Origin of the sequence: Rhizobium binxianense (assembly GCF_028994275.1) — a bacterium.
GTDB classification, from domain to species: Bacteria; Pseudomonadota; Alphaproteobacteria; order Rhizobiales; family Rhizobiaceae; genus Rhizobium; species Rhizobium binxianense.
In genome coordinates, this window is the sequence record NZ_CP118713.1 from 1,462,771 (window position 1) to 1,574,576 (window position 111,806).

Sequence of the window (111,806 nt, forward strand, 5' to 3'; positions counted from 1 at the left end):
GGAAGCCTATCGTTTCGGCGAAAAGGTGCTGCCGCGGCTCGATGTCAGCAGGGAGGTCTCGAAGGCGCGGAACTACACCTGGTCGACGCTCTTCGATCGCGATCTTTCGACCGTCAAGAATGCCTGATCCTCTCGCCAGAAGGTAAGTTTTGTGGCCACCAGTGAACTTCATCCGATCGAACAGGCCGCTCCGGACAGCAGGGTGGCAGCGCGCCTGCTGCGGGCGATTGAGGCGGTTCTCGGCATTGCCGCGGCGCTTGTTCTCGCCGTGCTGCTCGTGATGGTGCTGGTGACGGTCTGCCTGCGCTATTTCTTCAGTGCCGGCTTCATTGGTGCCGAGGATCTCGGCATCTGGCTGCATGTGGGCCTGATTGCGCTCGGCGCGCCGCTCAGCCTCAACAGCGCGCTTGCCATGCGCCTCGACGTTTTCGTTAAGATGCTGCCGGAAAGCCTCCAGCCGGTCACGCGGATCGGCGCCGATGTTTTCACCGTGCTTTCGGCGCTGATTCTGAGCTTCGGCGGCAGCGAGATCATGACGATGCTCGGCGGCGTCTCGCCGACACTCGGCGTGCCGGAATGGATCCGCTTCGGTTTCCTCGGCGCCGGCGGCGCGCTGATCCTCGTCGTGCTGCTTCTGCAACGCATCGCCGAAGGCAAGGTCCTGCCGGTTGTGATTTCGCTTGCGGTCGGAGTCGGGCTCTATGCCGGTATCCCGCATGTCGCGCTCGATCTCGATTGGCCGCCGAGCATCTTCCTCGGACTGATCGCCGCGGTCGGTCTCGTGCTCGCCGCGCCGCTGCCTCACGCCTTTCTTGCCGCAGCCTATGTCGTCATTGCCTTCGGCAGCAGCCTGCCGGAGCCGGCGATCGTCTCGGCAACCGTCACCGGCATCTCGAAATTCCTGCTGCTCGCCATTCCCTTCTTCCTACTCGTCGGCGGTCTCCTCACTGCCTCCGGCGTCGCCAACCAGCTTGTGCGCTTCGCTGCCGCCATGGTCGGCCATCGCAGGGCCGGACTGGCGCAGACGACGCTGCTCACCAGCGTTCTCTTTTCCGGCGCCTCCGGCTCGTCGGTCGCAAATGCCGCTTTCGGCGCATCGACCTTCCAGCCCGAGCTGGTCAAACACGGCTACCCTCCGGCGCAGGCGGCGGCGATCATCGCCTCGACATCGGTTCTCGATAATGTCATCCCGCCGTCGATCGCCTTCCTCATCCTTGCGACCGCGACCAATCTTTCCGTCGGCTCGCTGCTCGTCGGCGGCTTCTTCGCCGGCGGACTGATGGCCATATGCCTGGCGGTCGCCATCCATCTGACCGTGCGTGAGCAGGTGCCCTTGCCGCGCGCCAATGCGAAACAGCGCTGGCAGTCGGCGGTCCAGGCGATCCCGGCCTTCGGGCTCGGCGTCATCGTCGTCGTCGGCATCCGCATCGGCATCGTCACCACCACGGAAGCTGCCGCCCTTGCCGCCTTCTACACGCTGCTGCTCGGCATCGGCGCGCGCCTCGGCATCCTCTCGCTTTATAGCGCCTTCCGCCAGGCGGCTGTCGAGGCGGCGGCGATCGGTCTTCTCATCGGTACGGCCGGCCCCTTCGCCTTTCTGCTGGCAGTCGACGATGTGTCCGGGCTGATTTCGCATCTGACGACTGTGCTCGGCGGCAGCGCGCTTGCGGTGATCCTGCTGTCGAACGTCATCCTGCTGGTCGTCGGCCTCGTTCTCGACATCGGCGCGGCGATCCTGCTCTTCGGCCCGATCCTGCTGCCGGCAGCGGTCGCCGCCGGCATCGATCCCATTCAGTTCGGGGTGATCATCGTCGTCAATCTGATGATCCACGGACTGACGCCGCCGCTTGGCATGCTGATCTTCGTCGTCAGCGGCGTCACGCGCATTCCCGCCTCGGCACTCTTCCGGGCGGTCGTTCCCTATCTGCTCGCTCTCCTGGTCTCGCTCGCAATCCTTTGCGCCTGGGCCATCATCTTCTAACCAACAGGACAACCCCATGGACGATCTCAACCGACGCGATTTCTTAAAGACCGCAGCACTCACTGGTGCGGCGCTTGCAGCGCCCGCCTTCGTCCGCACGGCGGCTGCTCGCACGACGACGATCACGATTGCCTCGCTCCTCGGCGACGACAAGCCGGAGACGAAGATCTGGGTGAAGATCGGCGAATTGGTCGAGGCGAAGCTTCCCGGCCAGTTCAAGTTCAATATCGTCAGGAACGGTGCGCTCGGCGGCGAGAAGGAAGTGGCCGAAGGCGTGCGTCTCGGTTCCATCCAGGCCAGCCTCTCGACGGTCTCGTCGCTCTCCGGCTGGGCGCCGGAACTGCAGATCCTCGATCTGCCCTTCCTCTTCCGCGATGCCGACCATGTGCGCCGGACCGTCAGCGGAGATGTCGGCGCCGATCTCAAGCAGAAACTGCAGGCGCAGAACTTCGTCGTCGGCGATTTCATCAATTACGGCGCCCGTCATCTCCTCACCAAGGAACCGGTGACACGGCCGGAGCAGCTCAAGGGCAAGCGCATCCGCGTCATCCAGAGCCCGCTGCACACCAAGCTGTGGAGCGCATTCGGCACGACGCCGATCGGCATTCCGATCACCGAGACCTACAATGCCCTTGCAACCGGCGTCGCCGACGCGATGGACCTGACCAAATCGGCCTATGCCGGCTTCAAGCTCTATGAGGTCGTGCCCGATATGACCGAGACCGGCCACATCTGGGCATCCGGCATCGTCTATTATTCCTCGACCTTCTGGGCCGGCCTCAACGACGAGCAGAAGGCGGTGTTCCAGCAGGCCTCCAGCGAAGGGGCCGCCTATTTCAACCAGCTGATCGTCGACGACGAAGCCAAATCCGTCGAGACGGCGCTTGGCCATGGCGGAAAGCTCTTGAAGCCGGAAGCCTTCGACGAATGGCAGAAGGGCGCCCAGGGCGTCTGGGACGATTTCGCGGCTGTCGTCGGCGGCCTCGACAGGATCAAATCGGTCCAGGCCGCCTGAGCAAGGGGCAGGGCGGTTTGTGCCTGCCGCTTTTGACGGGACCGATGGAAAACCATCGGTCTCTTCGTCGCGCGCACTTGCCGGAAAAATAATGCCGCAGCAGGCCGGAAATCGAAAGAGCATGCCTTCGGTTATCGTGGTATATGACTTACTTAAAATCCTGGACTGGGAAGTCTTTACCTTCGGCCGGTGCGATCCTGTTGACCGCAATCTCGCGACCGCTTCCGGCGGACGGATCCCATGGCCTCGATTTGAGATGAACAACTTTGAACACAAGGCTTTGGAGGGCCGACCATGAGCTTACGCATCAACGATATTGCCCCCGATTTTACCGCCGACACCACCCAGGGACCGGTCAGTTTCCATGATTGGATCGGCAATGGCTGGGCCGTCCTGTTCTCGCATCCGAAGAATTTCACGCCTGTCTGCACCACCGAGCTCGGTGCCATGGCAGGCCTCGCGGGAGAATTTTCCAAGCGCGGCGCCAAGATCATCGGCATCTCCGTCGATCCGGTGGAAAGCCATGCCAAGTGGAAGAACGACATCAAGACCGCCACCGGTTTCGACGTCGAATATCCCCTGATCGGTGACAAGGACCTCAAGGTCGCCAAGCTCTACGACATGCTGCCGGCCGGCGCCGGCGAGAGCTCGGAAGGCCGCACGCCAGCCGACAATGCGACGGTGCGTTCGGTTTTCATCATCGGTCCGGATAAGAAGATCAAGCTGATCCTGACCTATCCGATGACGACGGGCCGGAATTTCAACGAGATCCTGCGCGCCATTGACTCTATCCAGCTGACGGCGAAGCACCAGGTGGCGACACCGGCGAACTGGAACCAGGGCGAGGACGTCATCATCACCGCCGCGGTTTCCAACGAAGACGCGATCACGCGTTTCGGTTCCTTCGATACGGTGCTGCCTTATCTCCGCAAGACCAAGCAGCCGACTGCCTGATCGCTGTTCTTAGGATTCTCCAAGCCGCCGCGAAAGCACGTCGCGGCGGCTTTTTACTGATCAGCTAAGCGGTGGCTTTTCGTGCCCGCACCGCATCGCCGAATGCCTGAAACAGCGCACGGTTCACAGGGTTGGTCTGCGGATCGTATTCGGCATGCCATTGAACGCCGAGCGCAAATCCCGGCGCGTCCTTGAACCGTATCGCCTCGATCGTCCCGTCCTCGGCAATACCTTCGGCAACGACCCTCTCGCCAAGCTCGAGAATGCCCTGTCCATGCAGGGAATTCACCCGGATCGTCTCCCGCCCGAGGATGCGCGCAAACATCCCGTCCTCTATAAGTCGAACATCGTGACGATCGCCGAAAACGATGGCGAGGTCGGGATGGATCTCGCCGGTTTCCAGGCGCGGCATTCGGTGGTTCATGCGTCCGGGCAATTCCCGGATTTCGGGATGCAGCGAGCCGCCGGCCGCGACGTTCATTTCCTGAAAACCGCGGCATATGCCGAAAATGGGAACGCCGCGCGCAACACAGGCTTCGATCAACGGCAACGCCAGCCCGTCACGATCCTCGTCATAAGGTTCATGCTTGGGATCCGGCACAGTGTTGAAGCGGCTGGGATGGACATTGGCTCTGGCGCCCGTCAGCAGAATCCCATCGACGACGGCCAGCAGATCGGCGATATCGGCCAGTTTGGGATTGCCGGCAAACATCAGCGGCAAGGCATCGGCGACATCGGCCACGGCCCGCAGATTGTTTTCTCCGACAAGCTGAGCCGGAAATCGGCTTTCGACAACGCGGGCATTCCCGATGATGCCGATTACGGGTCTTGTCATTGCTGGTCACACCCCAAGTCGCAATGCCGGATGATGCCAGAGCCCCTGGGCAGATGATTAAACACCGTGTAGCCGGATCGGCCTCTGGCCGGCCGCCACCATGATTATCCTTAGCTGGGCCGAAGCTCAATCCGGAACGGGAAGGGCGCGCTGGTTGTAGAGGATCTTGCGGATGCGCGCCTGTTCTTCTTCGGAAAGTTTGCTGTTGTCGGTGCCGAGATCGGCGCCCACCGCAAGGCCGCGCTGGACGCCGGGCCGTGCGCCGACCTCCTCGAACCATCGCTTGAAATGCTTGAATTCGTCGATGTCCTGACCCTGCGCCTGCCAGTTGACGGTCCAGGGATAGCTGATGATGTCGGCGATGGTGAATTCGTCGCCGGCGAGATAACGCCGGTCGCGAAGCCGCATGTTGAGAACGCCGTAGAGGCGGTTGGCTTCGTCGGTGAAGCGCCGCACGGCATAGGACTGATCGCCTTCGCGATCGCCGAGGCGGCGGAAGTGCCCGGCTTCACCGAGCTTCGGCCCTTGGTTGGCCATCTGCCAGATCACCCATTGCGTCACCTCGTATTTGCCGCGCAGATCCTGCGGCCAGAATTTGCCGGTCTTTTCGGCGAGGTAGAAGAGGATCGCGCCGGATTCGAAGACGCTGAGCGGCCCGCCGCCGTCGGCAGGCGCGTGGTCGACGATAGCAGGCATGCGGTGATTGGGATTGAGTTGGAGATAATCGGGTTTGAACTGGTCGCCGCGGCCGATATTGACAGGCACCAGCCGGTAGGGCGTGCCGGTTTCCTCCAGGAAGATCGAAACCTTCTTGCCGTTCGGCGTCGGCCAGTAATGGAGATCAATCATCTACGCGTCCTCGTTCGCTGATGTATTTCTGGCGATCAGGATGACGCTGCGACCGTGGCAGGTCGAATATATCTGTTCCAAAATTGAGGACGAAATTAGAAACCTGGTGCAGAGGTGGAAATGGGGGAAGCTTCCTACCCGTATCGATGGTATTGAGAATCCAGCGTCGCGATGGAAGTTCGAACCCGCCGAGATCCGATGATAGGCCGGAAACGTCAGTCCGACATGGGAAGGAGATCGGCGAAGGCCATGCTTTCGCTCTGCCTTCTGTTTTCTCATGTCGACGCGGTCATGGCTCAGCCGGAAGGAAGCGCGGCGCCGCCGGCCTGTCTCTATTCAGGTCCTTCGGCGTCTGGATTGGGTGAAACGCTCTGCATCCGTAAGGACAGTTTCAACCGTGACCTCTGCGTCGCGATCGAGCATTTCGCCAGCGCCAATCAATTGCCGCCGGATTATTTCGCTCGTCTCATCTGGCGGGAAAGCACCTTTCGCCCGGATGCCGTCAGCTTCAAAGGAGCCCAGGGGATTGCGCAGTTCATGCCCGGAACGGCGAAACTCCGCGGCCTCGAAGACAGCTACCAGGTGTTGGAAGCCTTAAGGAAATCGGCGCAGTATCTCGACGAATTGCGCAATCGCTTCGGCAATCTCGGCCTTGCCGCCGCTGCCTATAACGCCGGCGAAAATGGCCTTGCCTCTTACCTGACGTCAGGCAGATTGCCTTACGAGACGCGCGGCTACGTGATGGCGATCACCGCGCATACGATCGAGGAATGGAAGGATAACCCGCCGGAAAATGCGGCCGCCCCGCTCGACAAGGACAAACCGTTCCTCGATGGCTGCGTGGCGCTTGCGGAGAGACGGACGTTGAAGGACACGCCCTGGCGTCAGGAGGGCGAATGGGCACCCTGGGGCGTCCAGCTTGCGGCGAACGCCAATGTCGCGATAGCCCGGCGCATGTTTCTCGATGCCGTGCAGGATCTGCCTGCGCCATTGAATGCCGAGCAACCGCTGATCCTGCGCCAGCGCGACCGCAGCTTCGGTTTTCGCCCGCGTTATGCCGCCCGCATCGGCCGGCAGACACGCTTGGAAGCCAATGACCTCTGTAACCAGATCCGCAAACACGGCGGCACCTGCTTTGTCTTCAAGAATCGATAGCGAGCCCGATCGGGCCGCCTGGGTCACGAAAAGTCTGCTTGCAGGATCGCCTGAGCACAGCATATTCGACACGGAAATACCAAGGGAGAAACGGTGATGCGGGTTTTGGTAATCGGGGCAACGGGCCATGTCGGAACCTATCTCGTTCCCCGTCTGGTGGAGGCAGGCCACGACGTCGTCACGATCAGCCGCGGCACGGCAAAGCCTTACATGGCAAACCACGCATGGGCTTCCGTCGATCAGCGCCAGATGGATCGGGCAGCGATGCAGCGCACGGGTGAGTTCGGCCCGGCCGTGCGCGCAGTGAAAGCCGATATCGTCATCGACATGATCTGCTTCACGCTGGAAAGCGCCGAGCAACTGGTGACGGCGTTGTCCGGGCATGTCGGCCATTTCCTGCATACCGGCACGATCTGGACGCATGGCTACCCCAGCGCCGTGCCGACGCTGGAAGAGGCGCCGAAGTCTCCTTTCGGCGACTACGGCACACAGAAGGCTGCGATCGAAACCTATCTGCTGCAGCAGGCAAGGCTACGCGGATTTCCGGCAACCATCATCCATCCCGGCCACATTGTCGGCCCCGGCTGGGCGCCGCTCAATCCGGCCGGCAATTTCAACCTGCAGGTCTTTTCGACCCTTGCCCGCGGGGAGGCCCTGGCGCTGCCCAATTTCGGCTTGGAGACCGTTCATCACGTCCATGCCGATGACGTGGCGGCGATGTTCACGAATGCGATTGCCAACTGGAATGCCTCGATCGGCGAAAGTTTCCACGCGGTTTCGGAGCAGGCTTTGACGCTTCGCGGCTATGCCGAAGCCATGTCGCGCTGGTTTGGTCACGAGCCGAAGCTCACCTTCGCCCCATTCGACGCCTGGGCCGAAAGCCAGACGGCCGAGGATGCGGAGGCGACCTGGGAACATATCGCCCGCAGCCCGAATTGCTCGATTGCCAAGGCCAAACGCCTGCTCGGTTACACCCCGAGATACACCTCCCTGCAGGCGGTGGAGGAATCGGTCGGCTGGCTGGTCGGGCAGGGGCGGATCGAGACCTGACCCCGGTCTAGCGGATCAAGATGGCCCTGAAATCATTGACATTGGTGCCGGTCGGGCCGGTTTCGAAGAGATCACCGGTGGCCGCGAAGCCAGAATAGCTGTCATTGCTGTCGAGCAGCCGGCGCGGATCGAGGCCGGCGGCGCGCAGGCGCCTTGCCGTGCCGCCATCGGCAAAGGCGCCGGCATTATCCTCCGAGCCGTCGATCCCGTCCGTGTCGGCGGCCAGGACATGAATGCCCTCCTGTCCGTCGATCGCCAGCGCCATGGCGAGCGCGAATTCGCCATTGCGTCCGCCCTTGCCGCCCTTGGCTCTCAGCGTCACCGTCGTCTCGCCGCCGGAGAGGATGGCGACCGGCTTCGAAAACGGCCTGTTGCGGCCCGACACTTCGCGGGCGATCGCCGCATGCACCAGCGCCACGTCGCGCGATTCCCCCTCGATTGCATCCGAGAGAATCGCCGGCTCGATCCCCTGCGACTTCGCGAGCGCCGCCGCTGCCTCCAGCGAGACGCCGGCGGAAGCGATGATGTGGTGCTCATGCCGTAAGAAGACCGGATCGTCCGGCCGTGGCGCATCGGCTTTCGGCGAGTTCAAATGGTCGAGTGCTGCCTGCTGCAGCTGCAATCCGTATTGCCTGACGATCTCGAGCGCATCGTGCCGCGTCGAGCCATCCGGCACCGTCGGCCCGGAGGCGACATGGGCCGGGTTGTCGCCGGGAATATCGGAGACGATCAGACTGACGACCTTCGCTTTGGTCGCTGCTGCAAGTCTTCCGCCCTTGATGGTGGAGAGATGCTTGCGCACGACATTCATCGCCGAGATCGGCGCGCCCGAGGCAAGCAGCATTTGGTTGAGTGCGATCTCGTCTTCAAGGCTCAGCCCCGGGGGCGGGGCGGGCAGCAGCGCCGAGCCGCCGCCGCAGATCAGCGCGATCACCAGATCGTCCTCGCTCAGCCCGTTCACCGTCTCCATCAGCCGCTTTGCGCCGGCAAGCCCCGCGGCATCCGGCACCGGATGGGCGGCCTCGATGATCTCGATATCGCGCGTCTCGCAGCCATAGCCGTAGCGGGTGATCACCAGGCCTTCGAGCGCTCCGTCCCACACGCTTTCGAGCGCCCGCGCCATCTGCGCCGCGCCCTTGCCGGCGCCGATCACCACGGTCTGTCCCTTCGGCCTGTCAGGCAGATGCGCCTTGATGCCGGTCAGCGGATCGGCGGCGCGAACCGCCGCGTCGAACAGGCTTTTCAGGAAATCGCGGGGAGCTGATATTGTCATCGGTGGTCCCAGTTGCCTCGAGTGTCGGTCATGATGCGGACTGTCGACGCATCGGCGTGCCGGCGTCAAGGTCGAAGACGAGGCGGCGTGACAGCCGTGGACTGCAAATTCTGCCTCCTCGAAAGGAGCGGATACGAACGATAGAAAGCATTAACCATAGTCCCGTAGACAACGAACAGGATCAAAGGAACCTGTGTTCGATGGCTACTGAAATGACCTGCCGCCCCGCCGCCTCTCGTGAAGGCAGGGTTATTGCTTTTCCCTCTGGGACCGGAACGGCCAATATCGAGCGCTGCGCCCGCGAACTCGGCCGGCGGCATGGCGCGGAGGCGATCGAATTCTGGAGAGCCGAATGCCGCAGGATAGCCGATCAGCTTCTGGCAGCCGGCATGCCGGAGAGTGAGGTCGGTCAGCGGGTGCTGCAGTTTCAGCAAGATGTCCAGATCGAACTCGTCCTCAACCATCAAAACGGGCCGCTGCCCAAGTCTCAAAACCGATAAGCGGCAATCTCGCTGGATCATGCCGTCGAGTAGCCGCTGCTTGGCATGCAGGCCAGTTTGTCGCGAATATTATCGCAGCAGCCCGGCGGAGCGGAGGGCGTCTTCGATGACCTTCTGAATGCCGCCGCGGTCGCCGCCCGCGGCGAATGAAGCTGTGGCGTTTTCCTGTTGCGCAGCAGAGGGTCTTGGGGCGCGCCGCTTTTCAAACGAGGGAACCAGACCCCAGGATCTGGCGGTTTCGACGGTCGAGGAAATGCCGACGTCCAGCATGAAGGGGCCGCTTGCCTCGTAGCCGGTGCCGACATCGAGCGGCGTGCCGTGACCCATCCCGGCAATCGTATAGAGCTCGATCGCCTCGACACCCTGCGCATCGGTCCAGACCTTTCGCTGATGTCCTCCGATATTTTCGACGCGCGCCGGCAATGCGTCGACGCCGTGGATATGTCTCCATTGCTCGACCATCGCATTCGCATTGGATGGCGCGACGGTTCTGTCTGCGGTTCCCTGCCAGAGCGACAATGTCGGCCACGGGCCTTCATGCGCCGAAGCGTTTCTCACCCGCAGTTCCAGTTCTTGGCCAGTCGGACCGCCGTGGCCGCGCATTCTGTCGAATGCCTCGGGAATGGTTGCCGCACTTGCATATGGCAGGCCTGCAATGATCGCGCCGCCGGCAAAAACCTCGGGATAGGCGGCAAGCATGGCGGCGGCCATGGCGCCGCCGGCCGAAAGCCCGGTCACGAACACGCGCCTGCCGTCGATGCCGTGTTCCGCGGTGACCTTTGCGATCATCTGGCGAATGGAAAAGACCTCGCCGTGATCCCGGCGGATATCCTCCGGGTTGAACCAGTTGAAGCAGAGGTTTGGATTGTTTGCCCTGTGTTGCTCGGCAAACAGCAGCGCAAAACCATAGTCCTCGGCCAATCCAGACCACCCCGACCCGATATCATAGCCGGCGGCAGTCTGCGTGCAGCCGTGCAGGACGACGACCAGGGCCATGTTTTTCCCGCGCTTTGACGGCAGGTAGGTATAACCCGCCAAGTTCCCCGGATTTGAGCCGAACGCGGCCAAGGCGACGAGATCGGGGTTGTCCTGCCCGGGTTGGGGGCGAAGCGTTCCTCGCAGCGCAGCGAGGCGCGCGATGGTGTCTGACATAGATCTCATGAAAGTCTCCGCCAATCAGCAGCCGGGATGGCGGTGATGCTTAACTAAACGTATCAGTTAGCGAATGGTTGCTGCGCTGCACAATATTTTTCCGGAGTGACCACATTTCCGGATCCGGGGGCGCTCTTGATCAGGAGTCCACCAGCTAAGTTATTCAGATATCTTATTTTCTTTTGCAGTCGAGGGGAACAGACCCGCCGGCACCGGGTTATCAGCGGCGATCTTCCGACGAAGATATGAACGCGAGGAAACCAATGAAAAAGATTCTATTAACAACGGCTGCCTTCCTGATCGCCGCCTCCGTTTCGCTCGCCCAGAGCCAGACACCGACGACAACCCAGGAAACGCCAGCTGTGGCGACGCCTGATACCCAAAATCCGGGCGCGCCTGTCCAAGGCAAGAACAGTTTCACGGAAGACCAGGCCAAGTCGCGGCTTGCGGATGCCGGCTATAGCGCCGTCACCGGCCTCAAGCTTGACGATAAGGGCTTGTGGCGTGCGTCTGCAACGAAGGATGCCAAGCAGGTGCAGGTAGCACTCGATTACCAGGGCAACATCGTCGTCAAGTGAGGGGCCGAGCCTTTCCTCAACATCGAAGGATAACATTATGAAGACTGTAACAGGACTGTTCGACACTTATGAAGATGCGAAATCGGCCGTTGGTCAGCTCGAAGCTGCCGGCATTGCATCGAAGGAAATCAGCATCGTTTCGAATACCGGCGATGGCCGCACCGTCGAGGAGCAGGGTAGCAATGCCGCTGAAGGCGCCGGCACCGGCGCCGGGATTGGCGCTCTCGCAGGCGGTGCCGGCGGTCTGCTGACGGGTCTTGGCATGATCGCCATTCCGGGTGTCGGCCCCGTTGTTGCCGCCGGATGGCTGGTCGCAACGTTGGCCGGAGCAACTGCCGGCGCAGTCGTCGGAGGGGCCGCAGGCGGCGTGGTTGGGGCACTCGTCAAATCGGGTGTGCCCGAAGAAGACGCCCACGTCTACGCCGAAGGCGTCCGCCGAGGCGGCTCGCTGGTCACAGCGGGTGTCGAGGATGATAAGGTCATGGCAGCCAAGGCGATTCTTGACCGTTCCGAAAGTGTCGACGTTGCCGAGCGGCGTGCATCCTATGCCAAAAATGGCTGGGAACGCTTCAACGATACGCTCGATCCCTATACGCCGGCCGAAGTCGATGCCGAACGCGGGCGTTATTCGACCGGCACGCGTATCTGATGTTCTCCGAATAGCTTTGGAAGCCGGCCTCATCAGGGCCGGCTTTTTCATGACGGGGGCTCAACTTTTGAATGCTGCCAATTCGATGGCAGCTTGCGGGCACAGCAAGACCGCGCCGTTCAATTTGATCGACCTCGGCGGCGCGAGGAACTTCGGCCTGGATATGGAGTTGATGCTGTCGATTGACAGCACTGATGCTGCGATCGAACGAGGCTTTTCAGATGTCGAACAAACCCAACTTCTTCTCGCACTTTGCAACTACCGTCGCTGACCTCTCGGGAAAGCCGTTCACCTTTGTCGCGGCTCTTGCGCTCGTGCTTGTCTGGGCGGTGTCCGGCCCCTTTTTCGGCTATTCTGAAACCTGGCAGCTTGTCATCAATACCACCACGACCATCATCACCTTCCTGATGGTGTTTGTGTTGCAGAACAGCCAGAACCGTGACGGTAAGGCTCTGCAGGCCAAGCTTGACGAACTCATCCTGACGAGCCAGGCCGCCAACAAATTTGTCGGTATCGAAAAGCTGGATGAGGACGAACTCAGGGAAATGAGCAAGACCCTTGCCGAAAAGGCCGAATGCGTCGAGGAAAAAGCGGATGAGAAATCCGCGGCGGAAGCAACGTCCACCTAACTCACGGTCTCTGAGGTTTGGCCGTGGTGTTGCTGGCGCATTCCCTCGATGGCGTCGGCGTCCTTCTTCTCAGCCGCAATCCAATGGCTTCCTGCCTTGCTTGAGCGGATCAGCTCATCGAGCTTGGCATGGAGTGCCATCATGTCCCGATTTTGGGAGTGCTGCACCAGCAGCAAGATAAAAAATACAATGAGTGTCCCGAGCATATTGGTCAGCAGAAACCACTGCCGTGGGAAGGAAAAGCTGAGACCCACGGCCACCCATAGAGCTATGAACGCGATCAGCGTGACAGGGACCACGCGATGCCCTGCCCATGAGACGGCCAAGTCAGAGATCTGTCGAAAGCGCCAGTGCATACGGCTCTCCACAGCGCGCCAAAGAGAAGATAGAGCAGATTGGAGTTGCTTCCATCGCCTGGGCTCAACAAATAACGCCGTAAACGTACATAAAACCCGCGTTTCCGCGGGTTTATTCTGACGAGAAGTCGTTCCCTTACGGATGACGACGAGACGGTCAATTCAGCTTGACCGATGGCTCCCGACCCCAGACCCGGAGTTTGCCAAGCGCCTTGATGAAGGCGCTGACATCCTTCGCCGCGCCGAGCGCAATCACGCCCTCATCCAGGGAATCGGTAATGCCGGCCTTTTGCATGAGCGGCAGCGCTGTTTCCACATAACCGATGAACTTACAGTGGACGAAGGCATCTGACACGAAATCGCGGGCCGTCGCCTCCTTCAGCAGATCGCCGGTTCCCTCGGCCGAGGGGAGGAGGGCGACGGCGTCGTAAAGCACCGAAGGCCCGCCGTCGATCATCTGATGGGCCTCGATCCAATTGCCGTCCGAGAGCGTCACGCCGCCAATCTTTGGTGCGATCACTTCGAACGTCGCCTTCTGCTCGGTGATCTCGGCAAGCAGCGCCTTGAAGACTGCGGCATCGGTGCCGTCGCTGACAAGAATACCGAGCTTGCGTCCTTCGAACCGTTTCGGACCGCGCTCGATGATGCTGAGCGCCGGCGACGGCTCGAGATCCTGCCGCGTCGGCATGGCGGCATCGGCAGGCTTCGGCATTGACTTGAAGCCGAGTGCGTGGCCGACTTTGCTGGCCAGCGTCTCATCGATGTTCATCAGATGCGAAACCATCCGCTCGCGAATGACCGGTGTCTCGACCTTGCTCAGTTCGAAGGTCAGCGCTGCGGCGATATGGCGTTGCTCCGGCGGAGTCTGGCTGATGTAGAATTGCCGCGCCTGGCTGTAATGATCGGCAAAGCTTTCCGGCCGCAGCCGCACCTTGGGACCCTGTTCCTCGGCGGCGAAGTGACGATAGCCTTGAACCGGCGATTCCCGTGGTCCCTGATTCCACGAGTTCGGTTGGTAGTTGACGCGCCCGACGGGATTGCGCATCGCCATATGCCCATCCTGCTGGAAATTGTGGAAGGGACACTTCGGGGCGTTGATCGGCAGATGTGTGAAATTCGGACCGCCCAGACGTTTCAGTTGCGTGTCGAGATAGGAGAAGTTCCGTCCCTGCAGAAGCGGATCGTTGCTGAAGTCGATGCCGGGGGGAACGTTCTGCGTCATGAAGGCGACCTGTTCGGTCTCTGCGAAAAAGTTCTCGGGCATACGGTCGAGCACGAGACGGCCGATCGGTTTAACCGGAAGAATCTCCTCCGGAATGATCTTCGTCGGATCGAGAATGTCGAAATCGAACGTGTCGGCAAAGTCCTGATCGAAAAGCTGCACGCAAAGTTCCCATTCCGGGAAGTTTCCAGCCTGGATCGACTGCCAGAGGTCGCGGCGATGGAAATCCGGATCCGCACCATTGATTTTGACTGCTTCGTTCCAGGCGACCGACTGCAGGCCGAGTTTCGGTTTCCAGTGGAATTTGACGAAGGTCGATTCATCCGCTGCATTGACGAAGCGGAAGGTGTGAACGCCGAAACCCTCCATGAAGCGGAACGAGCGCGGAATCGCCCGGTCCGACATCACCCACATGATCATGTGCATGCTTTCCGGCGTGAGGGTGATGAAGTCCCAGAAATTGTCATGCGCCGACTGCGCCTGCGGAAATTCCTTGTCAGGCTCCGGCTTTACCGAATGGATGACATCGGGAAATTTGATCGCATCCTGAATGAAGAAAACGGGGATATTATTGCCGACCAGATCCCAATTTCCCTGCTGGGTGTAGAGCTTCACCGCGAAGCCGCGCACGTCGCGCGCCAGATCGAAGGAACCCTTGCTGCCGGCGACGGTCGAAAACCGGACGAAAGCCGGTGTTTTTTCGCCGGGCCGCTGGAAAAGATCGGCCCGGGTATAGGCGGCCAGGGATTCGTAGGTTTCGAAGTAGCCGTGAGCGCCGTACCCGCGGGCATGGACGACCCGCTCGGGGATGCGCTCGTGGTCGAAATGAAAGATCTTCTCGCGGAAATGGAAGTCGTCGATGAGGGCGGGGCCGCGGGCGCCGAGACGAAGTGTATTCTGATCGTCTGAGACCGGGCCGCCTTGCGCTGTGGTCAGCACCGGCATGCCGTCTTCGGCGAACTGATGAAGCTCACCACCCGCACCCCGCTGCAGTTTTTGATCATGGATCGTTGCGGTGTCCGAGGGCGAGGTCTTGGACGTCTTCTTGGCCATCTATTTTCTCCGGAAAGGGTTTGACTTAACCGAAGCTCAAAACCGGCCACATGTTCCGTTCAATGCGAAATAAACCGCCACCGACAGTCCCGCGCGTCTTATCCAATGCGCAAAGGACGCTGGGCTCATATAAAGGGGCGCGGGACTTTCGACCCCGCGCCTCCGGTTTCCCTAGTTTCTCAGACCCGGGGCCGAACGAGGAGGTCTTCCTCTTCGTCGCGTTGCGATCCGCCAAGCGCTGCAGCGGCAGAGGCGATGAAAGCCCCGATCAGCAGCGACAACGAGCCGAGCAAGGCCGTGGTGGATGCCGCTTTGCGGGCCTCGTCGGCCGCTTTCTGGGCGGCGACCTTGGCGTCATCGATACGCTTCAGCACCGTATCGACGCGGGTGCGCGCATCGGCTTCGGAAAGGCCGGTCCGAGCAGAGACGATGCTGGCGAGATAGGCCTTGTCGTCATCCGGGATTTGGCCCTCGGCGGCGCCCTTGAGAAGGATGCGCGATACCTCGGATGTTGCCGCGGCATCATTGGATGTCGCCGCCTCACGCACCTGGCCAGGGCGCAGCAATGCGTCGGTAAAATAGGAAGTGGAGAGGTCCACCGGGGCAGTTGCCGGCGATGCTGCTGCCGCACCGGCGACAGTGGCCGTCGATCCCACCGCCTGTGCGGCCGAACCCACGGCTTGTGCACCCGCGCCGGCCAGCGACGTCAGCGACGAGGCAAGAAATCCGGCGACGAAGACCGTCGCCAGAGCCCAGCTTATGAAACCATGCGCGGTGTCGCGGAAGAAAACTTCATCGGTGTGGACGGCCGCCCATTTCGTGCGCAGCCGGCCGGTAATATAGCCTCCGAGCGCCGAAGAGAGCCATTGCACCAGCACCAGCCAGATCGCCGCCGCCACGCCGAGCGTCCCGAGCGAACTGCTTTGGCCCGACCAGGGCGACACCATTGTCAGCCCGAGCCCGGATCCGAGAAGCAAAAGGATGAGGGTCACGCCGATGGCGGCGGCGGCACCCCCGAAGATAGGCCCCCATGTCATTGCCGATTTGGAGGATTCGACCGGAGTGGCAATCTCTCCGGAACCTGTCATTGAAACCGACATGATCTGTTCCTATCGCATAAACAGAGCAAGAAGAATGATGATCGGCAGTGGAACACCGAGCAGCCAAAGTAGAATACCGCGACCCATGAGAGACCTCCTGTCAGAAACTGACGTTACGTTGTTGATGCCACTCAACTTTTAACCACGGTCTTTGTTCCCGGCCGGCTTACTCATCGACGATCTTCATGCGGATCTCATGGAGATCGACGAAAATCTTGCGCGCCCGGAGTTAACGCCAGCGGGGAGCGCGCCTATATCCTTGGTTGAAGAGTGATCCGGAGGAGAGAGCAGAGGCTCTCATCACTCCCGCCGTAAACTGGAGAGCATTTGATGAGCAGATTTCGGGCATTTCTAGCAGCCGGAGCAATCAGCCTTGCCGCCTTGACCTCGGCCTGCTCGACACCGCCGAATTCATATGGCTCCGCATCGGGATATCAGCCGGGAGATTCGATGAACCCGGCCTGTGCGGACGGCTTCCGCCCCCGCGAGGGTCGTTCGTGCAGCTATTAGAGGCGGTCGGCTCCTGTCCGCAAAGAGCGGCGCTTGTGCGGCGCTCATTCCGATTGCCATACCGAGAGCCATGGCCGTGACCCTATACGGCTGCCGTGGCGATAGAATGCGTTCCGCGGCAGGAGCCGGGAGTTCGGTCTTTCAAATTTCTCCAATGGTGAAGAGAGAACGGCCACGTGATCTCGTGGCGGCGACGTGACGTCAATCTGCCGCCCGACCCCATTCTAAAGTTAATGGCAGTCGCGTCCTGCCGCAGTCGTATATCATCTGATCGTCAACGCAAAGCTGGTCGGCTGCGTAGGGCTTTGCATGCTGGTGCTCGGAGTACGGCCTTTCCCAACGCAACGAAGACAAAAGGTCGACGCGAGAGTTCGCGCCGACCTTTTTCAATCATCATCAGCAAAGCGCCAGTTCATCCGTGGTCGCCAGCAATCTGATTTCATGCAGTAAGTGTAGGCGGCTTGTGAATTATGGCAAGGATTACGGGGCTACCGATTTCTGGCTAGAACCAGCCAACGGCAGAAATCGATTTCAACAGCGGGAGAAAGGAAGGAAGAAAACGCCTGCTTTCGGACTCATCAACGAAACAGGCGCTTGCTTGAAAAATGGCTCCCCGGGCCGGATTCGAACCGGCGACCTGTCGATTAACAGTCGAATGCTCTACCGCTGAGCTACCAGGGATCACTGCTTGGCGCGGTGTGAGTGGGCTAATACAAACGCTTTCCCGATTTGCCAAGCAGTTTTTTCAAAAAAATGAAATGAACTTGTATTTGGGGTGTCGGTGCCCATCTCTGGGGAATGACGAACGGGAATGATCGCGAAGAGATGAGAAGCGGCGAAAAGCCCAAGAAGCGGGCACGGCGCTTCGGTATCGATCACGCCAGCGGCAGGCTTATGCTCGGCTCCTTCAGCATCGGCATGCCGCGCTCGCGCATCGCGCGGATGGCGATCGGCGTGGCCCTCATTCTCTGTGGGCTCCTGGGCTTCCTGCCGATCTTGGGCTTCTGGATGCTGCCGCTCGGCTTCCTCGTGCTTTCCCACGATCTGCCTGTTGCACGCCGGCTTCGGCGGCGGCTGGCCGTCTGGTGGCATAGGCGTCGGAACCCGGCTGGCTGACGCCACCTCTGAGATGTTCATGGAACGGTGAGCGCTTTTCGTATTCGTGGTTTATGGAATGTAAAACGCGAAAAATGCGTCACAATGGTGCAGGTGAGGAATGAAGGCATTGTTTGTAATCGCGCTGTCGGCGGCGACGATTCTCTCCGGCGTTCCCGCCGCGGCCCAAGCCATCGACAGCCGCGGTTTTGACGCTCGCGGCATTTGCCGCCGTCCCGAAGGCTGCGTGGTCGACCACGGCCAAGGCGGCAGCTATAACGGGCCTCGCAACTATCGCAATTTCAACGGCCGGAACGAGCGTGATGGCGGCAACGACCGCGGCCGGGACGACCGCCGCTTCCGCAATCAGAACAGAAGCGACAATTTCGACGCTGCATCCAGCCGCATTGCCGCTCTGTGATTGAGCCGGTCCAGCCTAAAGCGCGTCGCGATCTTTCAGATTCGCTCCTTGCACCTTAGCTCTTTATTTTCTCGCATGTCTCGGCAAAAGCGTTTCACGCTTTGCCTGGCAAAACCGCGGCACACTTTTGCGCGACATGCTTTAGTTCGATCTGAGTTCGCTTTCCTCGAAAATGCCGCCATGGTCCGGATCAAGGCTGGTTGCCATGAACAGGCTGCAGCCGGCAAGGATGAGGACGAGCTTGATCGCGTAGGACACGGAAACCGCATGTCCGCGGCCCGGTGATACGCGGGAAGGCGCAATATAATATTTGTAATAGAAGTCCGGATCGCTGGTTTCCAGCAGGTTCTGGTAGACGTGCGGCGGAATGTCCGCATGTTTCACCGGTGGAGAACCCGGAAACTTTACATGGAGATCCCGGCTCTCGGCATTGTATGCCGCACGCACGTGCTTCGATTTGAGGGTAGCCCAATTCATTGCAGCTCCTATCACCCTCCCGGTGGCAATATGAAGCCTGGCGGACGATCGTCAAGCTGACAATTTGTTTCGAAGGCAATCATCGGCAGGGAATAGAGCATCGTCCAAGTCATGGAATTTCCAGCCTGCGCCCGTTCCGTTGCGGGACGGGAAAATGGCCTTTTCGGCAGCGGCGGAATGGCGTTTTTCCGAAATGCCCCCTTGCGATTTCCTTACGATCATTCTAAACGCTCGCCACGGCTCAGATAATGAGCGTGTGAGGCCTCGTGGCGGAGTGGTGACGCAGAGGACTGCAAATCCTTGTACCCCGGTTCAATTCCGGGCGAGGCCTCCAAAAAATTCCACGCGACATAGATGGTCTGATTGCGGCTGGTTCGGCGATGCGGCGTCGCGCATGGGGCGCGGCCGGCAATCGCATTGATCTTCCAAAGGAACCGAGCGGATATCCTGCGTCCACCGGCGTGATATTGCCGCAGACGCCATGCAGGGGCTATCTTCGAGCGCGGTTCGTGCCCTGTCACTTCAGGGTCGTTTCGCCGTCCAGCAGCCCGCAGCAGAATATGCCGATGAGCGCTGCGACGATGAAGAAATCGAACAGCGTGAAATATTCGAAAATCGCAGACACGGCCTGCTCCTCCCTATTTCCTCCGCTGCAAATCATAACATGAAGGGGCAGGGGATGCCACGCTTGAGCTGCAGCGCCGCGTGTCCGCTGTGGCGCGGAAGAGGCGCCTGCCGGATTCTTTTCGCCGACGGCTGCCAAGCCTTGAAAGCATCCGTGGTGGGGATTAAGAGACGAGGGACAGGAACCGCTTTTCAAAGAGCGAGAGGACATGATGGATTTCGAAGCAGCGCGCGCAAAGATGGTCGACACCCAGGTTCGCACGACGGACGTTACCTCGCATTCCGTGCTGACGGCGCTTCTCACGGTGCCGCGTGAGGCATTCGTGCCGGAGAAGGCGAAGCTGTTGGCTTACATCGACAATGATGTCGAGATATCGGCCGCCGCACCCGGGAAGCCGGCCCGATTCTTGATGGAGGCATCGCCGCTTGCCAAGCTGCTGCAACTGGCTGAGATCACCAAGGATGATTTTGTCCTCGAAGTCGGCTGCGGCACCGGTTACACATCGGCGCTGCTGTCGATCATTGCCGGCTCCGTCATCGCACTCGAATGTGACGAGGCGCTTGCCGCCGAAGCGAAGGCGCAGCTTGCCGACTATGCCAAGGTCGAGGTCGTCACCGGCCCGCTCGAAAAGGGTTACGCTGCCGGCGCTCCCTATGACCTGATCTTCGTCAACGGCGCAGTCGAGGAGGTTCCGGCAGCTCTTCTCGGTCAATTGCGCGATGGCGGCCGTCTGATCACGGTCGAAGGTTACGGCAATGCCGCCCGCGCCAAGGTGTTCGTCGCCGAGCGCGGCGCCGTTTCGGAAAACGTCTTTTTCAACGCTTCGGTCAAGCCGCTGCCGGGTTTTGCCAAGGCGCGCGAATTCGTTTTCTAAGGCCGATTTTATCGATGCATTCAGCGACGGGCGCCATCGGCGCCCGTTTTTTGTCCGGGCCACACGAGAGCCTTCACAAACAGGATTTATCCTGACGCCGCCACGGCGCAGCCATCAGGTAACAAAACTGTGCATGGCCGCATTCATTTGATTCGCGATGATTTTTTTCATGGCTGGGGTATTCTAAGGTCGTGGTGATTCGGGTGAACGCTCCACATCATCCGGTCGTTGTTTTTGGATAACGGGGATAGAAATGGCTCAGCCAAGCGTAGCGCGTGAACCGTCCATGGAAGAAATTCTGGCCTCCATCCGCCAGATCATCGAAAGCAATGAGCCCGGCGCCGGCAAGGCGATTTCCGCATCCCTGCCGCCGGTCTACGGCGCCGACGAGGATGAGAACGGCTCCGAGATCCATCTGACGGTGGATGACACCTATGCCGGCGTGGAGTTCCCCGAACCGGCCTTGCGCTCCTCCGATCCCCGTTTCGTCGCCGCCAATTCGGCCGGCACCGCGCCCGAAGCAGAACTGCCGGCCCGCGCCCTGTCGCTTGCCGATGTCGCCGCCCGCGTGCGCGCCGCTTCCGAGCGCAGCGCCGTGCAGGCCGGCCAGGCGCTGCGTGAAATTCCGAGCGGTTTCCGCCAGCCCGAACCGCAGCCGGCCGCAATACCGGAGCCGCCGCGCGCCGCGGCGTCACAACCTCAAACCCAACCGGCACAGCCTGTTTTCCCGGCCGCTGCAGCGCCTGTTCAGCACGCTCCGGAGCAGCCGGCCGCGCAGGTGCTGATGCAAGCGCCTGAGGTGGTCGTCGCCGAGCCGGCGCCTGCTATCGAAACGCCGCCGCCGGCTTTTGAACCCGCTCAGTCCTCGGCCGAGCGTTTCCTGCCAAGCGTTATGGACGAGGTCCAGCCGGCGCTGCTTTCGGCGGATGCCGGCCTGCAGATCAGCCGCTCCTTCGAGGAGCTCGCCGCCGCGATCGACGGGGCCGAGCGCCGCTCGCTGGACGAGATCGCCGAGGATATGCTGCGCCCGATGCTGCGCGAATGGTTGGATGATAATCTGCCGACTCTGGTTGAACGGCTGGTGCGCGAGGAAATCGAGCGCGTGGCGCGCGGCCCGCGCCGCTGATCGGATTGCTTTTTCGTGGAAGAGCCGCTCCGGTCTCCGGGGCGGCTTTTTTATTGACTTGGCCGTGGCCATCCTATTTACAAACGCCACCCTCGAACCTCGAAATTGGTCAGAAAATGCTCGACAAGACCTATGATTCTGCTGCCGTCGAACCGAAAATCGCCGCCAAATGGGATGATGCGGACGCCTTCCGCGCCGGCGCGAACGCCAAGCCCGGGGCCGAGACCTTCACCATCGTGATCCCGCCGCCGAACGTCACCGGCTCGCTGCACATGGGTCACGCGCTGAACAACACGCTGCAGGATATCCTGGTGCGATTCGAGCGAATGCGCGGCAAGGACGTGCTCTGGCAGCCGGGCATGGACCATGCCGGCATCGCCACGCAGATGGTCGTCGAGCGCAAGCTGATGGAGCAGCAGCTGCCGGGCCGCCGCGAGATGGGCCGCGACGCCTTCATCGACAAGATTTGGGAGTGGAAGGCCGAATCGGGCGGCCTGATCTTCAACCAGCTGAAGCGCCTTGGCGCATCATGCGACTGGTCGCGTGAGCGCTTCACCATGGACGAAGGCCTGTCGAAGGCCGTTCTCGAAGTCTTCGTCACGCTCTACAAGGAAGGCCTGATTTACAAGGACAAGCGCCTCGTCAATTGGGACCCCAAACTCTTGACTGCTATCTCCGATATGGAGGTCGAACAGCAGGAGGTGAAGGGGCATCTCTGGCATCTGCGCTATCCGCTCGAGCCTGGTGTTACCTATCAATATCCGATTGCCTTCGACGAGGAGGGCAAGCCGACCGAATTCGAGACGCGTGACTATATCGTCGTCGCGACGACGCGGCCGGAAACGATGCTGGGCGATACCGGCATTGCCGTGAACCCCGAGGATGAGCGTTATAAGCCGATCGTCGGCAAGCATGTCATCCTGCCGATCGTCGGTCGCAAAATTCCGATTGTCGCCGATTCCTATGCGGACCCGACGGCTGGCACCGGCGCGGTGAAGGTCACGCCTGCGCATGACTTCAACGACTTCGAGGTCGGCAAGCGGGCAAAGCTGCGTGCCATCAACATCATGAATATCGACGCCACGATCGCCATCAAGGACAATGAGGACTTCCTCGAGGGTCTCGACAATCCGGCGGCACTCCATGGCGCCTGGGATCGCCTGGAAGGGCAGGACCGTTTCTATGCACGCAAGGTCATCGTCGAGATTTTCGAGGAGGCCGGCCTCCTCGATAAGATCGAGCCGCACAAGCACATGGTCCCGCACGGCGATCGCGGTGGCGTGCCGATCGAACCGCGGTTGACGGAACAATGGTTTGTCGACAACAAGACCTTGGGACAACCCGCGCTGGAATCCGTTCGCGAGGGAAGAGCAAGGTTTATCCCCAGGAACTGGGAAAACACCTATTTCAACTGGCTGGAGAACATCGAGCCCTGGTGCATTTCCCGCCAGCTCTGGTGGGGGCATCAGATTCCCGCTTGGTATGGCCCGGATGGCCAAGTCTTCGTCGAAAAGACCGAGGAAGAGGCGCTCCAGGCGGCGATCCAGCATTACCTCTCACATGAGGGGCCGATGAAGGCCTATGTCGAGGACCTGCTGGAAAACTTCAAGCCGGGCGAGATCCTGACGCGTGACGAGGACGTGCTCGACACATGGTTCTCCTCGGCACTCTGGCCCTTCTCGACACTCGGCTGGCCGGATGAGACGCCGGAACTTGCACGTTATTACCCGACCAACGTTCTCGTCACCGGTTTCGATATCATCCCCTTCTGGGTCGTTCGCATGATGCAGATGGGCCTGCATTTCATGAAGGATGAGAATGGCGATCCCGTCGAGCCCTTCCATACGATCTACATTCACGCGCTGGTGCGCGACAAGAATGGGCAGAAGATGTCGAAGTCGAAGGGCAACGTCATCGATCCCCTGGAACTGATCGACGAATACGGCGCCGACGCGCTGCGTTTCACCTTGGCGATCATGGCTGCGCAGGGCCGCGACGTGAAGCTCGATCCGGCCCGCATCGCCGGCTACCGCAATTTCGGCACCAAGCTCTGGAACGCCACGCGCTTCGCCGAGATGAACGGCGCCAAAAGCGACCCACATTTCGTTCCTGAAGCCGCCGAACTCACCATCAATCGCTGGATCCTGACGGAGCTTGCCCGTACGGAACGTGACGTTACGGAAGCGCTCGAAGCCTTCCGCTTCAACGATGCCGCCGGCGCGCTCTATCGCTTCGTCTGGAACGAGGTCTGCGACTGGTATCTCGAGCTCCTGAAGCCTGTCTTCAACGGCGAGGATGAAGGCGCCAAGGCCGAGGCCCAGGCCTGCAGCGCCTATATTCTCGAAGAAATTTACAAGCTGCTGCATCCCTTCATGCCCTTCATGACCGAAGAGCTCTGGGCGCATACGGCCGGCGAGGGCAAGGAGCGCGACACACTGGTCTGCCATGCCGAATGGCCGTCGCCGTCTTATGCCGATGACGCGGCCGCCGACGAGATCAACTGGCTAATCGACCTCGTCTCCGGCATCCGCTCGGTGCGCGCCGAAATGAACGTGCCGCCATCGGCGACAGCCCCGCTCGTCGTCGTCAAGGCCAACAACCTGACGCGCGAAAGGCTGTTCCGCCACGACGCCGCCATCAAGCGGCTTGCGCGTGTGGAGGCGATATCGCTGGCCGACAATGCGCCGAAGGGCGCCGCTCAGATCGTCGTCGCCGAGGCCACGATCTGCCTGCCGCTCGGCAATCTAATCGACCTCTCCGCCGAAAAGGCTCGGCTTGAAAAAGCGATTGCCAAGATGGAAGCAGAGATCGCCCGCATCAACGGCAAGCTCTCCAACGAGAAGTTCGTCGCCAACGCCAATCCCGAAGTGGTGGAGGCCGAGCGCGAGCGCCTCGAAGAACTGAAGGGCCAGATCAGCAGCCTGAAGACCGCCCTTTCCAGGGTGAGCGAAGCCGGATAAGTTTCACCGTCCATTTTGGTAAGTTATTTCAAAGACGCGCCCCGCTGCGGGCGCGTCTTTTTGTCGTTTTAGGCGTGCATGATTCGGTCTGGAAAGCGGCCGGCTTCAGGCGCTGAGCCTGTGGATTGTGGCTTTACGGCAATCCGACCGGCGAAAACTGTCACTGTTGTCGGATTGATACAGCTTCCGCAATGTTTGGAATGAAAACCCAAAAGCCCATCTGAAAATCCAAAACTCTGGAATAAAATTTTATTAACCAGATTTTTTGACGTGTCCGTCAATTTCTTTACGTAAGTTGGCCGCTGCAATGCCTGGGAGCGCCGCCGTGGGGCGCGTTGCCAGGGCGAGGAAACACTTACTACAGTGGCGTAACATCAATTGCTGGAGTGGGGGAGACACAATGGCATCGCGTAGGTTTTCCAAGGGCGTAACGTCGCTGGTACTTTTTTCGTCGCTTGCATCGCCGTCCTTCGCCGGCGGTCTGGAGCGCGGCGGATACAATATCGATCAGCTGTTCGATACGTCGCCTTTCTCATTTCAGTCGGGCGTGACCTACGTCACGCCGCAGCGCAGGCTGAAGGACGTCCGTGACACGAATACCTCCGTCTTCACCGGGGGTGGCAATCTGAACACCCGTCCAAACAGCGCCGATGAGACGGCGAATTACACCATTCCCTATATCGGCTTCAAAGCCGGCTTCGCCGATACGATCGACTGCCTCGTCGACTATTCCGAGCCCTTTGGCGGGCATTCCAATCCCGGTATGAACTGGGCGGGCGCCAACAACAATATCGAAACCGAGATCAAAACCCGCAACTATGGCGGCACTTGCTCCTATCGCTTCGACGTCGGCCCGGGACAGCTTCGTTTCATTGGCGGCGCCTTCTATCAGGAAGTCGAGGGCTTCAAGGAACGGCTGGTTTCCACGCTTCCGCTTCTCCTCGGCACCGGCAACGGCATCGGCCGCCTCGATCTCGAAGATAGCGGCTGGGGCTGGCGCGCCGGTCTCGCTTACGAGATCCCGGAATATGCGATGCGCGCGAGTCTCGTTTATAACAGCCGCGTCAAGTACGATAACCTGACCGGCACCGTTGATCTCCGTCAGGTTCCAGTTGTGCCGACATTTGGAGGTCAAATCACGGACGTCTTCGGCTCTGCTGAGGCGCCGGATTCGCTGGAGCTGAAGTTGCAAAGCGGTATCGCTCCGGATTGGCTCGCCTTCGGATCGGTCAAGTGGACGAACTGGAGTGTCCTCCAATCTGTGCCTTTCTGCCCGAAGTCGACGAAAGGCCTCGCTGCCTGTACTTCCGGCGGTGCGACGGAGTTGACCTCGCTCGACCTTCTTTATCGCGACGGCTGGACGATCAGCGGTGGTGTCGGCCACAAGTTCAACGATCAGTGGGCAGGCGCCGTCAGCCTGACATGGGACCGCGGCACCAGCCAGGGCTATGGCACGCAGACCGACAGCTGGACGGTGGGCCTCGGTGCCGCCTACACGCCGACCGAACATATCGAATGGCGCTTTGCCGGTGCCGTGGGCGTGTTGACGAGCGGTTCGTCCGGCGTTGTGACCCAGAATGGCGTCACGTTTGGAGATGATGTCTCCTATTCCTTTGGCAACGATCTAGTCGCTGCACTGTCGACGAGCCTAAAGGTCAAGTTCTAATTCCACGATTTGAAGAATTGAGGAGCCCGGCACTGCCGGGCTCTTCTTTATTCGCGCCCGTTAATCATGCCATTTCCCGGTCCCGTTTTGTGACGATTCAGCAACACTTTTTTACGACGGTTTGCGTATGATAGCCGTGAGGCGAATTTGTCCATTTCCCGCCACAAAGAGGGAGCACCGCTATTTGCAGGCGAGGAGATGGCAGGCTTACGGTGCGTGTAGTTAGTAGCATGGGTCGATTTTTTTCCGGTAACAGCAGATCGCGCGATACGATTGGCAACAATCGTTTGTTTGTGGTCGTTTTGCTTTCCGCACAAGGCTGTTCCAGCCGCCAATCCGGCTCCGCGGCGACGCCGACGAGCCGTTCATTGTTGCGGTTTTCGCCCCGCTTGGATGAGCAGCCCGGCATTGCCGGAGATGTCGATACCGGTTTCGTCACATTTGCTGGTTACGAATGCGATAAAGGCGGGAAGGCGGATACCGCACCTGCTGAAAGAGTGCCACGGAGATTGCAGTTGGGCCATGCCGGGAGCCGGGTGGTTCTGAACGATGCGCTGAAAATACGGCCTTTGAGAAAGGGCCAGTGGGCTGGATGCGACGCGGGCAAAGGAGCCATGGAGCTCGCCGCGGGATCGCTCGCCTCGAAGACATACATCCGCGGAATGCACGGCGCCAGCGCCGCTGCCTCCTGCCTGTGATGAGCGAAAGAAATCGGTTGAAATGGTGACGTCCGAGTTCAAACTGTTCAAATTCATGCTGTTGGGCATGTCTATGGCCGTAGCGCTGGCGCTGTCCGGTCCGGTCCTCGCATTCGACATCAAGGCGGGCGTCAGCAAGGAATCCGGACCCTTCGATCTCTTCAAGTTCGGCTTCAAAGCCTATAAGAACGGACAGAAGGAAGAGGCCGTCGAAGCCTATAAATACGCCGCCGAAAAGGGGCACACCGGCTCGCGCTGGGCGCTCGCCAATATGTATGCCGACGGCGATGGCGTCACGCAGGATGATTTCGAAGCCTTCAAGATCTACAGCGAGATCGCCCAGCAGGGCGTCGAACCCGGCTCGGAAGATACCGGCTTCTTCGTCAACGCGCTGCTCTCGCTCGCCAATTATTACAAGCACGGCATTTCAGGCAGTCCGGTCCGGATCGACCTCAGCCAGGCACGCCAGCTTTATTTTCAGGTCGCCTCCACCTTTGGCGTTCCCGAGGCGCAGTTCCAGCTGGCGCAGATGATGCTGGCCGGCGAGGGCGGCAATGCCAGCCCGCAGCAGGCGAAGAAATGGCTGAACCAGGCCCGCAAGAGCGGTCATCCCGGCGCCATGGCGGTCTTCGGCAATATTCTTTTCGACGAAGGCCAGACAGCCCGTGGCCTGGCGCTGATGACGGCAGCACTCGACCGCTGCAAGCCGAAGGATTGCAGCTGGATGGAAGCGCTGCAGGAACAGGCCTTCTCAGTTGCCAACGAGGCCGACCGCCGCACGGCGGTATCCCTCTCGCACAACATCGCGACCGGCTCCGACGATTGAGGCTGAGCCTCAGGCGACCTGAGGCGGGAGCCTCAAGCGGCGAAATCGAAATAGGCGATAACAGGCACGTGGTCGGACGGCTTTTCCCAGGCCCGCACGTGTTTTTCGATCGCAGCCGACGTCATCCGGTCGGCAGCTTCCGGCGACAGCAGCAGATGGTCGATGCGGATGCCGTTGTTCTTCGGCCAGGCGCCGGCCTGATAATCCCAGAAGGAATAGAACTGCGTCGCATCCGTCGTCGCGCGCACCGCATCCGTCAGCCCGAGATTTTCGAGCTTGCGGAACGCCTCCCGCGTCTGCGGCAGAAACAGCGCGTCGTTTTCCCAGACCTTGGGGTCGAAGCAGTCGTGCGGTTCCGGAATGACATTGTAATCGCCGGCAAGGACCAGCATCTCTTCATAGGCCAGCCGCTCGGCCGCAAACGTCCGCAGGCGCTCCATCCAGGCGAGCTTGTAGGGATACTTCTCCGTGTCGACGGGATTGCCGTTCGGCAGGTAGAGGCAGCAGACGCGCAGGATCCGCGTGTCGGGCAGTGTGAACACCGCTTCGAGGAAGCGCGACTGTTCGTCGAGCGGATCGCCGGGCAAGCCGCGGTTCACTTCGAAAGGTGAACTCTTGGAGAGGATCGCCACGCCATTGAAGCCCTTCTGGCCGTGCGTCTCGACGTGATAGCCGAGCGCCTGGATCTCCAGCCGGGGAAAGCCTTCGTCGACCGTCTTGATCTCCTGCAGGCAGACGATATCCGGATCGGAATCCTTGAGCCATTGCGTGAGATTGTCGATGCGCGCCTTGACGCCGTTGATGTTCCAGGTCGCGATCTTCATGGCTCTCCCGTTCCCGTCATTGCATGTCGCCCCATTGTTGCATGTCGTCCGGCGTGTGTTTCGAAGCGCGGCGCGCTTCTTTTATCGCGGTCTTTTACAACAGGACAAGACGATAAACCGGCCGAGAACAATTCTTCGGCCGGTTCGATGGGGAAATGCGATGCGCCTGGATGTTCAGATCGAGAAGCTGGTGCCGCAACCGCAGCTCGCCACCGCATTCGGGTTCTTGATCTGGAAGGATTGACCCAGCAGATTGTCGACGAAGTCGATCTCCGAGCCGGCCATGTAGACGAGCGACAGGCTGTCGATCAGCACTTTGGCATTGTTCTTTTCGACGACGACGTCGTCGTCACCAGCGCCGTCGGCAAGATCGAACTTGTAGGAAAAGCCCGAACAGCCGCCGCCTTCGACGGAAACGCGCAGGGCGCTCTTGCCGGCTTCGGCGCCGACGATCGCAGCGATACGCTTTGCTGCGGCATCTGAAAGGGTTACACTCGTATCTGTCATGTTTCCTCCTGCCGGGGTCAAGATCCGGAGAGAATGGGTTTTGGCACTCAAATGTTCAAATGCCTGATATCAAACAAACTTATCATGATCTTCGAAAAAAGGCCATGATGCGCCGAAGCGGTAAAAAAGCGCCTCTTTGCCGTTTGGTCGGGCTATAGGTATGAAGAGCGCAAAGCGGCGTCAATGGGCAGATGCGCCAACATGCAGGATGACGGTGAAGAATGACGATCGATACGCGTGCTTTAGGTTTCGGCAGCAGTGAAAGAGCGGTCTATGCGGCCGACCCCTGGACGACGCGCGGACGGCTTTATCCGGAGGACGGAAGCCCGACGCGCTCCGATTTCCAGCGCGACCGCGACCGCATCGTCCACACCACCGCCTTTCGCCGGCTGAAGCATAAGACCCAGGTCTTCATCGCCCAGGACGGCGATCACTACCGCACCCGGCTGACGCACACGATCGAGGTGGCGCAGATTGCCCGCGCGCTCGCCCGCGCCCTGAAGCTCGACGAGGATCTGGCCGAGGGCGTGGCGCTGGTCCACGATTTCGGCCACACGCCGTTCGGCCATACCGGCGAGGACGCGCTGCACGAGGTGCTACTGCCCTATGGCGGCTTCGACCACAATGCACAATCGCTGCGCATCGTGACCAAGCTGGAGCGGCGTTATGCCGAATTCGACGGCATCAACCTGACCTGGGAAAGCCTCGAAGGTCTCGTCAAGCATAATGGGCCGCTGCTGACACCCGATGGCGTGGGTACACGCGGCCCGGTTCCGCAGCCGATCCTCGATTATTGCGAACTGCACGATCTTGAGCTTGCGACCTATGCCAGCCTGGAGGCCCAGGTCGCCGCAATCGCCGACGACATCGCCTATAACACCCACGATATCGACGACGGCCTGCGCTCCGGCTACCTGACTTTCGATATGCTCGAAGAAATCCCGTTCCTTGCCGGGCTGATGGCCGAGGTGAGGGCGCGATACCCGCATCTGGAGCCGAGCCGCTTCACCCATGAAATCATGCGCCGGCAGATCACCCGCATGGTCGAAGACGTGATCGGCGTGGCGCAGCAGCGCCTTTCCCTGCTGCGCCCCGGGAGCGCAACCGACATCCGCGGCGCCGACCGGGTTGTCGCCACCTTCTCCGAGGGGATGGCCGAAACCGACAGGCAGATCAAGGCGATGCTCTTCAAGCGCATCTATCGCAATCCCGATATCATGCGCATCCGCGCCGGTGCGGCCCAGATCGTCACCGATCTCTTTGCCGCCTACATGGCCAATCCCAAGGAGATGCAGAGCCATTACTGGGTCGATCATATTGCCGGCCTCTCCGATGCGCCGAAGGCCCGCCACGTCGGCGATTATCTCGCCGGTATGACCGACACCTACGCGATCAGCGCCCACAGGCGATTGTTTGACCACACTCCGGATTTGCGATAGGCAGCGGTCGCCCAGCCAAGGGCCGATTTGAGCTTTTGGCACAGCCTATGCATGGAAGAGTGCGATGAACCTTTTTACCGACTTCGAAGCCAGGATCAAAACCGCCCTTGAACAGATCGATCTGGTCAGGGAAAAGCGATCCGAGCTCGATTTCGGCCGCATCGCCGTCGAGCCGCCGCGTGACGCGAGCCACGGAGATGTCGCCACCAATGCCGCAATGGTGCTGGCAAAACCGCTCGGAACCAACCCGCGCGCGCTGGCCGACGTCATCATCGCCAAGCTGAAGGAGGATGCCGACGTCGCCGATGTTTCGGTCGCGGGTCCCGGTTTCATCAACATTCGGCTCGCCGTCGGTTACTGGCAGCGGCTGCTCGCCGCTATGATCGGCGCCAGCACCGATTACGGCCGCTCGACGCTCGGCGCGGGCAGGAAGGTCAACGTCGAATATGTCTCGGCCAATCCGACCGGCCCGATGCATGTCGGCCATTGCCGCGGCGCCGTCGTCGGCGATGCGCTGGCCAACCTGCTCGCCTTTGCCGGCTACGGCGTCGAGAAGGAATATTACATCAACGATGCCGGCTCGCAGATCGACGTGCTCGCCCGTTCCGTCTTCCTGCGCTATCGCGAAGCGCTCGGCGAAAAGATCGGCGAAATCCCCTCGGGTCTTTATCCGGGTGACTATCTGGTGCCCGTCGGCCAGTCGCTTGCCGCCGATTATGGCGTGCGGTTGCACAACATGCCGGAAGACCAATGGATGCCGATCGTCAAGGACCGCACAATCGATGCGATGCTGGTGATGATCCGCGAAGATCTGGCGGCGCTGAACGTCCATCACGACGTCTTCTTCTCCGAGCGTACGCTGCATGCCAATGGCGCGGCCGCGATCCGCACGGCAATCAACGACCTGACCTTCAAGGGCTATGTCTACAAGGGCACGCTGCCGCCGCCGAAGGGCCAGCTTGCCGAGGACTGGGAGGATCGCGAGCAGACGCTGTTCCGCTCGACCGAAGTGGGCGACGACATGGACCGGCCGCTGATCAAGTCGGACGGCTCCTACACCTATTTCGCCGCCGACGTCGCCTACTTCAAGAACAAGTTCGATCGTGGTTTCGACGAAATGATCTATGTGCTCGGCGCCGACCATGGCGGCTACGTCAAGCGCCTGGAAGCGGTTGCACGCGGCGTGTCGGATGGTAAGGCGAAACTGACGGTGCTGCTCTGCCAGCTCGTCAAGCTCTATCGCAACGGCGAGCCGGTGAAGATGTCGAAACGTTCGGGCGATTTCGTCACGCTTCGGGATGTCGTCGAGGAAGTCGGCCGTGATTCGGTCCGTTTCATGATGCTTTACCGCAAGAATTCCGAACCGCTCGACTTCGATTTCGCCAAAGTGACGGAACAGTCGAAAGATAATCCGGTTTTTTACGTGCAGTATGCGCATGCCCGCTGCATGTCGGTCTTTCGGCAGGCGAGGGAGGCTTTTCCCGACCTCGAAGTTTCACCCGAGCAACTCGCGAAAACCGTTGCAGGCATTGGCGATCCGGCCGAATTGCAGCTCGTCGCCAAGCTTGCTGAATTCCCGCGGATCATCGAAGCGGCGGCCCAGTCGCAGGAGCCCCATCGCGTCGCTTTTTACCTCTACGACCTCGCCAGTTCGTTCCACGCGCACTGGAACAAAGGTAAAGATCAGCCGGAATTACGATTTGTTAATGATAAAAACCGAGAATCAAGTATTGCCAGACTTGGGCTGGTGTACGCCGTCGCGTCGGTTTTGAAGTCGGGACTTGCCATTACAGGCACTGCCGCACCGGACGAAATGCGATAACGTCACCATTTCCCCACATTGCGCTGGCATTTGAGCGTTGGCGTTTGCGAGTGGGATAGGCATGGCTGAGAAACAACTTGCGTATGATGCGCGCGGAAAAGGCGATCTGTTTGCCGACGACGATCCGTTGGCTGAACTTGCCCGGATCGTCGGCTTCGAGCCGCGTGTTGCAGCAAATACGACGACCGAAGCGCGGCGCGAGCCTGCCCTCGATCTCGAGGATGAGCTTGGCCGCGAGTTCGATCGTTACGATTCGCCACGTCCGCTCGCAGAGCTTGACCGGCCCGCCGAGCCGATCTCTGATGACGTCGCTCCTGACGATTACATCGAGCCCGCGCTCGATGTTTCTCCCGCTGCCGAGAGAGCGGAGGTTGCCGAGCCGGCTTCCGTCACCTCCGTTGAAGCTGAGGAAGCAGTTGAGCCCGCCGCAAGCAACTGGGACGCGGTCGACGACGACCGGGCGGTCCGGTCGCAGCAGCTTGCCGTCGAGTCTGCCGGGGCATCGGTGCAATCGGCCTTCGGCGGTGCACGTGACCTGATCGAGGAGCTTGAGCTGTCGATCGGCACTGCTCCGGTCTCTTCGCTGCCGCAGCCCGCCAAGGCGCCGCAATGGTCGGCCGCCAGCATCAGGCTGCCGCTTGCCAATTTCCACGCCGCAAAACGCGAGGAAACGGTTGTTCCGCCGGTGTCTGCGGCCGAAGCTATCGCAGCAGCGCCGGTGGCTGAAGCGCCGTACGTCGATCTTCCCGCTGCAGAGCCGCAGCTAGTGATCGAGCCGACCGCCCCCGTCGTCGAGCAGTTGGCCCCCGTCGTCGCTGTCGAGCCGTCTGAGGAATTCGAATCCGCGTCTCCATCGCTTGGCTTCCCCGCCGAACTCGATCGCCATGACGAGGTGATCGCGTCGGAAGAGCCTGCCGAGGCCGAAGACTTCGTCGAAATCGAAGACGAGTTGGAAGATTTCGGGTCAGACGCCGGTTTTGATCTCATCGCCGCCGCTGTCGAAGGCGAGATCCAGGCCGATGCTGCGCTGACCGAGGTCGTGCCCGAGGTTCCGCACACCGCCGGCACTTTCGATCTTGACGACCTGCTCGCCGACGTCTCGCGTTATCCGGTGCCGCAACGCCCCAATCCGCCGCCTGTTTCGCCTCAGGACACATCGATCGAGGCAGTCCCCTTCGCTGCCGCTCCCGTTGCCGCCGCATTTGCCCAGCCGCAAGTGACCGCGCCCGCACCGGTCGCTGCTGCAACCGTCCGGCCGGCTACGATCGAGCCGGTTCCCGCCAATGCAGCTGAAGCCGCAAGGCCGGTCGCGCCGCAGCTTGCCGAGGTCATTGCGCCCCAGCCTGCCGCAACGGCACATTCGCAGGCGCCACAGCCTGTAACTGAAGCCGACGACCCCTTCGCCGGCCACGATTTCGAGCTGGATCTTGCCGGCATCGAACTTGAACTCGCCGATCTCGATTTCTCCGAGCAGATCGAAGCTGCGCCGCAGCCGGCGCCCCAGCCGATAACCCCTGCGCCGCAGCAGGTCGCCGCCGTCGCTCCGCGGCCCGCTCCCGTTTTTGCGCCTGAGCCGCTAACTCCGGCTTTTCAGCCGTCCGCCGCCTCTGCACGGCCGGCTCCGGCCGTCGTTCCTGAGCCGCAGGCGCCGGCTCCTGCTCCGGTTTTTAACTGGGCGGCGCCTGCCGCCGACTCCACCGAAGATCTGCCATTCGATCCGGCGATGATCTCCGATCCGGAGGAGCGTCCTGAGACGGTCGAGGACATGCACGTGCCGGCGCTGCCGCCGGTCGAGCAGCCCGCGCCGGTCGCGAAAACGCAGGATTTGGATTTCGATCTCGACGCGGAGATCGCGAGCTTCTTCGAGCCGGCCAAGCCGCGGGAGAACCCGGCGCCGGCCAGGGATACGGCCGCCGCCACGGCAAAGCAGGTCAAGCCCACCATCGCCGATGGCCTTGACGATTTCGAGCGGGCGCTGGAGGAGGATTTCCGCCGCAGCGTGCGCGAGCCGGTCGAGCGCCGCGAGACCTCCGAGGTCCGGATTGAATCGGCAAGCCAGGCGGCTGATTTCAGCCGTGCCCGGTCGATGCGCCGGCTGCTTGCCGGAGCCGTCGCGCTCGTCGTCTTCGCCGGTGTCGGTTATGGTGTCTATTCCTCCGTCTGGAACGGCGAGGGGCTCGGCATTGTCGCAACCGGCGAGCCGCGCGTGATCGTTGCCGACAAGGAGCCGGTCAAGGTCGTTCCGGAAAATCCCGGCGGCAAGACCGTGCCGAACCAGGACAAGGCCGTCTACGACCGCGTTGCCGGTTCTGCTGAGGAGCCGAAGCAGAAGGCGCTCGTGTCTTCCGACGAGGCGCCCGTCGATGTCGTCCAGCGCACGCTGACACCGGAATCCTTGCCTGAGGACGACGAGAACGCCAACGCCGGCGATCAGGTCACGCCGACCGCGGTCGGTGAGACCGAGGATCCGCGTCTGCTGCCGAACCAGGACGACGCCGGCAACGCCGCGGCAAGCGATACCGACAAGACGCCGTCCGTTTCGCCGCGCAAGGTCCGCACGATGATCGTCAAGCCTGACGGCACCCTGGTCGCCCGTGAGGAACCGGAGCCCGTCGACCAGCCGACTCCGTCTGCCCAGGCGACGCAGCCTGCCCAGGCGACACAGTCTGCCAAGGCGACCCCGTCTGCCCAGCCGACGCCCGCCGCTCTACCGCCGCTGACGGCCCAGACGACCCCATCGACCCCGCCGGTCGCTGGAACGGCCGCAAGCTTCCCGGCGAGCGCCGAGGTTGCTTCCGCCGATGCGCGTTCCGCAGCGCCCGCCGACGCCGCGCCGCCGCTTGCCAATGCCGACGCGCAGGCCGCAAATCCCGCCCCGGTCGAGCCGCCGGTGCGTCCGGTCAAGACCGCGGCGATTGGTGATACGGCGCCGATCCCGACCGCCCGCCCGGTCGATCAGCCCGTCAACGTCGTCGGCACCGTGACCGAGAAGGGCAATGTCCGCCCGCCGGCACAGCAGCCCAAGGCCGCACAGCAGACGACGACTGAGGTCGCGGCCGCGGCACCGGTTGCCGCAAAGCCGCAGCCGGCCGCGTCGGCCGGCGGCTACGGCATCCAGATCGCCTCGCTGCCGTCGGAAGACGAGGCGAACAAATCCTATGCCAATCTGTCGAAGAAATTCGCCGGCGTGCTGGGTGGCCGCGCTCACGAGATTCGCAGGGCCGATATCGCCGGCAAGGGCACCTTCTACCGCGTCCGTATTCCGGCCGGCTCCAAGGACGAGGCCGCAGCGCTCTGCGAACAGTATCGTGCGGCGGGCGGAAGCTGCCTGATCTCCAAATAGGATCGGTTCTGAATACAGTATCAAGAGCGGCGGGCCGGATCGGTCCGCCGCTCTTTTTTGTGCATCGCGCTGGACCTTGCTCGCATTTGGCGGGGCGCCGTCGAGAGCCTTTCCTGGTCAGATTGCAGCATTCTGTTGGCTCAAACGGAGTCGGATGGTCGACCGGCCGGCGCGCGTCGTAGCCAGGCTCTACGGCCAAGCCGGCCGGTCGATCAGCCGGCCCGTTTCAGCCAACCCGAAGGGCCGGGCATCTTTCCGCCAGGATCAAAGGCGATCGGCTCGGACGTACCAAGGGGTATGCCCTTCGCCAATCGCCTCTGCCCTGACGAAAACCTGCTCCGGCAGAATGCTTCAATCTGACCAGGAAAGGCTCTAAGATTCTTAAATGACCGAATCAAAAGCGATGATCCTTGGCTGCAGCGGCCTTGCCCTCACATCCGAAGAGAAGGCCTTTTACCGGGGCGAGCGGCCCTGGGGCTTCATCCTCTTCGGGCGCAACATCTCCGAAGCCGAGCAGATCACCGATCTCGTCGCCGAACTGCGCGACAGCGTCGGCTGGCATGCACCGGTGTTGATCGACCAGGAGGGCGGTCGCGTCCAGCGCATCCGGCCGCCGGTTTTCTCCCGCTATCCCTCAGGCCAGGCGCTCGGCGATCTCTATCGCCGCGATCCGGCGCTCGGCCTGCGCGCCGCCTGGCTGATGTCGCGGCTGCATGCCTTCGACCTTTCCAGCCTCGGCATCGATGTCGACTGCCTGCCGGTGCTCGACGTGCCGGTCGAGGGCAGCAGCAACGTCATCGGCGACCGTGCCTATGGCGGCGATCCCGAGACCGTTATCGCCATGGGCCGGGCGGCTGCCGAAGGGCTGAAGGCCGGCGGCCTGTTGCCTGTCATGAAGCATATGCCCGGCCACGGCCGCGGCTTTGCGGATTCACATCTGGAGCTGCCTGTCGTCACCGTCTCGCGCGATGAGCTGGAGGCCCATGATTTCCCGCCCTTTATCGCGATGAAGGACGAACTGATGGCGATGACCTGCCACCTCGTCTTCACCGCAATCGACCCGGACAATCCGGCGACGACCTCGCGCAAGGTGATCGACGGCATCATCCGTCAGCATATCGGCTTTACCGGTCTGCTGCTTTCCGACGACAGCTCGATGAATGCGCTTTCCGGCACGATCGGAGAACGCGCGGCGAATATCATTGCAGGCGGATGCGATATCGTGCTGCATTGCAATGGCCATATGGACGAGATGCGGGATGTCGTGGCAAATGTTCCGCCGCTCGCCGGTCTATCGCTTGCCCGTGCAAAAGCGGTAGAAGCAGGCTTTGCGGCGCCGGATAGCGCCGATGAAGCGGAATTGAGGGCGGAATTCGAGGCGATGTTTGCGATCGTGTGATCGCAGAGGAGCAGGGTGGTGAACACGGTCAAGGGCACGGAACGTCCGCAGGCGGCAACGCCGATGGACAAGTTGTGGCAGGATAACGGTGCCGAGCGCGCCAGCCACGAGCCGGCGCTGGTGATCGACGTCGCCGGCTTCGAAGGCCCCCTCGACCTTTTGCTCTATCTCGCCCGCAACCAGAAGGTCGACCTGTCGCGTATCTCGGTGTTGGCGCTCGCCGAGCAATATCTGCAGTTCGTCGAAAGCGCCCGGCGTATCCGCATCGAGCTTGCCGCCGATTATCTCGTCATGGCGGCTTGGCTTGCCTATCTCAAGTCACGGCTGCTCATTCCTCAGCAGGTCAAGGACGACGGTCCTTCCGGCGAGGAACTGGCGGCAACGCTCGCCTTCCGGCTGAAGCGCCTCGAAGCCATGCGCCGGGCGGCGGAGGGCCTCGTTAACCGCAACCGCCTCGGCCGCGATATCTTCGTGCGCGGCGCGCCCGAGCATATTCCCGACCGGCAGCAGTCCGCTTATGCGGCAAGCCTCTACGATCTCTTGACCGCCTATGCAGCGCTGCGGCAGCGCAATGCCGTCACCCAGGTGACGATCGAGCGGCGCAGCGTCTGGTCGCTGACCGATGCCCGCGAGCTGTTGACCCAGATGATCGGCGAGGTGGGTGACTGGACGGCGATGGAGCATTATCTGCTGCGTTATCTCGCAGCGCCCGAGGAACGCGTCACGGCAATCGCCAGTGCCTTTGCCGCCTCGCTGGAACTGGTGCGCGAGGGCAAGCTCGAAATCCGCCAGGATGGTGCCTTTCAGCCGATCTATATGCGCCGCGGTCCCAAACACGCCACGCTGCAGGTGGTGGAGCAGGAGCAGCCGGTTTGATTGATCCGAAGGGCGAAGAGGATTTCGAAGGCGATTTCGAAGACAGGAGCCGCGACCTGCAGGCCGAGATCGAGGCCGAGCGCATCGCCGAGGCTCTGGTCTTCGCCTCGTCGCAGCCGGTCTCCGAAGGCTTCCTCGCCGAGCGCCTGCCTGAGAAGACCGACGTGCGTGCCATCATGCTGCGGCTGAAGGAGCACTACGCGCCGCGCGGCGTCAATCTCGTGCAGGTCGAGGGCGCCTGGGCCTTCCGCACCGCCGCCGATCTCTCCTTCGTCATCCGCCGTGATGACAATGAGGTGAAGAAGCTTTCGCGCGCCGCTCTCGAAGTGCTGGCGATCATTGCCTATCACCAGCCGGTGACGCGCGCCGAGATCGAGGATATCCGCGGCGTCCAGACCTCGCGCGGCACGCTCGACGTGCTGATGGAAGCCGGCTGGGTGCGTTTCCGCGGCCGCCGACGCACGCCGGGCCGGCCGGTGACATTGGGCACGACGCGCGATTTCCTCGACCATTTCGGTCTCGAAGAGCTGCGTGATCTGCCCGGTCTCGAAGAGTTGAAGGGAGCGGGCTTGCTGTCGGGCCGCATTCCGGCGAACTTCAATATTCCCTCGCCGTTGATGAACGACGAACTGACCGAGGACGAAGACCCGATCACCCAGATGGACCTCGAGGAATTGGGGTTGTTGGCGCCGCGCGGCACCTCTGAAGATTGAGGGGTTTGCGTCTTGCTTTTGCCATGCATGGCGAAAACAATGGAGCCAGCACTTTTCGGCGGGTCAATGGCTTGTCACAAAGGGCGATACCGTGACATTAAGCGCAGTTCGAAGGGCTTGATGTTGGAAACGGTGTCGGAAATCCTTACATCGTGGGAACATAGAAACAGGGAGTTAGCGTAATGGGTTCTTTTAGCATGTGGCACTGGCTGATCGTTCTGGTCATCGTGCTGTTGTTGTTCGGTCGCGGCAAGATTCCGGAACTGATGGGCGACGTTGCCAAGGGCATCAAGAGCTTCAAGAAGGGCATGACGGACGAGGACGCGCCGGATACGGCAAAGACCGTCGATCACAAGGCCGACGAAACGAAGTAAACAAGTCCGGGAAAAAGCGCAGCCCCCGCGCTTCCCGTCCAGGAGCCTTGCATGTTCGATATTGGCTGGACCGAGCTTTTGGTCATCGCGGTCGTCCTGATCGTGGTTGTCGGTCCCAAGGATTTGCCGCCGATGCTGCGCGCTTTCGGCAAGATGACGCAGCGTGCCCGCAAGGTGGCGGGTGAATTCCGGGCGCAGTTCGACGAGGCGTTGCGTGAAGCCGAGCTTGACGATGTCCGCCAGACGATCAGCGACGCCCAGAAGCTCAACCCGGTCAACAGCCTGCGCGAGGCGATGAACCCGCTTCGCCAGATGGGCAACGAGATCAAGGCCGACCTGCAGAAGGCGACCGTGGTCACGGAAAACAAGACCGAGGTGCCGGCTGCTGCCGTTTCGGCCCCGACGCCGTCGATGAGCTTGCCGGAAACGCCGCCGCTGGTGTCGGCGCCTGCGCAGCCTGAACCTGTCGCAGCAGCGGCTGTCCAGGCCGATACGCTTGCCGCCAAGCCGAAACCCGTGCGCAAGCCGCGCGTCAAGGCTGCCGACAAGGTCGATGCTGCGGCGACCGTTGCCGCGCCTGTGGAAAAACCGAAGCGCACGACGGCAGTCAAAAAGACTGCAACGCCGAAGAAGCCGGCGCAGACGAAGAAGGACGAGGCATGAGCGGTGATATCGAAGACAAGCCGCAGCCGCTGATCGAGCACCTGATGGAGCTGCGCACACGGCTGATCTGGTCGATCGGCGCGTTTTTCGTCGCCTTCATCGCATGCTTCTTTTTTGCCAAGCATCTCTTCAACTATCTGGTCATTCCCTACAAGACAGCCGTAATTTGGGCGCATCTCGACGTCGAGAAGGCTCAGCTCATCTATACCGCGCCGCAGGAATTCTTCTTCACCCAGGTCAAGGTGGCGATGTTCGGCGGCCTGGTGGTCGCTTTCCCGATCATTGCCGCCCAGGTCTACAAGTTCGTTGCCCCCGGCCTTTACAAGAATGAGCGCCAGGCCTTCCTGCCGTTCCTGATCGCCTCGCCGGTCCTGTTCCTGATGGGCGGCGCGCTCGTCTATTTCTTCTTCACGCCGATGGTCATGTGGTTCTTCCTGTCGATGCAGCAGGCGCCGGGTCACGACGAGGTGGCGATTTCCCTGATGCCGAAGGTCTCGGAATATCTGAGCCTGATCATGACGCTGGTCTTCTCCTTCGGCCTCGTCTTCCAGCTGCCTGTGGTCACCACGCTGCTTGCCCGTGTCGGTCTTCTGACGTCGCAATGGCTCGCCGAAAAGCGCAAGTTCGCCATCGTGCTGGCCTTCGTCGTCGCCGCCGTGTTGACGCCGCCGGATCCGATGTCCCAGATCGGCCTTGCGATACCGACGATCCTTCTCTACGAGATTTCCATCCATGCGGCGCGACTCGTGGAGCGCCAGCGTGCCCGGCAGGCGGTCGAAAAGGACACCGGATCCGCGGACGTTGCCAAGACGGACAGTGTCTGAGCGGCGATCCCAATCCCCTTTGTGAACGCCGCTTAACATCCGGTCGAGGCCTGATCAGGCTTTGGCCGGGTCATTTCTGTTGCAACGACCTGGAACGACGATGCTCGATATCAAATGGATCCGTGAGAATCCCGAAGCGCTCGATGCCGCCCTTGCCAAGCGCGGTGCCGAGCCTCTGGCCCAAAGCCTCGTCACCCTCGATGAAAAGCGCCGCTCCGCCGTGCAGAAGGCGCAGGACTTGCTGTCCCGCCGCAACCTCGTCTCCAAGGAGATTGGCGCGGCGATGGCCCAGAAGAACGGCGAGCTTGCCGAGAAGCTGAAGGCCGAGGTCGCCGAACTGAAGACGCTGCTGCCGGTGATCGAGGAAGAAGACCGGCAACTGACGGCCGAACTCAACGATGCCCTTTCGCGCATCCCGAATATCCCCTTTGATGACGTTCCGGTCGGCAAGGACGAGCACCACAATGTTGTCACCCGTGTCGTTGGCGAAAAGCCGCGCTGGAACCACACGCCTAGGGAACACTTCGAAATCGGCGAGGCGCTAGGCTACATGGATTTCGAGCGCGCCGCCAAGCTCTCCGGCTCGCGCTTCACGGTTCTGACGGGGCCGCTGGCGAAGCTCGAGCGGGCGCTCGGCCAGTTCATGATCGATCTCCACACCCGTGAGCACGGCTATACCGAAGTCAGCTCGCCGCTGATGGTGCGCGCCGAGGCGGTGTTCGGCACCGGCAGCCTGCCGAAGTTCGAAGAAGACCTCTTCAAGACCACAGACGGCCGCTATCTGATCCCGACGGCCGAGGTGACGCTCACCAATCTGGTGCGCGAGGAAATCCTCGATCAGGAAAAGCTGCCGCTGCGCTTCACCGCGCTGACGCCGTCCTTCCGTTCGGAAGCAGGCTCTGCCGGCCGCGACACGCGCGGCATGCTACGCCAGCACCAGTTCTGGAAATGCGAACTCGTCTCGATCACCGATGCCGAAAGCGCCGTTGCCGAGCATGAGCGGATGACCGCCTGCGCCGAGGAGGTGCTGAAGCGCCTCGGCCTGCATTTCCGCACCATGACGCTCTGCACCGGCGATATGGGCTTCGGCTCGCGCAAGACCTACGATCTCGAAGTCTGGCTGCCGGGGCAGAATGCCTTCCGTGAAATCTCTTCCTGCTCGGTCTGCGGCGATTTCCAGGCTCGGCGGATGAATGCGCGCTACCGCGGCAAAGACGACAAGAGCAACAGGTTCGTCCATACGCTGAACGGTTCCGGCACTGCCGTCGGCCGCTGCCTGATCGCGGTCCTCGAAAATTATCTGAACGAGGATGGTTCCGTCACGATTCCGGACGTTTTGCTCCCCTATATGGGCGGATTGACCAAAATCGAACGGGCGGCCTGAGGCGATGCGCATCCTGCTTACGAATGACGACGGCATTCACGCCGAAGGGCTCGCCGCCCTGGAGCGGATCGCGCGCACACTGTCGGACGACGTCTGGATCGTGGCGCCGGAGACCGACCAGAGCGGCCTTGCCCATTCGCTGAGCCTGTCCGAACCGTTGCGGCTGCGCAAGATTTCCGACAAGCATTTCGCGCTGCGCGGCACGCCGACCGATTGCGTCATCATGGGCATCCGGCAGGTGATGGACATCAAGCCCGATCTCGTGCTGTCAGGCGTCAATTCAGGCTCGAACGTCGCCGACGACGTCACCTATTCCGGCACGATCGCCGGCGCCATCGAGGGCACCATGCAGGGTGTGCGCTCCTTCGCGCTGAGCCAGGCCTATCTCTACGAGGACGGTGCGCGCATCGTGCCCTGGGAAGTCTGCGAGACGCATGCGCCGGCTCTTCTGGAAAAGCTGATGGTGCTCGACCTGCCGGAGGGCACGTTCCTCAATCTGAACTTTCCGAATTGCCGTCCCGATGAGGTCGATGGCGCCGAGGTGACCATGCAAGGCAAGCTCGCCTTCAACCTGCAGGTCGATGCTCGTTCCGATGGCCGCGGTTTTCCCTATTACTGGCTGAAATTCGGCGAACGCGCCGGCGCCTTCATCGAAGGCACCGATATTCACGCTTTGAAGCATAACAAGATATCGGTAACGCCTTTGAAACTGGATCTGACCGATTATTCCGTAACGGACCGCGTGGCGCGGGCCTTGGGATACGGAGCACAGGTTTGACGGCAAGACTGGCCGAGAAGGAGGGCTTTGCGGCGCTCGTCCTCAGATTGCGTGCCGAAGGCATCTCCGACCTCGATCTGCTGACGGCGGTCGAGCAGACGCAGCGCTCGCTCTTCGTGCCGCCGCAATTTGTCGATGACGCCTATTCGAGCCGGACGATTCCGATCGAATGCGGCTCTTTCCTTGAAGGCATCGATTTTGTCGTCCGCATCCTGCATCACCTCAAGGTCAAACCGGGACAGCGCGTCCTGGAAATCGGTACCGGCAGCGGCTTTACCGCCGCCGTCATAGGCCGCATGGCCGAGCGTGTTCTGTCCATCGACCGCTACAAGACACTGACATCGGCTGCGCAGCGGCGCATGGAATCGCTTTCTCTGCGCAACGTCATCATCCGCCACGCCGACGGCAGCGCCGGCATGCAGGGTGAGGGCACCTTCGACCGCATCCTGGTGACGGCGGCCTTCAACGCGATGCCGCGCTTTTATACCGACCAGCTGGTTTCCGGCGGCTCGATGATTGCGCCGCTGATGATTTCCGAGAACGAATGTCGCATGGTGCGGCTGACCAAAACCGGCAGCCGCTTCGAACGCGAGGAACTGTTCGAAGCACCCTACCTGCCGATCGTTCCGCGCCTTGCCTCGCTGCTGTAGGTGCAGATGATTTCAGCCGGATCGGCCTAAAATCTGAACATCCATCACGATCAGAGAGGCCGCTCGCCGTTTTCGAGATGATGCTCCGCGCACCTGCGATTTTTCACCCGTAAGCTATGGTTATCAACTTCTCAAAAATATCGCACTGATTCCAGCATCTTAACCGCGTGGTAATACTAACGCGTTTTAATAGACTCACAAATGGTTGCGTTCTCAGTGGGTCGAGTCAATGCGTTTCAGTCTTTCGCCGAAGTTCGGGAAGTCAGCCGGTAATCTTCTGGTTGTGGGTCTGCTTGCAAGTGCCGCAACAGGCTGCAGTTCCGATGTGACACGGTTCGGCGGTTTGTTTTCTTCCTCAGGGCAGGATCAGATCACCACCAGTTCCATTCCGCGCAGGGGCGGTTCTCAGGCTGATCCGGTGCCGCGCGCCGATCTCGGCGGCTCTGCCGTTGCCAGCCAGTCGGGTTACGGCGGCGGCAATGATGCGCTGAACCAGCCCTATCCCTCGCGTCCGAGCTACGATCCGGTCCGTACGTCGAGTGCGCGCATGGCTTCCGCGCCGGTTTCGGTGCAGCGTTCCGAGCTTGCTGCGCCGACGGCGGTTGCGCCCTCCCGGCAGCGGGAAAGGGAAGTCGCGCTCGCTCAGCCTTTCCCGGCCTCACCGCAGGCTGAAAAGCCCCGTTTGGTGGCTCCCGCGCAGCCGAAGGTAACGCCCGATCCCCTGACGACGGGCGCGACGCCCAAGGTCTCCGGCTGGTCCGCGACCAATGCGCCGTCCGTGACGCTGCGTCCGGGTGAAAGCATCGCCACGCTCGCCAGGCGCTACGGTGTTCCGGAAAAGGAAATCCTGCGCGTCAACGCCTTGAAGACGGCATCTGCCGCCCAGCCCGGCCAGGCGATCCTGATCCCAACCCTCAACGGCGGCAATGCCGCCAAGGCGGCGTCGCAGGCGGCCGATCTCTCCAAGCCCGGCCAGATGCCGGAACCGGCCAAGGCGCCGGAGCAGAAGGTTGCCGTCGTTCCCGGCGCCAATTCCGCCCGCGACAAGACCATGGCGAGCGCCGATCCCGCCGGCAAGATCCCGGCCGGTGCCGGCAAGGATCCGAAAGCGCCCGCCGGCAGCTATGTCGTCAAACAAGGCGATTCGCTGGCAAAGATCGCCAAGGCGACCGGTTCCAATGTCGACGATCTCAAGGCGGCCAACAATCTTTCGGCCAACTCGCTCCGCGTCGGCCAAGCCCTGAAGATCCCGAACGGCACTGCCGACAATATCAAGACCGCGTCGATCCCGGCCGAAAAGGTCGATCCGAAGCCGACCCAGCCGGCACCCGCCCAGCAGACGGCCTCCGCTCAGCCCGCGCCCTACAAGGCGCCGGCCGCCACCCAGACGGTCGATGATGTCGAGAAGAAGTCTGACGTCAGCTCGGCCGCGCCGGAATCGACCGGCATCGGCAAGTATCGCTGGCCGGTCCGCGGCCAGGTCATTGCTTCATACGGCGCCAACGTCAACGGCAACCGTAATGACGGCATCGACATTTCGGTACCGCAGGGCACGCCGATCAAGGCCGCCGAAAACGGCGTCGTCATCTATGCCGGCAACGGCCTGAAGGAACTCGGCAACACGGTTCTGGTTCGTCACGACGACGGCACCGTCACCGTCTACGGCAATGCCGATACGCTGAGCGTCACCCGCGGCCAGAAGATCCAGCGCGGCCAGACCGTCGCCGTCTCCGGCATGAGCGGCGACGTCAAGCAGCCGCAGGTCCATTTCGAGGTGCGCAAGGACGCATCTCCGGTCAACCCGATGACTTTCCTGGAATAGGTACAGCGTACCAGGAAGCGCAAAAGTCCGGCCAACAGCCGGGCTTTTGTTTTTTCACGCATGTCGCACCAAACTGTGCCGGATTGATGAGAAGTGATTTAGGCTCAGTCGATGTGAACGCGCATGCGCCCGGCGAGGTCCTGGATATACTGCCAGGCGACACGGCCCGAGCGGGCTCCGCGCGTCGTTGCCCATTCCAGCGCCTCGGCATGCATCTTGCCGCGGTCTAGCCCGAGCTTGAAGTGATCGGCATAGCCGTCGATCATGCCGAGATAATCCTCCTGGTTGCATTTGTGGAAGCCGAGCCAGAGGCCGAAGCGGTCGGAAAGCGAAACCTTCTCTTCGACCGCCTCCGACGGATTGATCGCCGTCGACTGCTCGTTTTCCATCATGTGGCGCGGCAGGAGATGGCGCCGGTTGGATGTGGCATAGAAGAGCACATTGTCCGGCCGCCCTTCGACGCCGCCGTCGAGCGCTGCCTTCAGCGACTTGTAGGCGGTGTCGTCGTGATCGAAGGAGAGATCGTCGCAGAAGACGATCACGCGGTACGGCGTGTCCTTCAGGAGGTCGAGCAGATTGGGGAGGCTGGCAATATCCTCGCGATGGACTTCGACCAGCTTCAGCGCGACGCCGCTTTCGCGCCTGACATCCTCGTGCACGGCTTTAACAAGCGAGGATTTGCCCATGCCGCGTGCGCCCCAGAGCAACACGTTGTTGGCGGCATAACCCTCGGCGAAACGCACCGTATTTTCATGCAGGATGTCGCGGACATGGTCGACGCCGCGGATGAGCTTCAACGCCACCCGGTTCGGCTTCTTCACAGGCTGCAAATGCTGGCGCATCGGCGCCCAGACGAAACAGTCCGCCGCATCCCAGTCGTTGACGGCAGGAGGCGGCCCGGCAAGGCGCTGGACGGCATCGGCGAGCCGTTTCAGTTCGGAAAGCAGGGCGGTGTTGATTTCCTCGGTCATCGCAGGCCTCCTGTTTTTCGCTGCGTCATTCCGCTTTGATCTTTCGATGCCGCCTACCATGGCGTTTTACCGGCGGAAAGGTTATGAGGCAGCGGAATCGGTACTGTTTCCGGCTGTTTCTGTTGCATTCATCGAAGCGGCAATTATAGTCCGGCAACCTGAAAAAAGAGGCGGAGTTCCGCCGCCAAGCCTGAGGAGTTTAGCATGTTCATCACCCCGGCATTCGCCCAGAGCGCAACCGACACCGCAACCGGTTTCGGCGGCTCCGGTTTCGAAATGATCATCCTGTTCGTGCCGCTGATGGTCGTCTGGTACTTCCTGCTGATCCGTCCGCAGCGCGCGCAGGCAAAAAAGCGTGAGGAGACCCTGAAGGCAATTCGTCGCGGCGACCAGGTCGTCACCGGCGGCGGTCTTGTCGGCAAAGTCACCAAGGTCGTCGACGACAAGGAAGTCGAAGTCGAGATCGCCGAAGGCGTTCGCGTTCGCATCGTCCGCAGCGGCATTTCGGACGTTCGCGTCAAGGGTGAACCAGTCAAGGCCGACGCTGCGTAACACACGATAATGGCAGGCCGCCGGATCGGAAGATCGTCGAGAGAATGTTGCATTTTTCCCGCTGGAAAACACTTCTGATTTGGCTGGCCACGTTTGCCGCCATCATCATCGCTGCGCCCAATCTGCTCACCGAGGCGCAGCGTTCCTCCCTGCCGGGCTGGTTACGGCACGACCGCATGACGCTCGGTCTCGATCTGCAGGGCGGCTCGCATATCGTTCTGAAGGTCGAGCGCTCCGATATCGTCAAGGACCGCCTGGAAGAGGTGGTCGCCAATGTGCGTAACGCGCTGCGCGGCGCCGGAATCCGCTATACCGGGCTGACCGGCAACGGCCAGACCGTCACCGTCCGCATCACCGATCCGGCTGAGACACAGAAGGCGGTCGATCTTTTGAAGCCTTTGACGGTGGCCGGCGGGCATTCGGGACCTGAGGTCGCGCTGCAGCAGGGCGAAGAGGGCCAGCTCTCGCTGCAGATTTCCGACGCCGGCATCACTGCTGACGTCGCCGCCGCGCGGACCCGGTCACTCGATATCGTTGGCAGCCGCATCGCCGGATTCGGCTATGATAATTTCCTCGTTCGCCCCGATGGCATCGACCGGATCGTCGTGCAGGTGCTGGGATCGGTCGATGCCGAACGGCTGAAGAACTTGCTTAACCAGCCGGCCAAGCTTTCCTTTCACCTGATCGACGAGAGCATGACCGGGCAGGAGGCGCTGAACGGCCGCTGGCCGGCCACATCGCAGGTGCTCTATTCGCTGGACGATCCGCCGGTCCCTTATCTCGTCGACCGCACGGCTTTCGCCAACGGCAGCAACATGGTCGATATCGAGCCTGTCGTCGATCCGCAGACCCAGGATGGTTCGATTGCCTACCGCCTCGATGCCGCAAGCACGCAGCGGCTGGCTGAGGTGACGGGCCGGAATATCGGCAAGCACCTTGCCATCGTCTTCGACGACCAGGTGATGTCGGCGCCCAGCATCGATGCGGCGATCACCGGCGGCGAGGGTCGGATTTCGGCGAATTTCTCCGAGGACGGCGTCCGCGACCTGGCGATCATGCTGCGCGCCGGCGCCCTGCCGGCGACGCTGACGAGCGTTGAGGAACGCAGCGTCAGCCCGAGATTCGGCGCCGATTCCATCTTCAGCGGCCTTGTTGCCGGCCTCGTCGCGGTCGTGCTGGTCGCAGCACTGATGATCGCGCTCTACCGCATTCTCGGCGTCATCGCCGTCGTCTCGCTCTTCTTCAATCTGATCCTCATCGTCGCGGCGCTCAGCCTTGCCGGCGCGACGCTCACCTTGCCGGGCATTGCCGGCATCGTGCTCATCGTCGGCATGGCCGTCGATTCGAACGTGCTGATCTACGAGCGCATCCGGGAAGAGGAGAAGATCACCCATGCCTTTGCAGAGGCCGTCGGTCGTGGTTTCCAGCGGGCACTCGCAACGATCGTCGACGCCAATGTCACGATCTTCATCGCCGCCATCATCCTCTTTTTCCTCGGCAGCGAATCCATCCGCGGTTTCGCGGTGACATTGGCGGTCGGCATCCTGACGACCGTGTTCACGGCTTTCACGCTGACACGCTCGATTGTCGCGATCTGGCTGAGAGGGCGCCATCCCCGGCATCTGCCGAAGAGCGCCCTGACCCATCTTTTCGAGCATGCCAATATCCGGTTCATGGGGATCCGCCGTTATGTCTTTACGGCGTCAGCGGTCATCTCACTGATCGCCATGGCTGCCTTTGCCACCGCCGGCCTGCGTCTCGGCATCGATTTCACCGGCGGCTCGCTCATCGAGGTGACGGCGAAGCAGGGCAATGCCGACATCGCAGATCTCAGCTCGCGCCTCAATGATCTCAATCTCGGTGAGGTTAGCGTTGAGCGCACGGGCGGGCCGTCGAATGCGCGGATTCGCATCGCCTCCCAGGGCGGCGGCGAGAATGCCGAGCAGTCGGCCGCGACGCTGGTTCGCGGCGAGCTCCAGGAGGATTATGATTTCCGCCGCGTCGAGGTCGTCGGCCCCGCCATCTCGGGCGAATTGACGATGATGGCGACGCTCGGCGTGCTGGCAGCATTGGCGGCGATCCTGATCTACATCTGGATCCGCTTCGAATGGCAGTTCGCGATCGGTGCCATCATTGCCACGCTGCACGATGTCATCATCATGCTCGGTCTCTTCGTGCTATCAGGCATCGACTTCAACCTGACGAGCATCGCCGCCGTGCTGACTATCGTCGGTTATTCCCTGAACGACACGGTCGTCGTCTATGACCGGATGCGCGAGAACCTCAAGCGATACAAGAAGATGCCGCTGCCGATCCTGATCGATGCCTCGATCAACCAGACGCTGTCACGCACCGTTCTGACCGCTGCGACGACGCTGCTCGCCTTGCTGGCGCTCTATCTCTTCGGGGGCGAAGTCATCCGCTCCTTCACTTTTGCGATGCTCTTCGGCGTCGCTCTCGGCACCTTCTCTTCGATCTATATCGCCGCTCCTGTATTGATCGTCTTCCGGCTGCGGCCGGAGGCTCCCGACGAGGAAGAGAGCAACAAGACGGATGCTGGTGTAAGATCCGGCACGGTGGTTTGAAAACATGGCAAAAGGCATAGAACTCCGCGCGGCGCATTTTCCCGGGCGCGCGCCGATCGATACCTACGGCAATGGCGGCTTCCGCTTTGCCGACATGTCGCATCGCGGCTCGATCCTTTGCCTGCCCTCCGGCATTCATGGCTGGGACATGGATATGTCGAAACCGCTGTCGCCGGAAAATTTCCGTCGCGTGCTGGATGAAGCCAGTGATATCGAAGTTCTGCTCGTTGGCACCGGAACCGAGCTTCGCCGTCTGCCGGAGGAATTGAGGCTGGCACTAAAATCGCGCGGCATCTCCTCTGATCCGATGAGCACCGGGGCTGCGGTGCGCACTTTCAATATCATGCTCGCCGAGCAGCGCGCCGTCGCCGCGGCATTGATCGCGGTCTGACGATGTCGGAAGCGAATAGTACGACGAACCAGGAGATCTGCCTGACGATGCTGCGCGACAGCGATCGCGACCGCTATCTCGCCTGTCTTCTGTCGCCGGAGGAAAAGCGCGGCGCGCTTGCCGCCCTCTACGCCTTCAACGCCGAGCTTGCCCGTATCCGCGATCTCGTGCACGAGCCGTTGCCCGGCGAGGTCAGGCTGCAATACTGGCGCGACCTGCTGGAAGGCAGCGCGCATGGTTCGACAGCCGCCAACCCCGTCGCCGCGGCACTTCTGACGGCTATTGAAGCGCACCGCCTGCCGCGCCAGACGCTGATCGACATGATCGAGGCTCGCACTTTCGATCTCTATGACGATCCGATGGAGACACGTCTCTCGCTTGAAGGTTATGCCGGCGAAACTGCATCCGCCCTGATCCAGCTGGCAAGCCTCGTGCTTTCGCCTGAAGAGGCGGCTCGATCGGCCGACGCTGCCGGCCATGCCGGCGTCGCCCAGGCGGTTGCCGGCCTGTTGCTGCTGATGCCGCTGCATCGCCGCCGCGGCCAGGTCTATATTCCGCTGCAGATCCTGTCCGCCACCGGTCTCGACCGCGATGCCTTCCTTGCCGGCGACGACGGGCCGCGCATCTCTGCCGCCATCGAGGCCTTCGCCGGCCTTGGTTACGAACATTTGGCAAAGGCGAGGGCGGCAGGGCCGATTGCATCAGCCGTCTTTCCGGCCTTCCTGCCGGCGACGCTTGCCGAACCGGTGCTCGCCAAGGGGCAGAAACGCGGTGCCTTGCTATTCGACCGGCCGCTGCAGCCGCCGCAATGGCGCCGTCAGCTCAGGATGGCGCTCTCCGCAGCCCGGAGAAAAATCTGACGCCGGTCAAACTCGCGCAAGTCTCGCACGTTATAGCGCTGACACCGCTACCCCTTTGATCGGAGACTCGGCGTGGGCATTATCGTCTGGTGCGTTCTTTTCGCCATCGTCATCTTCTTTGCTTTTGTGGCCACACGCATGGCCGCACAGAACAAGGAAGACGGCCTGCATGACACGGGCCTCGCCATCATCGAGTTCGGCCGCGCCTTTCCGAACGAGGCGATCCGCCAGTTGCAGGCGACGGAAAACGGCCAAGCCATTTTCGTGCGCCTGCATGACGACAAGGCGGGATTCATGCGCAACATGTCGCGCCATTTCGCCTGCCATCTGATCGAGCCCGGCCGCGTGCGGGTCGTCAGCTCGGAAACGGGCAGGGGACTGGTGATCGACTTCCTCGATGCGCCTCATCACAACGGCGGTTTCGAATTCGCGTCCCCCAAGGAAGCCGCGGAAGTTTCGCTCTGGCTGCTCGGCAATTATATCGCCGAGTCGGATAAGGACCTGCCATCAGGCAGTATTTCGGCGGCCAACAAGCAGTAAGCGCTGCTTAGGCGCTTTCGGCAAGCGTTGAAGTCTGTTGCCCAAGCCAGGCGGCGCAGTCTGCAAGCGCGCGGCGCGCGATCAACTGCCGCTTCATAATCGTCTTGTCCTTGCCGCGGAACCGCTTGACGCCCTCGGGCTTGACGATCGAACCCGGCTGGAGCTCCGGAAACAGCCCGAAATTGATGTTCATCGGCTGGAACGATCGTTTCCCCGGCTCCTCGTCGGTGACGATGTGGCCACCGGTGATATGGCCGAGCAGCGAGCCGAGCGCCGTCGTCGCCGGCGGCAGCGAGATCGCCTCGCCCTTGCGCTCGGCGGCGGCGAAGCGGCCGGCCATCAGCCCGACGCTGGCGCTTTCGACATAACCCTCACAGCCGGTGATCTGGCCGGCGAAACGCAGGCCGGGCCGCGATTTCAACGTGAGCGACTGGTCAAGCAGGGTGGGGGAGTTGATGTAGGTGTTGCGATGCAGGCCGCCGAGACGGGCAAATTCCGCATTTTCCAGGCCCGGGATCGTCCGGAAGATTTCCGCCTGCGCGCCATATTTCAGCTTCGTCTGGAAGCCGACCATATTGTAAAGCGTCCCGAGCGCATTGTCCTGGCGCAGCTGCACGACGGCATAGGCCTTGACCGTCGGGTTATGCGCATTCGTCAGCCCCATCGGCTTCATCGGCCCGTGACGCAGCGTCTCGCGGCCGCGTTCTGCCATCACCTCGATCGGCAGGCAGCCGTCGAAATAAGGCGTGCCTTCCCATTCCTTGAAACCGACCGTGTCGCCTGTGATCAGCGCGTCGACGAAGGCATTGTACTGCGCTTCGTCCATCGGGCAATTGATGTAATCCTTGCCGGTGCCGCCGGGTCCGACCTTGTCGTAGCGCGACTGGTACCAGCAAATATCCATGTCGATACTCTCGCGGTAGACGATCGGCGCGATGGCGTCGAAGAAGGCCAGCGAATCCGCGCCCGTTTCCGCCTGGATGGCGCCGGCAAGCGACGGCGCCGTCAGCGGCCCGGTGGCGACGATGGCAAGATCCCAGTCTCTGGGCGGCAGACCGATGACCTCTTCCCGCACCACCGTGATGAGCGGGTGGTCGTGGATCGCCTGGGTGACTGCCTCGGAGAAGCCATCGCGATCGACGGCGAGTGCGCCGCCGGCCGGCACCTGGTGCCGATCGGCAGTGGCCATGATCAGCGAGCCAGCCATGCGCATCTCGGCATGGATGACGCCGACGGCATTGCTGGTCGCATCGTCGGAACGGAAGGAATTGGAGCAGACCAGTTCGGCAAGGCCGTCGGTCTTATGCGCATCCGTGCCGCGCACACCCCGCATTTCATGCAGAATAACGGGAACGCCGGAATTGGCGATCTGCCAGGCGGCTTCCGAACCGGCAAGCCCGCCGCCGACGACGTGGATGGGGGAGTAGGAGGACATCGTGTTCATTCCGGGCTGATATCATGTCGACAGGTGCGATCCAACACCCCGGAATCAAAAACGGCGCCCCGAGGCGCCGTCTTGGAAGCATCGCGCTCGCTATTAGCGGAACGAGCGGGACGCGATATTGCGGATGTCGTAGCGGCTGACGCCGATGTCGGACAGGGTCTGGTTGGAAAGGCCGCCGAGTTCGTTGAGCGTACGGCGGTAGCTGAGCCAGCTTTTTGCAATGCGGATCGGGTTCATCGTCTTCTTCCTATGTCCGCGGGACGGCGGGATCGCCTGTCTCTCTGCGGTTGGTGTTTATATAGGCGATATCAGTCCTATTGTGCAGTGCAAATAAAAGGCGTCTGCCATGCAATTGTGCAATATGATGCTCGCAAATTGGGCGATGAATATTTTTTGAGCGGGCTAAGCAGGCGGGAAAACATGCAACCCCGCGGCCGTCGCATGCAGACAAAAGAAAACGCCCGCTGTGGGTACAGCGGGCGTTTTTAATCGAGAACAATCGCGCTTGGGAGGGCCGCGATCGCCTGGAATTAGCGGGAAGAAGCCTCACGGGCGACGCGATGGATGTCCGAACGGTCGATGCCGAGATCGTGCAATTCCCGGTTGGTCATGCGGCCGAGTTCCGTGACGGTCTGACGATACTTGCGCCAGTTATTGAAAGAGCGAGAGAAGTTCATGTTAAGCCCCTTTCCGAGGGTTTCATCTGCCAGCAGCCACCGATCGGCGCTGACCTCTATTTGATGACCGGAATATATGTTGCGGCGCGAAAGACTAAAACAGCCAAGTTTTCAGATCACCTATGCGAGGTATGCAATGCTCTAGGGGCATTTGACGCAGACTTACCATTTTTTGGTCAACGAATAGGCAGAATGGCGCCGGCGAAAGCAAACCAGTTTAGATTGTCGAGTGGGTGCCGCTGGCGAAAAACGCCGCTTCCTCGGGCTGTTCCGGCCGTCCATCCGCTGCAAAGAGCAGTTCCGCTTCGGATCGGCAGCTGCCCATCCGTTCGCAGGGCCGGTGGGGCGGCGTGACGACAATGTGGCGCGAGGGCGCCATGCGACGGAAAAGCATCGGGCCGTCAACGTTTTAATCGAGCTTCGACTGAACAAAAACGCCCGCCGGGGGAGGATCCGGCGGGCGCATTATGGTGACTGACAACTGGGAGGAGGAGTGTTGCCAGCCTATCGCAGCGCGCTGGGAGGAGGAGTGCGCAGCTGCGAATCTCGTCACGGACAAAAGATCCGCGGGCATCCGGCCGAGCCGGGCCGGGGCGCCATCCCCGTGCTTCGATGAGTATACAAATAGTATGACTAATTCCAATATTGCAGTGCAATAAATTCATGAGGGGTGTGCAAAATCCGCATAGCTCTCCCATCATATGCTTATATATGCGCTTCTGCCGTTAGCGGCCGGTTAGCATTCGATACAAGTTAGACCAATGAGGAACTTGTACATTTGTCGCCACAGCGTTTGCGAACACCCCGGCTGCGGCTATAACGACATGAGCCGCAGCGCCGCAGTCGGCGTCGCGAAACGAAGGGGTGGAGCATGTATCGCGGCAGATTGGAGCGGGATCTCTCGGTCTGGGTAGGCAAGGGCCTGCTCGGGCAGGAAACGGCGGCCCTGCTACTCGCCGAATATGACGGTCGTCCGGCAAGCTTCAGCCTCGGCCGGGTGCTGATGGCGCTGGCGGCGGTTCTGCTTGCAGCCGCCGTCCTGCTGGTCGTCGCCTCCAACTGGGAGGCCATCCCGCGCCTTGTCCGCGTCGGCGTCATCCTCGCCCTGATCTGGGTCGTGCACATCGCCGCCGCCCGGATGCTTGCCCGCGGCGCGACGGCCGCCGCAGGCGGCTTGCTGGTCATCGGCGCGATGAGCTTCGGCGGCGCCATCTCGCTCGTCGGACAGATGTATCATCTCTCCGGCGACGAGCAAACGGTGATGTATCTCTGGTTCGCCATCGCGACGATCTCGGCAATCCTGTTCCGCTCGGGCGCCGTGACCGTCGTCGCCGGCTTCCTCTCCTGGGCGTCGTTTGCCGTCTACCTGCAGAATAATGACACGCACTGGCTCGGCTTCGATCCCTGGATGGCGCCCGTCATGGCGGCGATCACGATCGCCCTGGTGCGCTATACCGGCGCCGAGCGAGCCCGCCATCTGGCCTATCTGCTTTTGATCGGCTGGCTCGCCTGGCTCTATAGTCTTTATGAGGAGATCGCCGTGGCGCTCGCCTTTGCCGTCGGCGGCATGGCCGCCGTCGTCCTGACGGCGTTGCCGCTCCCGCGCATCGCTTCCCTGGTCAGGAGCGCTGGTGCTGCCCCGGCCTTCTACAGCTTCCTCGTGGCGGCGATCGGTTTCCTGCTGCTGCATATCGAGATCGAGGATGGCTGGCGGCTGGTGGTGCTCGGGCTGGCGACGCTCGCCGCTTCCGTGCTGGCGATCGCCCTGCACGGCAGGGACAACGGTGCGGTCCGTTATCTCGCCTACACCACCTTCGCCGCGGAGATGCTTTATCTTGCCTCCGTCACTGTCGGCTCGATTCTCGGCACGTCAAGCCTCTTCCTGTTCTCCGGTCTCGTGGTGGCGCTTGTCGCCTGGATCGTCATCCGTCTCGAGCGGCGGTTTTCGGCGAATGCACAGGGGGAGGGCGCATGAGCTCGTTCATGGCAAGGCTGCAATCCGGCAAGGGTTATCTGCTTTCGGCAACTATCGTCGCCGGCCTGCAGACCCTGATCCTCGGCACGATCATCCAGAGCCGGGCCTCGATCCTCAGCAATGGCGCCGAGGTTCTGCTGAAGACGGCGCCCGTCGATCCGCGCGATTTCCTGCGCGGCGATTATGTCGTCTTGAATTATGACATTTCCTCGGTGCCGGTGCAGACAGTTTCCGGCGGCATTCCGGCCGACCCCGGCGAACGCGTGTTATGGGTCCGGTTGAAGAAGCAGGAGGACGGTTTCTGGACAGTGATCGAATCGTCCTTTCATGAGCTGCCGCCGCAGCCGGAGACCGTGATCCTGCGCAGCCAACCATTCTACAGTGGCGGACTTGCCGCGGGCGACAGCATCCGTGTCGAATATGGCATCGAGCGCTACTACGTTCCAGAAGGCGAGGGGAAACCGATCGAGGAGGCCCGCAATGGCGGCAATGTCGCAATATCGGTGCGCGTCTCGCCAGCGGGAAGCCCGCAGATTCGCAGCCTTCTCGTTGACGGCAAGCCGGTTTACGACGAGCCGCTTTACTGATCCGATGGCACTTCGCAGCAAGGCGGCTTCCGAGGCGCAGATCGCTGTCATTGACCGTTCATTTTTCCTTTGCCTCGGCCAAATCGGGTGATATAGAGACGCCGCGCTCCGGAAGGCCTCATGTGCAGGCATAGGCATGCGGTTTTGTGAACGCGGGTATGGTGAAATTGGTAGACACGCCAGATTTAGGTTCTGGTGCCGCAAGGCGTGGGAGTTCAAGTCTCTCTACCCGCACCAAGCTGTTTGCAGGCGGGAGACTAAGAATCGGTTGTTCCAGAACAATTGAGAGTTGTCCCGAATAGCCCGCGAGTGCCGTTCCGCTTCGGGCGGAATGATACGGAATTGGGAAAAGCCACGCGCGGCACGCTGCCGGCGTCGTGCTCATAGAAACGAACGGCGTCTGGGCACGGCCGCCACGACATGAAGGTAGGAAGACATGCAGGTTATCGAAACGCTCGCTGAAGGGCTGAAGCGCGAAATCAAGGTCGTTATCCCGGCCAAGGACATGCAGGACAAGATGAATGAGCGTCTTGCCGATGTAAAGGACAAGGTTCGCATCAACGGCTTCCGTCCGGGCAAGGTCCCCGCTGCTCACCTGAAGAAGGTTTACGGCAAGTCGATCATGGCCGACCTCGTCAACGAGATCGTCCGCGAGCAGCCGGCCGCCATCCTCTCCAGCCGCGGCGAAAAGTCGGCCACGCAGCCCGAAATCGCCATGACTGAGGACAAGGACGAAGCCGACAAGATCCTCGCTGCCGAGCAGGATTTCGAATTCACGCTCTCCTATGAAGTTCTGCCGCCGATCGAACTGAAGTCGGTCAAGGGCATCAAGGTCACGCGCGAAGTGATCGACATCTCGGACGACGAAGTCAACGAGCAGGTCCTGAAGGTCGCCGAAAGCGCCCGCGCCTACGAGACCAAGACCGGCAAGGCCGCGAACGGCGACCGCATCACCATGGATTACGTCGGCAAGGTCGACGGCGAAGCCTTCGAAGGCGGCACCGACCAGGGCGCCGAACTGGTGCTCGGCTCCGGCCGCTTCATTCCGGGCTTCGAAGACCAGCTCGTCGGCGTCAAGGCCGGCGATGAGAAGACCATCACCGTGACCTTCCCGGCCGACTATCCGGCCAAGAACCTCGCCGGCAAGGAAGCGACCTTCGACGTATCGGTCAAGGATGTCGCAGCACCTGCCGATGTCGAGATCAACGACGAACTCGCCTCCAAGCTCGGCATCGAATCCGCCGACCGCCTGAAGGAAATCGTCCGCGGCCAGATCGAATCGCAGTACGGCTCGCTGACCCGCCAGAAGCTGAAGCGCCAGATCCTCGACCAGCTCGACGAGATGTACAAGTTCGAGACCCCGAACTCGCTCGTTGACGCCGAATATAACGGCATCTGGAGCCAAGTGAACAACGACCTCGCTCAATCAGGCAAGACCTTCGAGGACGAAGACACGACTGAAGAAAAGGCACGTGAGGAATACAAGACGCTCGCCGAGCGTCGCGTCCGCCTCGGCCTCGTTCTCTCCGAAATCGGCGAAAAGGCCGGCGTCGAAGTCAGCGAAGACGAAATGCAGCGCGCCATCTACGATCAGCTGCGCCAGTATCCGGGCCAGGAAAAGCAGATCCTCGAATTCTTCCGCAGCCAGCCGGGTGCTGCCGCTTCGATCCGCGCACCGATCTTCGAAGAGAAGGTCATCGATCACCTGCTGACCGAAATCGACGTTACCGACAAGAAGGTGACGAAGGAAGAGCTGCTCGCCGAGGAAGAAGGCGAGACCAAGGCCGAGACCAAGAAGGCCGCGCCGAAGAAGAAGGCCGCCAAGGCCGAAGCAGCTGAGGCCGGTGAAGGCGAAGAAGCCGCACCGAAGAAGAAGGCTGCTCCGAAGAAGAAGGCAGCTGACGAAAGCGCTGAATAATCGCTTTTCAGTTCAGAAGTTTGGAAGAGCCCCGCCATCGCGCGGGGCTTTTTGTTTATCCAGTGCAGTTCATTCTCGACCGTCTTCTCCGATGCAGCTGCAGCAACAAAGAGTTGCAATACAGTATAATTCAATGCAGATTTCGTTGATGGTGGGAGGACCTGACAATGACTGCAAAGCACGACATGAAGAAGCTCGTGGAGGATATGTATGCTGTGCGTGACCGCGGCGATATCGAGGGCACGCTGACGCTGATCGGCGAGGGTTGCACCTTTCGCATGGTTGGCAATACGCGGCTGGCGCCCTTTTCAACTGAATCGAGCGGGAATGCCTTTCGCCAGGCGATAACGCAGCTGATCACAGTATGGGATCTATCTAAGATCAGGACAGCCATCTATGTGGACGAAGACGAGCAGATGGTCTTTGCCCACCGCGAAGGCGAGGTCAGGCACATCCCATCGGGCGTGAGCTTCCAAACGGAATTCGTCGACAAGATCCATTTCCAGGATGGCAAACCGGTCAAGATCGTCGAATTCGTCGACACGCTGCAAGTGGCCGAGACGGCCCAGATAATCCAAATTGCTTAAACGGGCATCCAGGTCGAAGCGCTTAAAAACGCGGCTTCAAACTTGATCTAAGTTTGAAGCCGCCCATGTTTTCGGCCGCCAGGCGTCGGCCGCCGTTGCAAGAATTGCAGCTCAATGCCCTGTCAGTTGCGCGACTTTCCTGACATGGCTGACGGCTGCGGCGCCGCCGGCGGTCTGGGTGAAAAGGTGGAGCGTTTCCTCTTCGTCGTCGGCGACCGGCGTCAGGGCTTGATCCATATATGTCTTCGACTTCGCATCCCTTGAAATCAGGAAGGCCGAGATCGTCAGGCCAATGATCGTGCCGGCGAGCGACGCATGTTTGCGGAAGGTTTCCCAGGCAAAGCGCGGCCAGAAGACCAGCGGATTTTCGCGCGGCAGGTCGGGGCGCCGCTCCGACGGCGTCTTCAGGCGCAGCAGGCCACTTTGCAGCGGATGCACGTTTTCCAGCGGCACGGTGGTCGCGAAGGAAACGAGAACCTTGACGAGCCTTGCCAGCGGCACCCCGGTCGCCACGGCGCGGCGCAACAGCGTCTTCATGTGATCAGGCGAGTAATAAAGTGCCCAGGCCTCGTGGTAGATGTCTTCCCATTGCTGCTTGCTCATCTTCGGATGCGCGGTACAAACATGTTCGACATCGTAGATGTTGAGATCGGCATCCATCTCGACGCCCTTCTTCCACAGGACCTGGTGGTCCTCGGAGCCCGGCAGCGGCGTCAGGATGAAGAATTCGATGACGTCGAGCGGCAGCTCTTCCTGGATGATCGCGATGTCGCGGCGGATCGATTCCGGCGTGTCGGCGGGGAAGCCCAGGATATAACCGGCGAGCGTCATGATGCCCTGTGCCTTCCAGGCGAGCAGCATCTTGCGGTATTCGGTGATCTTGTTCTGGTTCTTCTTGGCGGCGGTCAGATTGTCCGGATTGACGTTTTCGAGGCCTATGAAGACGCGGGTGACACCGGCGCGCCGGGATTTCTCGATGAAATTCGGGATCTTGTGGCAGAGCGTGTCGACCTGGATCATCAGGCCGAGCGGAATGCCGTCCCGCTCTTTGAGCTCGATCAACCGGTCGAAGATCGCTTCCCAATCCTTGTTGCGGGCGAAATTGTCGTCGGTGATGAAGAATTTGTGGATGCCCTGCGCCCAGTTCATCCGCACCAGCTTTTCGACGTCGTCGGCCGAGCGGAAGCGCGATTTGCGTCCCTGCACGTTGATGATGGTGCAGAACGAGCACTGATAGGGACAGCCGCGCCCGGCATCGAAGCTGGTGCTGAGCCCGAGCGTGCGCTGGATATTGTCCTTGGGCAGGAAGGGAACCGGCGTGCCGCCGATGCCGGGAAGGTCGTTCATGAAATTGTAGAGCGGCTTCAACTCGCCGGCCGCTGCATCGCGCAGCACCATCTCCAGCCGGCCCTCGGCCTCGCCGGCAAACATCGAAATGCCCATGTCGCGGCAGGCATCGAGCCCGACGGCCTTGCCATCCAGCATCGACAGGCAGCCGGAAACATGGAAGCCGCCGATCGAAACCGGCAGACCGGCATCGCGGAACGGCCGGGCAATATCGAGGGCGCGCGGATACTGATTGGTCTGGACGCCGACGAGCGCGATCATGCCGAAATTGTCATGGCGCTTGAACTGTGCGAGCAATCCGGCGACATCGATCCGCGTATTGGTCTCGTCGATCACCGTAATGTCGATTGCCGTATCGGGCCCGAGCACCTTGCGCTCGGCGCATTCGGCGGCAATGCCGTAGAGAGCCGCGAGCGAATTGGACGGGATCATCGCCCGCCACCAGCGGATGACGTAGCCGTCATCGTCATAATGCGACGGCTTGATCAGGATCAGCTGAAAACGTCGGCGCGCAGCTTCCGAGACATGGGACAAGAGTATCTATCTTTCTTCAGAAGCTTTTGCCGGAGGCAAAATGGAGTTGAAGGCACATATCATGCATGGCGTATCAATGCGACTTATGCGGGTTCAAACTAGGCTTAAAAAACGGCACTGCGCGCGAAACGCTCCGCGCAGCGTATCATTCCTCAATATACTACCCGATATCGAGCAGCAATGCGCGGTGGTCGGAGACCTCGGGCGCTTCGACCACCTCGAATTTGCCAACCTTCACCCCCGGTGTGACCAGCATGTAGTCGGCAAAGCGGCTCTGCTTCAAATAGTAGGAGGTTCGCGTGTCTACAAGGCCGTTTCCGGTGACGAGATCCGAAAGCCCGAGTCTGGCGAGAATCGCAAAGGTCGCGCTGTCGGGCAGCACGTTGAAATCGCCGCAGACGACAAGCCCTTCGTCGCCGGGCCAGACGCGTTCGATGAGCCTGACCAGCGCTGCAGCCTGGTCCTGCCGCGCCGCCGTGTCGCCCTTGCCCGCGGGATCGCGCAGGCCATGCATGTGGGCGATCGTCACGGCGCGGCTGCACCCATGGCTGAAGACGCGGATGCAATGGGCGTTTCGCGGCCGCGGATGGTCGCCCCAGCCATCGGCGGAAAAACGGCCATGCACGAAATCCAGCCCCTCTGCGATGACGGAATGCGTTTTGCGCACGAAGGTCGCCAGTCCGAATTCGGCGGCGATGGCGCGATCTCCGTCGAAGAGCTCGCCTCTCGATGTCGGGTAGAAGAAGCCGTCGTGGCCGGGCAGGGCGGCGCTGATCTCCGCGAATAGATTGAAGCGCTGCGGCAGCTCGAGCCCCGCATCCCTATAGATCGACCATCCGCAATCCGCACCCGGTGCCCGCAACACTTCCTGCAGGCATAGCACATCCGGATCGGCCTGTCTGACATAGGCGATCAGGGCTTCGTGCAGCCTGCCGCCCCATGCGTTCAGAGATATGATGCGCAATGCCGTTCGGCTCCGTTTTGGCGGCCGGATTTAGACGACGGCGCCGTCTAAAAGACGCGTTTCAAAGTTCCGACTTGATGTCGCCCATCCGGTTCCAGGCATCGAGGCCGGCGATCTTGTAGGCTTCCGCAAGTGTCGGATAGTTGAAGGTGTTTTCGACGAAATATTCGACCGTGCCTTTGAGGTTGAGCACGGCCTGGCCGATATGCACCAACTCGGTGGCGCCTTCGCCGACGATATGGACGCCGAGCAGGCGGCGCGTCTTCAGCGAGAAGATCAGCTTCAGAAGCCCGGTGTCGAGGCCCATAATATGACCGCGCGACGTCTCGCGGAAGCGGGCTATGCCGCATTCATAGGGAATGCCGCGCTCCTTCATCTCTTCTTCGGTCAGGCCGCAGGTCGAAATCTCCGGCACGGCATAGATGCCGTAGGGGAAATATTTCGGCGGCTCCTTGGCGACCGCGCCGATCGCGACGCGGGCGGCGATGCGGCCCTGTTCCATCGAGGTCGAGGCAAGGCTCGGAAAGCCGACGACGTCGCCGGCGGCGTAGACGTTGGCAACCGATGTCTGGAAGGTTTCCGGATTGACCTTGAGACGGCCGCGGCTGTCGGCTTCGAGGCCGATGGCCTGAAGGTTCAGCGCATCGGTCGCCCCCATGCGGCCGGCGGCGAAAAGCACCATGTCGGTGGTCAGGCGCCGGCCACTGTCGAGCGTCAGCTCGACCTTGCCATTCTCAAGCGTCTCCACCTTGTCGGCCTTCTGGCCGAGCAGCAGCTTCATGTTGCGGTCGCGCAGCTGGTAGGTAAAATCCTCGATGATTTCCTTGTCGATGAAGTCGAGCATTGTCGCCTTCGGGTCGATCACGGTGACGGCCGTGTCGAGCGCGCTGAAGATCGTCGCGTATTCGATGCCGATGACGCCGGCGCCGATGACGACCATCGATCGCGGCAAGTCCTGGATGTCGAGCAGTTCGTCGCTGTCGAGAACGGTCTTGCCGTCGAAGGGTATGTAATCTGGGCGGAAAGGCTTTGTGCCGACGGCAAGCAGCACGCTGGCGCCGGTGACCTGCGTGGTCTCGCCGTCATCCTTGATCACCTGCAGCGTCGACGCATCGATGAAGCTCGCCTTGCCGCGAATATGCTGCACGCGGTTGCGGGCGAACTGGTGTTCTAGCACCTCGACCTCGTGGTTGAGCGTAATCAGCAGGCGGCGGCGCAGGTCATCGGCACTGATCTCTTCCTTGACGCGGTAAGACCGGCCATAGAAGCCGCGTTCGCGCCAGCCGGAAAGATTAAGTGCGGTCTCGCGCAGCGTTTTGGAAGGAATGGTGCCAGTATGCACGGACACGCCGCCGACGCGTTTGCCCTGCTCGATGACAAGCACTTTCTTGCCGAGTTTTGCCGCCTGGATCGCGCCGCGGCGCCCTGCGGGGCCGCTGCCCACCACAACGAGATCGTACTGAAGCATCATCAAGCCCCGGATTGGAAAGGAATCATTTTGCAACGCAAAATGTCGCCCGTCCATCGTTAGCCGGTCAATGTTACAGATTGTTTTACGGCTGCATGATTGCTCCTGACGGGCGCTTTTTCGGGGACGTGAGCCCTTCGGGAAACAGCTTTGCGCCATGAGTCGTAGCCGACGAACACCGGCGGAGGGCGCTTGCTCTCGACGAGATCTATGGCCTTCATGCACGGGTGATGTAGTCTGCGGAAATATCGCCGACCTTGGTGACGCCGAGCAACGCCATGTTGCTATGCAGTTCCGTCCTTAGGATATCGGCCGCCTTCAGCACGCCCGGCAGGCCCGCGACGGCTGCGGCATAAAGGAACGGCCTGCCGACGAACACGAAACAGGCCCCGAGCGCGAGTGCCTTCATGATATCCGTTCCACGCCTGAAACCGCCATCGACCATCACGGCAACGCTGCCTCCGACACGTGCCGCAATCTCCGGAAGGACCTGAAGGGGAGATGCGGTACCGTCGAGCTGGCGACCGCCATGGTTGGAGACGATCACTCCATCGGCCCCGGTGTCGACAGCCCGCGCCGCGTCGTCAGGATGCATGATCCCCTTGACCACAAGTTTGCCGGACCACCTGTTGCGTATCCGCTCCAAATGATTCCAGTTGAGATGGTCGCGCCTGCCGAAATCGCGCGTGACGTTCGAGGAGATGATCGGCGCGCCCCTTGTGGCATAGGAATTTTCAAAATGCGGAACGCCGTGCCGGACGATCGTTCGCAGGAATGTGCCGGTGGTCCAGCGCGGGTGCGAGATGCCCTGCCATGCCAAGCGGAGACCAGGACGCAAAGGCGTCGAAAATCCCGCCCTTACATTGTTTTCACGATTTGGCAGCGTGGCCGTGTCCACGGTGAGCAGAAGTGTGCGCAAGCCGGCCGCGCCGACGCGGTCGATGAGAGCGTCGATACGGTTGGGTTCGCCGGGGAGATAGGCCTGAAACCATGCTTGCGGCGAAATCGCGGCGATCTCTTCTAGAGGGATAAGTGATGAACCGCTTATGATCATCGGGATTCCCGATTGATCCGCTCCTTGCGCGAGCACGATGTCACCTCGATAGGCCATCAGCGCGCTGATACCCATCGGCGCGATGCCGAAGGGCGCGGCATGGGTCTTGCCAAAGAGGCTCGTCTCGGTGCTGCGTTTCGAGACGTCCCGAAGGACACGAGGCCGGAAGGCATAGGCCTGGAAAGCCTGTGCATTATACCGCAGCGAGGCATTGGTCTCGGTTGCGCCGGCGATATAACCGAAGAGAGGCTTTGGCAGATGCCGCCGCGCCTTCATTTCAAAATCATCGAGGCAGAGCACGTCGCGGCAGAGCCGGGTCGATCGTTCGGTATTTCCGCTATGGATCGTCATTGAGCTTCATCTTCTCGGTATTTCGGGCGCCGCGCCGGGGCTCTGCATTTCGTCGGCGATCAGCCGCAATGTTTGTTCAGATCAGCTTCAGCCCCTTCAGGCTGACATGGCCGTCCTTGCCGATGATGACGTGGTCGTGGACGGTGATATCGAGTGCCTTGGCCGCATCGATGATCACCTTCGTCATGTCGATGTCGGCGCGTGATGGTGTCGGGTCGCCGGAGGGGTGATTGTGGACGAGAATCATTGCCGTTGCCGAAAGCTCGAGCGCGCGTTTCACCACCTCGCGCGGATAGACCGGCGTATGGTCGACCGTGCCGCGGCCCTGCACCTCGTCGGCGATCAGCACGTTGCGCTTGTCGAGGAAGAGGATGCGGAACTGTTCGCGGGTCTCGTGCGCCATGGCGGCATGGCAATACTGGATGACCGACGACCAGGAAGAGAGCACCTGCTTGCTCCTGAGCTCGCTCTTCAGCGTCCGGTGAGCCACGGTCGAGATCAGCTTCAGGTCTAGCGCCACGGCCTCGCCGACGCCCTTCACCTCCGTCAGCAGCGCTGCGGGCGCGCCGAATACGCCGGAAAGCGAGCCGAAGCGTTCGATCAGCGCCTTGGCGATCGGCTTGGTGTCGCGCCGCGGGATCAGCCGGAAAAGCAAGAGTTCGAGGATTTCGTAGTCGGCAAGCGCGGTGTCGCCCAGCTCGCGGAAGCGGTCACGCAACCGCTCGCGATGGCCGTGATAATGCTCTTGCACGGCGAGTGAGGCGGGCAGGGCGCTCTTTGTCTTCGATGCGGAAGATTTTGCCGGCTGTCCGCCGAAGAACGAGCGTTCGTCGGCGGCAATGGGCTCTTGCGTTGGGTAAGGCAGCTCATCGTCGGAAGATGTCGCAACAGGGCCCTTCGCCATCGGAGCGTCACCCGTTGTGGGACGGCAGGCCCGGGCGATCGAGGCCACCAGGCGACAGCGTGAAGATCTCGCAGCCGTCGGAGGTGACGCCGACGGTATGTTCGTACTGCGCCGAAAGCGAGCGGTCGCGGGTGACTGCCGTCCAGCCGTCGGCGAGCACCTTCACATGCGGCCGGCCGAGATTGATCATCGGCTCGATGGTGAAGATCATGCCTTCGCGCAGCTCCGGCCCTTCGTTGGCGCGGCCGTAATGCAGGATATTCGGTGAATCATGGAACAGCCGGCCGACGCCGTGGCCGCAGAAATCGCGCACCACCGAACAGCGCTCTGCCTCCGCATAGGTCTGGATCGCCTCGCCGATCGCACCGGTGCGGGCGCCGGGCCTGACGGCGCCAATGCCGCGCATCAGCGATTCATAGGTAACCTCGAGCAGCCGCTCGGCGGCGCGCTTGATCGTACCGACAGGATACATCCGGCTGGAATCGCCGTGCCAGCCGTCGAGCACGAAGGTGACGTCGATATTGACGATATCGCCTTCGCGCAGCGGCTTGTCGTTCGGAATGCCGTGGCAGACGACGTGGTTGATCGAGGTGCAGGTCGATTTGGTGTAGCCGCGATAGTTCAGAGTCGCCGGATGGGCGCCGTGATCCATGCCGAAATCGAAGACGAACCGGTCGATGTCATCGGTCACCAGCCCCGGTTTGACGATGTCGGCCAGCGCGTCGAGGCAGCGCGCCGTCAGCTGGCACGCCCTGCGCATGCCCTCGAATGCTTCAGCGTCATAAAGCCGGATGGCGCCCGTATTCTTCGAGGGCGCGGAAGAGGCTTCGATATAGTTCACCATTGCAGGGCCTTAGTGGAGAATATTAGAATTGTTCATAATGCAGCTATGCCGGGTTCGTCCATCGCGATCAACCGCCCGGACGAGATTTCTGAATGGTTCCGACCCGCCTGCCATGCTGCTTTCCACATCCATTCGACGGCAGATCATCGGCCCGGTGGAAATATCCACAATCTTCCCAAGGGGATAGGATTGATTGCATGAGGCCCGCCCGCTACTCACCGATTGGTGACAGTGGGGAAGGGTCATTCATGCTGAATGAAGCGATAAATCTTGGGATTTTACCGGAGGCTGGCGTCGAGCCGGAACGGCGCGTGCGTGATCGCGGCGCCACCGAGCGTGCAATCCTTGTTGCCGCCAAGGGTCTGCTGGCCGAGGAAGGCTTCCAGAATTTCGGCATCAATGCGGTCGCCCGCCGCGCCGGCTGCGACAAGCAGCTGATCTACCGCTACTATGGCGGCCTCGACGGCCTGATCGAGGCGATCGGCGCCGATCTCGGCACCTGGGTTAAGGATCGCATTCCGGAAGATGCCGGCGGCATGTTCCTGCTCACCTACGGCGACCTGATGGAGCGGCTGTCGCTTCTCCTCCTCGGCGCGTTGAGAGATGATCCGCTGATGCGCCGCATCCTCGCCTGGGAAATATCGGAAAATACCGAGCAGGTGAGGCGGCTGTCTGAAGCGCGGTCGAAGGCGCTCGCTCTCTGGCTGGAGCGCATGCGCGGCTCGCTGGCGCCGCCGAAGGGCGTGGATGCGGCAGCCGTCAACGCCGTCATCATCGCTGCGATCCAGCACCTCGTGCTTGCCGCAGCGGCCGGCGGGCAGTGCGCCGGCCTGTCGTTGAAGACATCGAAGGATTGGGAGAAGGCGGCGACGGCACTGAAGCGCATCGTGCGCGGCGTCTACGGCTGACAGCTGCTTCATCCACAGGGGGCGGCCGCCATGTTAACCTTAACGAATGGTTTACGTTGCCCGACCGCGGTTAACTCGGCAGTGTGGTGGTGAGCAGAGATGGAATGAGTGAGAGCCCCCGAGTTGACATCCATGGGAACCAAGATCGCTAAAGCCACGTTTTTTGTAACGGCGATGATGTTCTTCGCAGTCCTGGCGCTGGATATCGCAATTCCCACGCTGGTGCTTTGCATCATGGCATTGTCGACCTGGTTGGTCTCCCTCGATCTGCCCGTTGCGCGCAAGCATGGAGGAGAGGCCGCATGAAGTGGTTTCTATTCTTCTGGGCCGGCCCCATTGTCTTTCTTGGCGGATGGTACTGGCTCTCCTATTACGACATGAATTTCGGTATCTTCATGCTGACGCGGCAGGTCCATGACCTGACCTTCGAGCTTTACGGAAAGGCGCTCGGCATTCCTCCGGAGACCATCCCGCCGCTCGTAGCCCGCGCGATCGCGGTCGACAGCCTCGTCGTCTTCGCCCTCCTCGGCTTCAGAAAGCGCAAGTCGATCATCACCTGGTGGAAGGCGCGTCAGGCGCTGAATTCGTCTCCCGACCTTGCCAGCAAGGAAAGCCTGTCGAGCGCGCCCTGAAGGATGAAGCTTGCGGCGGCCGAATCGATCCGTTCGGCCCGCTTGGCGCGCGAGACGTCCATTTCGAGCAGCGTCCGTTCGGCCGCCACCGTCGAAAGCCGTTCGTCCCAATAGACGAAGGGCAGCGCCGTCTTCTGCTCCATGTTGCGCACGAAGGCGCGCGTCGCCTGCACCCGCGGACCCGCAGATCCGTCCATATTCATCGGCAGGCCGATGATGAAGCCTGCGACCTTTTCCGATTGCGCGAAGTCCAAGAGCGCCTGCGCATCGATGGTGAATTTGACGCGCCGGATCACCGTGCGCGGCGTAGCGAACCGCCGCCCGAGATCGGACATCGAAAGCCCGATCGTCTTGGTGCCGAGATCGAGGCCGGCAATCGCCTGCCGCGGGGCGAGCGTCTCGGCCATTTCCTCGATTGTCAGCACCGTCATCGCCGTTTTCACTCCGTCAAAAGAAATTGAAGTCGCCGCCGCTTTTCTTTGCGGCCGTATAAGATATGTCCTTAGAGCATGATGCCGAAAACTGTGAGCGGTTTTCGGACGCCATCATGCTCCAATTCTTTGATTGAGATGCGGATTCAGATTTTGGGCCGATCCGGCCCAAAAACATCCGGATCTCCCATCCAAACCGGCTTTTACATAACGTAATAAAGGAGAGATTTCATGAAGATCACCTGGCTCGGCCATTCCGCCTTCCGCATCGAGACATCAAAGGCGAAGATCCTGCTCGACCCGTTCCTCAGCTATAATGCCTCCTTTTCCGGCCAGGATATCAAGGATGTTGCGGCAGGCATTACCCACATCCTGCTGACGCATGGCCATGGCGACCATGTCGGCGATACCGTGGCACTCGCCAAGGAAACCGGCGCCGTCGTTCTCGCCAATGCCGATCTCGCCGCCTGGCTCGGCTCCAAGGGCGTCGACAAGATCGAGATGGGCAATACCGGCGGCACGATCGCGCTCGGCAGCTTCTCAGCGACCTTCACCAATGCGCTGCATTCCTCCGCCCAGATCACCGAGGACGGTGTCTCGCACGCGCTCGGCAACGCCAACGGCCTGATGCTGCATTTCGACGACGAAGCCTCGATCCTTGCCATGGGCGACACCGACATCTTCTCCGACATGGCGCTGATCAATGAATTGCACCAGCCCGATATCGGCTTCGTGCCGGTCGGCGACCGCTTCACCATGGGCGGCGCCGTGGCAGCCCTTGCCTGCCGGCGCTATTTCAACTTCAAGACCGCGATCCCCTGCCATTACGGAACCTTCCCGATCATCGAGCAGACGGCCGAAAAATTCGTTGCCGGCATGGAAGGATCGCAGACGGATGTGAAGGCAATGAAGCCTTCCGAGAGCCTGTCGATCTGACGAAACCCCGTTGCGTAAGGCGGACATGGCCTTTATAGCGGGTAGGAAAAATCCTGTCCGGAGAATGCCATGTCCGTCGATCTTGCCACCGTGAAGCGCGTCGCCCGCCTTGCCCGTATTGCCGTCTCCGAAGACGAGGCAAATCGCATGGTCGGTGAGCTGAACGGCATCCTTGGCTTCGTCGAGCAACTCTCCGAAGTTAATGTCGACGGCGTCGAGGCGATGACCTCGGTCACCCCGATGGCGATGAAGAAGCGGACCGATGAGGTGACCGACGGCAGCAAGGCAGCCGATATCGTCGCCAATGCGCCTGTCACCGATCACAATTTTTTCCTGGTGCCGAAAGTCGTCGAATAAGGCTTCGAAGCCTCTTTCCGACCCTGTTGCCATTTCCAGATCTGAAGCGAAAACACGATGAGCGAACTCACCAGCCTGACCATTGCCGAAGCCCGCCAGAAGCTGCGCGCCAAGGAAATCACCGCGACCGAACTGACCGAAGCCTATATCTCGGCGATCGATGCGGCCAATGGCCGGCTGAACGCCTATATCAAGGTCACGCCGGATCTCGCCCGCGTCATGGCGAAGAACTCCGACGAGCGCATTGCCACTGGCAAGGCAGGCGAGCTCGAAGGTATTCCGCTCGGCATCAAGGATCTCTTTGCCACCGTCGGCGTTCACACCCAGGCCTGCAGCCACATTCTCGATGGTTTCGAGCCGCGTTATGAATCGACCGTCACGCAGAACCTTTGGGATGACGGCGCCGTCATGCTCGGCAAGCTGAACATGGATGAGTTCGCCATGGGCTCCTCCAACGAGACCTCGCATTATGGTGCGGTGATCAATCCCTGGCGTGCCGCAGGCTCCAACCAGCAACTCGTGCCCGGCGGCTCCTCCGGCGGTTCCGCCGCAGCTGTCGCCGCGCATCTTTGCGCCGGCGCCACGGCGACCGATACCGGGGGCTCGATCCGCCAGCCGGCCGCCTTCACCGGCACCGTCGGCATCAAGCCGACCTATGGCCGCTGCTCGCGCTGGGGCACCGTCGCCTTCGCCTCCTCGCTCGACCAGGCAGGCCCGATCGCCCGCGACGTGCGTGATGCCGCGATCCTTTTGAAGTCGATGGCAAGCGTCGATGCCAAGGATACGACGTCGGTCGATCTGCCGGTTCCGGATTATGAAGCCGCGATTGGCCAGTCGCTGAAGGGCATGAAGATCGGCATCCCGAACGAATACCGCGTCGATGGTATGCCGGATGAGATCGAAGCCATCTGGCGCCAGGGCATCGCCTGGCTGAGGGACGCCGGCGCCGAAATCGTCGACATCTCGCTGCCGCACACCAAATACGCCCTCCCGGCCTATTACATCGTCGCTCCGGCCGAGGCATCCTCGAACCTTGCGCGTTACGACGGCGTGCGTTACGGCCTGCGTGTCGACGGCAAGGATATCGTCGACATGTACGAGAAGACGCGCGCTGCCGGCTTCGGCAAGGAAGTCAAGCGCCGCATCATGATCGGCACCTATGTGCTGTCGGCCGGTTATTACGATGCCTATTACATCCGCGCCCAGAAGGTGCGCACGCTGATCAAGCGCGATTTCGAACTGGCCTTCGACGCCGGCGTCGACGCCATCCTGACGCCGGCAACCCCGTCGTCGGCCTTCGGCATTGCCGATGAGAACCTCGCCGCCGATCCGGTGAAGATGTATCTGAACGACATTTTCACGGTAACGGTCAACATGGCAGGCCTGCCCGGCATCGCCGTGCCCGCCGGCCTCGACCAGAAGGGCCTGCCGCTCGGCCTGCAGCTGATCGGCAAGCCTTTTGATGAGGAAACCCTGTTCAAGACCGCCCATGTCATCGAGCAGGCGGCCGGCCGGTTTACACCCGCCAAGTGGTGGTAACGGACCTCACGATCCGAAAGATAGCGGCTGCCGACCACCAAGCGATCGGCGCCGTCGGCTTCGCCGCATGGGCCGCAAGCGATGCCTTCGAGGACAGCTATCGCGATCCCGATGTGATTGCCCGGGTGCGGCACGAGTTCGCCATCTTTCCTAAGGAAACGATAGGTGAGATCTTCGTTGCCGAACGGGGCGAAATGATCATCGGCTGGGGCGCGCGCGAAAACGAACCGAATTATATGTCCGATCTCTGGGTACATCCCGATCATCAGGGTAAAGGCGTCGGCCGGGCTCTCCTGCTGCATTTGTGCGAGCTGATGGCGGCGGAGGGGCTGGCGACCGCCAGGCTCGACACACATGCCGGGAACGACGGCGCGATCCGGCTCTACCAACGCTGTGGCTTCACCATCGTCTGGCGCGGCCGCGAATTTTCCAAGAGCATGGGCGTCGAACTCGAAAAGGTGCATCTGGAGAAGCGGTTGGCCGATCGATAGCCGGAAGCGGCAAGGAGGTTTTATGCCGAACAATGATCTTGCGCGATTGATCGAGGCAGCGGATCGCCTTGCTGCCGGCGGTTTCACCATGGGCGCGGATTGGCAGGCGGTACACGAAATCTGTCAGCGCCACAAGGCGAACAGCCGTTCGACTGGGGCCATGCGCTTTGCCATCGCATCGAGGGCGACGACTGGAATGCCGACTACTGGTATCGCCGCGCCGGCAAGACGCGCGGCACGGGCACGATGGCCGATGAGTGGTCGGTGATGCGGACGGAACTTTCTGCAAAAGCTTGAGGCGATACCCCTGACCGCGCCCGTTCGAGACGCGATCAGGAGTGCCACTATTACCTGTTGTTCAACTGCGACCTGACCAGCCTCAGCCCTCTTTCGGTAATCCGGTAGGGCTGGCCGCTTTTGGACTTGATTGCCCTCAGCCGCTTCAGCCTGCGGAAGAGATCGAGGTCGACGCCGGGATAGAGCCAGCCGTCGCGGGTGAAGCAACTGACCGCCTCGATCTTCCTGTCGTCGTCGCGGGTAATTTCAATGCGGCCGCCCTGGGCCATGAGATGCAGGATGCGCTGCTCCGTGCGAGAAATGTCCATGTGTTGAGATCCGGTGTCGCGCCCGGCGGGGCGCAGAAAAACGATCTGGCGCTCATTCGAACGTCAGGGCTTCGTTTTTTCGGGCCCATGCGCGCAAGCGAACTTGCGGGCAGGGCCTTTACCGGGTCTCAGGCAGGCTCAACATAAAACACCTCGATAGGGTTTATTATTCAGCCCGGAAAATTCGGTCAAGAGCGTGGTCTCAGGTCAAAACCAGTCGAAAACCTTACTTTTGGCCGATCATCCCTTTGGAGGTACTGGTAAATTCCGCGACTCAATGGTCTAGTTGCGGGGTAACGCGGAGGTGTCGTTGATCCACATTCGCAATGCTCGCGACGGCGAAGCGGAGCTATTGAGCGAGATCGGCCTGAGGGCCTGGCAAAAGGCGATGGCGTCGATCGGCGAATCGGACGCGATGATCGACGCAGCCCGCAATGCCTTTCGCAATTTCGTGGGAAATAACTGGCTGACCATCACCGTCGTCGAGCAGAACGGCCAGGTCGCAGGCTGGGCGGCGCGCGAGGGGCTGGATGAAACCATCTCTGATTTCTGGATCGATCCCGCCTTCACCCGCCAGGGGCTTGGTTCGGCTCTTCTCGAGCGCATCGAAAAGGACATCGCCGGCCAGGGCTTCGAGACGGCGGCGATGCAGACCCATTCCGGCAATGGCGAGGCGATCGGCTTCTTCCGGAAGCACCGCTACAGCATCCATTGGCTCTCGGTCGCCTATAATCCGAAGCTCGACCGCGACGTGCCCTCGGTTGGATTGACGAAAACGCTCGTCTCGGATGGCGAAGGCGGATACGGGCAGGAATTCTGACGGTTCAAAAGTTCAGAAGAAGGCGAGGAGCCCATAGCGGCGCAAAGGCCAGCGCCGTGGCCAAAACACCGTGGAGGATCAGGATCGTCGCCAGGATCGACCGGAACGGCTCCTTTCTCGTCTTGTGGCGCAGGAACTGCTGCGCCGCCACCGCGCCGAGGCTGCCGCCGATCAGCGCAAGGGTCAGAAGCGCGCGCTCGCTGATGCGCCACCCGCCATTACGCGCCGCCTCCTTGTCGAGGAAATAGATCAAGAAGACGAGGAGGTTCAGCGTCAGAAACAGTGCGGCCAATTTGATGATATCGATTATCGTCATGCGGCAACTCTATCGTGCCTCGGTTAACCCACGGCAAATGGCGCCGTCCTCTGTTAAACCAAGTTGTACGCCATGGCGAAAGCCTTGCACCGGCACGCCATTTCCTTTACCTCACCAGTGGAAAAGAACAGCCTGCAAAGAGCATCAGATGACCCTTGTCGACGTCCGCACGCCTGATCCGAAACGCTTCATCCCCGGCGCCACCGGCGACTGGGAAGTCATCGTCGGCATGGAAGTCCATGCCCAGGTGCTGTCCAATTCGAAGCTCTTCTCGGGCGCCTCGACGGAATTCGGCAAGCCGCAGAATTCGAACGTCTCGATGGTCGATGCCGCCATGCCCGGCATGCTGCCCGTCATCAACGAGGAATGTGTCAAGCAGGCGGTTCGCACCGGCCTCGGCCTGAAAGCCCAGATCAACAAGCGCTCCCTCTTTGATCGCAAGAACTATTTCTATCCCGACCTGCCGCAGGGCTATCAGATCTCGCAGTTCAAGGATCCGATCGTCGGCGAGGGGAAAATCGTCATTTCGCTCGGGCCGGACCGCCAGGGCCAGTTCGAAGATATCGAGATCGGCATCGAGCGCTTGCATCTGGAGCAGGATGCCGGCAAGTCGATGCACGACCAGCACGCGACCATGTCCTATGTCGATCTGAACCGTTCCGGCGTCGCACTGATGGAGATCGTCTCCAAGCCTGACATGCGCTCGTCCGACGAGGCCAAGGCCTATATGACCAAGCTGCGCTCGATCGTGCGCTATCTCGGCACCTGCGACGGCAACATGGACGAAGGTTCGATGCGCGCCGACGTCAACGTCTCCGTCCGCCGTCCGGGCGAGGGTTTCGGCACGCGTTGCGAGATCAAGAACGTCAATTCCATCCGCTTCATCGGCCAGGCGATCGAATATGAAGCTCGGCGCCAGATCGGCATTCTGGAGGAAGGCGGCACGATCGATCAAGAGACCCGCCTCTTCGATCCGAACAAGGGCGAGACGCGCTCGATGCGCTCCAAGGAAGATGCGCACGACTATCGTTATTTCCCCGATCCGGATCTGCTGCCGCTCGAATTCGACGATGCCTTCATCAAGGCGCTCGAAGCCGATCTGCCGGAACTGCCTGACGACAAGAAGGAGCGCTTCGTGCGCGAGCTCGGCCTGTCGATCTACGACGCCTCGGTGCTCGTTTCCGAAAAAGCGATTGCCGATTATTTCGAAGCCGTCGCCGCAGGCCGTGACGGCAAGACGGCGGCAAACTGGGTGATCAACGATCTGCTCGGCGCCCTGAACCGCACCGGCAAGGACATCGAGCAGACGCCGGTTTCGCCGGCCCAGCTCGGCGCCATCATCGATCTCATCAAGGCCGGAACCATCTCCGGCAAGATCGCCAAGGATCTCTTCGAGATCGTGCTGACCGAAGGCGGCGATCCCGCCGAGATCGTCGAAACCCGTGGCATGAAGCAGGTGACGGATACCGGCGCGATCGAAAAGGCCGTCGACGAGATCATTGCCGCCAATCCCGATCAGGTGGAAAAGGTCAAGGCGAAGCCGACCCTGGCCGCATGGTTCGTCGGCCAGGTGATGAAGGCGACCGGCGGCAAGGCCAATCCGCAGGCCGTCCAGGCGCTCGTCAAGGCGAAGCTCGGCATCGAGGAATAAGCGGTGTATTTCGTCCGCACTGCCGGCGAGCGCGACCTGGAGAAGGTTCGCGCCCTGCTGGTCGACAGTTTTCATGCGACTTACGACGGCATCCACGGTGCTGCCAGGGTTGCTGAGCTGGCCGCCCATCTCTTTTCGCCGGCGGCGCTGAAGGCGCGCCTGGTGCGAAAGGACGCCGAATTCCTTGTTGCCGACGACGGCCGCAATATCGGCGGCATGGGTTACGCGGCAATGTCAGAGGCGTTGACGAAGACGGTCATGCTGCATCTCCTCTATGTCAGCCCGGCGCTGCAGCGCCAGGGCATCGGCCGCGATCTCTTCGCCGAGCTTGAAACCTGCTTCCCGGATGCGGAGATCATGCGTCTCGAAGTTGAGCCGCGGAATGCGGCGGCAATCGCCTTTTATCTCTCGCACGGCTTCACCGAGGTCGGCCGCAACGAGAATAGCGGGGCCGGGCAATCCGGCATTCCCTCGTTGATCTTCGAAAAACCGCTCGAGGGGCATTGAGGCCGTGGTAGTCGAGTTGCCCGACTTTCTCATTCGCCAGGCCCGCAAGGACGACCTGCCGGCACTGGTGGCAATATTTGCTGCCGACGCTGTCGGCGGTCATGGCGATACAACCGACCCCGAAGCCATTCAGGATTATCTCGGCGCCTTCGCGGTCATCGAGGCTTCACCCGACCAGACGCTTTACGTCGCGGAGTGTGGCGGCGAGGTGGTCGGTACATTCCAGACGATGGTGACGACCTCGCTGACCGGCCGCGGCTCCTCGGGGATGATCATCGAGGCGGTGCAGACGCGGGCCGATAGGCGCGGGCAGGGGATCGGTGCGGCTATGATCGAATTCGCCATTGCCGAGGCAAAAGGCCGCGGTGTGAGGCTGGTGCAGTTGACCTCGAATGCGTTGCGCAAGGACGCCCATCGTTTCTATGAAAGGCTGGGCTTCAAGCCGTCGCATCTGGGCTTCAAGATGGCTTTGAAATGACCCGCGCTTGTCGTGGAATCGCTGGACAATTCGCCTTGGCGACGGCATAAGCGAGGAAACGAATTCTGGTTTGGCTCGCATCTGGCGGGCACAAGGAAAAGACATGTGGAATCTTCTGGTTCAAACCTTTACCTGGTGGAACGGTCAGACGATGGGCACGCGTTTTGCGACCTGGCGTTTCGGCAAGCGCGTCGGCGAGGATGAATTCGGCAACATCTATTACGAAGGCGGCATGTCGTCCTACGGCCTGCCGAAGCGCTGGGTAATCTACAAGGGTTATGCCGATGCTTCCGCCATTCCGCCGGGCTGGCATGGCTGGATGCATCATCGCACCGATGTTCCCCCGTCCAAGGAGAGCTACGTCTCCAAGGAATGGCAGAAGGCGCATCGCCCCAACTTCACCGGTTCACCGCAGGCTTACCGTCCGCCGGGTTCCATCGCCGTTCCGGGCGAGCGGCCGCGCGTCACCGGCGATTACGACGCCTGGACGCCGGGCAACTGAGACGGCTTGACCGGGCGATCCCAAGCCCGGCTTTTGGCCACAATTGACCTATACCCGCAGGTTGGCCGCGCTTGACCGCGGTGTTGAACTGAAAATGTCTGGAGACGGGTAGATATGAAGCTCTTCACGCGGAACATCGTGCTGCGTGCCGCCGGATCGCTGCTGGCGCTCTCGGCCCTGCTTCCCCCAGTTGCGGCAAATGCCGCCCGCATCGAAAATCCGGTCGCCGTCTTCTCCGGCCTCGACAAGATTACCGGCCGCATCACGACCTTCGACGTCTATGTCAACGAGACGGTGCAGTTCGGCGCGCTACAGGTGACGCCCAAGGCCTGCTATTCGCGCGACCAGGCGGAAGCGCAGAAGATCGACGGTTTCGTCGAGGTCGACGAGATCACCCTCGACCGCAAGATCCGCCGCATCTTCACCGGCTGGATGTTCGCCGCCAGCCCCGGCCTCAATGCCGTCGAGCACCCGATCTACGACGTCTGGCTGAAGGACTGCAAGACGAGCTCGGACGTCCCTGCGCCCGACGGCGCCAAGGCGACATCACGCTAAAGCCCTCGGAGCCTGACGCTAAAAGGTGCCTAACAGTATCGCTACCTTGCCAAGCGCCGTATGAGTACGGAAATCAGTCCTGCGCATTGTGGTCTCCGTTCGTCCTTAGCAAAGAAACAGAATCAGAATCTAGAGCAATTCCAGGAAAAGTGCGAAGCGGTTTTTCGTCCGAAGTTGCGTAAAAACAAAGGGATAGAGCGATTCGGCGCTTCCGTTAAAAGCTGAACCGCTCTAGTCGCCGTGGTCAACACGGCGAGCAATGTACAGGTGAGTTTCGTAGTCCAAATTGAACTCTCCACCTTCACCGTCGATCGCTTTTGTGATTTCGCCGAGCAGCTCTTCACGTATCGCTGAACTGAGCATCCGAACATCCGATCGGGTGCGCAAGAAATTTATATAGCTCGATGTTGTGTGCTGCCACTTCCACGAATAGCATCGGTGCTCCACCGCCCCGAACAATCTCGACTCGTCAAACCAGCGTTTGAATGGACCACTAGGCAGGTACCAAGCTTCGGGCGGAGTCCCCCAGCCGCCAGTGTGATGCAGGAATATTCCTTTGAACTGTTCAAGCAGGGGCGTGGGTATCCCTACAGGGACATGTCCGAAGACCGCCAATGATCCGTTAGGCGAAAGCACTTCAGCGGCTTTTACGAACCGCACCTCCGGAGAGACCCAGTGCCACGACTGAGCCGCAATGATGAGTGGGAAGACTGCTTTGTTAGCAGGCCAAGCCTCGAACGTCGTCTCGAGCAGTTCAACGTTGGCAAATTTCGTTAGGGTTTCACGTGCGGTGCGGACCATTTCCGGCCCGGGATCAATCGCAAGGATCTGCAAATCCCGCGTCGCGAAGCTCTTCGTTGCCTGACCCGTTCCGCAGCCGACTTCGAGAAGGGTATCGCCTGGTTTCAGTTTGGCATACGAGACAACATCATCGACGAGAGCTTCGGGATAGTCGGGGCGTGTTTCCCTGTATACGCTCGCGACCTGATCGAATGTGAAGCGCTGTTCCATAGATTTGCCCTGCGTGCGAGAATAGCTCAGTAAAGCCATTCTTCATTCGCACGACAACATTCTAGAGGCTGGTCGAGCAGTGCAGGCCGGTCCTCTGAAACGGGTTATCGCAGCTTTTAGCCTGGGCGCACCTTATGCAGTGGGTGTCTTATTCCCTTTGAAAAGGCCCTTGGCAAAGCGGAGCGCGCCGCCAAGCACGACAATGACGACGATGCCGGCCTTTTTGAAGAAGGCGAGGGCGAGTGCCAGCAATCCAACTTTTGCGGCAATCTTGGCGCCGGCGCCTGCGGCGATCATTCCCGCCATCCCATAGGCTGCGATCTTGTCGCCTTCAACGTAGTCGGTGTAGGCCATTCCCTTGTCGAACTGCACCAGCTTGGTCACTGTGGGAATGGCGCCTTCGATTTCCTTCAACTGATCGAGGCCGGCGACGAAGTTGAATTGAAATACGCCCTCGCGGCCGAACACACGCACGGAATAATTTAGCGTGTGCTGCGGCTGTGCGTCATCGCCGAACAGCAGATCCCGTGCCCAGTGCAGCGCGTGCGCAGATCTGTCGTAGTGCGGGGTGGAAGCCCAGCCGACAAGCGTGATCTTCGGAAAACCCTGCTTTTCGCGTTCGGGGTTGTTTTCGCTGATCGCATCTTTGATATTTTGCAGCAATTCGTCGTAATTTGTCGTGGCGGCATCGGCGTCCGAGACATAGCCGTCGGCGCTATATTCGACGGTGGAACCCCAGGCCTCGATATCGGTCGGCGCGTATTTCGCCGGGAAGATCATTCCCTTCGTTCCCTCCGCCGCCGCCGGAGGATTTCCCCAGATGTCGACGAGCACCGTCTTCGCGTCGGCAGGGCTGAGATAATAGAAGTCGGCGGGCACGTTCAGCGTTGCCTTGGCTTCAGGCAGCTTGATCACGCCCTGCTGAAAATTGAGCTTCTCCAGCAATGGCTTTTCGGCGTCGGAAAAATCGCTCCTGTTCGGGAACATCTCCTGGTAAGGGCGCGCATCGGCCTGGCCTGTGAACAAGGCGAAAAGAATCGCGGCCGCAAAATATCGTTTCAACTTCTATCCCCCGTTGCGGCTCGGAAGCTAACGAACTCGGTTGAAAAATCAACGCCTGGATGAATAGAGCGGGCCTAAAACTTAAGGTGCGGCGACTCCATCGCCGCGGCCAGCATCAGGGCATAATCGGCTTTCGCCACGTCGACCGCTCCGAACGTCTTCAGGTGCTCGGTGGTGAACTGTGTATCGAGCAGGGTGAAGCCTCTTTCCCTGAGCCGCTCGACCAGATGCACGAGGCAGATCTTCGAGGCATCCGTCCGGCGCGAAAACATGCTTTCGCCGAAGAAGGCGGAGCCGAGCGAGACGCCGTAGAGGCCGCCGACCAGTTCATCGCCGTCCCAGGCTTCGACGGTGTGGGCATGGCCCATGTCGAAGAGCGTCGAATAGAGCGATCGGATCGTCCTGTTGATCCAGGTGCTCGGGCGCCCGAATGTCTCCTCGGCGCAGGCCGCGATCACCTGATCGAAAGCGTGATCGAACCGGATTTCGAAGGGGTTCCTGCGTACCGTCTTGGCAAGGCTCCTCGACACGTGGAAATGATCGAGCGGCAACACGCCGCGCAGTTCCGGCTCGACCCAGAAAATCTCCGGGTCGTCGGCGGACTCGGCCATCGGGAAGAGGCCGATGGAATAGGCGCGCAGGAGGATGTCAGGGGTAATGCCTGGTGATTTCCTGCGCGATCCTGCCATTCCTGTCCTATGCCGCCGGTGTGTTGGCGAGGTAGTGTTCCAGCCAATGGATGTCGTAATCGCCGTTGGCGATATCCTGGTTGGAGACGAGGTCCTGGAACAGCGGCAACGTCGTGTTGATACCGTCGACGACGAATTCGTCGAGCGCCCGGCGCAGGCGCATCATGCATTCGACGCGGGTCCGGCCGTGCACGATCAGCTTGCCGATGAGGCTGTCGTAATAGGGCGGGATCTTGTAGCCCTGATAGGCGCCGGAATCGATGCGCACGCCGAGACCGCCCGGCGCGTGGAAATGCGTGATCGTGCCGGGCGAGGGCACGAAGGTGCGCGGGTGCTCGGCATTGATGCGGCACTCGATGGCGTGGCCGGAAAAATGCACTTCGTCCTGCGTCACCGATAGACCGCCGCCGGAGGCGACGCGGATCTGCTCATGCACCAGGTCGATGCCGGTGATCGCTTCGGTGATCGGATGCTCCACCTGCAGTCGGGTGTTCATTTCGATAAAATAGAACTCGCCGTTCTCGTAGAGGAATTCGATCGTGCCGGCGCCGCGATATTTCAGCTTCTTCATGGCGTCGGCACAGATTTGGCCGATCTTCATGCGCTGCTCGACGTTGAGCGCCGGCGAATTCGCTTCTTCCCAGACCTTCTGATGGCGGCGCTGCAGCGAGCAGTCGCGCTCACCGAGATGAATGGCATTGCCTTCCCCGTCGCCGAACACCTGGATCTCGATGTGGCGCGGCTTGCCGAGATATTTTTCCATGTAGACGGCATCGTTGCCGAAGGCGGCTGCCGCTTCCGTGCGCGCCGTCGACCAGGCTTCGATCAGGTCGGCCTCGCTCTTGGCGACCTTCATGCCGCGTCCGCCGCCGCCGGCCGTGGCCTTGATCAGCACGGGATAGCCGATTTCGGCGGCCGTCTTCACCGCATCCTCTTCGGTCTTCACTTCGCCGTCAGAGCCCGGAACAACGGGAATGCCGAGTTCCAGTGCCGTCGTCTTGGCGGTGATCTTGTCGCCCATGATGCGGATGTGGTCCGCCGTCGGCCCGATGAAGGTGATGCCGTGGGCTTCAAGAATATCGGCGAACTTGGCATTCTCGGACAGGAAGCCGTAGCCCGGATGCACGGCGTCCGCGCCGGTGATCTCGCAGGCGGCGACGATCTGGTGGATATTGAGATAGCTCTCGCGCGAGGACGGCGGGCCGATGCAGACACTTTCGTCGGCAAGGCGCACATGCATGGCATCGGCGTCGGCGGTGGAATGAACCACGACGCAGGCAATGCCAAGCTCCTTGCAGGCCCGGAGCACGCGAAGGGCGATTTCCCCGCGATTGGCGATGAGGATTTTCGAAATCATGGGCATGGGCCTATTCGATGACGACGAGGGCTTGGCCGTATTCGACGGGATGTCCGTCATCGACGAGGATTTCGGTCACCTTGCCTGACTTCGGCGAAGGGATCTGGTTCATCGTCTTCATCGCTTCGATGATGATCAACGTCTGGCCTTCCTTAACGGTCGCGCCGATCTCGATGAAGGGACGCGCGCCCGGAGCCGGGGCCATGTAGACGGTGCCGACCATCGGTGCACTGACGACGTTTGCGGGGTTGCGGCTGGGAGCTGCGGCCGGGGCGGCAGCAGCTGCCGCCGGTGCGGCGGCTGCGGGCGCAAAGGCCGGCGCTGCGATCGGCGCCTGGACGTATTGCGTCGCGCCGTTGCGCGAAACGCGGATGCGCAGATCGTCCTGCTCGACCTCGATCTCGGTCAGATCCGTCTCGTTGAGAATGTTGGCGAGATCGCGGATCAGTGCCTGATCGATACCCGATTTCTTTTCAGCCATGGTGTTGCCCTGTCTTCTTTTTATGCCGTGATGTTCTTCAGCGCGTGGAGCGCCAGGATGTAGCTGTGAGGCCCGAAGCCGCAGATCACGCCCTTGCATGCCGGCGCGATCATCGACTTGTGGCGGAATTCTTCCCGTGCATGCACGTTGGATATGTGGAGTTCGATGACGGGAACTGATATCGCGCGGATCGCATCATGCAACGCAACCGATGTATGCGTGTAGGCGCCCGCATTGATGGCAACGCCGGCAGCCTTTTCGTCCGCCTCGTGGAACCAGTCCACAAGCGTGCCTTCGTGGTTGCTCTGACGGAAATCGATATCGAAACCGAGTTCGCGGCCGGTCGCCTTGCAGTCCGCTTCGATGTCCTTCAGCGTCTTGCCGCCATAAATGCCGGGCTCTCTTTTGCCCAGCATGTTCAGGTTGGGGCCGTTCAGGACAAAAATCGTTTGCGTCATCGAATGTTCCGAAAAATGTACGACGGCAACCTATAGACTCCGCGAAGGCCGATTGAAAGCCCTTACGGATTGGCCAGTCGGAATCGCGCCACATTTGTCCACATGGTTGAAACGCTTCGATTTTGGCGATTTGATGGGCGGCCGATCGGCGGCTCTCTGCTCAGCAGGCGGTCTTGCCGCAGCTGCGCATGTTCTTGACCTTGGCTTCGAGATCGTCGAGCCCGACGGCGCCCGGCACCAGTTCTTTGCCGATCACATAGGATGGCGTGCCGCTGATGCCGAGACTGGAGGCGAGCTGGTAGGTCGCCTGGACGATACCGTCATTCGGGCTCTTGGCCATCTCGGCGCGGATCTTATCCTCGCTGACGCCGAGCGAAGTGGCAACCGCGATCGCTGTTTCGTCTGAGGCGCGGCCTTCGCTGCCGAGAAGGGCGACGTGGAAATCGGCATATTTCTCCGGCGCCAGCTTGCGGAAGGCGTCGGCGACCTTGTGGGCGGCGACCGAATCCGGCCCGAGGATCGGAAACTCCTTGAGCACGAAGCGGACGTTCTTGTCCTTCTTCAGCATTGCCTGCATGTCGGGAAGCGCGTGACGGCAGTAGCTGCAATTATAATCGAAGAATTCCACGACGGTGACATCGCCCTTGGGATTGCCGAGCGTGACGTCGTTCTTCGAATCGAAGATGTCGGCGGTGTTCTCATCGATGGCCATATTGGCCTTCACCAGCCGCTGGGCTTCCTGCTTCTTTTGCAGTGCATCCTGGACTTCGAGCATGATCTCGGGATTCTCGATCAGATATTGCTTGATGAATTCGCCGAACTCCTTCTTCTGCTGGTCGTCGAGCGCTGCCGCCGGAAACGGAAGAGCGATCGATGCGGCAAGCGCCAGTGCGGTAAAGCTTTTCGAGAAGAAGGCCATGATATCCTCGTCATCGGCAATGTGGTCGTCTTGGTCGAGAAGACCGTTGGCCGGGTTATGGACTTGAATGCGTCGCGTCAAGGTACGGCGCGTCGAGTTCTGCTCAAACAGGAATTTTCACCGCCGCGCCGCCCTCGCGGGATTGTGATGAGCCGATTAATGCGGCAATTGTCTGGCCATCATCGAAGAAGCCGAGCGAGAAGCGATCTTGTTTTCCATATCGAAACGCAGCGAAGTCGAGCCCTTTCATGCCATGGACGTGCTGGCGGAGGCGACGAAGCGGCGGGCGGCCGGTCACCCCGTCATCTCGATGGCCGTCGGTCAACCCTCGCATCCCGCCCCACAGGCGGCCCTCGAAGCGGCGCGCGAAGCCCTTGCCGAAGGCCGGATCGGTTATACCGATGCGCTAGGCACGGCACGGCTGAAATCGGCACTTGCCCGGCACTATAGGGATCGCCACGGCCTGGAGATCGACCCCATGCGGATCGCCATCACCACAGGTTCCTCGGCTGGTTTCAATCTCGCCTTTCTGTCGCTCTTCGATGCCGGCGATGCGGTGGCGATCGCAAGACCCGGTTATCCCGCCTATCGCAATATTCTCGGAGCGCTGGGCCTGAAGGTGGTCGAGGTGCCTGTTACAGCCGAGACTCACTTTACCCTGACGCCTGAGAGCCTCGAGGCGGTGCAGAAGGAAAGCGGCGTGACGCTGAAAGGCGTGCTGCTCGCAAGCCCCGCCAACCCGACCGGCACGGTGACCGGTCGCAATGGGCTGAAGGCGCTTGCGGATCATTGCGCGGCTCATTCCATCGCCTTCATCTCCGACGAGATCTATCACGGGCTGACTTTCGCCGGCGAGGAGGCGAGCGCGCTCGAGTTGACCGACGAGGCGATCGTCATCAACTCCTTCTCCAAATATTATTGCATGACCGGCTGGCGGATAGGCTGGATGGTGCTGCCAGAACGCCTGGTGCGGCCGATCGAGCGGGTGGCGCAGAGCCTCTATATCTCCCCGCCCGAACTCTCCCAGATGGCAGCCACCGCCGCTCTTGGCGCCGGCGACGAACTCGATCGCTATAAGGCAAGTTATGCCGCCAATCGCGAGCTGCTGATGCGGCGCCTGCCGCAGATCGGCCTTTCGATTGCGTCACCGATGGACGGCGCCTTTTATGCCTATCTCGACGTCACCCGCTTCACCAATGACAGCATGGGTTTTGCCAAACGCATGCTCGCGGAAATCGACGTCGCTGCAACGCCCGGTCTCGACTTCGATCCGCTCGAAGGACATCGGACCCTGCGTCTGTCCTACGCGGGCTCGGAAGCCGAGATCGCCGAGGCGGTAGAGCGAATCGCAGCCTGGTTGAAATAGCTGTCGCGGCCGGTCAACCGGCCGCGAACTCTTCTAATCCGTCAGCTGCGCGACGAAAACAGCGAGGCGAGTGTCGAAGCCGGTTTGTTGTTCAGTCGCGGCACCACCACGAGCTGCTTGATGTCGCCGCGCCTATAGGCGGCGAGGAAGCGCTTGTAGTCCTTGAAGGAGACGCAGCCGTTGGAATCGCCGTTCTTGCCGAGCATGTAGGTGTGGGCGAGCAGGCCGACGCGGTCATAGATGGCGTCCGAGCCCTCGAGCGGCGTCAGCCGGATCGCCGCGACGCCATGGAAAAGGCTCTCGCGCATGGTGAGGGCGTAGGTGTGCGGTGGCGTCGGTCCGCGCATCTTCTGGTTTGCATAACGCGGGTTGTCGCGCATCTTGCCGAGGCCGGAATGGGCTTCCAGCCTCTCGCCGTTCGGCAGATAGACAGTGCTGTTCTCGATGTCGTAGATCGCAACGCCTGCGCGCAGCTTCGGCGAGAAGACCGGCTTGTCGTAGCGCGGCACGGCATCGTCCGCGTCGTCCTCGATCGGCGAGTTCGGCTGGGCGTAGGCAAGGGCAGGCGCGCCGGCGCGCTGCGAACCCTTGGCGGCCGGTGCCGGTTTGCCGACGAGGCCATCGGGACGCGCCATCGGCAGCGGCACGGAGCCTTCGTCCGGCGCCAGGACAAGATCGAAGGGCGGTTGCTCTTCGGCCTCGGCAACTTCTACAGGCGCAGGTTTTTCCTGCGGCAGTGACGCCGCCCTGGCCGCAGGCGCGGCCGGCTCGACCGGGGCCGGCGCAATCTGCTGCGGTCCGGCGTCGGCGAGTGCGAGCAGGGCAGGGAGTTCGACGGCGGCGACGGCTTCCTTGGAAGGAATGATGATACGATCGTCGCTGTCCCCTTGCGTCTCAACCTGCGCAAGCTCGACCGGTGGCGCGACGCTGTCGTCCTTGACGAATGTCGCGGGCTCGGAAGGTGTTGCGGTGGCAATGGCGACCGGGGGTGCGGCAGGCGTGACGATGCGATTATTCTTTGCAAGCGCCAGCGATGCCATCGCGGCAGCGTCGGTCTTTTGCGCGTGTGATCGCACGAGCTCGGCCGTCAGAGGCACGACCGGCTTGGCGTTGAAGGCGGCCAGCCGGTCGGCTTTGCCGACATGGACCAGCCGTTCGTGGTGCGTCGCCGGCTTGGGCTTCGGCGCCGATGCGACTTGCGTGAAGCTGTCGGACGAAGAAGCGGGAACGCTGATTGAATGCATTGTCGCGAATGTCGCGATCAACCATGTGGAGGTCAGAAATCCGGCGCCGACGACGCCGTAAAGAAAGCCGCGAGATCTGCGCAAACGAAAAGCAGATCCGCCAAGAGGGGTGACGTCGTTGAACGACCCGACCGCAAACGCCATACTACACTCGTCTTTCAAACTCGCTACGCAGGCCGGCGGCACTGACTGTCTACACTTCGCCGGGGCCGGTAAAGGCGCAAGTGGGCCGAATTTAGACCGCTCGCGACTTCCGACTGTTTCGCAAGGATGACGAATTATGGTTTCTAATTTGTTTACGCCGGTCGCTCTTTCGCGCGGTGTCTCAAAAAGAGATGCGCAGGGCCTTTTCAGGTGCGTTCCATCACATAGCTTCCCGGCGCTTCCTCGATCGCGTTCAGCGCATCGCCGCCGGGTTTGCGCGCCGGCACGCGCCTGTCGTCATGCGTCTCGATCCAGGCCCGCCAGTGCGGCCACCAGGATCCAGCAGTCTCGGTTGCCTGCTCGATCCAGGTCTCGTAGTCCCCCTTGGTGGGGCCGCCGGTCCAATATTGATACTTCTTCTTGTCGGGCGGGTTGACGACGCCGGCAATATGTCCCGAGCCGGTGACAACGAATTCCACCTTGCCGCCGAAGAACCGGCTGCCGACGAAGACCGACTTGGCAGGCGCGATGTGATCCTCGCGCGTGGCGAGATTATAGATCGGGATCTTCACATCCTTCAGCGATATGGGCTTGCCGTCGAGGATCATCTCGTTCCGCGTCAGCGCATTCTTGAGATAGCAATTGCGCAGGTAGAAGGCATGGTTTGCCGCCGCCATGCGGGTCGAATCAGCGTTCCAGAACAAGAGGTCGAAGGGCAGGGGATCCTGGCCCTTGAGGTAGCTGTTGACGAAATAAGGCCAGATCAGCTCGGAAGCGCGCAGCATGTTGAAGGCCATCGACATTTTCGAGCCGTCGAGATAACCGACCGCCTGCATATGCTCTTCGAGCGCTGCAAGCTGCTCCTCGTCGACGAAGACCTTGAGGTCGCCGGCATGGGTGAAGTCGACCTGCGTGGTGAAGAGTGTCGCGGTCTTGATGCGCTTGTTCTTCTCCTTGGCATGCAGCGCCAGCGTCGCGGCCAGCAGCGTGCCGCCGACGCAATAGCCGACGGCGTTGACATCCTTTTCGCCGGTCGCCTTCTCGATCGTCTCGAGCGCGAAATCGATGCCCTCACGGGCATAGGCCGCCCAGTCTTTCCCAGCGTGACGCGCATCCGGGTTGACCCAGGAAATGACGAAGACGGTCTGCCCCTGGTCGACGCACCATTTGATGAAGGATTTCTGCGGATTGAGGTCGAGAATATAGAATTTGTTGATCCAGGGCGGGCAGATCAGCAGCGGCCGCTTCAGCACCGTTTCGGTCGAAGCCGCGTATTGAATGATCTGGCAGATGTCGTTCTGGGCGATCACCTTGCCCGGTGTCAGCGCCATGTCGCGGCCGACGGCGAATTTCGTCATGTCGGTCTGGCGAAGGCGAAGATCGCCGTTTCCGGCGGCGATGTCCTCGGCCAGCATCTTCATTCCCCGCACCAGGTTTTCGCCGCTGCTGGCGATCGTCTCGCGGTAGAGCTGCGGATTGGTGGCGATGAAGTTGCTCGGCGAAAGCGCCGCGGTGATCTGCTTCACGTAGAAGCCGGCCTTGTGCTTGGTGTGCTCGTCGAGGCCATCGGTCTCCGACACCAGCTTTTCCACCCAGTCCGATGTGACGAAATAGACCTGGCGGAGAAAATCGAAGAACGGGTTCTTCTGCCAGTCCTCGTCGGAGAAGCGCTTGTCCTTGCGGGTGTCGGGCTCAGGCGGCAGCGGCTCGCCCTGCGTGCCCTGCATGCGCTGCATCGAGCGCATCCAGATGCCGAAGAACGAGGACATCAGCTGCGTCTGCGCCTCGAAGGTGCGGCGGGGATCGGCAATCCAGTATTCGCTGACCTTGGAAAGCGTCTTGACCATGTCGGTCATCGGATCGACTGTGCTTTCGCTGATCTCGCCGCGTTTGCGCGGCGCAAGCCAGGCCGAGGCAGCTTGCCCGAGATTTTCGAGCGCCCGGGCGAAATTCATCGCCATGGCCTCGGGATCCTTCAACACATAGGGATCGAGATCAGTCGCGTCGAAACCGGCCTTGCCGCCATTCTTCTGGCCGCCATTTTCCTGCTTGCTGTCGGTCACCATGTCCTCCCGGCGGCAGCACTGTTTTTATCCGTTCGTTGTACATCGTGATCGAACGAGAAAACAAGTTCCACCCGCGCCGGCTCATGCTATTGCTTTGTGGCTGCGACAAATTTAACAGTCGACGCAGTCAGAACTGGATTTTGAGGCATGACGAAGAACGGCATTTTGCGCATCGCAACCTTCAACCGCACCGCATTGATCTGCGCCGCGGTGGCGATGGCCCTTGCCGGATGCAATCTGACGGCGGAAGAGAAAGCCGCGGCCGCCGCCAAGCGGGCGGCGCCGACCGCCGTCGTCATGCCGGCGACCAAAGGCGATGCGGTCGAAGGCGGCCTGGCAAAGTCGCCGGACGGCTATCCGAATTTCGGCGCGCCGCTGACGGCGGCCAATGTCCAGATGAGCGACGAGCAGGCGGCGGAACTGCAGCATCAGCTGACGGCACTCGCCGCCCGGCGCAAGGCCGGCACGCTCTCGGAAGCCGAATATCAGGCCAAGGTCGCCGAAATGCGCCGCCTCGCCGCCGAACATGGCACGGATACGCTCTCCGAAATCTCCAAATAGACCTTGCCTTTCAAGCGATTTGGACGCAAAGCCTTCGGCAAGGATCGGAAGATACGATTTTCCCGATAAAGCGCGTTACGCGGCCTTTCCGTCAAAGATTTGCCGCGTGGCTTAGGTCTGATGAATACGGCGTTGCGATTCTGAAGTTCGTGTCGCAGCCGCCGGGAGACGGAACGAACTTCGACTGCGGCCCGAAAGGCCGCCTTTCCATGGGGAATGAAATGGAAGAGTTTCACAAAGTCCGGCGTTTGCCGCCTTATGTTTTCGAACAGGTCAACCGTTTGAAAGCAAGCGCGCGAGCGGGCGGCGCCGATATCATCGATCTCGGCATGGGAAACCCCGACCTTCCCACTCCCCAGTCGATCGTCGACAAGCTGTGCGAGGTCGTGCAGGATCCGCGCACGCACCGTTATTCCTCTTCCAAGGGCATTCCGGGGCTGCGCCGCGCTCAGGCCGCCTATTATGCCCGCCGTTTCGGTGTCAAGCTCAACCCGGATACGCAGGTGGTCGCCACCCTCGGCTCCAAGGAAGGCTTTGCCAACATGGCGCAGGCGATCACGGCGCCCGGTGACGTCATCCTCTGCCCGAACCCGACCTATCCGATCCACGCCTTCGGCTTCCTGATGGCAGGCGGCGTGATCCGCTCGATGTCGGTGGAGCCGGACGAGACCTTTTTCCCGCCGCTTGAGCGCGCGGTCCGCCATTCGATCCCGAAGCCGTTGGCGCTGATCCTCAACTATCCTTCGAACCCGACGGCTTTTGTCGCGACGCTCGATTTCTACAAGGACGTCATCGCCTTCGCCAAGAAGCACGACATCATCGTGCTGTCCGACCTTGCCTATTCGGAGATCTATTTCGACGACGTCCCGCCGCCGTCGGTTCTCGAAGTGCCGGGCGCCATGGATGTGACGGTCGAGTTCACCTCGATGTCGAAGACCTTCTCCATGCCCGGCTGGCGCATGGGCTTTGCCGTCGGCAACGAGCGGCTGATCGCGGCGCTCACCCGCGTCAAGTCCTACCTCGATTACGGCGCCTTCACGCCGATCCAGGTGGCGGCGACGCATGCGCTGAACGGCGACGGCTCCGACATTGCTGAAGTCCGCAATGTCTATAAACGTCGTCGCGACGTCATGGTCGAAAGCTTCGGCAAGGCCGGCTTCGACGTGCCGCCGCCGGCTGCCACCATGTTCGCCTGGGCGAAGATCCCGGAAAAGTTCCGCCATCTCGGCTCGCTGGAGTTTTCCAAGCTGCTGGTCGAGAAGGCCGACGTCGCCGTTGCCCCGGGCATCGGCTTCGGCGAGATGGGCGACGACTACGTCCGTCTGGCGCTTGTCGAGAACGAACACCGCATCCGTCAGGCTGCGCGCAACATCAAGAAGTTCATGTCGACGGCAGACGAAACGATGCATAACGTCATTTCGCTGAACGCGCACCGTTAATCCAACCATTGGGCAGCCGCCTCAAGCGGCTGCCGCCACCCAGATATTTCAGGATCGATCCATGGCAGATGCCCTCAAAATCGGCATTGCGGGCTTGGGCACCGTTGGCGCCTCGCTAGTCCGCATCATTCAGCAGAAGAGCAACGAACTTGCCGTCACCTGCGGGCGTCCGATCACCATCACCGCGGTCTCCGCGCGTGACAAGTCGAGGGACCGCGGCATCGATCTTTCCGCTGTTACCTGGTTCGACCGGCCGGAAGAGCTTGCCGAAAAGGGCGATATCGACGTCTTCGTCGAGCTGATGGGCGGCGCCGAAGGGGCGGCCAACATCTCGGTGCGCGCCGCACTCCAGCGTGGTCTCCATGTGGTGACAGCCAACAAGGCGCTACTTGCCTATCACGGCGTCGAGCTTGCGACGATCGCGGAAGAGAAGGGCGCGCTCCTAAACTTCGAGGCGGCGGTCGCCGGCGGCATCCCCGTCATCAAGGCGCTGCGCGAATCGCTGACGGGCAATGCCGTCTCGCGCATCTACGGCATCATGAACGGCACCTGCAATTACATCCTGACCAAGATGGAGAAGGAGGGGCTTTCCTTCGCCGAATGCCTCAAGGAAGCGCAGCGGCTGGGTTATGCCGAAGCCGATCCGGCCTTCGACATCGAGGGCAACGACACGGCCCACAAGCTTTCCATCCTGACGACGCTCGCCTTCGGCAATAAAATCGCGGCCGACGATATCTATCTCGAAGGCATCACCAACATCTCGATCGAGGATATCCACGCCGCCGCCGAGCTCGGTTATCGCATCAAGCTGCTGGGTGTTGCCCAGCGCACCGATACCGGCATCGAGCAGCGCGTGCACCCGACCATGGTGCCGGTCGATTCGGTCATTGCCCAGGTCGACGGTGTCACCAATGCGGTGGCGATCGAATCCGACGTGCTCGGCGAACTGCTGATGGTCGGCCCCGGCGCCGGCGGCAACGCCACGGCCTCGTCGGTCCTCGGCGACATCGCCGATATCGCCAAGAGCCAGCCGGGCGCCCAGCGCGTGCCGGTTCTCGGCCATCCCGCATCGGCGCTGGAGCCCTACCGCAAGGCGCAGATGCAGAGCCACGAGGGTGGCTATTTCATCCGCCTGACCGTGCTCGACCGCACCGGCGTCTTTGCCAGCGTCGCAACCCGCATGGCCGAAAACAACATCTCGCTGGAATCGATCGTCCAGCGCTCCAAACAGCATCTGGCGCCGTCGCACCACCAGACGATCATTCTCGTCACTCACGCGACGATGGAAGAGTCGGTGCGCAAGGCCGTCGCCTCGATCAAGTCGGAAGGTTATCTCTTCGGCGAGCCGCAGGTGATTCGAATCGAACGTCCGAAAGAGGAAGGCTGAGTCCTTCTACCCGTTTCGGAATGGTTGAGCCGCCCTGCCTCTGGCAGGGCGGTTTTTTCTGTTGAATATTCAGCTTCCCTAACGGAAGTTTATATTAACAAATACCGAAATATTGATATAAATAAAACCATAGATGGTGAGTCGCCGGCGTGGAGAATTTCATGAGCAAGGACAACCATGCCGGGAAAGGGTATGGCGGCCCATGCGACCAGCCGGACCCTCCTGATATGCTTGAGGAAATCCTCAAGCCGGCGCACCGTGATATCAGTCAGGGGCGCCATGACGAGGCTGACGGCGATGAGGAAAACACGGAAGGCCGCAACTGGGCCATTCTGCTGACGCTGTTTTCGTTCCTGCTGGTGCAGTTCGCCGGCATTGCCATGATCATCTGGGCGGTGTTTTGGTAAAAATCCGTGTCTGCAAATCCGCCGCTATGTTATCTCCGCTGCTCCTGTAGAAAGAGTAGTTGAAGTCAGCGGAGTGTGGCATGGCAGATCCCGTCGATCCGGTACAGCGCGCGTTTCTCGGCGTGGAGAAATCCGCGCTCGACAATCGCTGGGTGGCGCGGCTCGACCAGGCCGGGCAGAACCGGGCGCTCGCCATGTCGCAGGTTCACGGACTGCCGGATCTGATCGCCCGCGTGCTGGCCGGGCGCGGCGTGACGGTGGACGAGGCGATCGAATTCCTCGAGCCCACCATCCGCAGCCTGATGCCCGATCCCCATAAGCTGACAGATTGCGAAAAGGCCGCAACCCGCCTGCTGCGCGCGATCGAGCGCGGCGAGAGTGTTGCGATCTTCGGCGACTATGACGTCGACGGCGCGGCCTCCTCGGCGCTGATGTTCCGCTTTCTCAGCCATTTCGGCGTCAGGGCGAATATTTACATTCCCGACCGCGTCTTCGAAGGTTACGGCCCCAATCCGGCGGCGATCAACCAGTTGATCGACAAAGGTGCTGAGCTGATCGTCACCGTCGATTGCGGCTCCACCAGTCACGAAGCGCTGGCGGCGGCGGCCGCGCGCAATATCGATGTCGTCGTCATCGATCACCACCAGGTGACACATGAGCTGCCGCCCTGCCACGCGCTTGTTAATCCGAACCGTGAGGACGATCTCTCGGGGCAGGGGCATCTTTGCGCCGCCGGTGTCGTCTTCATGGTGCTGGTCGCGACGCTGAGGCTGCTGCGCGCCGCCGGCAATAAACAGATCCTGGCGATCGACCTGCTGCAATGGCTGGACATCGTCGCACTGGCGACGGTCTGCGATGTCGTGCCGCTGAAGGGCCTCAACCGGGCCTATGTGGTGAAAGGACTGGTCGCTGCCCGCCACCAGAGCAATGCCGGGCTTGCGGCACTCTTCCGTAAGGCCGGTCTCGCCGGCCCGGTGACGCCCTATCATTTCGGCTTCCTGATCGGCCCGCGCATCAATGCCGGCGGGCGGATCGGCGACGCGGCCCTCGGAAGCCGCCTGCTGACGCTCGACGATGCCGGGGAGGCGGAGGTGATCGCGCAGCGCCTCGACGAGCTCAACCGCGAGCGCCAGGCGATGGAGACCGTCATGCTGCAGGAGGCGGAAGCCGAGGCGCTCGCCGAATATGGCGACGGCGAGGGCGCCTCCGTCATCGTCACTGCCCATGAGAAATGGCATCCCGGCATCGTCGGGCTGATCGCGGCGCGGCTGAAGGAGAAGTTCAAACGGCCGGCCTTCGCGATCGCCTTCGATGCCTCCGGCCGCGGCACCGGCTCGGGCCGCTCGATCAACGGCTTCGATATGGGCAGGATGGTGCGGGCTGCAGTCGACGAGGGAATTCTCGTCAAGGGCGGCGGCCACGCCATGGCCGCGGGGCTGACGGTCGAGCGCGCCGATCTCGGCAGGTTGAGGACCTTCTTCACGGAGAAGTCGGCAAGGACGGTGGCAAACCTCGTCGCCAACGAGACCTTGAAGATCGACGGGGCGATCGGCGCCAGCGGCGCCACGCTCGAACTTATCGACCGCCTGGAGGCGGCCGGCCCCTATGGCTCCGGCCATGCCCAGCCGCTCTTTGCCGTACCGGCCCATCGCGTCCGCGACGCGCGCCTGGTCGGCGAGAAACATGTGAAGGTAACGCTGGAGGCCATGGACGGATCGCGGCTCGACGGCATCGCCTTCCGCGCCGCCGATACGCCGCTCGGCAATCTTCTCATCAATTCACGCGGCGCCAGCCTGCATGTCGCGGGTTCGCTCAGTGCCGAGCATTACCAGGGTGCGCGCCGCATTCAGCTGCGCGTCTGCGATGCCGCGCCGGCGAAATAGGGCTGTCGAGCAACCGCTTGAAAGACATGGAATTTAGAGAGAAGAAGTGGCACGCCCTAGGGGAGTCGAACCCCTCTTCCCAGAATGAAAATCTGGTGTCCTAACCGATAGACGAAGGGCGCTTCCTTCGTGGTGGCGCCCTTATAGTCAGCACCTTCGAAAGCCGCAAGCGCCAAGACGCGAAAAAATCATCGTTTTCGCCGATTTATTTCGGCTGTGGAAAAACTTGGTATCGTGAGGCGAGGGAACCAGGAAAAATAGGCCAGCGGGCTGGTTTAGGCGCCATTGGCTCAAGCCCGGTGGTACGCCCTAGGGGAGTCGAACCCCTCTTTACAGAATGAGAATCTGTCGTCCTAACCGATAGACGAAGGGCGCAAGCCATTCGTTAAAATAGGCGCGCGCGCCGGCTTCTGCAAGCGGATGCGATGGCTTCTATATAGAGAGAAAGTGGCACGCCCTAGGGGAGTCGAACCCCTCTTCCCAGAATGAAAATCTGGTGTCCTAACCGATAGACGAAGGGCGCTTCCTTCGTGGTGGCGCCCTTATAGTCAGGCGTTTTGAATCCCGCAAGCGGCAAATGCAGTTTTCTTTCAAAAAAATGACAAGAAATCCTGCCGCGTTGCAAACGCCGATTATTGAAGCTGAATCAATAGGCTGCCGGTTGTTTCTTGAACAGCGCGAGGCGGCGCTGCCCTAACGTGATGCGAAAAGCGCGCGGCCGTCAGATCGCTCTTGCGGTCGTCAGCGGCGCGCGTTTGCCGCCGCAGCCCCAGTTCCAGTCACGGGTTTTGCCGGTATCGAGATGGACCGAATCCGTGTGGCAATAGGTGCCGACGCCGCCGCGGTTCGGCAGCGAGCGGATATAGGCGGCGATGTCCCATTTCGTGACTCCGTCGATCTGGATGTCGGCTGCCTCGCAGCTCTTGTGCATCGATTCGTCAGCACCGCCGACCAGGCGGTTATGCTCTTCGTCGCGGTAGCCTGACGTCACGATAACCGGCCGGCCGAAATGGCTTTCGACCGTCTTGATCACGTTCAGCAGGTCGGGCTTGAAGCAGCCGACTTCGACCTTGTCGTTCTGAAGATGCAGCCCGTTCGGCGCGATACGCGTCATGCCGGGCAGGGATGCCTTCTGCAGCAGGCCGGTGAGGCTGCCGAGCAGGTTCTGTTTCGGCGCGCTGTAGAGTGCATTCACAGTCGAGGTCGGAATGCTGCCGGTCGCCAGCGACGCTGTTTGAACCGGCGCAGGCTGCGTGCTGCCATTCTGCGAGGATTGCTGCGGCAGCACCGGCTCCGCCGGCTGTGCTGGTGCGGGCTGCTGGCTGTAGACGCTGCTTCTCGCGGGCACTGCACCTTCCACCGGCGCATAGGCCTGCGGCTGAATGACGGTGGATGTACTGTTGTTCTGCAGCGCCGGCTGGTGATCGGAAAAGATGCTCATCGCCTGGGCGTTGATCCGGGTCGACTGCATGACGAGCCCGCCGATGTTGGCGGGCGCCGATGCCGCCGGATCGGCCGCCGGGGCAGCGGCAGTCGGATTCGCTGCCACGGTCTGAGATGCGGCCTGAGCGCCGGAGACATTGACGAGCCGGGGATCGGTATAGACCGAACGCGGGGCAGGGCTTGCAGGCGCTGCCGCGGCAAGCTCAGGTGCGGCGGCTTGCGCCGCCGGCGCCACCGCGGCGGAATCCAGCGCCTTCTTGTCCGACGCGCAGCCGGACAACAGCGCCAGCACCGAAGTGGCGATCAGCAAAGCGCCCGTCACGGGCATCCGCATTTGCATGTTAGGCAAGCGACCAGTCTCCGGTTAATGCGGAAAATGGGCGAAAAACGCCGCCGTCCGCTTCGAGTCACCGGGAGATTGCCTGCGGGGTCGGATCGCGGCAAGCGCCAAGGCGCCGGCCGGACCCGAAATCGAAAAACCCGCAAGCCTCGCAAAAGCCTTGCGGAAAAAACCTTACCAGGCGCCGGTATTGCCCATCGAGGCCCAGGGCTCAGCGGCCGGAAGCGGGCTGCCTTTCTGCAGGATTTCGATCGAGATGCCGTCGGGCGAGCGCACGAAGGCCATGTTCCCGTCGCGTGGCGGCCGGTTGATGGTGATACCGTTGTCCATCAGATTCTGGCAGGTTGCATAAATATCGTCGACCTCATAGGCGAGGTGGCCGAAATTGCGTCCGCCGCTATAATCTTCCGTGTCCCAATTATAGGTGAGCTCGAGGCAGGGAGCCTTTTCGCTGCGCGCACGGTCGAGATCGTCGCGGGCGGCCAGGAAAACCAGGGTGAAGCGGCCCTTCTCGTTTTCGTGGCGGCGAATCTCCTCCAGCCCGAACAGCGTGGTGTAAAAGGCGAGCGAGGCGTCGAGGTCTTTGACGCGAACCATAGTGTGGAGATAACGCATTCTATTTACTCCTTTATTGGGGCTAGCTTTTTTCGGCGAGCCGAGGTCAGCTTCGGGCAAGTCATCTTTATAAAATGTGCAGCTGGGAATAACCGAAAACTAGGACTTGCGCTTATCCGTTACCAAGATGTTAATCTTGATTTCAAGAATCAGTTAACCGTAACAGTGTGACGCGTATTCGAGGGGCTGGCGAAATGGCTGATAGGATTTCATCGAACGAATACTCCGACCTTGACGAGCTATCGGCAGAGGCGGTCGATCTTGTTGAAATCACCGGCGTCGTCAAGTGGTTCGACGTCGCCAAGGGTTTCGGCTTCATCGTGCCCGACAACGGCATGCAGGACGTTCTCTTGCATGTGACCTGCCTGCGCCGCGACGGTTACCAGACGATCCTCGAGGGAACGCGCATCGTCGCCCTCATCCAGCGCCGCGAGCGCGGCTACCAAGCTTTCAAGATCCTCTCGATGGACCAGTCGACGGCGGTTCATCCCTCGCAGATGCCGCCGGTGCGCACCCATGTGCAGGTGACCGCGACGAGCGGGCTCGAGCGTGCGCTCGTCAAATGGTTCAACCGCACCAAGGGCTTCGGCTTCCTGACGCGCGGCGAGGGCACCGAAGACATCTTCGTGCATATGGAAACGCTCCGCCGCTTCGGCCTGACCGAACTGCGCCCCGGCCAGGTGGTGCTTGTCCGCTTCGGCGACGGCGAGAAGGGCCTGATGGCCGCGGAGATCCATCCCGACGTTCCGAGCCCGGCCAGCCGGTCGCATTGATATGCGCGGTCCAGTCCTGTTTCATGCGATCAGAAGCGCCATCCTGGCGCTTTTTTTCATGGTCGCCCTGCCGGCTCTGGCCGAAGAGCAGATGGGGCTCGACAAGGAGCCGCTGCTAATCCAGACCGCTGCGGGAAAGGTGCTGCATTTCACCGTCGAGATCGCCTCGACGCCCGATCAGCGCGCCTATGGACTGATGTTTCGCAAAGTGATGGCCGATGATGCCGGCATGATCTTCGATTTCGACGAGCCGCGGCGCGTCACCATGTGGATGGAAAACACCATCCTGCCGCTCGACATGCTATTTGCCGACGACACCGGCACGATCCGCCACATCAAGGAAAACGCAACGCCTTATTCGCGCGACATCATCGATTCGATGAGCCCGGTGAAATATGTCGTCGAACTCAATGCCGGCATCGTCGCCAAACTCGGAATCAAGCCGGGCGACAGGATCGTCAGCGCCACGACGACGAAGAAGACGAAGTGACGGCGCGCACGCCCCGACAAGGCGGGCCGTGATCCGGCTGTCAAAGATCCAAGAATATCGGGATATTGAATGGTCGGAGTGGAGAGATTCGAACTCCCGACCCTCTGGTCCCAAACCAGATGCGCTACCAGACTGCGCTACACTCCGTGCCGTGGGCGGGGAGATACACGGTTCACTTCGCCGTCGCAACCCATAAATCCAGCCCTGGCCGAAGATTCCCGCCTGATATTGGGATGCATACAGAAAAATCGTGATGGGCCGCCGGTCTGCCCTGCCGGGCGCGCCGGACGTCAGCAGAAGGCTGCTCAGCCGTGTTCGAGCAGGCCGATATATTGGGCGTAGCTGATGGCAACGTAGAAGAACGCCGTAATCGCAGCCCCTATCACGATGGCATTGAACTCCGCCGAACGTCTCATCATGCGTGCAAATCCACTGAAATTAGCTGAGCCGTAAACTAGTGCCGAGGGCTGGCCGCGGCAATCAGGTTGTTATCACAACATGAGACAGGCGGTAATATCGCGCAACCGGCCGGAACCGTTAAGCTTCAGGCGGCGGCTGACAGGGGCGGGAATATCCGCAGCCGGCCTGTCCGCCGATATCCATGTTTCTGCGGCATCACCTCATCATCGAGATGGTATCGACAGCGCACCTGTACCGCCTTTTTTCTTGAAAAGCCGAGGAATCGCGGATAAGCAAAATTCATCTCTTCGTGCTATGTCTAGCGGCGAAGCAAAGCCCCGGCAGCGGGGAACGAGACCATGAAAGGCGGGCGCTGCCCGCACAGTCGGAGACGCCGCAGTCATGTCTGCCAAGATCTTTCGTCCAGCCAAGACCGCCATGCAGTCCGGCAAGGCCAAGACCCATCTCTGGGTGCTCGAATTCGATCAGGAGTCGCCGCGCAAGATCGATCCGATGATGGGTTACACCTCCTCCGGCGATACGCGCCAGCAGGTGAAACTCACCTTCGAAACGCAGGAACTGGCCGAAGCCTATGCCCAGCGCAACGGCATCGAATACCGCGTCATCGCGCCGAAGGACCCGGTCCGCCAGGTTGTCGCCTATCCGGATAATTTCCGCTATACCCGTACACAGCCCTGGACGCATTGAGATTTCTCGTCCAGAACTGCCGCATCCGGTCGCGCTCCCTGAACGCGACCGCCGGACGGCCCCTTAGCTCAGCTGGATAGAGCACCTGCCTTCTAAGCAGGTTGTCGCAGGTTCGATTCCTGCAGGGGTCGCCAATTAACCCTCTGATCCTGTAGGGAAATCATTGAAAGCTAGGCACGGCTCCTGTCGTTTGAACGGGAGCCGTGATGCTCGGAAATCCCTTCTCAAGAACGTAAGTTCCCGAAAAAATCCCGGAGTTCATAGATCGCGCTGACCGGCAAACGAGTCTCCCTCGACCGACGAACCGCGCCGATAAAAAAGAGAGCCACGACGGCGTTGGCAAAGCGCGCGCGAAAAGAAGTCGCGACAAGATGCCTATCGGAGGCCCGGAAATGCCTGTCGTGGTCTCGGGCGGCCCGCCGGAGGGGCTAACGGACGCTGAGCCCAAGTCGGCGGTAGCTTTCGTCGTGGAGTGTTTGGAGCACTCCAAATCAGCGCTGGTTTGGAGGCTGAGCCGGCAAATATGCGGGACACATGCTCTGCTGGGGCTCGACTGTCAGATTATCTTGATCGTCATGTTCGATTGCATTGGACGCCAACGGACGCCAGTCCCGATGATTTCGTTTCCGTCATGGTTCGCCGCAATGAACTGAACATTCTCGCGTTCGAAGACCGCGCGTATCTGTCCGTTTGTCTTCCTTGTGGGGCGTCTCGTTCCTGACTCGATGTCGCGAAGAGACTTAGCCGTAATGCCGGCTTCCACAGCGAGCCTTTCCTGACTCCAGCCGAGCAAGGCACGGGCAGCACGTATTAAGTCTCCAGGTAAGATGGTCTCCATCTAAGCTAAGAACGAGCTGCGCTGTGAATTGTCAAAGATTACCTAAAAAAGGTAGTTATGCTTATTGAAATCGGTAATTAATCGCTGTAGACAAGACGTCATTCTAGAAACGAAAACACTCGATTCGAAGCGTCAGGCCTAACGCCTGGCTGTGAACGGACGTTTACTCGGTGAGGCTCAGATGACCGTAAACTATGCCCATCATTGGTTCGGAAGGTCCCGGCGGGATTTGATTGATCAGCTGCGGTCGCGTGCTGACGATTTGGAGGCAGTGGGAAAAAAAGGATTCTTGCCTACGAGCTACGTCTATCTTGATAACTGGTCTATCGGAGAGCGAACCGTCCCTTGTTTGCTAGGACGCTTTGCAGGACATCCAGATATCGCTGACGGAAGGCCGGGCTTCACAAGCGAAGTCTTTTTTATGGATGACCGACACAAAACGGCCCGAACGCTTTCCCGTTGGTACCTGCTAGGTGACCAAATGAACCCTGCGGACCAGGCTGCCCGCGGGCGTCAATGACTCGGCGAGCCAGCTCGCATTTAGCTAAATTTTCCCGAACGACTTCGTCATCTGCAATTAGGTGAGCTAAATCATATGAAGCTCTGGATTTTCTCTGATCTCCATGTTGAATTTGATTCAAGACCGCTTGTCATTCCTGAGGCAGATGTAGCCATTTGTGCTGGGGACGTCTGGACTGATGGAATTCTGCCGTCCCTCGACTGGCTCACTTACATCGGCAAACAGATGCCTGTCGTCTGCGTTGCTGGGAACCACGAGTTCTATTATTCGAGCGTCCAAGAGGACCTCGAAAGCGCTCGGCGGCAACGAGGCGAGAGGCCTTGGCAAAACGTCCACTTCCTGGAGAACTCCGCTGTCGCCATTCGAGGAACGCGATTTGTCGGTACGACTCTCTGGACGGACTATCGTCTTCTTAGGTCACCCCAACCATCAATGGCGCACGCTGAAGAATTCATGATGGACTTCGCGCGCATAAAGTTCCGGAAGTCGCCTTATCAGAGGTTTCGACCGATCGATGTCTTCCGAATGCACCGCGACGCCGTTGCATATCTAAAGACAACAAAGAACAAAGACTGGGACAAGACCGTCGTCGTCACCCACCATGCGCCATCAATGAGATCGATCCCTGAGGTCTATCGCAATGACCCCGCGACACCCCACTTCGCCTCCGACCTCGAACCCCTGATCCACGATCTGCGTCCCGAGCTGTGGGTCCATGGCCACATTCACGCGCGCGCCGACTACATGATTGGCGATACCCGGGTTATTTGCAATCCACGTGGGTACCCTCAGGAAGAAGGCGTCAGCAATTTCGACCCGGGCCTCATCATCGATGTCTAAGATCAAGCGCCCATTCAAGCTCGAGAGATTTCGATCGCTTACCCGTGATGAATATTTCCTCCCTGCGACCAAGCTCACCACGGAAGCATTCTCATTACCCTTGTTGGTCGCCTTCTTTGCCGTGGCTCGGGCGATGCGGCCTCTCAAGCGCACCCTAAGCCAGCGTGTCGCTGTTCTCATCGTTCCCGCTGGACAGATGGACATCTTCGTCCGTGCGGCGAGGTCATTCTTTTCTTACGATAGCAAGGCGCGCTACGGATTCTGCGTTTTGGAGAAGGCGGAGAATACCCAGAATGCGCTTGCTCACCTCGGCGACTTTCCGACCCGGGATTTCCTCTTCATCCACTCTTATGAAATGCTTGCCTCGTTCCCGGAAGTACACGCGATTGGTGACTTCATTCAGGCGATTTCGGTTCCGACCGAAAGGCACTACCGAAACGCCATCAAGGCGCTGTATGGGGCCGAGCCCGGCGAATACGAGCTTGGGCTTGTGACTCAGACTCCTTGGGACCTACTCGATCGGGTATTCAGGCCCGGTCGCAGCTACTCCCTGGCGATTGACAAGCTTAGGCGTTTCGCGAGCGAAGCCGCATCGGCAGCAGCGCCATCAGCGGCGGCGAAAGACCATAAGAGCGGTGTCGCAAAGCTTGCCGACTTGCAGGGCTACGGTGCCGCAAAGACTTGGGGACTCGAGCTGGCCCGCGATCTGAAAGACTTCGGGGCTGGCAGAGTTGGATGGTCAGACATCGAGAGTGGTGCGACGATTTCTGGACTGCCCGGGACTGGCAAGACGACCTTCGTGCGGGCATTAGCTCTCGAGGCGGAAGTTCATCTCGTTGAAACAAGCGCTGCGCAATGGCAGTCCATGGGATACCTGAACGATTTGCTCAAAGCTATGCGTGACGCCTTCGCGGAAGCGGCAGAAAAGGCTCCCTCTATTCTGTTCATAGATGAGATCGACTCCTTCGGGTCTCGTAGCAAGCGTCAATCCGACAACGCCCGATACATGCGCATCGCGATCAACGGACTTCTGGAATGCCTCGATCCCCGGAGAAGGGAGGGCGTGGTCGTCATCGGGGCAACCAACGAATGGGATGCGCTTGATCCGGCGATCGTCCGATCAGGGCGCTTAGGGCGAAGGTTGGAGATACCCCTGCCAAGTGCGGAGGATCGGATCGCGATTCTGATACAGATCGCGGACACAGTGCCGACAATCGATGAGGAGGAGGTCTTCTCCGATCTCACTGACGGAATGACCGGTGCTGATATCGAGGAGGTGGTTCGCAAAGCAAGGCGGAAAGCGCGCATCTCCAACACCAGCTTTACGGTGAAGACGGTCTTATCCTGCTTTCCCCCGATAGTGGTCCTCAGCGAGGCATATCGTCGTTCCGTCGCGGTGCACGAAGCCGGTCATGCTCTGGTCGCTACGGTTTTGGGCTATGCCAAAGTAAAATCGGTTTCAGTCCGCAAGTTTATGCCGGCGGGAGGGAGCGGAAGCCTCGGGGTAACCAGCTACGCGTTTCCTGTGCTGGAGCGAAGAACTCGCGATTTCCATCTGTGTAATATCGCCACGCTCCTCGGCGGGATAGCAGCCGAACGAGTCGCGTACGGTGATCATGCAGACGGTTCAGGCGGCGCACCAACCTCTGATCTCGCTGAAGCGACGGATATCGCAACCTCCCTGGTTGCCAGCCACGGCATGGGAAGTAGCCTAATTGTCGACCCCGTAACCGCGTTCGGGGACCTCTCAAATCTACGGAACCACAAGCTTTATCTGCTCAAGGAGATCGACGACATTCTCACGGAACAATTGAAGCGCGCGGAAGAAATTGTATCGGAAAACCGGGCGAAGCTAGATGCGATCGTCGAGGCTCTTCTCGAGAACGGCCAACTTTCCGGAGGTGACGTAGCCTCTATCATTGGACGCTCGCCACCACCCCATCCGTGATCATGCCACTTTCGCAGTGAGGCTTTCAGCAATTTCGGCGGCCTCCGACGTGCTGAGGTTTTGTACGGGGAATGTTTCCAGCACCACCAGTCCTGGTGATCGCCTTTTCCGAGCCCACGCGACGGCCGTGATCGGTGGCGTCCGTCCACAAGACTAGCGGCTATCCGAGCGGGGAGCGGATGAAGGCCAAGAAGCTGTCACCTGTCGCTGTCGTCCGCTTCGAGAGGAATGCGTTACTTGTCATCATTACATTCATCCCTCCTTCAATGAAACGTGAGCGGTGTGCTGCTCACACTAGCGCGTGAGACGGCCAATCAGTCGCTATTGCTTGCCAGCAATAGGATGATTGGGTCCGTGCTGTACCGCACCCGGGTAAATCCCTGCCAATCTGCCAGCATATCTAGGGAGGGCGCATCGGAAGCGACCTTGTTGAGATTTTCCTGAGTGCAATCGATAGGGTAGAGCCCTTCTGAAAGCCTTCGCCATGTGCACTCGCAATCAAGGCCGATTGCGCTTAGTGCTGTCGAATATGCTGAAATAGAGGACGCCAACATGTTGCCTGGCTCAAGGTTTCCGTGTTGTGCGAAGTAGAACTGCTTTCCGATTTGGTCGAGCTTGTCTTTGATCGTCACATTCGGTGTGAGAATTGTCGCAACCATCGCGACCTCCAAACAGTGATATCCGCCACATTGATGGTGCAACGCGATCCATTCACGTTCATCCGAAAGTGGAGGGACGGTCTGCAAGAATGCTAAGACGGGCACCACGTGTATAACCTCGCGGACATCGTTCGGAAATTGGGACAGCGGGGCGGCGTCATTCTTGAAAAAGAGATCGCCTGTCTGCGAAAAGAGGCTCGACGGCAGACTGCGTACCGGCACCTTTCCTTTATCGCGAAAGCGCGAAAACACCTCTTCCGTAACGATCATGGTACCAATCTCAAATCAATACGACTGAACACATGGGAAAATATCTGGCACGCATGACAGGCTTTCGCAATGGCCCCTGAGCATCACGGGGTGTGCTTGCCAGCGCCGGTTCGACCCTTAGCGGCATGGGATCGAAAGGCAGCGCCGGTTGAGCTGGATTCCGCTTCTTGATCGGGCGCGATTGCAGAGGCCCGCCGTCGGTCGACGCAACCCGTCCTGACTGTTCGGCGTAAGGCTATATTGAGTTGGATGCCGAACATGACCGAGATCGAACGGCAGTTTTTCGGGCTCCCCATAATAAGTGTTCATCACCGGCGTCATGGCCTCGAATGTCAGCGAGCGAAGCGCGTAGCCATATTCGACCATAACGTTGGGTTCGGGATGAGTTTTTTGTCGGTGGTTTCGGCGACGAACGTGAGATCGGGAACGAAGATGTCTGCCGCGCGAATCTTGTTCAAGATCGTTTCCGTGACAGGTGGAGTGCCGACGACACCCTCGGTGTCTGCATCGATTTTCACTTCAACGCCAAGAGTGCTGTCCTCGTTTATTCGAGCTGCGGCGTCATCGAGGGCAAGGCGGATGAAGTGCTGATTTCCCTCCCGATCTCGGTCACTTTGCCATGCGTAGAAAACCGTAATCTCTCGGTTCGCCATTTCACTCCCCGCCCCTGAAACCAGTAGAGTCTACATACTACGAGACGTTTCTAAACGGAGAGTCATTCTGCCGCTTCAATGTCAGGCATGGCGGCGTTCTGCCGTTCCGAATTCAACGCCACCCGGCATCATGTCGATGCGCTTTGCGATCATGTCTCGAAGGCGTATCAAATCTTGTTCCAGCTCTTCGATTTTCTTAGGAGGAGTGAATATGTCAGGGTTGCCGAGAGCGGGATATGCCATGTTAACCCTCCAGGTAACAGAGTTTTGCATCATGGTTTCCGCCAGTTCCCTTATATCGGCCGGTAGAAATATCGTGCTTGCATAAAGTTTATCGGCAACAGGCATCAAATCCCTGTCGATTATAGCGGCTCGCTCTTTCCCCTCTTTTTCAATAAGACCATCAGTTTCCATCGATAATGTGGTGATCAGCGACTGCAACAAAGGCCACAGAGCTTTGTAAGTCTCAAATTCGTCCTTAAATCGTAGATCAAAGGCCGATTTCATCAAGCCAAGCTGAGCGATGTCTAATTGGAGTTTTCGGTCAAGCTTGGATTTCTGATTATTTTGGTATATCCCGAAGATGCCAGTAATAATCGCGGCAAATAAAGCCACATACAATGCGATGTCTTTAGCTAAGCCAAGCATGGTTGTAGACTCCGGCGGCTAATTCAGTTGAGTATACTTCAGAATTACACCTGTGGGGAGGCCCTTTGCACATTTCGAGGAGTCGCTTTCCGGCTTCCGGGACGCACGCGAACTCGGGACCGGTTCCGCTACAGGTCGAGAAATCGGATTTTATGGACCGACCAACCTGATATGACTGAGCGGGCCGGGTCTATTGAGCGATTCGACGGCGGCGGTATCCGGAAGATAGCCCTACAAAAGACTCGGCTAGGCGGCAAAAGGCAAACGTGGCCCCAGCTATCTGAACAGGAGCAGCTGTGGCGGCTCGGTCTCGGCCACTTTGCGTTCCAAAGACGAAAGCGTCACGCCAAGCAGCCTGATCCCTCGGCTGACCGGAAAGACTGGCTGAAGGAGCAAGTTCACCGCGTCTTCCAGTGCGGCGAGCGATTCGAATGGCGTCGCTATCGTTTTGCTGCGCGTGATCTGGGTGAAATCGGCATATTTCACCTTCAGCGTCACCGTTTTGGCGCTGATTTCGTTGGCATCGCAATAGGCCCAGACTTTTTCGATCAGCGGCTGAATGCCTTCCCGGGCGAGATCGAACGAATGAATGTCGGCGATAAATGTGTCTTCCGCGCCGACGGATTTTCTCACGCGATTTGGCTTCACCTGCCGGTCATCAATTCCGCGTGCGATGCCGTGGAAATAGGGCCCAGACTTGCCAAAGTGTTCAATCAGGAAGTCGAGGCTGCGTTCTTTGAGGTCGGCTCCGGTCTCGATGCCGAGCCGATGCATCTTTTCCGCAGTGGCCGGGCCGACACCGTGGAATTTCTTGACGGGAAGGCCCTCCACGAACGAGGGGCCGTTCTTCGGTGTGATCACAGCTTGTCCATTTGGCTTGTTGAGATCGCTCGCCATTTTCGCCAGGAATTTGTTGTAGGAGATTCCAGCTGATGCGTTCAGTCCCGTCGTCGCTTTGATCTTGGCGCGTATCTCGGCAGCAATTTCCGTTGCGACGTCCATTCCTTTGAGATTCTCGGTGACGTCGAGATAGGCCTCGTCGAGCGATAGTGGCTCGATCATCGGCGTGTACTCGGCAAATATCTCCCGGATTTGCAGCGAAACGGCCTTGTACACATCGAAGCGCGGCTTAACGAAGATCAGGTCGGGACATTTGCGTTTGGCCGTGACCGACGGCATTGCGGAATGGACGCCAAATTTGCGAGCCTCGTAGCTTGCCGCAGCAACGACGCCACGGGCCTCCGAGCCGCCGACAGCGACTGGCTTGCCGCGAAGATCGGGGTTATCGCGTTGCTCGACGGAGGCGTAAAAGGCATCCATGTCGACATGAATGACCTTGCGTTGCCGACCGGCGTTGTTGGGTTTCACGACGTCCATGGCGTTAAGCGGTGTCCTGGTTATCGGAAAGCCCCTCATCTGTACCGTCTTCTTCCTCGCCGGGGGGAAAGAGCAACATCTCCTGCTGATATTCAAGCTCGGCGATCTGGTCGAACAACATCTGCTCGTAGTTTGAAAGGATGCTGCCGAGATGCGCCAGAGAGTCGATGGGCAGCTCTCCGCCGTGGTCTGTCACCACGGTGATCGTTCCTGCATAGACGACATCTATGTAGGCTTGGACCGTCTGAAGTTCATTCCTTGCGAACTCGATTTTTGATCGAATCGCCGCAATACGCAGCTCGTCGGAGGTCGTGCCAAAGGGCGTTTCCACCAGCTTCTGCAGGTTTTCGTCGAAAGAGACTACATTCTCTGACATCCGATTTTCTCCTGTTGTTCAAGCCCGGCGTCGACAAGACAAGGGAACCAGGCTCCGCATCGGTCCACGCCGTCTTTACCGTTCATATTGCCGCAACCGAGCGCGAGCCTGCGGCGAAGCTGTCCGAAGGTGAGACTTGCGCGATAGAGTTTGACCAGCTTCTTTCGATCCAGTTCGCCAGAGCGGTCATAGGTTCTGCACTCGACAGTGATGACAGGCGCTCGGAATCGCGGAGCGTGGTCAGATCGTCATAGGTATATTTTCTCATCGATGACATTTAGCACCCGGGAACGGTTTTCAATTAGGCGATTGAATCCATTTGAATTTCGGCTTCAACTGCATCTGGCCAGGTTGCAGTTCGTCGAACACTCGCCAGCATATGCACATTGACTCATATCTCTCGAAGGAACAAATAGAGAACATACTCGCTTCTGAGTGAGATGAAAACCCGATTTTGATGAAAGCCACGAATGGCGAAGGCGAGCGCAAATCCTATTATCTCCGGCCTTCGAGAGCGCATCCAGCATCTCGAAGGCGTGGTGGCTCGCCCTAAAATGGTCCTGCCATTTGGTGTTTCCGAGATAGATGAGCGGCTTCCCGGTGGCGGGTTGGCCTACGGGGCGTTGCACGAATTCGCCGGGGGCGGGGCGGGTGCAATTGATGGGGCCGCAGCAGCGCTTTTTGTTGCAGGTGTCGCGGCCCGCACCAAGGGCAAGGTGGTTTGGTGTCTCGCCCGACCCGACCTCTTCGCCCCGGCGCTGGCCCAGGTCGGTCTCCATCCTGATCGGGTCATCTATGTCGAGGCGATCAAAGAGGAGTTCGTCCTGGAAAGCTTCGAGGAAGCCCTTCGTTTCGGTGGCCTTGGAGCGGTCGTCGGGGAGTTGGTGCGGTTGCCGATGGTTGCCTCGCGCCGTCTACAGCTGGCTGCCGAAAGCTCCGGCACCATCGGCTTGATCGTCCGACGATGGCGGCGGCAAACCGAGGCCGGGGACTTCGGTCATCCGACAGCTGCGACGACACGATGGCGGATATCCGCCCTGCCGTCCGAACAGCTTCCCGTGCCAGGCGTCGGCCGAGCAAGGTGGCTGGCGGAACTGATCAGGGTCAAGGCAGCAGAGAGTGCCGATTTCGTAATAGGTGCATGTGATGGCCAGGGTCGTATCAGTATTTCTTCCGACGCTGCCGACGGATCGGATCAGACGCGCCGAGCCGTCCATACCGGCTGAGACGCCGCTCGTTGTTGTCGCCAGGAGCGGCTCGAAACGCTGGCTGTCAGCCGTCGACGTAAACGCCGACAAGGTCGGCCTGCGTGTTGGCATGGCCGCTGCGAAAGCACAGGCATTGGTCCAGGGTCTCCACATGGTCGATGCCGATCCCGCCGCCGATCTTGCTGCGCTCCAACGCCTGACGCTCTGGGCGCTGTCTCAGTATTCGCCGGTTGTTGCCATGGACCCGCCGGATGGCATCGTGATGGACACGGAAGGAGCCGATCATCTCCAGGGCGGTGAAGAGCTGATGCTGTCCGGTCTCGTGAATCGGTTTCGCGCACGCGGGTTACCTGCCCGCGCCGTCGTAGCAGATACCTGGGGAGCCGCCTTCGGTCTGGCGCGATCCATGACGGCGGAAACGATGGTCGTTCCCTCAGGGAAAACGGCCGATGCGGTTGCGCGACTGCCCATTTCGTCGCTGCGGCTGAGCCCCGAGACGATTGTGAGCCTGCGCACGCTTGGCTTCCAGACGGTGAGGGAACTGGCTGCGACGCCCCGTGCACCGCTTACGCTGCGCTTCGGTCCAGAGATCGGTCGTCGTCTCGATCAGATGTTCTGCCGGGTCGCCGAGCCTATTGATCCGATCCGCTGTCCGGAGATCATTGAGGTCCATCGAGCCTTCGCCGAGCCGATTGGCGCAGCCGAGACCATCGCAAAATACATCTCGCAGCTCGTGGCGAAGCTCTGTCTTGAACTACAGGCGAAGGCGCTGGGCGTCCGTCGCACGGACCTGATCGTCCATCGTGTCGATAACACGATCCAGGCGCTCCGGGCAGGGACGGCAAAGCCGGTGCGAGATGTCGCCTGGTTGACGAAGCTGCTGCACGACCGGATTGAGAAGATCGACCCAGGGTTCGGTATCGAGAAACTCAGCCTCGCCGCGACCATGGTCGAGCCGCTCGATGACAAGCAAATCGTATCCAGCCTGGTGGGAGATGCCACGGTCGATCTCGGCGCATTCGTCGATGTTGTCGGCAACAGGGGCACCTACCGCATCTATCGTGTCGCCCCCGTCGCAAGCGATGTTCCGGAGCGCTCGGTGCAGCGCATATCGCCTGTCGCCGCGGAGGTTGGAGGAACCTGGCCGACGATCTGGCCACGCCCGGTGCGTTTGATGGACCGGCCGGAACTGATCGAAGTCATGGCGCTGCTGCCCGACCATCCTCCCGTCTGGTTTAGCTGGCGCGGCAAGCGGCGGCGTGTAAAGCGGGCTGACGGACCCGAGCGCATCTTCGGCGAATGGTGGCAGAGAACATCCGAATGGGCGGCTGTCCGCGACTATTTCACCGTCGAGGACGACGCCGGCGAGCGCTACTGGATTTACCGATCAGGTGACGGCGTTGACGCGGATACCGGATCGCATCGGTGGTTCATCCATGGGGTTTTCGCATGAGATACGCGGAACTCCAGGTCACCACCCATTTCAGCTTCCTTCGCGGGGCTTCATCGGCGGAAGAGCTGTTCACGACGGCGAAGGAGCTGGGCATCGAAGCTCTGGGCGTGGTGGACCGCAACAGCCTAGCTGGTATCGTTCGGGCACTGGAAGCGTCGCGGGCAACTGGTCTTCGTCTCGTTGTCGGCTGCCGCATTGATCTGCAGGAGGGCATGTCGATCCTGGTCTACCCGATGGACCGTGCTGCCTACTCGCGTTTGACGCGGCTGCTGACGCTCGGGAAGAGCAGGGGCGGTAAAGCCAAATGCATTCTGACCCTCGACGATGTCGCCACCTGTTCCGAAGGTCTCATCGGCATCCTCGTGCCCGACCTACCGGATGAGACCTGCGCGATCCAACTGCGGAAAATGGCCGAGGTTTTCGGAGACCGGGCATATGTTTCATTGTGCCTGCGCCGACGGCCGAACGATCAGATGAGGCTGCATGAAATCGCGAACATGGCCGCTCGGCACAAGGTGAGGACCGTCGTCACCAATGACGCGCTGTTTCACGAACCCGGTCGGCGTCAGCTGCAGGACGTGGTGACTTGCATCAGGACGAAAACCACCATCGACGATGTCGGCTTCGCGCGCGAGCGCCACGCCGATCGGTTTCTTAAACCACCGGAAGAAATGGAGCGCCTCTTCCAGCGTTATCCGGAGGCGCTCGCCAGGACGATGGAGATCGTCGATCGCTGCAAGTTTTCCATGGAAGAGTTGACCTATCAATATCCTGAAGAAGCCATCGTACCGGGAATGGATGCCCAACAATCGTTGGAGCACTATGTCCGCCAAGGCATCCCCAATCGCTATCCGGACGGGCTGCCGGCGCATGTTGAAAAGACGATCCTCCACGAACTCGCGCTGATCGAGACGATGCGGTACGCCCCCTACTTTTTGACGGTTTTTTCCATCGTCCGTTTTGCCCGATCCCAAGGCATTCTGTGTCAGGGACGGGGATCGGCGGCGAACTCGGCCGTGTGTTTCGTGCTCGGTGTCACCTCTATCGACCCTGAAACCAACGATCTGCTGTTCGAGCGTTTCATATCTCAGGAACGCGACGAGCCCCCCGACATCGACGTCGACTTCGAGCATGAGCGCCGGGAAGAGGTCATACAGTGGATTTATCGAACCTATGGCCACGACAAGGCGGCTCTATGCGCCACGGTCACGCGGTATAGGAGCAAGGGTGCGATCCGCGATGTCGGCAAGGCATTGGGCTTGCCGGAGGACCTGATCAAGGCTTTGTCATCGGGGGTCTGGGCTTGGTCGGAAGCCGTTGGCGAAAAGCAGGTGAGGGACCTCAATCTCAATCCCGACGACCGGCGTCTCGGGCTTACGCTTCAATTGGCCCAGCAGCTGATGGGTGCTCCCCGCCATCTCGGTCAGCACCCCGGCGGCTTTGTTTTGACACATGCTCGTCTTGATGACCTCGTCCCTATCGAACCTGCCTCCATGGTCGGCCGGCAGGTGATCGAATGGGACAAGGACGATGTCGAGGCTCTGAAATTCATGAAGGTCGACGTGTTGGCGCTCGGCATGTTGACCTGCATGGCCAAGAGCTTTGCATTCCTCGGTCAGGAGAAGGGCATCGATCTCGATCTGGCAACGATCCCGCAGGAGGACCCGGCGACCTATGCGATGATCCGCAAGGCCGACACACTCGGAACCTTTCAGATCGAGAGCCGGGCGCAGATGTCGATGCTGCCGCGTATGAAGCCTCGGACCTTCTATGACCTCGTGATCCAGGTGGCTATTGTACGGCCGGGACCAATTCAGGGAGATATGGTCCATCCCTATCTTCGCCGGCGGGAGGGCAAAGAAAAGGTCGAATACCCGACGCCCGAACTGGAAGCTGTCCTCCATAAGACGCTCGGCGTCCCACTGTTTCAGGAGAGCGCCATGAAGGTCGCCATGGTCTGTGCAGGGTTCACGGGCGGGGAGGCCGATCAGCTCCGGAAATCCATGGCGACCTTCAAATTTAGCGGTGGCGTCTCGCGCTTCGAGGAAAAGCTGGTGACCGGGATGATCCGCAACAGCTACTCACCAGAATTCGCGAAGCGTACTTTCGGCCAGCTGGAAGGTTTCGGCAGCTATGGTTTCCCGGAAAGTCACGCGGCGAGTTTCGCTCTGATCGCCTATGCATCGAGTTATATCAAATGCCATTTCCCCGATGTCTTTTGTGCGGCTTTGCTGAACTCGCAGCCAATGGGATTCTACGCGCCAGCCCAGATCGTACGAGATGGCCGGGAGCATGGCGTGGAAGTCCGTCCCGTTTGCATCAACCGGTCACGATGGGATTGCACCCTTGAGCCCATCGACGGTTCCGACCGACATGCCGTCCGACTTGGAATGCGGATGGTGCGCGGCCTGGCCACTGCCGACGTTGCCAGGATTGTCGCGGCCCGCGCCGATCAGCCTTTTGACAGCGTTGACGACATGTGGCGGCGGTCTAGCGTTCCGGCCGCGTCGCTGGTGGAACTGGCCGAGGCCGACGCTTTCCTGCCGTCGCTCGGGCTTGAACGGCGCGATGCGCTCTGGGCAATCAAGGCATTGCGAGACGAGCCTTTGCCGCTTTTCGCGGCTGCTGCGGAGCGCGAGGCAAGAACGATTGCCGAGCAGCAGGAGCCGGCGGTCGAACTCCGGCAGATGACGCAGGGGCATAACGTGGTCCTTGACTATGGGCATACCGGGCTGACGTTGCGCGAACATCCTGTCAGCTTCATGCGTCGAGAACTCGCGGGACGTCGGATCGTCACCTGCACGGAAGCGATGTCCGCTCGCGATGGCCGGTGGCTGATGGCGGCCGGGCTGGTTCTCGTTCGCCAGCGGCCGGGCTCGGCAAAGGGCGTCATCTTCATGACCATTGAAGACGAGACAGGAGTCGGCAACATCGTCATCTGGCCCAAACTGTTCGAGCGGTCGAGGCGCGTTGCGCTGGGAGCCTCGATGCTGGCGATCAACGGCCGCATTCAACGGGAGGGCGATGTCGTTCACTTGGTCGCCCAGCAGCTTTTCGATCTGTCAGGAAGCCTGACCGGTCTGGCGGATCGCGATCTGGAATTCCGGCTGCCGACAGGGAGGGGAGATGAGTTCGCTCACGGGATGCCCGGCAGGCCGGACTCGCGCGAGCCTTCAGGCCAGGGAATGAAGTCGCGGGACATCTTCATACCCGACCTGCATATTGATCAGCTCAAGGTGAAGAGCTGGAACTTCCATTAATGAAATGTCACCACTTGCGGCCTACCGCTCCACCGAGCACAGCCTTTAAATGGCAACTTTGCGCCAGTTGCTGTTGTCGCTTTAATCGACAATTTCGCGAAGGGAGTAAATGGCCTTCAGGATTTCGCCTGTTCATAGGCCATGAATAGATCGGTTACGAGAACGCCGTTGATACGCATCCCAGTT

General features: G+C 60.7%; 109 protein-coding genes, 8 tRNA genes and 1 pseudogene (2 of these 118 only partly in view). 72 read left to right on the forward strand and 46 right to left on the reverse strand.

The genetic code is table 11. From position 1 onward, the window contains the following. The 4 genes from PO860_RS07290 to PO860_RS07305 all read left to right on the forward strand — a co-directional run. A protein-coding gene (locus PO860_RS07290) for an LLM class flavin-dependent oxidoreductase (RefSeq protein ID WP_273885268.1) crosses the window boundary here: on the forward strand, positions 1-127 show its final stretch. 1,004 nt of this gene lie to the left of the window's left edge; only the last 127 of its 1,131 coding nucleotides appear in the window; its start codon lies beyond the left edge, outside the window; the stop codon is at positions 125-127. Positions 128-151: 24 nt separating this feature from the next. Then, complete coding sequence (locus PO860_RS07295) at positions 152-1,981, forward strand: TRAP transporter large permease (RefSeq protein WP_273885270.1); 1,830 nt, start codon at positions 152-154, stop codon at positions 1,979-1,981. A gap of 16 nt (positions 1,982-1,997) precedes the next feature. After that, complete coding sequence (locus PO860_RS07300; protein WP_273885271.1) at positions 1,998-2,996, forward strand: TRAP transporter substrate-binding protein; 999 nt, start codon at positions 1,998-2,000, stop codon at positions 2,994-2,996. Between the two features lie 294 nt (positions 2,997-3,290). After that, on the forward strand, positions 3,291-3,950 hold the full coding sequence (locus tag PO860_RS07305) for a peroxiredoxin (protein ID WP_097618955.1): 660 nt from the start codon (positions 3,291-3,293) through the stop codon (positions 3,948-3,950). 64 nt (positions 3,951-4,014) lie between these two features. Here PO860_RS07305 and PO860_RS07310 read toward each other — a convergent pair whose 3' ends face one another. Beyond that, a complete protein-coding gene (locus tag PO860_RS07310) occupies positions 4,015-4,785 on the reverse strand; it encodes a gamma-glutamyl-gamma-aminobutyrate hydrolase family protein (protein ID WP_273881857.1) in 771 nt (256 codons plus the stop codon). A gap of 126 nt (positions 4,786-4,911) precedes the next feature. Beyond that, positions 4,912-5,634 (reverse strand): glutathione binding-like protein, encoded by a 723-nt coding sequence (locus PO860_RS07315; protein ID WP_273885272.1) that lies wholly within the window; start codon positions 5,632-5,634, stop codon positions 4,912-4,914. Between the two features lie 171 nt (positions 5,635-5,805). Here PO860_RS07315 and PO860_RS07320 point away from each other — a divergent pair, with 171 nt between their 5' ends. Both PO860_RS07320 and PO860_RS07325 read left to right on the forward strand, forming a co-directional pair. Continuing rightward, complete coding sequence (locus PO860_RS07320; RefSeq protein ID WP_273885273.1) at positions 5,806-6,789, forward strand: lytic transglycosylase domain-containing protein; 984 nt, start codon at positions 5,806-5,808, stop codon at positions 6,787-6,789. Between the two features lie 96 nt (positions 6,790-6,885). After that, the gene (locus PO860_RS07325; protein WP_275035367.1) at positions 6,886-7,839 is read left to right on the forward strand and encodes an NAD-dependent epimerase/dehydratase family protein; all 954 of its coding nucleotides are present in this window, start codon (positions 6,886-6,888) and stop codon (positions 7,837-7,839) included. A gap of 7 nt (positions 7,840-7,846) precedes the next feature. Here PO860_RS07325 and PO860_RS07330 read toward each other — a convergent pair whose 3' ends face one another. Continuing rightward, a complete protein-coding gene (locus PO860_RS07330; protein WP_183607583.1) occupies positions 7,847-9,112 on the reverse strand; it encodes a glycerate kinase type-2 family protein in 1,266 nt (421 codons plus the stop codon). Positions 9,113-9,312: 200 nt separating this feature from the next. Between PO860_RS07330 and PO860_RS07335 the strand changes: the two genes are divergently transcribed. Further along, entirely contained in the window at positions 9,313-9,612 is a 300-nt protein-coding gene (locus PO860_RS07335) for a DUF6074 family protein (RefSeq protein WP_183607582.1), read from the forward strand. Positions 9,613-9,681: 69 nt separating this feature from the next. On the opposite strand, the gene PO860_RS07340 is transcribed toward PO860_RS07335, so the two are convergent. Continuing rightward, the gene (locus PO860_RS07340; RefSeq protein WP_183607581.1) at positions 9,682-10,773 is read right to left on the reverse strand and encodes an extracellular catalytic domain type 1 short-chain-length polyhydroxyalkanoate depolymerase; all 1,092 of its coding nucleotides are present in this window, start codon (positions 10,771-10,773) and stop codon (positions 9,682-9,684) included. Between the two features lie 254 nt (positions 10,774-11,027). Here PO860_RS07340 and PO860_RS07345 point away from each other — a divergent pair, with 254 nt between their 5' ends. From PO860_RS07345 to PO860_RS07355, 3 genes are all read left to right on the forward strand, one after another. Then, positions 11,028-11,342 carry a PepSY domain-containing protein gene (locus PO860_RS07345; protein ID WP_273885275.1) on the forward strand — a complete coding sequence of 105 codons (315 nt, stop codon included), beginning with the start codon at positions 11,028-11,030 and terminating at the stop codon, positions 11,340-11,342. Positions 11,343-11,379: 37 nt separating this feature from the next. Further along, a complete protein-coding gene (locus PO860_RS07350; protein ID WP_275038233.1) occupies positions 11,380-11,991 on the forward strand; it encodes a general stress protein in 612 nt (203 codons plus the stop codon). A 221-nt stretch (positions 11,992-12,212) separates the two neighbouring features. Further along, complete coding sequence (locus tag PO860_RS07355; protein ID WP_183607577.1) at positions 12,213-12,620, forward strand: low affinity iron permease family protein; 408 nt, start codon at positions 12,213-12,215, stop codon at positions 12,618-12,620. Here PO860_RS07355 and PO860_RS07360 read toward each other — a convergent pair. The 3 genes from PO860_RS07360 to PO860_RS07370 all read right to left on the reverse strand — a co-directional run bounded on the left by PO860_RS07360 (position 12,617) and on the right by PO860_RS07370 (position 16,351). Beyond that, positions 12,617-12,976: a low affinity iron permease family protein gene (locus PO860_RS07360; RefSeq protein ID WP_183607576.1), complete on the reverse strand. Its 360-nt coding sequence runs from the start codon at positions 12,974-12,976 to the stop codon at positions 12,617-12,619. The two genes, PO860_RS07355 and PO860_RS07360, sit on opposite strands and share 4 nt — an antisense overlap. A 157-nt stretch (positions 12,977-13,133) precedes the next feature. Beyond that, complete coding sequence (gene katE, locus PO860_RS07365; RefSeq protein WP_273885277.1) at positions 13,134-15,251, reverse strand: catalase; 2,118 nt, start codon at positions 15,249-15,251, stop codon at positions 13,134-13,136. A gap of 179 nt (positions 15,252-15,430) precedes the next feature. Next, entirely contained in the window at positions 15,431-16,351 is a 921-nt protein-coding gene (locus PO860_RS07370; protein ID WP_183607574.1) for a hypothetical protein, read from the reverse strand. A 330-nt stretch (positions 16,352-16,681) separates the two neighbouring features. On the opposite strand from PO860_RS07370, the gene PO860_RS07375 reads away from it, so the two are divergent. Further along, a complete protein-coding gene (locus PO860_RS07375; protein ID WP_246718274.1) occupies positions 16,682-16,861 on the forward strand; it encodes a hypothetical protein in 180 nt (59 codons plus the stop codon). Positions 16,862-17,467: 606 nt separating this feature from the next. Here PO860_RS07375 and PO860_RS07380 read toward each other — a convergent pair. Continuing rightward, positions 17,468-17,542 (reverse strand) — tRNA-Asn (locus tag PO860_RS07380). 117 nt (positions 17,543-17,659) lie between these two features. Between PO860_RS07380 and PO860_RS07385 the strand changes: the two genes are divergently transcribed. Both PO860_RS07385 and PO860_RS07390 read left to right on the forward strand, forming a co-directional pair. Beyond that, positions 17,660-17,977, forward strand: a complete 318-nt coding sequence (locus PO860_RS07385; RefSeq protein WP_183607573.1) for a hypothetical protein — start codon at positions 17,660-17,662, stop codon at positions 17,975-17,977. Between the two features lie 100 nt (positions 17,978-18,077). After that, a complete protein-coding gene (locus PO860_RS07390; protein ID WP_273885278.1) occupies positions 18,078-18,377 on the forward strand; it encodes a hypothetical protein in 300 nt (99 codons plus the stop codon). 141 nt (positions 18,378-18,518) lie between these two features. On the opposite strand, the gene PO860_RS07395 is transcribed toward PO860_RS07390, so the two are convergent. Further along, positions 18,519-18,854: a KTSC domain-containing protein gene (locus tag PO860_RS07395; protein WP_273885279.1), complete on the reverse strand. Its 336-nt coding sequence runs from the start codon at positions 18,852-18,854 to the stop codon at positions 18,519-18,521. 260 nt (positions 18,855-19,114) lie between these two features. Between PO860_RS07395 and PO860_RS07400 the strand changes: the two genes are divergently transcribed. The 7 genes from PO860_RS07400 to exoR all read left to right on the forward strand — a co-directional run bounded on the left by PO860_RS07400 (position 19,115) and on the right by exoR (position 27,629). After that, a tRNA-Cys gene (locus tag PO860_RS07400) sits at positions 19,115-19,188 on the forward strand. A gap of 499 nt (positions 19,189-19,687) precedes the next feature. After that, positions 19,688-20,353: a protein-L-isoaspartate O-methyltransferase family protein gene (locus tag PO860_RS07405; RefSeq protein ID WP_273881849.1), complete on the forward strand. Its 666-nt coding sequence runs from the start codon at positions 19,688-19,690 to the stop codon at positions 20,351-20,353. Positions 20,354-20,606: 253 nt separating this feature from the next. After that, positions 20,607-21,479, forward strand: coding sequence for a DUF2497 domain-containing protein (locus PO860_RS07410; protein WP_275038234.1), 873 nt, complete (start codon positions 20,607-20,609; stop codon positions 21,477-21,479). Positions 21,480-21,595: 116 nt separating this feature from the next. Continuing rightward, entirely contained in the window at positions 21,596-24,439 is a 2,844-nt protein-coding gene (locus PO860_RS07415; protein ID WP_273885281.1) for a valine--tRNA ligase, read from the forward strand. Between the two features lie 400 nt (positions 24,440-24,839). After that, positions 24,840-26,105 carry an OmpP1/FadL family transporter gene (locus PO860_RS07420; RefSeq protein ID WP_275035368.1) on the forward strand — a complete coding sequence of 422 codons (1,266 nt, stop codon included), beginning with the start codon at positions 24,840-24,842 and terminating at the stop codon, positions 26,103-26,105. A 230-nt stretch (positions 26,106-26,335) separates the two neighbouring features. Then, positions 26,336-26,803, forward strand: a complete 468-nt coding sequence (locus PO860_RS07425) for a hypothetical protein (RefSeq protein WP_273885283.1) — start codon at positions 26,336-26,338, stop codon at positions 26,801-26,803. A gap of 22 nt (positions 26,804-26,825) precedes the next feature. Further along, positions 26,826-27,629 (forward strand): exopolysaccharide production regulator ExoR, encoded by an 804-nt coding sequence (gene exoR / locus PO860_RS07430; protein ID WP_183607565.1) that lies wholly within the window; start codon positions 26,826-26,828, stop codon positions 27,627-27,629. Positions 27,630-27,661: 32 nt separating this feature from the next. Here exoR and xth read toward each other — a convergent pair whose 3' ends face one another. Together xth and erpA are read right to left on the reverse strand one after the other, a co-directional pair. Continuing rightward, positions 27,662-28,453 carry an exodeoxyribonuclease III gene (gene xth, locus PO860_RS07435; protein ID WP_275038235.1) on the reverse strand — a complete coding sequence of 264 codons (792 nt, stop codon included), beginning with the start codon at positions 28,451-28,453 and terminating at the stop codon, positions 27,662-27,664. Between the two features lie 174 nt (positions 28,454-28,627). Then, a complete protein-coding gene (gene erpA, locus PO860_RS07440; RefSeq protein ID WP_183607563.1) occupies positions 28,628-28,960 on the reverse strand; it encodes an iron-sulfur cluster insertion protein ErpA in 333 nt (110 codons plus the stop codon). Between the two features lie 221 nt (positions 28,961-29,181). On the opposite strand from erpA, the gene PO860_RS07445 reads away from it, so the two are divergent. The 13 genes from PO860_RS07445 (at position 29,182) to PO860_RS07505 (ending at position 45,047) form a co-directional block, all read left to right on the forward strand. Then, positions 29,182-30,399, forward strand: coding sequence for a deoxyguanosinetriphosphate triphosphohydrolase (locus PO860_RS07445; RefSeq protein ID WP_183607562.1), 1,218 nt, complete (start codon positions 29,182-29,184; stop codon positions 30,397-30,399). Between the two features lie 64 nt (positions 30,400-30,463). After that, positions 30,464-32,221 (forward strand): arginine--tRNA ligase, encoded by a 1,758-nt coding sequence (argS, locus tag PO860_RS07450; RefSeq protein WP_183607561.1) that lies wholly within the window; start codon positions 30,464-30,466, stop codon positions 32,219-32,221. A 61-nt stretch (positions 32,222-32,282) separates the two neighbouring features. Beyond that, entirely contained in the window at positions 32,283-35,564 is a 3,282-nt protein-coding gene (locus PO860_RS07455) for an SPOR domain-containing protein (protein WP_273885284.1), read from the forward strand. Between the two features lie 385 nt (positions 35,565-35,949). After that, positions 35,950-36,963, forward strand: a complete 1,014-nt coding sequence (gene nagZ, locus PO860_RS07460; RefSeq protein WP_273885286.1) for a beta-N-acetylhexosaminidase — start codon at positions 35,950-35,952, stop codon at positions 36,961-36,963. 18 nt (positions 36,964-36,981) lie between these two features. Then, on the forward strand, positions 36,982-37,839 hold the full coding sequence (locus PO860_RS07465; protein ID WP_183607558.1) for a segregation and condensation protein A: 858 nt from the start codon (positions 36,982-36,984) through the stop codon (positions 37,837-37,839). Next, positions 37,836-38,552, forward strand: a complete 717-nt coding sequence (gene scpB, locus PO860_RS07470; RefSeq protein WP_183607557.1) for an SMC-Scp complex subunit ScpB — start codon at positions 37,836-37,838, stop codon at positions 38,550-38,552. Before PO860_RS07465 ends, scpB begins: the two co-directional genes overlap by 4 nt. Before the next feature lie 182 nt (positions 38,553-38,734). Then, positions 38,735-38,926 (forward strand): twin-arginine translocase TatA/TatE family subunit, encoded by a 192-nt coding sequence (locus tag PO860_RS07475; protein WP_003538990.1) that lies wholly within the window; start codon positions 38,735-38,737, stop codon positions 38,924-38,926. A 51-nt stretch (positions 38,927-38,977) separates the two neighbouring features. Beyond that, positions 38,978-39,589: a Sec-independent protein translocase protein TatB gene (gene tatB, locus PO860_RS07480; RefSeq protein ID WP_273885288.1), complete on the forward strand. Its 612-nt coding sequence runs from the start codon at positions 38,978-38,980 to the stop codon at positions 39,587-39,589. Continuing rightward, positions 39,586-40,413, forward strand: coding sequence for a twin-arginine translocase subunit TatC (tatC, locus tag PO860_RS07485; protein ID WP_183607555.1), 828 nt, complete (start codon positions 39,586-39,588; stop codon positions 40,411-40,413). Before tatB ends, tatC begins: the two co-directional genes overlap by 4 nt. Before the next feature lie 100 nt (positions 40,414-40,513). After that, on the forward strand, positions 40,514-41,797 hold the full coding sequence (gene serS / locus PO860_RS07490) for a serine--tRNA ligase (RefSeq protein WP_273885289.1): 1,284 nt from the start codon (positions 40,514-40,516) through the stop codon (positions 41,795-41,797). Positions 41,798-41,801: 4 nt separating this feature from the next. Beyond that, the gene (gene surE / locus PO860_RS07495) at positions 41,802-42,575 is read left to right on the forward strand and encodes a 5'/3'-nucleotidase SurE (protein WP_017964058.1); all 774 of its coding nucleotides are present in this window, start codon (positions 41,802-41,804) and stop codon (positions 42,573-42,575) included. Beyond that, positions 42,572-43,225: a protein-L-isoaspartate(D-aspartate) O-methyltransferase gene (locus tag PO860_RS07500; protein ID WP_097618922.1), complete on the forward strand. Its 654-nt coding sequence runs from the start codon at positions 42,572-42,574 to the stop codon at positions 43,223-43,225. Before surE ends, PO860_RS07500 begins: the two co-directional genes overlap by 4 nt. 229 nt (positions 43,226-43,454) lie before the next feature. Beyond that, a complete protein-coding gene (locus PO860_RS07505) occupies positions 43,455-45,047 on the forward strand; it encodes a peptidoglycan DD-metalloendopeptidase family protein (protein WP_273885290.1) in 1,593 nt (530 codons plus the stop codon). Between the two features lie 104 nt (positions 45,048-45,151). Here the strand turns inward: PO860_RS07505 and PO860_RS07510 are convergent, their stop codons facing one another. After that, positions 45,152-46,018: an ATP-binding protein gene (locus PO860_RS07510; protein WP_273885291.1), complete on the reverse strand. Its 867-nt coding sequence runs from the start codon at positions 46,016-46,018 to the stop codon at positions 45,152-45,154. Positions 46,019-46,222: 204 nt separating this feature from the next. On the opposite strand from PO860_RS07510, the gene yajC reads away from it, so the two are divergent. The 5 genes from yajC to PO860_RS07535 all read left to right on the forward strand — a co-directional run bounded on the left by yajC (position 46,223) and on the right by PO860_RS07535 (position 50,946). Next, a complete protein-coding gene (yajC, locus tag PO860_RS07515; protein WP_097618919.1) occupies positions 46,223-46,570 on the forward strand; it encodes a preprotein translocase subunit YajC in 348 nt (115 codons plus the stop codon). A gap of 44 nt (positions 46,571-46,614) precedes the next feature. After that, positions 46,615-49,155, forward strand: a complete 2,541-nt coding sequence (secDF, locus tag PO860_RS07520) for a protein translocase subunit SecDF (RefSeq protein WP_273885292.1) — start codon at positions 46,615-46,617, stop codon at positions 49,153-49,155. A 4-nt stretch (positions 49,156-49,159) separates the two neighbouring features. Beyond that, positions 49,160-49,546 (forward strand): Mth938-like domain-containing protein, encoded by a 387-nt coding sequence (locus PO860_RS07525; RefSeq protein ID WP_273885293.1) that lies wholly within the window; start codon positions 49,160-49,162, stop codon positions 49,544-49,546. A gap of 2 nt (positions 49,547-49,548) precedes the next feature. Further along, a complete protein-coding gene (locus PO860_RS07530) occupies positions 49,549-50,406 on the forward strand; it encodes a phytoene/squalene synthase family protein (RefSeq protein ID WP_183607548.1) in 858 nt (285 codons plus the stop codon). A 72-nt stretch (positions 50,407-50,478) separates the two neighbouring features. Continuing rightward, complete coding sequence (locus PO860_RS07535; RefSeq protein ID WP_273881833.1) at positions 50,479-50,946, forward strand: hypothetical protein; 468 nt, start codon at positions 50,479-50,481, stop codon at positions 50,944-50,946. 7 nt (positions 50,947-50,953) lie between these two features. Here PO860_RS07535 and trmFO read toward each other — a convergent pair whose 3' ends face one another. The 3 genes from trmFO to PO860_RS07550 form a co-directional block, all read right to left on the reverse strand. After that, on the reverse strand, positions 50,954-52,390 hold the full coding sequence (gene trmFO, locus PO860_RS07540; protein WP_273885294.1) for a methylenetetrahydrofolate--tRNA-(uracil(54)-C(5))-methyltransferase (FADH(2)-oxidizing) TrmFO: 1,437 nt from the start codon (positions 52,388-52,390) through the stop codon (positions 50,954-50,956). Between the two features lie 93 nt (positions 52,391-52,483). Beyond that, positions 52,484-52,627: a DUF1127 domain-containing protein gene (locus PO860_RS22285; protein WP_003573524.1), complete on the reverse strand. Its 144-nt coding sequence runs from the start codon at positions 52,625-52,627 to the stop codon at positions 52,484-52,486. Between the two features lie 293 nt (positions 52,628-52,920). Continuing rightward, positions 52,921-53,067 (reverse strand): DUF1127 domain-containing protein, encoded by a 147-nt coding sequence (locus PO860_RS07550; RefSeq protein ID WP_010067591.1) that lies wholly within the window; start codon positions 53,065-53,067, stop codon positions 52,921-52,923. An 871-nt stretch (positions 53,068-53,938) separates the two neighbouring features. On the opposite strand from PO860_RS07550, the gene PO860_RS07555 reads away from it, so the two are divergent. The 5 genes from PO860_RS07555 (at position 53,939) to PO860_RS07575 (ending at position 58,134) form a co-directional block, all read left to right on the forward strand. Further along, on the forward strand, positions 53,939-55,042 hold the full coding sequence (locus tag PO860_RS07555; RefSeq protein WP_273885295.1) for a DUF2157 domain-containing protein: 1,104 nt from the start codon (positions 53,939-53,941) through the stop codon (positions 55,040-55,042). Continuing rightward, positions 55,039-55,629: a GDYXXLXY domain-containing protein gene (locus PO860_RS07560; protein WP_183607544.1), complete on the forward strand. Its 591-nt coding sequence runs from the start codon at positions 55,039-55,041 to the stop codon at positions 55,627-55,629. Before PO860_RS07555 ends, PO860_RS07560 begins: the two co-directional genes overlap by 4 nt. A gap of 152 nt (positions 55,630-55,781) precedes the next feature. After that, a tRNA-Leu gene (locus PO860_RS07565) sits at positions 55,782-55,866 on the forward strand. A gap of 199 nt (positions 55,867-56,065) precedes the next feature. Beyond that, a complete protein-coding gene (gene tig, locus PO860_RS07570) occupies positions 56,066-57,547 on the forward strand; it encodes a trigger factor (protein WP_183607543.1) in 1,482 nt (493 codons plus the stop codon). A 167-nt stretch (positions 57,548-57,714) separates the two neighbouring features. Further along, positions 57,715-58,134 carry a nuclear transport factor 2 family protein gene (locus PO860_RS07575; protein WP_183607542.1) on the forward strand — a complete coding sequence of 140 codons (420 nt, stop codon included), beginning with the start codon at positions 57,715-57,717 and terminating at the stop codon, positions 58,132-58,134. A 111-nt stretch (positions 58,135-58,245) separates the two neighbouring features. Here the strand turns inward: PO860_RS07575 and PO860_RS07580 are convergent, their stop codons facing one another. From PO860_RS07580 to map, 6 genes are all read right to left on the reverse strand, one after another. Then, entirely contained in the window at positions 58,246-60,015 is a 1,770-nt protein-coding gene (locus PO860_RS07580) for a B12-binding domain-containing radical SAM protein (RefSeq protein WP_183607541.1), read from the reverse strand. 160 nt (positions 60,016-60,175) lie between these two features. Next, complete coding sequence (locus tag PO860_RS07585; RefSeq protein ID WP_273885296.1) at positions 60,176-60,979, reverse strand: endonuclease/exonuclease/phosphatase family protein; 804 nt, start codon at positions 60,977-60,979, stop codon at positions 60,176-60,178. 61 nt (positions 60,980-61,040) lie between these two features. Further along, positions 61,041-62,447, reverse strand: a complete 1,407-nt coding sequence (sthA, locus tag PO860_RS07590) for a Si-specific NAD(P)(+) transhydrogenase (protein ID WP_026188372.1) — start codon at positions 62,445-62,447, stop codon at positions 61,041-61,043. Between the two features lie 217 nt (positions 62,448-62,664). Then, positions 62,665-63,852 (reverse strand): alpha-hydroxy acid oxidase, encoded by a 1,188-nt coding sequence (locus PO860_RS07595; RefSeq protein WP_273885297.1) that lies wholly within the window; start codon positions 63,850-63,852, stop codon positions 62,665-62,667. A gap of 76 nt (positions 63,853-63,928) precedes the next feature. After that, entirely contained in the window at positions 63,929-64,756 is an 828-nt protein-coding gene (gene radC / locus PO860_RS07600; protein WP_273885298.1) for a RadC family protein, read from the reverse strand. Between the two features lie 7 nt (positions 64,757-64,763). Next, positions 64,764-65,600 carry a type I methionyl aminopeptidase gene (gene map / locus PO860_RS07605; RefSeq protein WP_183607512.1) on the reverse strand — a complete coding sequence of 279 codons (837 nt, stop codon included), beginning with the start codon at positions 65,598-65,600 and terminating at the stop codon, positions 64,764-64,766. 248 nt (positions 65,601-65,848) lie between these two features. Between map and PO860_RS07610 the strand changes: the two genes are divergently transcribed. From PO860_RS07610 to PO860_RS07620, 3 genes are all read left to right on the forward strand, one after another. Further along, on the forward strand, positions 65,849-66,508 hold the full coding sequence (locus PO860_RS07610; protein ID WP_183607511.1) for a TetR/AcrR family transcriptional regulator: 660 nt from the start codon (positions 65,849-65,851) through the stop codon (positions 66,506-66,508). Between the two features lie 132 nt (positions 66,509-66,640). After that, positions 66,641-66,814 (forward strand): hypothetical protein, encoded by a 174-nt coding sequence (locus tag PO860_RS07615; RefSeq protein WP_183607510.1) that lies wholly within the window; start codon positions 66,641-66,643, stop codon positions 66,812-66,814. Further along, entirely contained in the window at positions 66,811-67,140 is a 330-nt protein-coding gene (locus PO860_RS07620) for a DUF6105 family protein (protein ID WP_183607509.1), read from the forward strand. The genes PO860_RS07615 and PO860_RS07620 overlap by 4 nt, the downstream gene beginning before the upstream one ends. Here PO860_RS07620 and ruvX read toward each other — a convergent pair. Then, positions 67,080-67,571 (reverse strand): Holliday junction resolvase RuvX, encoded by a 492-nt coding sequence (gene ruvX, locus PO860_RS07625; RefSeq protein ID WP_063475658.1) that lies wholly within the window; start codon positions 67,569-67,571, stop codon positions 67,080-67,082. The two genes, PO860_RS07620 and ruvX, sit on opposite strands and share 61 nt — an antisense overlap. Positions 67,572-67,802: 231 nt before the next feature. Here ruvX and PO860_RS07630 point away from each other — a divergent pair, with 231 nt between their 5' ends. The 5 genes and pseudogenes from PO860_RS07630 to PO860_RS07650 all read left to right on the forward strand — a co-directional run bounded on the left by PO860_RS07630 (position 67,803) and on the right by PO860_RS07650 (position 71,191). After that, positions 67,803-68,507 (forward strand): metal-dependent hydrolase, encoded by a 705-nt coding sequence (locus PO860_RS07630; protein WP_183607508.1) that lies wholly within the window; start codon positions 67,803-67,805, stop codon positions 68,505-68,507. A 69-nt stretch (positions 68,508-68,576) separates the two neighbouring features. After that, entirely contained in the window at positions 68,577-68,864 is a 288-nt protein-coding gene (gene gatC, locus PO860_RS07635; protein WP_003558942.1) for an Asp-tRNA(Asn)/Glu-tRNA(Gln) amidotransferase subunit GatC, read from the forward strand. Between the two features lie 57 nt (positions 68,865-68,921). Beyond that, positions 68,922-70,403 (forward strand): Asp-tRNA(Asn)/Glu-tRNA(Gln) amidotransferase subunit GatA, encoded by a 1,482-nt coding sequence (gene gatA, locus PO860_RS07640; protein WP_273885299.1) that lies wholly within the window; start codon positions 68,922-68,924, stop codon positions 70,401-70,403. Next, entirely contained in the window at positions 70,394-70,894 is a 501-nt protein-coding gene (locus tag PO860_RS07645; RefSeq protein ID WP_273885300.1) for a GNAT family N-acetyltransferase, read from the forward strand. Before gatA ends, PO860_RS07645 begins: the two co-directional genes overlap by 10 nt. Positions 70,895-70,916: 22 nt before the next feature. Further along, positions 70,917-71,191, forward strand: a pseudogene (locus PO860_RS07650) (hypothetical protein). A 50-nt stretch (positions 71,192-71,241) separates the two neighbouring features. Here the strand turns inward: PO860_RS07650 and PO860_RS07655 are convergent. After that, complete coding sequence (locus PO860_RS07655; protein ID WP_272784464.1) at positions 71,242-71,499, reverse strand: YjhX family toxin; 258 nt, start codon at positions 71,497-71,499, stop codon at positions 71,242-71,244. A gap of 310 nt (positions 71,500-71,809) precedes the next feature. Between PO860_RS07655 and PO860_RS07660 the strand changes: the two genes are divergently transcribed. Then, complete coding sequence (locus tag PO860_RS07660; RefSeq protein ID WP_272784465.1) at positions 71,810-72,319, forward strand: GNAT family N-acetyltransferase; 510 nt, start codon at positions 71,810-71,812, stop codon at positions 72,317-72,319. Between the two features lie 4 nt (positions 72,320-72,323). Here the strand turns inward: PO860_RS07660 and PO860_RS07665 are convergent, their stop codons facing one another. Next, the gene (locus PO860_RS07665) at positions 72,324-72,635 is read right to left on the reverse strand and encodes a DUF1294 domain-containing protein (protein ID WP_273885301.1); all 312 of its coding nucleotides are present in this window, start codon (positions 72,633-72,635) and stop codon (positions 72,324-72,326) included. 148 nt (positions 72,636-72,783) lie between these two features. On the opposite strand from PO860_RS07665, the gene gatB reads away from it, so the two are divergent. The 5 genes from gatB (at position 72,784) to PO860_RS07690 (ending at position 76,328) form a co-directional block, all read left to right on the forward strand. Next, on the forward strand, positions 72,784-74,286 hold the full coding sequence (gene gatB, locus PO860_RS07670; protein ID WP_273885302.1) for an Asp-tRNA(Asn)/Glu-tRNA(Gln) amidotransferase subunit GatB: 1,503 nt from the start codon (positions 72,784-72,786) through the stop codon (positions 74,284-74,286). Between the two features lie 3 nt (positions 74,287-74,289). Next, complete coding sequence (locus PO860_RS07675; RefSeq protein WP_183607501.1) at positions 74,290-74,793, forward strand: GNAT family N-acetyltransferase; 504 nt, start codon at positions 74,290-74,292, stop codon at positions 74,791-74,793. 4 nt (positions 74,794-74,797) lie between these two features. Then, entirely contained in the window at positions 74,798-75,271 is a 474-nt protein-coding gene (locus PO860_RS07680) for a GNAT family N-acetyltransferase (protein ID WP_183607500.1), read from the forward strand. Positions 75,272-75,374: 103 nt separating this feature from the next. Then, positions 75,375-75,773, forward strand: a complete 399-nt coding sequence (locus tag PO860_RS07685) for an NADH:ubiquinone oxidoreductase subunit NDUFA12 (RefSeq protein WP_183607499.1) — start codon at positions 75,375-75,377, stop codon at positions 75,771-75,773. A 114-nt stretch (positions 75,774-75,887) separates the two neighbouring features. Next, a complete protein-coding gene (locus tag PO860_RS07690; protein ID WP_183607498.1) occupies positions 75,888-76,328 on the forward strand; it encodes a DUF2155 domain-containing protein in 441 nt (146 codons plus the stop codon). Positions 76,329-76,559: 231 nt separating this feature from the next. Here PO860_RS07690 and PO860_RS07695 read toward each other — a convergent pair whose 3' ends face one another. From PO860_RS07695 to PO860_RS07725, 7 genes are all read right to left on the reverse strand, one after another. Then, positions 76,560-77,378 (reverse strand): class I SAM-dependent methyltransferase, encoded by an 819-nt coding sequence (locus PO860_RS07695; RefSeq protein ID WP_342466918.1) that lies wholly within the window; start codon positions 77,376-77,378, stop codon positions 76,560-76,562. Positions 77,379-77,471: 93 nt separating this feature from the next. Further along, positions 77,472-78,401, reverse strand: a complete 930-nt coding sequence (locus PO860_RS07700) for a DUF2167 domain-containing protein (RefSeq protein WP_183607496.1) — start codon at positions 78,399-78,401, stop codon at positions 77,472-77,474. Positions 78,402-78,475: 74 nt separating this feature from the next. Beyond that, on the reverse strand, positions 78,476-79,090 hold the full coding sequence (aat, locus tag PO860_RS07705) for a leucyl/phenylalanyl-tRNA--protein transferase (protein ID WP_183607495.1): 615 nt from the start codon (positions 79,088-79,090) through the stop codon (positions 78,476-78,478). Positions 79,091-79,097: 7 nt separating this feature from the next. Then, positions 79,098-80,453, reverse strand: a complete 1,356-nt coding sequence (accC, locus tag PO860_RS07710) for an acetyl-CoA carboxylase biotin carboxylase subunit (protein WP_183607494.1) — start codon at positions 80,451-80,453, stop codon at positions 79,098-79,100. Positions 80,454-80,457: 4 nt separating this feature from the next. Then, complete coding sequence (gene accB, locus PO860_RS07715) at positions 80,458-80,928, reverse strand: acetyl-CoA carboxylase biotin carboxyl carrier protein (protein ID WP_183607493.1); 471 nt, start codon at positions 80,926-80,928, stop codon at positions 80,458-80,460. Between the two features lie 20 nt (positions 80,929-80,948). Then, positions 80,949-81,386 (reverse strand): type II 3-dehydroquinate dehydratase, encoded by a 438-nt coding sequence (gene aroQ, locus PO860_RS07720; protein ID WP_183607492.1) that lies wholly within the window; start codon positions 81,384-81,386, stop codon positions 80,949-80,951. Between the two features lie 160 nt (positions 81,387-81,546). Next, on the reverse strand, positions 81,547-82,305 hold the full coding sequence (locus PO860_RS07725; protein ID WP_183607710.1) for a DsbA family protein: 759 nt from the start codon (positions 82,303-82,305) through the stop codon (positions 81,547-81,549). Positions 82,306-82,513: 208 nt separating this feature from the next. On the opposite strand from PO860_RS07725, the gene PO860_RS07730 reads away from it, so the two are divergent. After that, positions 82,514-83,671 (forward strand): pyridoxal phosphate-dependent aminotransferase, encoded by a 1,158-nt coding sequence (locus tag PO860_RS07730; RefSeq protein ID WP_183607491.1) that lies wholly within the window; start codon positions 82,514-82,516, stop codon positions 83,669-83,671. Between the two features lie 41 nt (positions 83,672-83,712). On the opposite strand, the gene PO860_RS07735 is transcribed toward PO860_RS07730, so the two are convergent. After that, positions 83,713-85,059, reverse strand: coding sequence for a DUF2778 domain-containing protein (locus PO860_RS07735; protein ID WP_183607490.1), 1,347 nt, complete (start codon positions 85,057-85,059; stop codon positions 83,713-83,715). Positions 85,060-85,265: 206 nt separating this feature from the next. Continuing rightward, positions 85,266-87,125: a class I poly(R)-hydroxyalkanoic acid synthase gene (gene phaC / locus PO860_RS07740; RefSeq protein ID WP_183607489.1), complete on the reverse strand. Its 1,860-nt coding sequence runs from the start codon at positions 87,123-87,125 to the stop codon at positions 85,266-85,268. A gap of 147 nt (positions 87,126-87,272) precedes the next feature. Between phaC and PO860_RS07745 the strand changes: the two genes are divergently transcribed. The 5 genes from PO860_RS07745 to recJ all read left to right on the forward strand — a co-directional run bounded on the left by PO860_RS07745 (position 87,273) and on the right by recJ (position 92,802). Next, the gene (locus PO860_RS07745; RefSeq protein ID WP_183607488.1) at positions 87,273-87,686 is read left to right on the forward strand and encodes a hypothetical protein; all 414 of its coding nucleotides are present in this window, start codon (positions 87,273-87,275) and stop codon (positions 87,684-87,686) included. A gap of 221 nt (positions 87,687-87,907) precedes the next feature. After that, entirely contained in the window at positions 87,908-89,125 is a 1,218-nt protein-coding gene (locus tag PO860_RS07750) for an LL-diaminopimelate aminotransferase (protein ID WP_097618882.1), read from the forward strand. Positions 89,126-89,186: 61 nt separating this feature from the next. Then, the gene (locus PO860_RS07755; protein ID WP_272784475.1) at positions 89,187-90,512 is read left to right on the forward strand and encodes a homoserine dehydrogenase; all 1,326 of its coding nucleotides are present in this window, start codon (positions 89,187-89,189) and stop codon (positions 90,510-90,512) included. 161 nt (positions 90,513-90,673) lie between these two features. Further along, complete coding sequence (locus tag PO860_RS07760) at positions 90,674-90,919, forward strand: hypothetical protein (RefSeq protein ID WP_183607486.1); 246 nt, start codon at positions 90,674-90,676, stop codon at positions 90,917-90,919. An 80-nt stretch (positions 90,920-90,999) separates the two neighbouring features. Beyond that, positions 91,000-92,802, forward strand: coding sequence for a single-stranded-DNA-specific exonuclease RecJ (gene recJ / locus PO860_RS07765; RefSeq protein ID WP_183607485.1), 1,803 nt, complete (start codon positions 91,000-91,002; stop codon positions 92,800-92,802). Positions 92,803-92,849: 47 nt separating this feature from the next. Here the strand turns inward: recJ and PO860_RS07770 are convergent. The 5 genes from PO860_RS07770 to gloA all read right to left on the reverse strand — a co-directional run bounded on the left by PO860_RS07770 (position 92,850) and on the right by gloA (position 95,200). Beyond that, positions 92,850-92,924, reverse strand: a tRNA-Glu gene (locus PO860_RS07770). A 178-nt stretch (positions 92,925-93,102) separates the two neighbouring features. Further along, positions 93,103-93,177 (reverse strand) — tRNA-Glu (locus PO860_RS07775). A 73-nt stretch (positions 93,178-93,250) separates the two neighbouring features. Beyond that, a tRNA-Glu gene (locus tag PO860_RS07780) sits at positions 93,251-93,325 on the reverse strand. Between the two features lie 198 nt (positions 93,326-93,523). Beyond that, the gene (locus tag PO860_RS07785) at positions 93,524-94,585 is read right to left on the reverse strand and encodes a YcbK family protein (RefSeq protein WP_430523303.1); all 1,062 of its coding nucleotides are present in this window, start codon (positions 94,583-94,585) and stop codon (positions 93,524-93,526) included. Positions 94,586-94,759: 174 nt separating this feature from the next. Beyond that, positions 94,760-95,200, reverse strand: a complete 441-nt coding sequence (gene gloA, locus PO860_RS07790; RefSeq protein ID WP_003539134.1) for a lactoylglutathione lyase — start codon at positions 95,198-95,200, stop codon at positions 94,760-94,762. Positions 95,201-95,394: 194 nt separating this feature from the next. Here gloA and PO860_RS07795 point away from each other — a divergent pair, with 194 nt between their 5' ends. Together PO860_RS07795 and PO860_RS07800 are read left to right on the forward strand one after the other, a co-directional pair. Further along, positions 95,395-95,973 (forward strand): cold-shock protein, encoded by a 579-nt coding sequence (locus tag PO860_RS07795; protein WP_010067665.1) that lies wholly within the window; start codon positions 95,395-95,397, stop codon positions 95,971-95,973. Position 95,974: 1 nt separating this feature from the next. Next, positions 95,975-96,463: a DUF192 domain-containing protein gene (locus tag PO860_RS07800; protein WP_275038236.1), complete on the forward strand. Its 489-nt coding sequence runs from the start codon at positions 95,975-95,977 to the stop codon at positions 96,461-96,463. 70 nt (positions 96,464-96,533) lie between these two features. On the opposite strand, the gene PO860_RS07805 is transcribed toward PO860_RS07800, so the two are convergent. Continuing rightward, a tRNA-Pro gene (locus tag PO860_RS07805) sits at positions 96,534-96,610 on the reverse strand. 654 nt (positions 96,611-97,264) lie between these two features. On the opposite strand from PO860_RS07805, the gene PO860_RS07810 reads away from it, so the two are divergent. Together PO860_RS07810 and PO860_RS07815 are read left to right on the forward strand one after the other, a co-directional pair. After that, positions 97,265-97,570, forward strand: a complete 306-nt coding sequence (locus PO860_RS07810) for an ETC complex I subunit (RefSeq protein WP_273885305.1) — start codon at positions 97,265-97,267, stop codon at positions 97,568-97,570. A gap of 57 nt (positions 97,571-97,627) precedes the next feature. Further along, a tRNA-Arg gene (locus PO860_RS07815) sits at positions 97,628-97,704 on the forward strand. A gap of 422 nt (positions 97,705-98,126) precedes the next feature. On the opposite strand, the gene PO860_RS07820 is transcribed toward PO860_RS07815, so the two are convergent. Beyond that, positions 98,127-98,408 (reverse strand): helix-turn-helix domain-containing protein, encoded by a 282-nt coding sequence (locus PO860_RS07820; protein ID WP_272784479.1) that lies wholly within the window; start codon positions 98,406-98,408, stop codon positions 98,127-98,129. A 595-nt stretch (positions 98,409-99,003) separates the two neighbouring features. On the opposite strand from PO860_RS07820, the gene PO860_RS07825 reads away from it, so the two are divergent. Together PO860_RS07825 and PO860_RS07830 are read left to right on the forward strand one after the other, a co-directional pair. Next, complete coding sequence (locus tag PO860_RS07825) at positions 99,004-99,768, forward strand: metallophosphoesterase (RefSeq protein ID WP_272784480.1); 765 nt, start codon at positions 99,004-99,006, stop codon at positions 99,766-99,768. Further along, complete coding sequence (locus tag PO860_RS07830) at positions 99,761-101,716, forward strand: AAA family ATPase (RefSeq protein WP_273885306.1); 1,956 nt, start codon at positions 99,761-99,763, stop codon at positions 101,714-101,716. The genes PO860_RS07825 and PO860_RS07830 overlap by 8 nt, the downstream gene beginning before the upstream one ends. Before the next feature lie 314 nt (positions 101,717-102,030). On the opposite strand, the gene PO860_RS07835 is transcribed toward PO860_RS07830, so the two are convergent. The 5 genes from PO860_RS07835 to PO860_RS07855 all read right to left on the reverse strand — a co-directional run bounded on the left by PO860_RS07835 (position 102,031) and on the right by PO860_RS07855 (position 105,699). Further along, a complete protein-coding gene (locus PO860_RS07835; protein WP_272784482.1) occupies positions 102,031-102,645 on the reverse strand; it encodes a hypothetical protein in 615 nt (204 codons plus the stop codon). Positions 102,646-102,977: 332 nt separating this feature from the next. Beyond that, positions 102,978-103,298 carry a hypothetical protein gene (locus PO860_RS07840; RefSeq protein WP_272784483.1) on the reverse strand — a complete coding sequence of 107 codons (321 nt, stop codon included), beginning with the start codon at positions 103,296-103,298 and terminating at the stop codon, positions 102,978-102,980. 81 nt (positions 103,299-103,379) lie between these two features. After that, complete coding sequence (locus PO860_RS07845) at positions 103,380-103,946, reverse strand: hypothetical protein (RefSeq protein WP_272784484.1); 567 nt, start codon at positions 103,944-103,946, stop codon at positions 103,380-103,382. A 276-nt stretch (positions 103,947-104,222) separates the two neighbouring features. After that, positions 104,223-105,323, reverse strand: coding sequence for a DNA polymerase IV (gene dinB, locus PO860_RS07850; protein ID WP_273885308.1), 1,101 nt, complete (start codon positions 105,321-105,323; stop codon positions 104,223-104,225). 4 nt (positions 105,324-105,327) lie between these two features. Next, positions 105,328-105,699 (reverse strand): hypothetical protein, encoded by a 372-nt coding sequence (locus tag PO860_RS07855; RefSeq protein ID WP_272784486.1) that lies wholly within the window; start codon positions 105,697-105,699, stop codon positions 105,328-105,330. A gap of 470 nt (positions 105,700-106,169) precedes the next feature. On the opposite strand from PO860_RS07855, the gene PO860_RS07860 reads away from it, so the two are divergent. Genes PO860_RS07860 through PO860_RS07870 form a run of 3 tightly spaced genes read left to right on the forward strand, consistent with a single transcriptional unit; the run spans position 106,170 to position 111,620 of the window. Continuing rightward, the gene (locus PO860_RS07860) at positions 106,170-106,925 is read left to right on the forward strand and encodes an ImuA family protein (protein ID WP_272784487.1); all 756 of its coding nucleotides are present in this window, start codon (positions 106,170-106,172) and stop codon (positions 106,923-106,925) included. Beyond that, positions 106,846-108,360 (forward strand): Y-family DNA polymerase, encoded by a 1,515-nt coding sequence (locus PO860_RS07865; RefSeq protein ID WP_272784488.1) that lies wholly within the window; start codon positions 106,846-106,848, stop codon positions 108,358-108,360. Before PO860_RS07860 ends, PO860_RS07865 begins: the two co-directional genes overlap by 80 nt. After that, the gene (locus PO860_RS07870) at positions 108,357-111,620 is read left to right on the forward strand and encodes an error-prone DNA polymerase (protein ID WP_272784489.1); all 3,264 of its coding nucleotides are present in this window, start codon (positions 108,357-108,359) and stop codon (positions 111,618-111,620) included. Before PO860_RS07865 ends, PO860_RS07870 begins: the two co-directional genes overlap by 4 nt. A gap of 116 nt (positions 111,621-111,736) precedes the next feature. On the opposite strand, the gene PO860_RS07875 is transcribed toward PO860_RS07870, so the two are convergent. Further along, positions 111,737-111,806, reverse strand: partial view of a pentapeptide repeat-containing protein gene (locus PO860_RS07875; RefSeq protein WP_272784490.1) — the end only. Its footprint extends 269 nt past the window's final position; the window shows 70 of its 339 coding nt (coding positions 270-339); its start codon lies off the right edge, out of view; it ends in the stop codon at positions 111,737-111,739.

Coding starts and splice junctions, on each gene's coding strand:
- PO860_RS07300 (WP_273885271.1), top strand. CDS start 1,998: ATGGACGATCTCAACCGACGCGATTTCTTAAAGACCGCAGCACTCACT.
- PO860_RS07305 (WP_097618955.1), top strand. CDS start 3,291: ATGAGCTTACGCATCAACGATATTGCCCCCGATTTTACCGCCGACACC.
- PO860_RS07310 (WP_273881857.1), bottom strand. CDS start 4,785: ATGACAAGACCCGTAATCGGCATCATCGGGAATGCCCGCGTTGTCGAA.
- PO860_RS07315 (WP_273885272.1), bottom strand. CDS start 5,634: ATGATTGATCTCCATTACTGGCCGACGCCGAACGGCAAGAAGGTTTCG.
- PO860_RS07320 (WP_273885273.1), top strand. CDS start 5,806: ATGGAAGTTCGAACCCGCCGAGATCCGATGATAGGCCGGAAACGTCAG.
- PO860_RS07325 (WP_275035367.1), top strand. CDS start 6,886: ATGCGGGTTTTGGTAATCGGGGCAACGGGCCATGTCGGAACCTATCTC.
- PO860_RS07330 (WP_183607583.1), bottom strand. CDS start 9,112: ATGACAATATCAGCTCCCCGCGATTTCCTGAAAAGCCTGTTCGACGCG.
- PO860_RS07335 (WP_183607582.1), top strand. CDS start 9,313: ATGGCTACTGAAATGACCTGCCGCCCCGCCGCCTCTCGTGAAGGCAGG.
- PO860_RS07340 (WP_183607581.1), bottom strand. CDS start 10,773: ATGAGATCTATGTCAGACACCATCGCGCGCCTCGCTGCGCTGCGAGGA.
- PO860_RS07345 (WP_273885275.1), top strand. CDS start 11,028: ATGAAAAAGATTCTATTAACAACGGCTGCCTTCCTGATCGCCGCCTCC.
- PO860_RS07350 (WP_275038233.1), top strand. CDS start 11,380: ATGAAGACTGTAACAGGACTGTTCGACACTTATGAAGATGCGAAATCG.
- PO860_RS07355 (WP_183607577.1), top strand. CDS start 12,213: ATGTCGAACAAACCCAACTTCTTCTCGCACTTTGCAACTACCGTCGCT.
- PO860_RS07360 (WP_183607576.1), bottom strand. CDS start 12,976: ATGCACTGGCGCTTTCGACAGATCTCTGACTTGGCCGTCTCATGGGCA.
- katE (WP_273885277.1), bottom strand. CDS start 15,251: ATGGCCAAGAAGACGTCCAAGACCTCGCCCTCGGACACCGCAACGATC.
- PO860_RS07370 (WP_183607574.1), bottom strand. CDS start 16,351: ATGTCGGTTTCAATGACAGGTTCCGGAGAGATTGCCACTCCGGTCGAA.
- PO860_RS07375 (WP_246718274.1), top strand. CDS start 16,682: ATGAGCAGATTTCGGGCATTTCTAGCAGCCGGAGCAATCAGCCTTGCC.
- PO860_RS07385 (WP_183607573.1), top strand. CDS start 17,660: ATGACGAACGGGAATGATCGCGAAGAGATGAGAAGCGGCGAAAAGCCC.
- PO860_RS07390 (WP_273885278.1), top strand. CDS start 18,078: ATGAAGGCATTGTTTGTAATCGCGCTGTCGGCGGCGACGATTCTCTCC.
- PO860_RS07395 (WP_273885279.1), bottom strand. CDS start 18,854: ATGAATTGGGCTACCCTCAAATCGAAGCACGTGCGTGCGGCATACAAT.
- PO860_RS07405 (WP_273881849.1), top strand. CDS start 19,688: ATGATGGATTTCGAAGCAGCGCGCGCAAAGATGGTCGACACCCAGGTT.
- PO860_RS07410 (WP_275038234.1), top strand. CDS start 20,607: ATGGCTCAGCCAAGCGTAGCGCGTGAACCGTCCATGGAAGAAATTCTG.
- PO860_RS07415 (WP_273885281.1), top strand. CDS start 21,596: ATGCTCGACAAGACCTATGATTCTGCTGCCGTCGAACCGAAAATCGCC.
- PO860_RS07420 (WP_275035368.1), top strand. CDS start 24,840: ATGGCATCGCGTAGGTTTTCCAAGGGCGTAACGTCGCTGGTACTTTTT.
- PO860_RS07425 (WP_273885283.1), top strand. CDS start 26,336: ATGGGTCGATTTTTTTCCGGTAACAGCAGATCGCGCGATACGATTGGC.
- exoR (WP_183607565.1), top strand. CDS start 26,826: ATGGTGACGTCCGAGTTCAAACTGTTCAAATTCATGCTGTTGGGCATG.
- xth (WP_275038235.1), bottom strand. CDS start 28,453: ATGAAGATCGCGACCTGGAACATCAACGGCGTCAAGGCGCGCATCGAC.
- erpA (WP_183607563.1), bottom strand. CDS start 28,960: ATGACAGATACGAGTGTAACCCTTTCAGATGCCGCAGCAAAGCGTATC.
- PO860_RS07445 (WP_183607562.1), top strand. CDS start 29,182: ATGACGATCGATACGCGTGCTTTAGGTTTCGGCAGCAGTGAAAGAGCG.
- argS (WP_183607561.1), top strand. CDS start 30,464: ATGAACCTTTTTACCGACTTCGAAGCCAGGATCAAAACCGCCCTTGAA.
- PO860_RS07455 (WP_273885284.1), top strand. CDS start 32,283: ATGGCTGAGAAACAACTTGCGTATGATGCGCGCGGAAAAGGCGATCTG.
- nagZ (WP_273885286.1), top strand. CDS start 35,950: ATGACCGAATCAAAAGCGATGATCCTTGGCTGCAGCGGCCTTGCCCTC.
- PO860_RS07475 (WP_003538990.1), top strand. CDS start 38,735: ATGGGTTCTTTTAGCATGTGGCACTGGCTGATCGTTCTGGTCATCGTG.
- tatB (WP_273885288.1), top strand. CDS start 38,978: ATGTTCGATATTGGCTGGACCGAGCTTTTGGTCATCGCGGTCGTCCTG.
- tatC (WP_183607555.1), top strand. CDS start 39,586: ATGAGCGGTGATATCGAAGACAAGCCGCAGCCGCTGATCGAGCACCTG.
- serS (WP_273885289.1), top strand. CDS start 40,514: ATGCTCGATATCAAATGGATCCGTGAGAATCCCGAAGCGCTCGATGCC.
- surE (WP_017964058.1), top strand. CDS start 41,802: ATGCGCATCCTGCTTACGAATGACGACGGCATTCACGCCGAAGGGCTC.
- PO860_RS07505 (WP_273885290.1), top strand. CDS start 43,455: ATGCGTTTCAGTCTTTCGCCGAAGTTCGGGAAGTCAGCCGGTAATCTT.
- PO860_RS07510 (WP_273885291.1), bottom strand. CDS start 46,018: ATGACCGAGGAAATCAACACCGCCCTGCTTTCCGAACTGAAACGGCTC.
- yajC (WP_097618919.1), top strand. CDS start 46,223: ATGTTCATCACCCCGGCATTCGCCCAGAGCGCAACCGACACCGCAACC.
- secDF (WP_273885292.1), top strand. CDS start 46,615: ATGTTGCATTTTTCCCGCTGGAAAACACTTCTGATTTGGCTGGCCACG.
- PO860_RS07525 (WP_273885293.1), top strand. CDS start 49,160: ATGGCAAAAGGCATAGAACTCCGCGCGGCGCATTTTCCCGGGCGCGCG.
- PO860_RS07530 (WP_183607548.1), top strand. CDS start 49,549: ATGTCGGAAGCGAATAGTACGACGAACCAGGAGATCTGCCTGACGATG.
- trmFO (WP_273885294.1), bottom strand. CDS start 52,390: ATGAACACGATGTCCTCCTACTCCCCCATCCACGTCGTCGGCGGCGGG.
- PO860_RS22285 (WP_003573524.1), bottom strand. CDS start 52,627: ATGAACCCGATCCGCATTGCAAAAAGCTGGCTCAGCTACCGCCGTACG.
- PO860_RS07550 (WP_010067591.1), bottom strand. CDS start 53,067: ATGAACTTCTCTCGCTCTTTCAATAACTGGCGCAAGTATCGTCAGACC.
- PO860_RS07555 (WP_273885295.1), top strand. CDS start 53,939: ATGTATCGCGGCAGATTGGAGCGGGATCTCTCGGTCTGGGTAGGCAAG.
- PO860_RS07560 (WP_183607544.1), top strand. CDS start 55,039: ATGAGCTCGTTCATGGCAAGGCTGCAATCCGGCAAGGGTTATCTGCTT.
- tig (WP_183607543.1), top strand. CDS start 56,066: ATGCAGGTTATCGAAACGCTCGCTGAAGGGCTGAAGCGCGAAATCAAG.
- PO860_RS07575 (WP_183607542.1), top strand. CDS start 57,715: ATGACTGCAAAGCACGACATGAAGAAGCTCGTGGAGGATATGTATGCT.
- sthA (WP_026188372.1), bottom strand. CDS start 62,447: ATGCTTCAGTACGATCTCGTTGTGGTGGGCAGCGGCCCCGCAGGGCGC.
- PO860_RS07595 (WP_273885297.1), bottom strand. CDS start 63,852: ATGACGATCCATAGCGGAAATACCGAACGATCGACCCGGCTCTGCCGC.
- radC (WP_273885298.1), bottom strand. CDS start 64,756: ATGGCGAAGGGCCCTGTTGCGACATCTTCCGACGATGAGCTGCCTTAC.
- map (WP_183607512.1), bottom strand. CDS start 65,600: ATGGTGAACTATATCGAAGCCTCTTCCGCGCCCTCGAAGAATACGGGC.
- PO860_RS07610 (WP_183607511.1), top strand. CDS start 65,849: ATGCTGAATGAAGCGATAAATCTTGGGATTTTACCGGAGGCTGGCGTC.
- PO860_RS07615 (WP_183607510.1), top strand. CDS start 66,641: ATGGGAACCAAGATCGCTAAAGCCACGTTTTTTGTAACGGCGATGATG.
- PO860_RS07620 (WP_183607509.1), top strand. CDS start 66,811: ATGAAGTGGTTTCTATTCTTCTGGGCCGGCCCCATTGTCTTTCTTGGC.
- ruvX (WP_063475658.1), bottom strand. CDS start 67,571: ATGACGGTGCTGACAATCGAGGAAATGGCCGAGACGCTCGCCCCGCGG.
- PO860_RS07630 (WP_183607508.1), top strand. CDS start 67,803: ATGAAGATCACCTGGCTCGGCCATTCCGCCTTCCGCATCGAGACATCA.
- gatC (WP_003558942.1), top strand. CDS start 68,577: ATGTCCGTCGATCTTGCCACCGTGAAGCGCGTCGCCCGCCTTGCCCGT.
- gatA (WP_273885299.1), top strand. CDS start 68,922: ATGAGCGAACTCACCAGCCTGACCATTGCCGAAGCCCGCCAGAAGCTG.
- PO860_RS07655 (WP_272784464.1), bottom strand. CDS start 71,499: ATGGACATTTCTCGCACGGAGCAGCGCATCCTGCATCTCATGGCCCAG.
- PO860_RS07665 (WP_273885301.1), bottom strand. CDS start 72,635: ATGACGATAATCGATATCATCAAATTGGCCGCACTGTTTCTGACGCTG.
- gatB (WP_273885302.1), top strand. CDS start 72,784: ATGACCCTTGTCGACGTCCGCACGCCTGATCCGAAACGCTTCATCCCC.
- PO860_RS07685 (WP_183607499.1), top strand. CDS start 75,375: ATGTGGAATCTTCTGGTTCAAACCTTTACCTGGTGGAACGGTCAGACG.
- PO860_RS07690 (WP_183607498.1), top strand. CDS start 75,888: ATGAAGCTCTTCACGCGGAACATCGTGCTGCGTGCCGCCGGATCGCTG.
- PO860_RS07695 (WP_342466918.1), bottom strand. CDS start 77,378: ATGGCTTTACTGAGCTATTCTCGCACGCAGGGCAAATCTATGGAACAG.
- aat (WP_183607495.1), bottom strand. CDS start 79,090: ATGGCAGGATCGCGCAGGAAATCACCAGGCATTACCCCTGACATCCTC.
- accC (WP_183607494.1), bottom strand. CDS start 80,453: ATGCCCATGATTTCGAAAATCCTCATCGCCAATCGCGGGGAAATCGCC.
- accB (WP_183607493.1), bottom strand. CDS start 80,928: ATGGCTGAAAAGAAATCGGGTATCGATCAGGCACTGATCCGCGATCTC.
- aroQ (WP_183607492.1), bottom strand. CDS start 81,386: ATGACGCAAACGATTTTTGTCCTGAACGGCCCCAACCTGAACATGCTG.
- PO860_RS07725 (WP_183607710.1), bottom strand. CDS start 82,305: ATGGCCTTCTTCTCGAAAAGCTTTACCGCACTGGCGCTTGCCGCATCG.
- PO860_RS07735 (WP_183607490.1), bottom strand. CDS start 85,059: ATGGCGTTTGCGGTCGGGTCGTTCAACGACGTCACCCCTCTTGGCGGA.
- phaC (WP_183607489.1), bottom strand. CDS start 87,125: ATGGTGACCGACAGCAAGCAGGAAAATGGCGGCCAGAAGAATGGCGGC.
- PO860_RS07745 (WP_183607488.1), top strand. CDS start 87,273: ATGACGAAGAACGGCATTTTGCGCATCGCAACCTTCAACCGCACCGCA.
- PO860_RS07750 (WP_097618882.1), top strand. CDS start 87,908: ATGGAAGAGTTTCACAAAGTCCGGCGTTTGCCGCCTTATGTTTTCGAA.
- PO860_RS07755 (WP_272784475.1), top strand. CDS start 89,187: ATGGCAGATGCCCTCAAAATCGGCATTGCGGGCTTGGGCACCGTTGGC.
- PO860_RS07760 (WP_183607486.1), top strand. CDS start 90,674: ATGAGCAAGGACAACCATGCCGGGAAAGGGTATGGCGGCCCATGCGAC.
- recJ (WP_183607485.1), top strand. CDS start 91,000: ATGGCAGATCCCGTCGATCCGGTACAGCGCGCGTTTCTCGGCGTGGAG.
- PO860_RS07785 (WP_430523303.1), bottom strand. CDS start 94,585: ATGCAAATGCGGATGCCCGTGACGGGCGCTTTGCTGATCGCCACTTCG.
- gloA (WP_003539134.1), bottom strand. CDS start 95,200: ATGCGTTATCTCCACACTATGGTTCGCGTCAAAGACCTCGACGCCTCG.
- PO860_RS07795 (WP_010067665.1), top strand. CDS start 95,395: ATGGCTGATAGGATTTCATCGAACGAATACTCCGACCTTGACGAGCTA.
- PO860_RS07800 (WP_275038236.1), top strand. CDS start 95,975: ATGCGCGGTCCAGTCCTGTTTCATGCGATCAGAAGCGCCATCCTGGCG.
- PO860_RS07810 (WP_273885305.1), top strand. CDS start 97,265: ATGTCTGCCAAGATCTTTCGTCCAGCCAAGACCGCCATGCAGTCCGGC.
- PO860_RS07820 (WP_272784479.1), bottom strand. CDS start 98,408: ATGGAGACCATCTTACCTGGAGACTTAATACGTGCTGCCCGTGCCTTG.
- PO860_RS07825 (WP_272784480.1), top strand. CDS start 99,004: ATGAAGCTCTGGATTTTCTCTGATCTCCATGTTGAATTTGATTCAAGA.
- PO860_RS07830 (WP_273885306.1), top strand. CDS start 99,761: ATGTCTAAGATCAAGCGCCCATTCAAGCTCGAGAGATTTCGATCGCTT.
- PO860_RS07835 (WP_272784482.1), bottom strand. CDS start 102,645: ATGATCGTTACGGAAGAGGTGTTTTCGCGCTTTCGCGATAAAGGAAAG.
- PO860_RS07840 (WP_272784483.1), bottom strand. CDS start 103,298: ATGGCGAACCGAGAGATTACGGTTTTCTACGCATGGCAAAGTGACCGA.
- PO860_RS07845 (WP_272784484.1), bottom strand. CDS start 103,946: ATGCTTGGCTTAGCTAAAGACATCGCATTGTATGTGGCTTTATTTGCC.
- dinB (WP_273885308.1), bottom strand. CDS start 105,323: ATGGACGTCGTGAAACCCAACAACGCCGGTCGGCAACGCAAGGTCATT.
- PO860_RS07855 (WP_272784486.1), bottom strand. CDS start 105,699: ATGTCAGAGAATGTAGTCTCTTTCGACGAAAACCTGCAGAAGCTGGTG.
- PO860_RS07860 (WP_272784487.1), top strand. CDS start 106,170: ATGGCGAAGGCGAGCGCAAATCCTATTATCTCCGGCCTTCGAGAGCGC.
- PO860_RS07865 (WP_272784488.1), top strand. CDS start 106,846: ATGGCCAGGGTCGTATCAGTATTTCTTCCGACGCTGCCGACGGATCGG.
- PO860_RS07870 (WP_272784489.1), top strand. CDS start 108,357: ATGAGATACGCGGAACTCCAGGTCACCACCCATTTCAGCTTCCTTCGC.